Source organism: Mesorhizobium sp. B2-3-10, assembly GCF_006442275.1.
GTDB classification, from domain to species: domain Bacteria; phylum Pseudomonadota; class Alphaproteobacteria; order Rhizobiales; family Rhizobiaceae; genus Mesorhizobium; species Mesorhizobium australicum.
The window spans coordinates 1-115,343 of sequence record NZ_VFVT01000012.1; the positions used below are offsets into that span (position 1 = coordinate 1).

The following is a 115,343-nucleotide window of genomic DNA, read 5'->3' on the forward strand; positions in this document are numbered from 1 at the left end:
GCCGTGCCGTCGCTCAGCACATTGCCCGAGGCCTGCGCGCCTTCCGTGACGCTGTTGGTGTCGGCATGGGCCGTCGGCGTATCATCAGTAACATTAACCTGAACCGTCGCGCTGGCCTGGCTACCGTCCGTATCGGTGGCGACCACGTTGATGCCGGTCAGGTTGATGATGTTCTGTCCGCCCGCGTCGGGATGCGGGAAGTTGTCGAGCAGCGTCACATTGACTGTCGCCGAGCCGTTACCTCCCGCCAGGATCGGCAGGGACGATGCGACGAGGTCGATCTGGATGGCTTCGATGCCGTTGATGGAACCGACAATCTGAGTCGGCCCGGCCAGCGTCCAGACGATGTCGGCGCCGGCAACTCCGTTGACATCCGCCGTGATCCCGGCAACCGACGAGAACGCCAGCCCGGTGATGTTGTCGGAACCGGCGTGGAACGTTACCGTCCCGCTGCCGTCCTCGACGTTGGTCGCGGCCGCGCTGCCGGTCGCATTGGCGGTGCCGAGCCCTGCCTCGTCCACCGAAATGATGGCGTTCAAGACCACCGACGGGCCTTCCCCATCGCCTATGGTGATATTGAGCGTCGTCTGCGAGGTGTCGCCGTCGCCGTCCTTCAGTGTGTAGGTGAAGGTGTCGGTCACCGGAGAGGCGTTGTTGATGTTGGAGTTGGCTACATAGCTATAAGTGCCGTCCGGGTTCAGCGTCAGCGTGCCGTACTGGCCGACGACATGGAAGTCGCCGCCTACCACCGTCGTTGCCCCGGCGCCCGTAACTCCGCTCACCGAGGCGCCGTCCGCGCCCTTGGTGTCGCCGCCGGCAGCATTGCCGTCGCTACCAAGCCCGGTGATCACGTTGCCATTCGCTGTGCCGCCTTCCGTGGTACTGTCGGTGTCGACAACCGCCGTCGGCACGTCGTCGATGATGGCAACGGTGAAGGTCGTGCTCGCCGTATCGCCGTCGACATCCGTGACGGTGATGCTGAAATTGTCCGGAACCGTATCGTTGGCGTCGTATCCGGTCGTGTTAACGGGATGCGTCACCGACTGGGTGACAGTGTAGTCATACTGGATGGCACCCGTGCCAGGATCGAACGACAGGATCGTGATGTAGCCGAACTGCCCTGAAATTTGCTGGCCGACGCCGGTCACGGTGGTGCCGTTGATGACGATCGAGCCGATGCCATCGGGTGCGTCGATGCTGATCGTCCCGACGCCGGAAGTTTCGGAGTTGGTCGGTGCCTCGCTGCCCGGCGATTGTTGCGCGCCGCCATCGAGTCCGGTTTCGCTGGCCGCCTGATCAGGGTTGGTCAGCGACATGGCCACGACGGAGACGCCTCTGTCGACCAAAGAGGGAAACAGCTCATGCCGCTCGAGCTGCCCAAACTGCAAAGCCGTCGGCGGCAGAAGCGCCGATAGTCCGAAGCCGTCGCCGATCCCGCCGGCAGGCTGTTCGAAATTGCCGCCGGCGCTCGAGGTCGTGCTGCCACCGGCCGATATCGAGCCGTCCGCGCCAAAGGCGACATCGACATGGCTCGCTTCCAGCGCTGCGATCAAGGCCACGCGCGGCACTTCGACGTCGCCGATGATGAAGGTCGGCACATGCAGGGCACCGTCCTTGATGACGATGACCGAGCCGTCCGCCTGCTCGAGCACGAGGTTGTGGCCGTCGACCTTGATGTTGTCGATCGAGACATTGGCGGGAAGTTTGACGACGTTGCTTGCGTCCGCGACGTATTCGTGCGGGGCGTTTGCCGCTGGCGGAGCTGCCGCTGGCGCGCCGCCACCGACATCGACCGGCACAGGCTCGGCCGCGGCCGGCGCTGTTTGGACCGGTGCCGCCGCTTGCTCGGCGGGCGCGGCTTGCGCCACCACCTGGGTCGGCGCTGTCAGGTCGTGATGATCGCTGGAGACGGAATGCTCGTCCCACGAGTTCGAAAGATTGTCCAGTTCAATACTGTTCGCCATAGCTTAAACCCCTCCGGTATTTCCCGGATAGAGACAGGCGGCAGCTTGACTTTGCAACGGTCCGTCAATCCATTCTATATATTTGGATATGCCTTCGATGACTTTTTTTACGCTTGGTAAACTGTGAACATATAATCAGTTATATGTTGTCTGGAAGGCATAGCGCTTCGCCACCGGGGGCGCGGAAAACTTGGTAAATATAAGTATAAATACATGTAAAATTTTACTAAAATCAGCAAAGTGAATTCGTAGGAAACTTATCCATCTTCCTTTCCAGTAATTTGAGACAAAATTGGTAGCGTCCACAGTCAAAGGTGGGCGTCATGAAAAAACAAAAGAATGCTCCGGGGAAGTGCAAGCTCAAGCTGCTTCTGCTGGCGGTGGGGATAGCCGGCTCGGCGCAGCCAGCCCTTGCCGGGCCCGTCATCAGGAATTTCATGCCCGAAGCAGCACTGCTTGGAATGGTCCAGGCGCCGTCTGGCCTCGGCGGCATTTCGCTGCAGAGATACCAGCCCTGGCAGCCGGCCACCCCCTACCGGATCAGCCTTGTCCTGAACGGATATGGTCCCGTTTCCGCTCAAGACGGGTCCAGCGCCTCGATGGCGCAAGAGGGCAGGGGTATCGACCCGATGCCGACGGCGTCGATCATTCCGGGCGTTTTCGGGTCGGTTGCGCTGTCCATGCGCAATTTTCCCGTTTCGGCGCGCTGGGCACCTGTCTACCAGGCCATAACCGATTGCACCGCGGGCAGCCCCTGTGATCACGAGAGCCCGGCCTTCGCGGCCATGGTCTCGGCCGCCCAAGGCAAGGGGTTCGTCGAAAAACTGTCGTTCATCGACAGCGGCATCAACCACCTGATCGCCTATAAGAAGGACAGCGTCGTTTACGGCAAGCTTGATTACTGGGCGAAGCCTTCGGAGATCCTCGCCAATCGTGCTGGCGACTGCGAGGACTTCGCCATTCTCAAGATGACCGCGTTGCTGAGGGCCGGCATTCCGGCACGCAGCATGTCGCTCGTCGTTCTCCAGGACCGCAAGCGGGGCTTTTTCCACGCCGTGCTTTCGGTCAGCACCGCAAGCGGCACTTACATTCTCGACAGTCTCAACAATACGGTGCTCAAGGACAGCGCCCTTCCGAATTATCAGCCACTGTACTCGTTCAGCACCGACCGGGCCTGGATCCACGGGTCCAAATCGGGGGACGCCCAGATGGCCGATGTCAAGGGCGGTTTCGCAACCGTCGCCCCTGGCGAAGGCCTCCAGGCGGAAGTCAAGTAAGGGCCCGCGCGCCGGCTTTCTTGTCCTGGTTGAATGGCGGAACAATTCCTGGAAAAGTCTATTGTTGGTTTTCCGGCGGAATCGCGTCAGCAGATAGGGCGGTTCGGCGTTTGCGTGAAACGATGAACGGCGCTAGCCGTTGAAGACGAAAGCCATCAGCAATTCCAGGTCCAGCACCGGCGCCCGCACCACGTTCAATTGGCCCCGGTAACGGCGTTCGCCGGCTCCAATCACAAATCCGCTCGCAACGGCAACATCGCCATTGGTGTCGAGGCGGGCGAATATGTCGGCTACGTTGAGATCCAGCGCCAGCTTCAGGTCCTGGCGCGTGTCTTCGTCGAATGCCGCCGGCAATTGTCGTTTGACCAATTGCTGGAACGGCGCATTGAAGGTCACGATCTTCTTCGTCGAGGCCAAGGCGAAGGCCGGCGACGGGCAGGCAAGCAGAATGGCGTTTATCGTCCTGATCGATGCAAGCCTGCGCAAATTCAGGTTCTCGCGCCCCAACTCGCGTATGCAGGCCACCCGGATTGCCGAGGTCAAGTTTCCTTTCTCCGCGTGACCTTCGGCGATCTCGTCGACCAGCATGCCGATCGTGCATTTGCGGCTTTCAGCCATCTGTTTCAGCGAAACCCAGAAAGCCCGTTCAAGCCGAATGCCGCGCCTGATGCCGCCGCGCGCCACGACGCGGAACTCGAGTTCGAAATCTTCTGTCGGGAGTGGCAGAAGCAAGTGGTCGCTCCGGGTCGCGGGAGAGGTGGCGCTAGCGCTCACTCATTGCCTCCTGGCGGGCTTTGTTGATCGGCTTCAGCAGGTAGCTCAGGATCGTCTTGCGACCGGTCTTGATATCCACGGAACAGATCATGCCGGGGATGATCGAATATGCCTTTCCGTCTCGCTCCAGTGTCGATCTATCGGTTGAAACACGCACCTGATAGTAGGGCTCGCCCGTCTTCTGATCGACCAGGCTGTCGGCGGTAATGTTTGAAACCTTGCCTTCGATGCCGCCAAAGATCGAGAAATCGTAAGCCGTGACTTTGATCAAGGCATCCTGATCTGGGCGGATAAACGCGACATCGCGGGGCGAAACACGTGCTTCGACCAGCAAAGTCTCGGAAGTGGGCACGATGCCGGCCACGACAGTACCCGGCTGGACGAAGGCGCCGACGGTGTTCAACTCCATCGTGTTGACGATGCCGTCCACCGGCGAGCGGATATCCGTTCGCGCGACCTTGTCGGTCGCGCCGCGAATGGTTTCGTCCACCACTGAAAGATCGGCCAAGGCCTGCGTCAGGTCATCGAGCGCTTCCTGCTTCAACTGCAGCCCGAGTTCCTCGACCTGGAGCTGCGCCTCGGTGATCGCCGACTTGCCCTTCTTTATCGTCTCGCCGGCCAGGTTCAATTGGCCGTTGAGTTCGGTCTGTTCCTGCTCGACCTTGAGCTGCTCGGTCCTTGCCATCAGACCTTTCTTGACCATCGCCTCGACCAGCTTCGCCTGCTGGTCGCTCACAGCCAGGTTTTTTGTCAGGCGGTCGAGATTGGCGTTCGCCTCGTCCAGTTCTTTTTCGCGCTGGTCGAGTCGCGACTTGAGCACCGACAGCTTGTTGTCGAAGTTTTCGCGCCGGGCAACGAGGAGATTTTGTTCGTTGTCACAGATTTCCGGCGCCACGGATTGGATGTCCTGCGGACAGGGAAACGATCCGGTGATGCTGCCGCTCTGTTCGTATTTGAGCCTGGCGATGCGTGTTTGCAGGGCCCGCGCCTTGGCTTGCTGTTCGCCGAGGCTGGATGTGTTCAAAGTATTGTCGAGACGGATAATAAGGTCGTTCTTCCTGACGACCTGCCCCACCTTCACGGCGATTTCCTGAACGACGCCCGGCTCGCTGGCTTGAATGACCTGGGTCTTGGAGGCCGGTATGACCTTGCCGTCGCCACGCGCGATCTCGTCGACCTCGGCGAAGGACGACCAAGCGACAAAGGCGGCGAAGAGCGCCCCTATGATGAATATGGACGCCGTCGCGAAAAGCGGCGGGCGGTCTTCCCTGGCAAGCATTTCCCACGCCCCGTTATCATATCGGTTTCAGCCCGATATAATTTGTTCATTCAGGAATTCGTTCTCTGCAGCGCCTGAATGACTTGTTCTTTTGGCCCGTCGGCAACTATCTTTCCTTGTTCGATAACAATGAGGCGATCAGCCAATTCGAGCATGCTGAAGCGATGCGTCGAGACGATCAGCGTCGTGTTGTGGTCGAAAGCGGTCTTGAGTTGCTTTATCAGTTGCCGTTCCGACGCCAGATCCATCGAGCCGGACGGTTCATCCAGAAAGACGATCTTCGGCTTGGTCAAAAGCAGCCGGGCGATCGCCACCGTCTGTCTCTGCCCGCCGGAAAGATTGGTGCCCCGTTCACCGACGTTCATGTCGTAGCCGCGCGGATGGCGAGACACGAACTCGTCGACGCCGGCGGCTTTCGCGGCTTCGATGATCTGCTCGTCGGTCGCCTCCGGAGATGCCATCAGCAGGTTCTCCTTGATGGTGCCCGAAAACAGATCGCCGGCTTGCGCGACGATGCCGACGGCGGCGCGCACCTCTGACGGGTGATACTGGCGGATGTCGATGCCATCCAGCAGCAATTCGCCGGAGCTTGGCAGAAAAAGCCTGCCGATCAGGCGTCCCATCGTCGTCTTGCCCGATCCGATGCGGCCGATGATGCCGATGCGCTCTCCCGGCTTCACCGAAAAGTTCAGGCCGGACAGAACCTCGTTTTCCGATCCGGGGTAGACAAAGCCGACATTCTTGAACGTCATCGCTCCATTGCGAATCGGGCGATTGACAAAGCCCACCGTATCCGGCCGGTCCTCCGGCTGGGCCATGATGGAATTCACCATTCTCAAGGAGAGCATGGCCTGGCGAAATCTCGACAAGGTGATCGCGATCTGGCCGAGCGGAGCCACGGCCCGGCTCGCCAGCATCACCGTTCCAATGATGGCTCCTGTCGAAACATGCCCTTCCGAAAAGGCGTAGGCTCCAGCCACGACCAGGGCGACCGTCACAAGCTGCTGGATGGCCTGGGTGATGTTGCCGGCCGCCGCCGAGAGCTGCTTGATCTTCTCGGAAGTGTTGGCCGCGTTCTTCGAATGCTCGCCCCACTTCCTCAGCAAATAGGCTTCGGCGCGCAGCGACTTGATCGTTTCCAGCGTGGAGATGGACTCGACCAGCAGAGCCTGGCGCTGGGAGGCTTCATTCATGGAGGCTGCGACCCGTTTGCCGATGCGGCGTTGCGTGACGAGGCCAACGACCACCGACGCCACAAATGCGAGGGCCGGGATGACGACCAGCCAGCCGCCGATCGCGTAGATGACGAGCAGGAAGATGAAGACGAAAGCCGTATCGATGAACACGCTGATCGTGTTGGAGGTGAAAAATTCCCTGACGAACTCATATTGGGTGACGCGGTTGGCATATTCGCCTGTCGAGCCCGGGCGCGCGGACAGGGATGAATTCAGCACCTTCTCGAACAGCAGATACGATATCCGCAAGTCCGCCTTGCGCCCGGCATAGTCGATGAGCGAGGCTCGGGCCGTTTTCAAAAGCAGATCGAAGAGAATGACGGCGCCGATGCCGATCGCCAGCACCCAAAGCGTCGATATCGCCTTGTTCGGCAATATGCGGTCATAGACATTCATGGTGAAGATCGGCGAGGCGATGGCCAAAAGATTGATGAAGATCGCCGACAGCACGACCTTGGAATAGGTGCGCCAGAAAGCGCCCATCGTCCCCGTCAGCCAATGGCGCCGCTCGATCTGCTGCGCCGACCCGACCTTCATGCCCTCGGTGGCGTTGGCATAGGTGATCGAGAAGGATACGCCGCCACTGATGTAACTTGCGGCCAGCTCGGATTTGCCGACAGTCGTGCGCCCGTCTTCCTGCGGGGCCGTGAGATACCCGTCGCCGTCGGTTTCCGCCAGCAAGGCGATCGGCAACTGACTGACACGGAAGAGAATTGCCGGAAGATCGACGCGACCGCGCAGGAAGTCGCGATGGTTGAATTCCTGGGTCTCGAGACCGATGCGCTCGGCAAGATGCCGGATCTCGGTGACCTCGATGCGCGTGTCCGAAATCGGCACTCCGGCAAACAGCACGGTTTCGGCGCTCGGCCTGCCGAGATAGGCAGCCACCGCCGAAAAGCAGGCCTTGAACGCCTCCTTGGGCGACAGAATATGTGGCTGCTGATTCACGACCCGCCCGCCAGAACCCTCAACACCCCTTACGGCTCACTTCTTCCTGACAGGGGCGAGGATATCGAAGGGCAGGTCGTTCTTCTGTTCCGACGGGGTCCGTGCATAGGTTTCGGTGTCTGGGATCTCCGGAACCGCGAATTCATCCTTGGCGTAGGCCGCGGCCTGCTTCGGCGGCTGGATGTCCATCGTTTTCAGCAACTGCCCGGTTGCCGCCAGAAGTCGGTATTGGGCAAAGAGGGATGCGTAGGACGCGGTGTCCGCCAGCGTTGCTGTGTTGAACCGCGTATTCTGCGCATCCAGCACATCGAGCAGCGAGCGCTGTCCGACCTTGAACTGCTCGCGATAAGAGGCAACCAGCTTCTCGTTGGAAGCGGCTTGCAGCTTCAGGGTCTTTGCCAGGTCGGCTTGCCGGAAGCGGCGATCCCACGACGTGCGAACGGCTTCTTCGATCTCCCGCAGAACCTGATGCAGCCCAAGCCGCTGTTCGCTGGCGCGGCGGATCTGCTCCTGCTCATTCGCTTTGTCGATGCCGCCCCGATACAGATTCCACCGCAGCACCACCCGTGCCTGCAGATCGGACGTGTCTCCATTGTCGCCGTCAATGTCGTATCCGGCCCGGGCAACGCCTTCGGCGACGACCGACGGGCCGTATTTCGCCCGAGCGGCGTCAACCTGCGAGCCCGCGGCGGCGATATCGCTATTGGCCATGTGGACGCGCGGGTTGTTCTCCCGCGCAATGCCCAGCGCGTCGTCCAGGGACCTTGGCAGTGCAGAGGAAACGTCGCCTGGCCGCGATGCATTGGTCAGCGGTTTCCCGACGGTCTTGAAGAAGCGTATTCTCGAGGCCTCGAGTTCCTCGGAAGCCTCCTGCATGCGGGCCTTGGCCGCAAACAAGCGCTCCTCGGCCTGTTGCCGGTCGGCTTCGTTCAATCCGCCGCCTGCTATGCCTTCCCTGATGTCGTGGAGAATCGCTTGGTGAAAGCCCAGATTCTTCTTTGCCTCGGCCACGATCGAGGCCTGAAGCATGTATTCCAGGTAATCCTGGACGACAGACAGCCCGATGAACTCAGATCGCTCCAGCACGCGGAATGAGGCGCCATCCACTCGCGAGGCTTGACGGTTGAGTTCGGCTCGCCTTGCGCCACTATCATAAAGCGTTTGCGAAACCGTCAGATCGGTCTCCGCGGGATAAAGCGCATCGTGCTCGATGGAGAGCGCGCGGCGGGAGGAGTTGTCCAGGCGGCGAGCACCAGCGGATGCCTCCAGGTCGACGCTTGGAAGATAGAGCCCTTTTGCTTGCCGCAGTTCGAACTCGATGGCCTCGCGGTTTTCGATGGCCTGGCCGATTTCCGGGTTGGATTCCACCGCGACCGCCATGGCTTCCTTGAGTGTCAGCGCATGCGCGCCCCAGCAGCTCAGCATGGTAGCCGTCATCAAGAGACCAACGCCCATGACCTTGGTCGACAGACCTGTCGTCTTCATTTTCCCACCCACGTTTCCCCGCGCTCTTTAAGAGCGCCCCAGCCGGGCTTGGCGCCTGACCTTGCCACTATCTTGCAAATTAACGTGCGCGTTTCATTATTAAGCTGTGACTAAATCATGGAATTTAGGCAGACGGTCAAAAAATGTAGCAAAAATAGCACACATTTGGGACGCCGGCGGGATCAAATGCCGGTATCGAAACTTGAAGCCCCGAGACAAGATATTGAAGATGGGCAACAGCAAGCCTGTTCTGGCATATGCCGATGAGTACGCATGTCCGCAAACAAAGTTGCTCTCGCGGAGGCAATAAGGCGCGTTCAACAGCTCGGGTGCAGAAGGATTTGGTCCGGCCCACCCAGATTGACGACATGTTCTGGTCGCGCTTTCATCCGCTGTGGTTTGCGAGATCGCTGACGCACTGCCGAGCGTGACACTTCTTGGTTAAGTCTAGGCTGCAGAGTGTTTGGATCAGGGCTTATTCGGTGCGCGCTTCGGTCTCGAATGGACCGTCTGCGCTTGGCTGGGGCGCCAGGATTCGAACCTGGGAATGTCGGTACCAAAAACCGATGCCTTACCACTTGGCGACGCCCCAATAGCCGTCAGAGTCGCTGTGCGGCGCGTTATTAGCAGAGCAGCCGAAAAGCACAATGCTTATGAATGACCGCGAAGACGCTCGGCTGACCAGCGGTGCAATCGGCGCTAGGTGATCCACAAGCGGACTAGTGGGACCACACAGCCAACTCGTTGCCGGCTGGATCGACGAAGTGGAAGCGTCGGCCGCCGGGGAATGAGAATATCCGCCTGACGATCGTTCCGCCGGCGCTTTCGACGGCGCGAAGGGTTTCCTCCAGATTGTCGCTGTAAAGCACGGGCAACGGCTTGGCCGGTGCTTCCGCGGCATCGGCCTGAAAGCCGCCATCCAGGCCCTCGGCGAAGGCCGAATAGGTCGGCCCATAATCTGTGAAAGACCAAGCGAAGGCGGCGCTGTAGAAGGCCTTCAACCGATCCAGCGTGCCGCCGGTCGCCGGCATTTCCAGATAGTCCAGTTTTCCAGGCTGTTTCATGGCGCACCTCTTGTTCCCTTTATGTTCTAGACGTCGAGCCGTGAGGTGGCAAGTCTTTTTGCCACAGGCCCAGGCGGAGTTTTTTCTTAATCGATTGTAGCGGCCGAACGGCTTGCCGACGCCTTGCCTTTCGCACTGCAGCATCATATCGCTCCAAAGTCGGGCACGGATGGAACTTTGCGTTTCGCCAATCTTTCCAATCTCCTGCAACCGGAGAGCAAGCATGACCAAATGGGTTTTCACCTTTGGCGATGGTGCGGCGGAAGGCCGTGCCAGCGACAAGAATCTGCTGGGCGGAAAGGGCGCCAACCTGGCCGAGATGTGCAGCCTGGGGCTGCCAGTACCGCCAGGCTTTACGATCACCACCGAGGTCTGCAATGCCTATTATGCCAACGGTCGCACCCACCCGGCGGGATTGGAGGCTGATGTCGCAGTCGCCCTCGACCATATCGGCCGGCTGACTGGCCGCCGGTTCGGCGACCCGTCGAAGCTGCTCCTGGTTTCGGTGCGTTCCGGCGCCCGGGCGTCGATGCCCGGCATGATGGACACCGTGCTCAATCTCGGATTGAACGACGAGACAGTCGAGGCGCTGGCCGCCGATTCCGGCGATGCGCGCTTTGCCTATGACAGCTACCGCCGTTTCATCCAGATGTATTCCGATGTCGTCATGGGCCTCGATCACGAGGTGTTCGAGGAAATCCTGGAAGACCAGAAAGCCAGCCTCGGCCACGAGCTCGATACCGAACTGACGGCGATCGAATGGCAAGGCGTCATCGCGCTTTACAAGGCCAAGGTCGAGGAGGAACTCGGCAGGCCGTTCCCGCAGGATCCGCACGAGCAACTCTGGGGCGCGATCGGCGCGGTGTTTTCAAGCTGGATGAACAACCGGGCCATCACCTACCGGCGTCTGCACGATATCCCGGAAAGCTGGGGCACGGCGGTCAATGTCCAGGCCATGGTGTTTGGCAATATGGGCGAGACTTCGGCCACCGGCGTTGCCTTCACCCGCAACCCCTCGACCGGTGAAAAAATGCTTTATGGAGAGTTCCTGGTGAATGCGCAGGGCGAGGATGTCGTCGCCGGCATCCGCACGCCGCAGAACATCACCGAGGCGGCGCGCATCGCGGCCGGTTCCGACAAGCCTTCGCTGCAGAAGCTGATGCCGGATGCCTTCCAGTCCTTCGTCACCATCTCCGACAGCCTGGAAAAGCACTACCGCGACATGCAGGATCTCGAATTCACCATCGAGCGCGGTAAATTGTGGATGCTGCAGACCCGGTCCGGCAAGCGGACCGCCAAGGCGGCGCTCAGGATCGCGGTTGAAATGGCAAGGGACGGCCTGATCACGAAGCAAGAAGCCGTCGCACGCATCGATCCTGCTTCTCTTGACCAATTGCTCCACCCGACCATCGACCCGAAGGCCGCACGAGACATCATCGGCGTCGGGCTGCCGGCGTCTCCGGGGGCTGCCACCGGCGAGATCGTCTTTTCTTCCGGCGATGCCGAGGATCTGAAGACGCAGGGGCGCAAGGCGATCCTGGTGCGTATCGAGACCAGTCCGGAAGATATCCATGGCATGCATGCGGCCGAAGGCATCCTGACCACGCGCGGCGGCATGACCAGCCACGCCGCGGTCGTCGCGCGCGGCATGGGCAAGCCTTGCGTGTCCGGAGCCGGCTCGCTGCGCGTCGACTACAAGGCAGGCACGCTGGTCTCGATGGGGCAGACCTTCCGCAAGGGCGACATCATCACCATCGACGGGGGCAACGGCCAGGTGCTCAAGGGCGCCGTGGCGATGCTGCAGCCGGAATTGTCCGGCGATTTCGCCGCCATCATGGAATGGGCGGACGCGGTACGCCGCATGAAGGTGCGCACCAATGCCGAAACGCCGCTCGATGCCCGCATGGCGCGCTCCTTCGGCGCCGAGGGCATCGGGCTATGCCGCACCGAGCACATGTTCTTCGACGGCGCCCGCATCGTCGCCATGCGCGAGATGATCCTGGCCGACACCGAGAAGGATCGCCGCGCGGCGCTGGCCAAGCTTCTGCCCATGCAGCGCTCGGATTTCCTGGAGCTGTTCGAGATCATGGCCGGCCTGCCGGTGACGATCCGCCTGCTCGATCCGCCGCTGCACGAATTCCTGCCCAAGACCGAAGCGGAAGTCGCCGAAGTCGCGGCCGCCATGAACGTGTCGGCAGACAAGCTCAGGCAGCGCACCGAGGCCCTGCACGAATTCAACCCGATGCTAGGCCATCGCGGCTGCCGGCTCGCCGTCTCCTACCCCGAGATTGCCGAGATGCAGGCGCGCGCCATTTTCGAGGCGGCAGTCGAGGCCGGCAAGAAAGCCGGCGCGCTGGTCGTCCCCGAGATCATGGTGCCGCTGGTCGGTCTGGCGAAGGAACTCGATTTTGTGAAGGCACGCATCGACGCCGTCGCCAAGAGCGTCATGGACGAGAGCGGCGTCAACATCGATTACCTGACTGGGACCATGATTGAGCTTCCCCGCGCGGCGATCCGCGCCCATGTCATTGCCGAGTCGGCCGAGTTCTTCTCCTTCGGCACCAACGACCTCACCCAGACCACCTTCGGCATCTCGCGCGACGATGCCGCCTCCTTCCTGGAGACGTATCGCCAGAAAGGCATCATCGAGCAGGATCCGTTCGTTTCGCTCGACATTGAGGGCGTCGGCGAACTGGTGCGCATGGCGGCGCAGAAGGGCAGGGCGACGCGACCCGATATCAAGCTCGGCATCTGCGGCGAACATGGCGGCGATCCCTCGTCGATCCGCTTCTGCGAGGAGGTCGGGCTCGACTATGTCTCCTGCTCGCCCTACCGCGTGCCGATCGCCAGACTGGCAGCGGCGCAGGCTGCAGTGCAGACAACGACCACGGGGCGTGGATAGACCGGTCCGAGCTTACGGTTTTGTATGAAAACTCACGCGAACGTGCTAGAGGTATCGCGCAATCTCGCCATTGTTTCTGACCAATTTCGTGATGATCGCCAAACGTCTCCGGAAACATATGTTGCAGATTTCACCCGCTCCGTTCCGCTCGATCCTGATCATTCAAACGAAGTTCATAGGCGATATCGTCCTCGCTTCGACCCTCGCCAGGAACCTTCGGCTCGAATTCCCCGGTGCCAGGATCGTGTTCCTCTGCGAAGCGCACTTGGAGAGCTTCGTGATTGCGCATGGCATCGCTTCGGAGGTGGTTCCGTTCAGGCGGGCTCGCGCGCGGGGCACCCCGCTGGAGCGCGGAAAAGAGCTCTACGCAACGGTGAAGGCGCTGCGCGGCTTCTGCTTCGATTTGACGATCGACCTGACCGATTCGAAGACCTCTCGGCTTATCAGCGGCTTGGTCAACGCAAAGACGCGCGTCGGCTACAATCCCCCGGAAAGGCCGCTGAAGCTGCTGGAGCGGCAGCCCGCCAATGTGTTTGCCAAACCATTCGGGTTTGGCGGCCAGCATTTTGTTTATCGCTATCTCTCCCCTCTTGAAGCGCTCGGCATCGATCTGCGGGTGACGGTACCGAGCCTCCAGCCGCCGCCATTCGAGGCCGCGAAAGCCTTGGCGCTTCTGGGCACGCACCACATCCGTCCGAACGCCTTCGTCGCTGTCCACGCAGGCGCGAGTTTCAAGGGCCGGCAGTGGCAGCCGGAACGGTTTGCCGAGGCGATTGACCAGATTGCGGCCGAAACCGGACTGGGCATCGTCCTGGTGGGAGGGCCGGGCGAAGGTGAAACCGCCGCGCGGATCGTTGCCGAGACGGCGACGCCGGTGGTGGACCTGGTCGGAGCGCTGTCGCTCGAGACCCTACTGGCCGTCCTGGAACAGGCTCGGCTGTTTGTGGGCAATGAAAGCGGGCCGATGCATATGGCCGCTGCCGCCGGCACCCCGGTTGTCGGCCTTTTCGGCCTGACGCATCCGTCACGCTGGGGACCTGTCGGCGTGCCCAGCATCGCGCTTCGGCCGTCAATGCCATGTGACTGCGTGGCCAAGGATTTGTGTCGCCGAACCGATCCCAGCAAGGCGTGCTGCGTTTGGCGCCTGGAGGTGAAGCCGGTTGTCGAAGCGGCGCGCGAAATTCTCGCGCGCACCGAGCTGAAAAATGAACGCGCTGTCTGAGGGCGATGGAACGGCAAGACTGTCGCTGAACGGCTCGTCGACCAAGTGGGAGGTCAAATTGCCGCGCCAGGCGTTTTTCTGCTATCTCTCGTCCGATTTCCGCCTTCATGCGGGTCTTGGGATGTCGGCTTGAAACCGCCGGTCGGGAACTTGGTTCGATGCATTTGCCGCAAAAACATCTCTGCATGATCGCCATGTCGGTGGCGCTGATATCCAGCGCCCATGCCACGCCGCTGGTCGAACCCACGCTGCACATCAAGCCGGCTGCAAGCGGAACCGGTCGCGTTGCACTCACGCTCGATGCCTGCGGCGGCAAGACCGACACGCGCATTCTCTCGGCGTTGGTGGACAACAAGATACCGGCTACCATTTTCGTCACCGGCATCTGGCTGAAGCGCAACGCCGAGGCCGTCGCGATCATGCGGGCGCATCCCGACCTGTTCGAGCTGGAAAATCACGGTGGCCGGCATATCCCGGCGGTCGACACGCCACAGAAGATCTATGGCATACGCAGCGCCGGCAGCCCGGAAGCAGTCCTTGCCGAAGTCGAGTCGGGGGCCGCGGCTCTGGCCACGACCGGCGAACCGGCGCCGAAATGGTTCCGTGGCGCAACAGCCGAATACAGTCCCTCGGCCATTGCGATGATCCGCAAGCTCGGCTTCAAGATTGCCGGCTTCTCGATCAATGGCGACGGTGGCTCGCTGCTCGGCGCCAAGGAAACGGCCAGGCGCATCGCCGCCGCCAAGGACGGTGATGTCATCATCTCCCACATCAATCAGCCGACCCATGCCGCCGGCGAGGGCGTGGTTCAGGGCCTGCTGGCGCTCAAGGACAAGGGCATGACCTTCGTGCGCCTCGACGATGCCGACGGAACGGGTAATCACGGCACCACCGACTAAGGGCCGGCATCACCCGAATATCAATGCCCCTGAGTGTCTTCAAGCCGAAGCGTTCAGTCCGGCTTGGCCTCGATGCTGACCTTGCTGGCGTAGAACGCGCCGTGGTCGCGGATGTCGGTCATCTCGTCGAAGGGCTGCCGATAGGCCCACATCGCGTCCTTGCCCGCTTCGCCCGCCGGCAGCACGCTCCAATAGCTGGCATCACCCTTGTAGGGGCAGTGCGTCGCGTGATCCGTTCGGCTGAGCTTGTCGAAATCGATATCGGCGAACGGAATGTAGAAGGCGGCGGGGTAGGGGGCCTCCGTCAGCACCTTCGCCTTGGCGGAAGAAGCGATGACCGTACTGCCGGCGCGGATTGTGACGGTGCCGGAATAGGGCTCTATCGTGATGATCTTGTCGGGATTGCGCTGGAAGCCGGGTGCCGGGTTGGCGATCTTGTCCATGCTGGTTCTCCTTGCCCCGACTTTAGGTGTGGTGGGCGACCGGATAGAACAAGGCCCGTGGTCACAAACAAGCAGACACCAAGCGCCCGTGCGTGGCGCAAGACTGGCCTTGGCGTGGCAGCGGAAAATCAGGCAGCGGTTTTGAAGGCGTCCATCAGCCCGGCATAGGCGGCCGCGATGCCCGCCACCGGGTTGCTGCTTCTCGAGATCGTCTCGACCTTCAGCGCCCCTCCGACGGTTGGCAAGGTGAGCAGGAGGAACTGGCGATTGCCGCCATCACCGACGGATGCCGCCGCGACGTGCTGGCCTTCGCCTTCGTTCTGGACGCACATCTTGAACAGCAGTGTGCCGCCGACCGCTTCGAGCGCGCCGCCGACAACTTCGACGAACTCGTCTTCGGAAACGGTCTTTTCGTCCGGCACCAGATCGGCCAGGCTTTCGGCAAGCGTACTCTCGAGAACCTTATCGTCGAGCGCGTCCATGCGAACCTCTTTCAGTCGCCAATCGCACCCCTTTGCCCGTTAACGAAGCTTAACACCGACGATGGCCGGATTATGGCACTTTTTGCTGTTGGTCCGATCACGAGGAGTTTGCGCCGATGGAATCTGTTTGAAGCTCCTGCCATTCGATCGGCGGCAGGGACCCCCAAATTTCAGGAGCGCTTCAGCAGCGACCAGACGGCCGGCACGAGGCTGGCCGCGAGCGCGACCTTGATGAGATCGCCGACGATGAACGGCACGACGCCGAACTGCCAGGATTTTTCCGGACCGATGAGCATTGCCAGCCAGGCAAAACCCATCGCCATCATCACCACTTCGGCAATCAGCATGGCGTTGAAAAGCTTGATCGGATGACGGTCCCAGCCGCGGTCGGCGGCCCAGCCGACAATCGCCGCCATGACCACGAAGCCGGCGAGATAGCCGCCGGTCGAGCCGAGCATATAGGCAATGCCGATGCCTTTTTCCGGCGTGCCCTGGAAGACCGGGAAGCCCATGGCGCCTTCAGCCATGTAGAGCAGCAGGGTGGCGAGGCCGAGCCGCATGCCGAAGGCGGCGGCGATCAGCAGGACGGCAAGCGTCTGCATCGAGAGGTCGACAGGCCCGAGCATCACCTTGGTCTTGGCCGAAAGCGTCAAGAGCAGCGTCCCGGCGATCGCCAGTAAAAACTGCGTTGCCAGTCGCGCGGCACCTTCCTGCGGCAAGGCCAGGAAAACAAGCGGGCGCGTCGTCGTTGCGGTTGTCATGGTCTTCCCCAATCCAATCTTGCCGCGAACCAGAAATCGCGGTCTTGCATTTTCCTATATTGGCTTGCGTGCTATGCGGCAATCTGTTTTGCCGTTCCGGGAACAAAGCGCCGACATGGCTCTCAAATTCGATACCAGCTTCGACCCTGCTTACGGCCAAGGTGTAAGCGTGGCCCCCGACGTGCAACGCGTCACGGCCCCTAATCCCAGTCCCTTCACTTTCCATGGCACCAACAGCTACGTCGTGGGCCACGATACGCTGGCGGTGATCGATCCGGGGCCCGATGACGAGGCGCATCTTCAGACCTTGCTCGACGTGATCGCGGGCCGGCCGGTGAGCCACATTTTCGTCAGCCACACGCATCGCGACCATTCTCCGCTGGCGGCCCGGTTGAAGGAGCGCACCGGCGCCCAAGTGCTGGCGGAGGGGCCGCACCGGCCGGCGAGGCCCTTGCACATTGGCGAAACCAATGCGCTCGACGCCAGCGCCGACACCGCTTTCATTCCCGACATCGCCTTGCTGGACGGCGAGCTGGTCAGCGGCGACGGCTGGGCGATCCGGACCGTCCTGACGCCCGGCCATACCGCCAACCATGCGGCATTCGCGCTGGAAGGCACCGGCATCCTGTTTTCAGCCGATCACGTCATGGGCTGGGCAACCTCGATCGTCGCGCCGCCGGACGGGGCAATGGCCGACTACATGGCATCGCTGGACCGCCTGATAGAGCGCGGCGACCGGCTACTGCTGCCTGGCCATGGAGGACCGGTGACGGCGCCGCGCGCTTTCATGCGCGGGCTGAAGACCCATCGCAAGATGCGCGAACGAGCCATATTGGAACGGATCAGGGCCGGCGACAGGACAATCCCCGACATGGTCAAGGCGATCTACAGGGATACCGACCCCCGGCTGCACGGCGCCGCCGGCCTGTCGGTGCTTGCCCATCTGGAGGACCTGGTGGCGCGCGGCGTGGTGGCGACGGACTCCGCTCCCGCCATAGATGGCATTTTCACGCCTGGCCGATAGCCCTGCCGCCGCCCACCCGTTCACCAATCATCGTCGCGGCGCGCGATTTGCTCGAAAAATGGCTATTGTGCCGGCGCCGCGCCGATCTGGCCGGCGACTTCCTGATCGAGCTCCGTGAGGAATTCAGTGATGCGCGCGGCATTGTCGCCAAGGTCATGGCGGCCGTAACGCGAGGCGGAGCGCATGTCGACGATGACCGTGTCGCCGTCATCCGTGACGCGAATGGCGACGTCGGCGGGAAGGCCAAGAACGAAACTCGAGGCGACGGCGGTGATTGTCACCTCCGTCTGTCCGGCGAGTTCGGGATAAGGCTCCGAAAGGTCCCAGCCGCGCCGGTCGAGCACGGTTTCAACAGCATTGACGACGGTCTCGAACGGCAGGTCGTAGCTGCGTGCGGTGACCAATGGATAGCTGTCCGTCTGCAACGTCTGCTCACCCGGCGTCGACGGGGACACTGCGTTCATGTCCTTGGTCCGGTCGCTGACATCGAGCGCGGGCGGTTCATCGAAATCGGTCGAAATGTCCCGCAGCGGCGGATAGATCGTCGCCCAGTAGGCGGCAACGCCGTAGGGGGTGAGCACCAGCAGCGCCAGCAAGGCGCCGACGGTGAGATCACGGCCACCACGGTCACCGAAATTCCACAGCCTCGCAAAGGCCAGGCCGGCAAACAGCAGCGCCAGCGCCGCCAGCAGGGCAGCAATGCCCAGCACCCACAGGAAGACCGGTGTTTGGACGAGGCCGAAGCGATGGCCGACAAAGTTCGTCAGCAAAAGCACCGCTGAAAAGGCGCCCGTGCGCCGCGACCAGCCGGCAGCCTTCGACGTTTGCCGTTCGGGAATGCTAACCATTATTCTCTGCGTTGCCCCAACCCGGATGGAGGTTTAGTGCCTTTTTGCGGAAACACGCAACATCCTCTCAATCCGTCGGCAAGCGATAGTCCCTGAACTGCTGACGCAAGGTGATCTTCTGGATCTTGCCTGTGGCGGTGTGCGGTATCTCGCCGACGAAAGCGACGTCGTCCGGCATCCACCATTTGGCCACCTTGCCATCCATGAAATCGAGAATCCCGGCCTTGGTCGGTTCCTTGCCCGGCTTGGCAACGACGACCAGCAGGGGCCGCTCGCCCCATTTCGAATGCTTGATGCCGATGGCCGCGGCTTCCGCCACATCGGGATGGCCAACGGCCAGATTCTCCAGGTCGATGGTCGAAATCCATTCGCCGCCGGACTTGATGACGTCCTTGGCACGGTCGGTGATCTGCATGTAGCCGCCGGCATCGATATGGGCGACGTCTCCAGTGTCGAACCAGCCGTCCACGTCGAACTGCTCCGCGCCCGCACCGCCATAATAGGCGCGGGCGACGGCCGGGCCGCGCACCTTCAGCCGGCCGAACGTTTTGCCGTCCCAAGGCTGTGGATTGTTCTCGTCATCGGTTACCTTCATTTCGACGCCAAAAGGCGGGTAACCCTGCTTGCTCTGGACGTCGAGCCGAGCCTCGCCTTCGAGCCCGGCATAGTCCGGCTTCAAGGTGCACAGCGTGCCGAGCGGCGACATTTCGGTCATGCCCCAGGCATGGATGACCTGGACACCGTAATCGTCCTGGAATTTCGTCATGATCGCGCGCGGGCACGACGAGCCGCCGATCACGACCTTGCCGAGATGGGGAAGCGTCTTGCCAGTCTCCTCCAGATATTGCAGCAGCATCATCCACACGGTCGGCACGGCGGCGCTGAACGTCACCTTTTCCTGATCGAGCAATTCATAGATCGAGGCGCCGTCCATCTTGCAGCCTGGCATGACCAGCTTGGCGCCGATCATCGGGCCGCTCTGGCCAAGACCCCAGGCATTGGCGTGGAACATCGGCACCACCGGCAGAATCGTGTCGCGCGACGACAGGCCCATGGCGTCGGGCATGGCCGCGATCATGGCGTGCAGCACGTTCGAGCGATGACTGTAGACGACCCCCTTGGGATCGCCCGTCGTGCCCGACGTGTAGCACATGCCGGCGGCGGTGCCTTCGTCGAAGCTCCTCCAGGCGAAATCGCCATCGACCTCTCCGAGCCACTCCTCATAGGCGACGGCGTCGGGCAGGGTCGTTTGCGGCATGTGCGCCTTGTCGGTGAGCACGATTACCTTCTTCAGCGATTTGACGGCACCGGCAATCTTCTCGAGCAACGGGATGAAGGTGAGGTCGACGAAGACGGCCTTGTCCTCGGCGTGGTTCATGATCCAGACGATCTGTTCGGGAAACAGGCGCGGATTGAGGGTGTGGTAGATAGCACCGATGCCCATGATGCCGTACCAGGTCTCGATGTGGCGGGCGGTGTTCCAGGCCAGCGTCGCGATGCGGTCGCCCAAGGCAAAACCGTCGCGCTCCAGGCGCTGGGCGACCTTGAGGGAACGACGATGAAGGTCGGCATAGGTGGTGCGCACGATCGGCCCCTCGATCGAACGCGACACGATCTCCCGCGCACCATGCTGCCGCTCGGCGTTGTCGATCAGCTTGTGGCACAGCAGCGGCCATTCCTGCATCAGTCCCAGCATGCCGGGTTCCTCCATCACGCTTTTCACGGTGCGCTTTTGATCGCATTGTGAAGCGAACCGGGGAATTGTCCAGCGTCCACAAGCGCGCCGGGCGAAAGTCGGAGTTCGAACCTGTATCGGCAAACGGTTGAATCCGGACGGCTTTTTGATTTCGCTTGGCTGCATCGGGCCCGGACCGGCCATCGATGGCGATCTGGCCAGGCGGTTGGCCGATTTGGCATGGGCGCTTGGTCGGCACCAAAGACATCACCTTTATATATCGGCTGAGGGTTCGGCAGGTTTCTCAAGGATTGGAGAATAAGCCGGACATTAGCCGCGGCTTTTAAATTGCAATGCAGCAATGCTGCCGATCAGAACTTCTGCCAACTATTCCCGCTAAATAGATGCTTGCTGGTGAGGTCGCACTGGCGTAGCTCTTGATCTTCGACTGAGTCGAATCGCCAATGGTGAGGGGTCCGGTTCGCTTTGCGAAGGAACGGCCTGCCAAGTGTAGTGGCGATTGCCGACACGGGCACCTTTCGGGGGAAGGGGAAGAAGTTGAATGTCGCAACATCAACGATTGTCGGAAGCCGGCACTTCCTGTTCAGAATTCGTTTTCAACTCATCGGCGGACTGACATTCGCGATCATCGCGCCAGCACTGATCCGGATAGCATCCTATCCGGACGCGATCTATTCGGCCAATCTGCAGATAACGGTCGCGGCTGCCATCATTGCGCATGTTACCGGCTTTCTTGCCTATCGCCGCATTGGCAATTTTCCGGGCGTGGCCGCGGCCAGCTATATCCTGCCGACATTCGTCCTGTCCTACGGTCTTGTTTTCTTGACGATTTTCTTTTTCCGCTTCGAGTATAGCCGGTTTCAGGCCGCCGCCAGCTTCACGCAGTCCACGCTCTGGTATTTCGGCCTGAGCCTCATGACCCGGCGTCTTGAGCCGTACCGGCTGGCCGTCATTCCCGGCGGCAATGTCGAGCGCCTCAGGGCCCTGCCGGGCGTGCACTGGTTCTGGCTCAAGTCGCCCGGCACCGTTATCGAAAGAGTTAACGGCGTGGTTGTCGATTTGCGTGCGGACCTCGGCGCCGAATGGGAGCGCTACATCGCCGACCGGGCGCTGTCGGGCACGCCCGTCTATCACGTCAAGCAGGTCAGCGAATCGTTGACCGGTCGTGTCGAGATCGAACATCTGTCGGAGAACACGCTCGGCTCGCTCAATCCGAACCAGGCTTATCTCAAGATCAAGCAGGCCATCGACTGGACCTCCGCGCTTGTCCTTGTCGTGGTTCTTTGTCCCGTTCTGCTGCTGGTCGCCCTATCGATCCGGCTGGACTCGGAAGGCCCCGTGCTGTTTCGCCAACCCCGCATGGGCTACCGGGGCAGGATCTGCACCGTCTACAAATTTCGTTCGATGAGGCAGCAGACCGGCTCCGGCAGCGACAAGGACAAGGCGATCACCAAACGGGATGACGATCGCATCACGCGGGTCGGGAGCTTCCTGCGCAAGTTCAGGATCGACGAGCTGCCGCAGGCCATCAACATCCTGCGCGGTGAGATGAGCTGGATCGGGCCACGGCCGGAAGCTGTCGTGCTGTCGCAATGGTATGAGGCGGAATTGCCGTTCTACCGGTACCGGCACATCGTCAGGCCGGGCGTGAGCGGGTGGGCACAAGTAAATCAGGGCCATGTCGCAGCGGTCGGCGATGTCATGGAAAAATTGCACTATGATTTTTACTACATAAAGAACTTCTCACCTTGGTTGGACGTGCTGATCGTTCTCAGGACCATAAAAACGATGTTCACCGGTTTTGGTGCGCGATAGCCAAATCAGGGCCTGAATCCGATCGCACGTGCAGGAAGCAATGGATCTCGCCTCAAGGAAAATAGCTGTCATCGGACTTGGCTATGTCGGTCTGCCGCTGGCTGTGGCCTTCGGGGCGACCAGGGATGTGATCGGCTTCGACATCAACCCGTCGCGCGTGGAGGCACTGAAGCGCGGCGAGGACCATACGTTAGAAGCCAGCGAGGAGGAAATCGCCGCCGCCAGAGGGCTGAAGTTCACCAGCGAGAAAGCCGATCTGCACGACTGCGGAATTTTCATCGTTACCGTGCCCACGCCGATCGACCGGGCCAACAGGCCGGACCTGAAGCCTCTCGTCATGGCGTCGACGACGGTCGGCGAGGTCATATCCCCGGGCGCGGTGGTGATCTTTGAATCCACCGTCTATCCCGGCTGCACGCAGGAAGTCTGCGCACCGCTGATCGAGAAACATTCCGGGCTGCGTTACAACGGCGATTTCTTCCTCGGCTACAGTCCAGAGCGCATCAACCCCGGCGATCGCGAGCACCGGCTGCAGACGATCGTCAAGGTCACCAGCGGTTCCACGCCAGAGGCGGCGGAGGCCATCGACGCGCTCTATGCCTCGATCGTGCCGGCGGGTACGCATCGTGCCTCCAGCATTGCCGTGGCCGAGGCCGCCAAGGTCATCGAGAACACGCAGCGCGACTTGAACATCGCCCTGATGAACGAGCTGTCGCTGATCTTCGGCAAGCTGGGCATCGACACGTCGGAGGTGCTGGAGGCGGCCGGCACCAAATGGAATTTCCTGCGCTTCACGCCGGGCCTCGTCGGCGGGCACTGCATCGGCGTCGATCCTTATTATCTCACCCACAAGGCCCAGGAACTCGGCTATCATCCCGAGGTGATTCTTGCCGGGCGCCGCATCAATGACGGCATGGGCCAGCATGCGGCGGACCAGACGGCCCGCCTGATGATGCGCAAGGGCATACCTGTCGTTGGCAGCCGGATTCTGGTCATGGGTGCGGCCTTCAAGGAAAACTGTCCGGACTTGAGGAATTCCAAGGTCGTCGACGTCGTCGCGCAACTGAGGCAGTACAATGCCGGCATCGATATCTGGGACCCTTGGGTCGACGCGCAGGAATGCGCACGCGCTTTCGGCACGGCGAGCGTGAAGGAGATGCCCGCCGCGCGCTATGACGGCGTCATCGTCGCTGTCGGACACGCGCAGTTCCGCAGCTTGGGCGTTGCGGGGCTGAAGTCGCTTTGCAAGGACCCCAGTGTAATCTACGACATCAAGGGGCTGTTCCCGAGGGACGTTACGGACGGGCGCTTCTGATGAAGGTATTGGTCACCGGCGCTGCCGGCTTCATAGGCTATCATGTCGCCAGGCGGCTCCTGGAGCGCGGTGACGAGGTTGTCGGCATCGACAACATCAACGATTACTACGACCCGCAAATCAAGCAGGCGCGGCTGCGGCTCCTGGACGAGGCGAGCCGCAAGACCAATGCCGGCTATCATTTCATCCACGGCGATCTCGCCGACAGGGGCGTGGTCGACGGCTGCTTTGCCGACCATGCGTTCGACCGGGTGATCCATCTCGCCGCCCAGGCCGGCGTGCGCTACAGCCTGGAAAACCCGCGCGCCTATGTCGAGAGCAACATCATCGCCTACACCAACATGCTCGAGGCCTGCCGCGGCAGCCGTGTCGGGCACCTGACCTATGCCAGCACCTCGAGCGTCTACGGTGCCAACACCGACATGCCGTTTTCCGAGCATCGGCCGGCCGACCATCCGCTGCAGTTCTACGCCGCCACCAAGCGTGCCAACGAACTGATGGCGCACAGCTACAGCCACCTGTTTGGCCTGCCGACCACGGGGCTGCGCTTCTTCACCGTGTACGGTCCCTGGGGACGCCCTGACATGGCGCTGTTCCTGTTCACCAGGAGCATCCTGGCCGGTGAGCCGATCAAGCTGTTCAACAACGGCAACCACACGCGCGACTTCACCTATGTCGAGGACATCGCCGAGGGCGTGATCCGTGCCAGCGACAGCCCCGCCGCAGCCAACCCGGCCTGGGATTCCGGCCGTCCGGATCCGGCGACCAGCAGCGCGCCCTGGCGCATCTTCAACATCGGCAACAACAATCCGGTGAAGCTGACCGCCTATGTCGAGGCGCTGGAAAACGCGCTCGGCCGCAAGGCGGTGATCGAGCTGCTGCCGCTGCAGGCCGGCGACGTGCCCGACACCTTCGCCGACACTTCGGCGCTGCAGGCGGCGGTCGGCTATCGCCCCCGCACCTCCGTCACCGAGGGGGTGGGGCGGTTCGTCGAGTGGTACCAGGATTATTTTGGGCGGGGATAGCGCGAACCGATAAGGAGGCAGTGTCGTTGCTGAGGGGGTTTGTACGCGCGAACGTGGCAGTCTCTGAATATCTTGACAGGGCTTTGCCGCCACGCCTTCGCGCGGACGGCAATAGCACGTTTGCGACCGAAATCGCGCCGGCGCTGCTGTCTCCGGACACATTGGTCTACGATTTGGGTGGAGGCGCAAGACCGCTCGTCAGCCTGCCGCAGAAGCGGTGCCTCGGGCTCGTCGTGGTCGGGCTTGATCTCGCTGCCGAGGAACTGTCCAAGGCCCCCGATGGACTCTATGACGAGCAGATCGAGGCGGACCTTACCGTGTTCAAGGGAAGGCAGGACGCTGATCTGGTCATATGCCAGGCGACCCTGGAACATGTTCGCGATGGAGAGGGCGCGCTTCGCGGCATCGCCAGTTGCGTCAAGCCGGGCGGTTTGGTTGCCATTTTCTCGCCGTCACGCAATGCCGTTTTCGCCAGGTTGAACCTGATTTTGCCAGAGAGGATCAAGCGGCGGCTGCTGTTTGCCATCTATCCCGACAAAGGCAGGGGTCATGACGGATTTCCGGCTTTCTATGACAAATGCCTGCCAAGCGAAGTGGAAAGGATCGCGGCGCAAAATGGGCTGGAGCTTGTCCAGCGGCGCCTGTTCTGGAGAAGTTCATACTTCTATTCCTTCGTGCCGGCTTTCCTCGCCTGGCGCCTCTGGCTTGGCATCGCCGCTCTCTTGCTCGGCAAGGATGCGGCGGAGACCTATGCCTATGTCTTTCGGCGAAAACAGTGATCCGTCGAAGATATTCTCCGCCGGTCCTGGCCCGTTTCCGGTTGCGCCTGCTTTCCAACGGGAGAGCTAGAGCCGAACGAGGCGGTATGGCGGCGACCGGGCTTCGAACCGGATGAAGCGAACGAGGAAAGATATAAAGTCGCCGGGCGGTCCGGATGCCCGGATCGCCGTCTTCATCCCCTCGCTGCGGGCAGGTGGCACCGAGCGCGCGATGCTTACCCTGGCCCGGGAATTCGATCGGCGTGGGCTGGTGACGCATCTCGTACTTGGATGTGCGATAGGTGAATATCTTCCCCTGGTTCCCGACACGATAAGGATAGTGGATCTGCAGGCGTCTCGCATGCTGTTTTCCCTGTCCGGCCTTATTCGCTACGTCAAGGCGGAGCAGCCGCGGGTGATGCTGGCGGCGCTGCCTCACGCGAACATCCTGGCAATAGTGTCGTCCTTCCTGTCACGGCAAGGGGTGCGTACGGTCATATCCGAGAGAAGCAACCTGTCCAGGACCCTTGCGGATACGAAACTGATCCGTGAGAGATTTCTGCCGTTCCTCATGCGAATGACATACGGTTATGCTGACAGGATAATAGCCGTCTCACATGGCGTTGCGGACGATCTGATCAGGCGCATCGGGCTCGACCCGAATTCTGTCGAAGTGATCCACAACCCGTTGGATATAGAACACATTCAGGCACAGGCCAGCGCGCCCATCGATCATCCGTTCGCGGACGAGGACGGCAGGTCCCTGCTGGTCGCCGTCGGTCGCCTTGATTTCGCAAAGGACCATGCCACTCTGATTAGCAGCTTTTCACAGGTCGTAAGGAAACGACCCGTCAAACTGGCGATTGTTGGGGAAGGGCCGCTGCGCGCGTCGCTGCAGACGATGATCGATGAACTCGAGTTGCGTTCCTCGGTCGCCCTGGTCGGCTTTTCGAAAAATCCGTATCCGTGGATGCACCGCGCCGCGCTGTTTCTCCATTCGTCGCGAAGGGAGGGCTTTCCCAATACGATTATCGAAGCCATGGCCTGCGGAGCCAGGGTGGTGAGCACAAATTGCGAAAGCGGCCCTGCGGAAATCCTGGAGGACGGCAAGTGGGGGCGGCTTGTCGCGGTGGGCGACGTGCAAGCCTTCGCGGCCGCGATATTGGCCGGCCTCGATGACGTCAGCCCACCCGATGTCAGACGTCGAGCCCAGGATTTCAGTGTCGAAAAAGTGGCTGACGCGTATCTGCTCGCGATGGGTATGGGCCTGGCGAGCGCCACCCGAAAGGAGCTCCCGGATTAAAGTCCTGCATGTCATCACCGGGCTGCACAATGGCGGTGCTGAGGCGGCTTTGTTCCGTCTCTGCATGGCCGAGCACACTCATTCGCACGCAGTGGTCTCGCTTTCCGACGAAGGAAAATATGGCCCGCTGCTTCGGGAGGCGGGGGTGCCCCTGACCTGTCTGTCGATGCCGAAGGGAAGGCTAAGCCTCGGCGGGCTCGCGGCATTTCGGCGTGTCTTGTCAGCCCATCCGCCTGATATCGTCCAGTGCTGGATGTACCACGCAAATCTGGTTGGAGGCGTCCTGTCTCGGCTTGCGGGTATCCGGCTGGTGGTTTGGGGAATGCACAATTCCGGTCTGGATCCGCTTGTCGCCCCCTTGGCCACGCGGATGGCGGACCGGGCCTGCGCGCTGATATCCCGGGTGGTCCCGACCCAGATCGTGAGCTGTTCGCAACAGGCGTCACGGCGCCATATGAGTGCGGGTTACTCGGCTTCGAACTGGACGTTAATTCCGAACGGTTATGATCTGGCTGTCTTCGAGCCGGATGAGAGGGCGCGCAGTCGGCTGCGTCGGGCCTGGTCGATAGATGAAGGCCAATTCGTCATCGGAAGCGTCGCCCGCTGGCATCCCGACAAGGATCACAGGAATCTCGCCGCTGCCTTGGCCAAGCTGTCCGCGCGCGCCGAGTTCCCTTTCAAATGTATTCTCGCCGGCCCCGGAATCTCTCCTGAAAATACCGACCTTGCCGGACTGCTGGACCGTTACGGCGTTCGCGACAAGGTGATGCTGCTTGGTCCGAGCGACGGTGTCGCTGCTCTCATGAGTGCGTTCGACATCCATGTCCTTGCCTCGAGGCGCGAGGCATTCCCTAACGTCGTCGCCGAAGCCATGGCCTGCGGTACGCCTTGCGTAGCGACGGATGTCGGCGATATCGGCATGATTGTCGGCAACACCGGATGTGTTGTTCCGAGCCGGGATCCCGACGCGCTTTCTCGCGCCATTACAAACATGGCTCTGGAAAACCGTGACTCGCCATCCTGGGAGACAAGACAGCAGGCATGCCGCAACCGCGTCGCTTCCGATTTTTCAGTTGAGCGGATGGCAAGGGCATACAGCGCGCTATGGGAGAGATTGTCTGCCAAGGGCTAGCGCACGGAAAACGACCAGGAACAGACAATTATATGTTAAGCTTGCGAGTCATCAGGCAGACGGTGGGGATTGTCATGTTGGAAACCGACAAGCTGTTCGCGGGCTCAATTCCGGAAAACTACGACCGCTACATGGTGCCTTTGATCTTTGAGCCGTTCGCTGCGGATATCGCGCGGCGAGCAGCGGCCCTATCGCCCGGCGCGGTCCTGGAAATCGCCGCGGGCACCGGGGTCGTCACCCGCGCATTGGCGCCAAGACTGTCGCCCGACGCAAGCTATGTCGTGACCGACCTAAACCAGCCGATGCTCGACTACGCTGCTTCGCGACAAACTCCTGATAGCCGCATCGAGTGGCGCCAAGCGGATGCGATGGCGCTGCCATTTGAAGATGCGGCCTTCGATCTTGTCTGTTGTCAGTTCGGTGCGATGTTCTTTCCGAACCGCACGTCTGCTTATCGCGAAGCCAGGCGGGTCCTGAAGCCCGGCGGACGGTTTTTGTTCAATGTATGGGATCGCATCGAGGAGAATGTGTTCGCCGATGACGTGACCAACGCTCTGGCACGGATCTTTCCCGACGATCCCCCGCGCTTCCTGGCACGCACGCCGCACGGCTATCACGACAAGGTGCTGATCCGTCGCGACCTAGAGGATGCAGGCTTCTCTCGAGTGGTGATCGAGACGAGAGCCGAACAGAGCCGCGCATCCTCGCCACGCCTTCCGGCCGTTGCCTACTGTCAAGGCACTGTTCTTCGCACCGAAATCGAGGCCAGGGAAGCTGGAAAACTGGAAGCTGCAACCGATTACGCGGCATCCGCCATCGCAGACCGACACGGCAGCGGTGAAGTCGCCGCCAAAATTCAGGCCCATGTAATCATGGCCGAGGTCTAGGTGTCGGCAGGCCCGTTCCGCACGACATGTCGCCCGCCGTACCGCACTCGGATGGCATTCGGAGGGCCGCAGATACCAGCCGGATTTGTGAGCCGCCGGGCGTGAGGATATTGGGAGCTAGGCAATAGGGTGAAGGCGCGGGACGTCAGAAGAGATTACCTGGCTTCACCCTTTGCGCTTACGCCGCAAATGCTTTTGCTTATATCGAGCCTACTTTATTTTGTTCCATTTCTTGCCGGCGGCTTTCAGTACGTTGACGTTGGCGGAAGGAAGTATGATTTTACATATGATTTGGGCACGGGGTATGCCATCGCCGTTTCCATGGTTTGCATCGCCGCAGCGATGGTTGGCTTCGTTCCGAGACGCCAGAGTTTCGAAATTGAGGGAGATAGCCAAGGAGAGTCGTTGATAATAATCGCGATGATCATTATTTTCGGCGGAATTTCGATTGCGAACCCGGCACTTTTCTCCGCGTCTAAGGCGGATGTTTTATCGTCAACTGGTCGGTTTCAGTATATATTTTACAATGCTTGTATCATCGGCGTGGTCTTTGGGGCTCTGTCTGGATGGAGGAAATCCAAGCTTGTTATGGCCCTGAGCTGGCTAGGACTAATTTTAACGCTCTATATTGGGCATAGATCCTCAGTTGCGATAACTATCCTATCTTTACTGTATGTAAGATACAGGAATGTTCCGTTGATGATGATAAGAAAACGGTATGTCATTGGCGGGCTTTCAGCATTATTTTTTCTGGCAGTGTACAAGTCGGTCTACTCCGCGGTGAAGGCGGGGAATTTCGAGCTTGTCGGCCAAAAAATAAAGTTCGACCATTTGTCAGATTCCACCCTTGTCGGGTTGGAGCAGTTCGTGACATTGGCTCATTTGGACCTTGTCGTAAAATATAACTACACCTTGCCTTGTTCCAATCTCTGGTTGGTGCCGCTTTCTTTCATTCCATTTTCGGATGCGGTCTTCGGCAAGGATGGCTGTACTTACAACGAGCAGGTCCAGCCGCTGCTTTTTCCGGGCTACAGTGGCGGTGTGGCGGCAAATATCTGGGCGGAGTTCTATGCAAATTTCGGATACGCCGGATTTCCGCTGCTCGTCATTATTCTTTCCCTGGTCTGTGTCGCCATCGAAGCAATAATCCGCAACGTGCGCAGCGCGACGCTCAAGTCTGGTCTGATCGTGGCGATCATCCACCTCACATTCTACATCCAGCGCAAGGAACTGCTCGGCGCGTTCATCTCCGCCAAGCGGGTCATCCTTGTGTCGCTTTTCATATTCGGGCTGGTGTATGTCCATCGAAAGTGCTTCCCGCAAGCGCCTGCGATGGAAGCGGGAGTGCGGGGCCTGCGCCGGGACCATGGCTGAGGACATGACGGCGATAGCCAAACCTTCTGGATGGATACGCGCGCGCAGGGTCGCTCGGGACGTCACCATGACCACATCCTCAAGTGGAGTGGCGGCTTTGTGTTCCGTCATCGCGTTGGCGCTCAATGCACGCTCGCTCGGCCCCGGAGATTTTGGCACCCTCGCCGTAATCCAGGCCTATGTCACGTTCATCTCCGGCCTCGCTACGTTTGAGAGTTGGCAGCCTGTCATCAGGCTGTCCGCCAGGTCCCGCTCGCGCCTTGGCCGGGCAGCTTCATGCGGGATCGCGCTCGACGTTTCGGCGGCCGTTGTCGCCACTGCGGTGGCGGTTGGTGGGGTCCTGCTGTTTGGGGAGTCGATCGGCGTATCCCACCAGGATCGGCTTCTGGCGCTGATCTATAGTCTCACCTTGCTGGCCAGCCTCGCGGGCACCCCCAAAGGCGTGCTTCGCCTGAATGGGCGGTACGACGTCATTGCCGGCAATCAACTCGCCCAGGGGGCTGCCGTGGTTGTTGCCTCGCTCGTCCTTTGGGCCATCGAAGCGCCTCTGATCGCCTATGTGGCTGTGTTGGCGGCGATCGGTGCGCTCTACAATCTGGCGCTGTTCGTCCGGCTGCTTGTCTATGCCCGACGCGAGAACATCAAACTATTCAATCCGCTTCGTTCCCGTTCCAGGCGGCGTTTCTTTTGGACATTCCTTGTCATGGCCACCGGGACCAGTGTGCTGTCGACCCTGGTGAGTGCTAGACGACATGTAGCCTTGTTCCTTGTCGCCGGTCTTTTAGGAGATGTTGCCGCCGGCGCCTATTCCGTGGCGTCGCGTCTGGCGACGATGATGTCCCGGCTGACTGGGCCCTTGAACCAGGTGATCTTTCCCGAACTCGCGAGACTGTCCAACGAAGAATCTCCGTCCCGCCTAAACAGGCTGAACGCCCGCATCACGATGGTCTCGGCATGTGTCGCCGCGGGCATGGCGGCGGGCGGTGTCGTGCTGCAAAAATTCATCGTGGTTCTGGCCGCCGGTTCGGCCTATGCCGATGCCTCGCTGCTTTTCGCTATCTTGTTCGCGGCCGAGTGTCTCGGCCTGGCCGGAATGCATTTCAATCCTTTGATCCAGGTTCTGGCCGGAACAAAACCGCTTCTCAAGATCATGGCGTCGGCATTCATCCTCTACCTGCCGCTTTCGTTCGTCCTGTCGGGGTGGATCGGAATTCCGGGTATCGCCTGGGCCGGTCTGATCGCATCGGCGCTGGTCTACACGGCAATGATGGTGGTTTCGCAATTATTGCTGAAAAAGCAGATCCGAATCACGGAAAATATCCCAGGTCTGACAGTTTGAGATACTTGTTTTGCCTACCAAGATACCACACCAATGTTGTGCCTTGGGTGCGCATACTGACCTCGGCCGGGCATCATGTTGCAATCGACGTCGTCGAAACAGGGGCAACGGAGAATTACACACTTGTTTCTCCCAATGTAGTGGCACCATCGGCGCTGTCACGAAGAGTTATGCACATGGGTCCGAGCGATATCCCAAACTCGCCCTTTTCCTTTCCCGGTCTTGTTTCCTACTGGAGACATCTTCGGGTCGAGAATCCCGATGTGGTGATCGTGCGCGGCGTGACGCGATGGTTCTGCAGGGTCGCCGCGTTGTGTGCGATTTTGCAAGGCCGCAAGCTGGTTATCTACGATCAGGAGGATGTCAGGCCTCAGGCATGGAGCGGCACATGGATCCGCAGAGCTGTCTTTCGGCAACTCGGGATTGCGCACTTCACGTCACGGCTCCCGTCGAATCCTGGCTCCGTCGGTGCGGGAGGCGCCATGCCCCTGCCATTCGGAAATCCCTTCGAGCCGATCCGGATCGGAGCGCTGCGAGGCAGGCCGTTGCATTCGCCGCCCCGAATCCTGATGGTGGCAAAATACCGGGAGCGAAAGGGGCACAGTTTGCTTCTGAGGGCACTGGCGGTGATCTCGGCGTCCACACCATTCTCCATAACATTGTGCGGCGAGGAGGCGACGCATTCCGACGCGGCTTTTTGTGAGGCCTTGCGGCAAGAGGCCCAAGCGCTTGGACTGGCGGACAGACTTCGGTTTCAAAACAACATAGCTCATGACAGGATGATCTCGATCTATGCCAGCCATGATCTCTTGATATTGCCCTCGCGTACGGAACCTGCCGCGGTATCTCCCGTCGAGGCCGCCTGGGCGGGATGTGCCGTATTGATGTCGCGCGACAGCGGCACGAGGCATTACCTCCCTCCGGGGTCCGGGTTCGACTTTGACCCAGACGACCCGCAAGACATCGCTCGCGCGGTTGCCGGGCTTATTGCCGGGCCCGAGGACCTGCGGCTTGCAAGGGATGCATGTTTCACGCGCATCTCCTCGGTGGCCGATGACGATGTGATCTTGCGGCTATTTGAGACTTTGGGGCCGCACGCCGTGCGGCTGCGCGAGACGATGGGCTGATGGATATCCGGAGGGGCGGGGAGTGGGGTCCGAAGTAGGAAGGAAGATTGTCATCTCGATCAACACGTCGTGGAACGTCGTCAATTTCCGCAGAGGCCTGATCGAGGCGTTGCGGCGGCGTGGCTATGATGTCGTCGTCGTCGCGCCGAGGGACGAGTATTCATCCTTGATCCCACGGATGGGTTGCCGCCACGTCGATATCGAAATCGACAATTCCGGCACCTCGCCTTTTCGCGACCTTGCGCTTCTGTGGCGCTACTGGCTTATCCTGCGCCGCGAGAAGCCGCTGGCGTTCGTAGGCTTCACCATCAAGCCCAACGTGTTTGGCTCGATGGCTGCAAACCTGAATGGCATTCCGGTCATAAACAATGTTTCGGGGCTCGGCACTGTCTTCCTCCAGGGCGGCCTTCTCCAGGGAATCGCCAAAGCCCTTTATCGCCTGGCGCTGGCCCGTTCGAAGGTGATCTTCTTTCAGAACGACGACGACCGGATGCTGTTCGTCGGCGCGCGCATCGTGCGCAAGGAACAGACCGCGCTGTTGCCCGGCTCAGGCGTCGATCTCGCGCGCTTCTCGCCATCGCCGCGCCAGCGCGCGCCGTCCAGCGCCATCGTGTTTCTGCTGGTGGCCAGGCTGCTATGGGACAAGGGTGTAGGTGAGTTCATCGAGGCTGCCCGCCTCGTCCGTCGCCAAGCGCCTGCGGTGCGCTTCCAACTCCTTGGCTTTCTCGATGTCGAGAACCGAACCGCGGTCAGCCGCGCCGAAATCGAGCAATGGGTCGACGAGGGTTTGGTCGAGTATCTCGGTGCCACCGACGACGTTCGCCCTTTCCTGGACGCTGCCGATTGTGTCGTCCTGCCTTCCTACAGGGAGGGGACCCCACGCTCACTGCTCGAGGCGGCCGCGATGGGCAAACCTCTGATCGCCACGGACGTGCCCGGTTGCAAGGAGGTGGTGGACCATGCCGTCAACGGTTTCCTTTGCAAGGTCAGGGATGCCAGCGACCTGTCGGCACGGATGATCGATTTCGTGACGATGGACGGCCACTCCAGGGACGCGATGGGGAACGAGAGCCGGAAAAAGGTTGAACGGCAGTTTTCGGAAACGATCGTCGTCGAGAGCTACATGCATCAGATAGAGAAGCTTACGGCTGCCGCCACGTGATGAGCGGCCATCGCCTTCCGCTTCTCGGCCGTGAGCCGGCTGACACCGGATCTATTTCCGTCTTAGCGGCCGATCGCCGGGGCTTCATGAGCCGCTGCCAGTCCACGATTGTCCGATCAGGCGCAAGCTGCCGTGGCTGCATCGGTGATGGTGAACCACCTTCCCGTTCGCCAAGTCTGATCAGGAGCGCTCGCGCGCAGTCACGGGGCAAAGGATATCTCAATTGTTTTTCGGGTAATCTGAAATTCGCCGGCGATAATCAGAACTTTTCATGCGCTATTGCTAAAATGGTGAGCTCCCAAAGGCACGAGGCAAGTCAAAATTCTAGCGCCGGCGCGAAACAGGTTGGAATTGTGGCAAAAAACTGTTACGCGCTGATGTCATAAACTTTTGATTTGCAAGTTCCAAGGAGCGGCTTCGAGAGAAGGCAAAACGAATGAATCTCATCGTCAGAACCGTGGTGGTTGGATTTGTTGTTTCCGTCGGTTTCGGTTCCGCTTCCGCATTTGCTCAGAAAGCATCTTGCAGTTGCGCGACTGCCTATCATGGTGCGTCAAATCCGGTTGGATCCATTGTTTCCGTCAATGGCGATGTGATGGTGTCGCAGGCCGCCAGCTACGGCCCGGCCAAGGCAGGAAATATGCTTGATTCCGGCAGTCGTGTGGTGGTCGGCGCCAAGGGGTCGGCGTCCGTGGCCGTTGGCGGCTGCAACCTGGATGTGCCGGCGAGTTCGAGCCTGGATGTCTCTCGCGTCGAGGGCAACATCTGCCTCAAGCTGGTTGGCTCCGAGCAGACCGCCGCCATCCAGCAGTCTGGCGGAGCGGTCGGCGGTTTCGGTCCGCCCGAGGGAATTTTTTCTGGTGCGCTTCTTGCGACCGGCGTGCTTGCGGCTACGCAGGACGACGACAGCGCTGTCAGCCGTTGAAGGCTGTGGCCCATTGCCGTGATTGGCCGCGGCGCGCCGATAGTGTCTTTAGATGGGTTCGTTAACTGTAGTTGTTGAAATAGTGTGGGCGATCCTGGCGGGGAATAGCTGGTTTCGATGGGGCGGAAATGACGGGTCGAGTTGGAGTTGTTATTGCTTTTGTAGCGCTCGCAGCGGGAAATGTTTTGTTTGCCGGGTCCGCGGCTTTCGCACAGGCAGCGCAGTGTTCCTGCCTTGCGGCCATACCGGTTTCGGGAAGTGTGATCGGCCAGTTGACCAACGTCCAGGGTGACGTGCGGATGTCACAGGCTGGCGGTTATACCGGTGTGAATGGCGAGGCGCCGGTCTATTCGGGCGCACGCATCATGACGGGGGCGCAGGCTTCGGCTTCCCTGGTTGTGGGCACCAATTGCGCGTTCAACGTTCCGGCGAATGTGACCGTCCAGATCGACCCTGCCGAGGGCGGTATGTGCGTGTCGTTCGATGCACCGCAAGCCGCTGTCGTGCCGGCCGGTTCCGAGCCCGGCGTTTTGCCGGTTCTCCTCGGTGCCGGTGCGATTGGCGGTGGCGCGGCCCTTCTTCTCGGCCTGCAGGATGACGATGACGCCGTCAGCCGCTAGTCGGTCGCCAGCGTTCCTGTTCTGCGTAAGCTTGTGAAATGCGTCATTCGCCGCCATGCGGGTGATGCGTTTGTATTTTGTCGAGGCAGCGGCGTCGCTTTGCCTCCATGCAGACAGAAACGCCAATGATTGACCTGCATTCCCATATTCTGCCTGGTCTCGACGATGGCTCTTCCAGTCTGGCTGAATCGCTCGAAATGGCGCGGCTGGCAGCGGCTGATGGGACAACGCATATGGTGTGCACCCCGCACGTCATGCCCGGCGTCTATGAGAACGGCACGACAAATATTGCCCAGGCAGTCGAGGCGCTGGTCAGGGAACTTGCTTGCGCCAGCATCCCGCTTGTCCTCTACGTCGGCGCCGACGTTCATGTTTCGCCTGATCTTCCCGACCGGCTGAAGCTCGGCAAAGTGCCGACGTTGAACGGATCGCGCTATTTCCTCTTTGAGCCACCGCATCACATCTTGCCGCCGCGGCTCGAGGATCTCGCTTCCCGCCTCGTTGGCGCGGGCTATATTCCGATCCTGACCCATCCTGAACGGTTGACCTGGATCAAATCGAACTATGACGTAGTCGAGCGATTGAACGCATTGGGCTGCCTTATCCAGCTCACGGCGGATTCGGTCGTAGGAGCCTTTGGCCGGACCGCTCTCTACTACTCGGAAAAGCTGCTCGACGAAGGCAGGGTGGACATCATCGCATCCGATGCGCACGGCCCGTCGAGGCGTCGGCCGGGGCTTTCCCAGGCGGTGGTCGCCATCGCAAATCGGTGCGGCGAAGATGAAGCCTACAATATGGCGGTGAAACGCCCGGGCGCGATATTGCAGAATCAGCTGCTCGCGCCCATTGGAAAAGTGAGCACCAAGAAATTGTATGCCGGCAGCGCGAGCCGTTTCGGCGGATTGGGTCGGCTGTTCAAGAGCGGGTCTCTGGGATGAACATTTTCGATCTTGCCAGAAACAATGCAGGTATGCCGACGCTGGCCGCGTTGCTTGCACTCTCTGCTTGCGCGAGCTCTTCTTCGACATCATCGACGGCCTCCGTCGAAGCGTTGCAACCGACATCGTCTTCGACGGCCCTTGCCGGCGGTGGTGCGCTGCAGGTGGTGAAAGACCTGCCAGCGCCGCAAAACACGCAAAATGGCAGCGAGCAGCCGCTGTCAGCCAACGACGTGCTCGAAGTCAGCGTCTTCCAGGTCGATAATTTGAACAGGACCGTTCAGGTCGATGCCAGCGGCCAGATTTCCCTTCCGCTCATTGGCGCGATGACCGCGGCCGGCAAGACCGTTCGTCAGCTCGAGAAGGAAATCGAGACCGCGTACGGCGCAAAATATCTGCAATCGCCCGACGTGACGATTTTCGTGAAGGAATCGGTAGGCCAGCGCATTACGGTCGACGGCGAAGTCAACAGGGCAGGCATCTATCCGGTGTCCAGCAGCGCTTCCCTGCTGGATGCGATCGCGCTCGCCGGAGGATTCAATGCTGTCGGCGACGCCGGCAAGGTCTTCGTCTATCGCAATTTTGGCCAGAGCAGGCTGGTCGCCAACTACAATGTCGAGGAAATTCGCGCAGGCAAGAATCGCAACCCGCGCATCTACGGCGGCGACGTGATCGTCGTTTTCGCTTCGAAGTCGAAAATCGCGATGAACAATCTCAAGGACGCGTTGGGTCTCGCCTCGAGCGCGGCCCGCATTGCGGTCATTCCATAAGACAGGCACGGCCGGCCCACGGACAAACCAGGATGACTTTGCGCCATGCTCGATCGCAACAGGCAGCCCCAAATTGCCGGTCCCGGACATGGCCAAGCCCTGTCCGCGGATCTTTATTACGATGGGGCGCAGAATTATAGCCCGTATGGCCGTGACTATGCCGCCCAGGACGAGGGCTTCAATCCGCTCCGTTTGCTGTTCTATGTCATCCAGTATCGCTGGCTGATCGTCATGATGGCCGTGGCGGGCCTCGTCGCCGGTGTCATTGTGACGATGATGCAGACACCCAAATATCAAGCGACGACGCAGCTGGAGGTTCTGGTCCCTTCGGCAAAGGTCTTCCAGGACATTGAGGTGGTTTCCGAAAACAGTGACGTCCGGGCGTTTCTGACCGCCCGGGAGAAATTGAAGAGCAGGGCCTTGGCGCAGCGCGTGGTCTTTCAACTGGGCCTAGCCGAAAAGCCGGACTTCCTGTTTCCGACTCCGAGTTTTTCAATCGGCAACATCTTCTACCGCGCCTTCGGAATTTCCAAATCGCCCTCGATCCAGGAAAAGACGCCCGAAGAGCGGGAAGGCATGGCGATCAAGCGCGTCCTCGATGACCTCACGGTCAATCTGGTGACGAACACCAGCCTGTTGTCGATCACCTTCGTCGACCAGAAGCCGAAATATGCGAGCGATGTCGCCAATCAGGTCGCCCAGAGCTTCATCGATCAACGTCTCGACCAGACCAGCGAGACGTCGGATCTGGCAAGGCAGTTCATTCAGGAGCAGGTCCTGCAGGTCAAACAGAAGCTGCAGAAGTCCGAGGAGGAACTGGTCGCCTATGCCAAGGATGCCGGCATTACCGTCACCGGCGGCGACAAATCGCTGATCGGGTCAAACATCGAGGCCCTCAACACGGCACTCGCGACCGCAATCCAGGAGCGTCTCGATGCCGGGCGGATGGTGGATCAGGTGGACAAGGGGCGTGGCGCCAGTCTCGGTCCGGTTCTGGAGAGCGAAGGCCTGCAGAAGCTCAGTGAAAAGCTCGCGGACCTCACAAGCCAATACCAGCAGAAATTAGGCATCCTGAAACCTGGCTTTCCAGAAATGCAGCAGTTGCAGTCGCAGATCAAGGAACTGCAGCGGCTCTACAACAATGGCGTGCTGGCGATAACCGACTCGCTACGGTTGAAATTTCAGGAAGCGCAGAACAAGGAAGCCGACCTCAAGGCCAAGCTCACGGAGCTGGAAAAGCAGCAGATCGTCTTCAACGACAAGAACATCAAATACACCATCCTCAAGCGCGAGGTCGATTCCAACCGGTCGCAGTATGACGGCCTGATCGCCAAGCTGAACGAAGTCGGCGTGAGTTCTGAGCTCAAGACGCAAAGCGCTGCCGTTGTCGATTTCGCGACCCGGCCCTTGAGCCCTTATTCTCCTCGCCTCAGCATCAATCTTGCAATAGCCCTGGCGCTGTTCATGGCCTTGAGTGCGTCGATCATCTACATCGTCGAATTGCTCAACAACACCTTTACAAATCCGGAGCAGATCGAAAAAGAGCTCGGATTGGCCATGCTCGGCATCTTGCCGCTCGTCGATGACCGGGAACTCATAGCCAGCATAGCCGATCAGAAGTCGGGGCTTTCGGAGGCCTATCGTTCGTTGCGGACGTCGCTGCAATTCTCAGGAGCGGAAGGGGCGCCGCGTTCGCTGCTGGTGACCAGCTCCGAACCGTCGGAGGGTAAATCGACCACATCGTTCAAGCTTGGCCAGGATTTTGCCGCTCTCGGCGCAAAGGTTCTGCTTGTCGACGGTGATTTGCGCAAACCCAATCTGCATCGGCTGTTCGGCCTCGACAACGCGATCGGCTTGAGCAATCTCCTGACAAACACCGTTCGAAAGGAAGATCTGGCTGGCATCTTCAGAGCGACGAAATATCCCAATGTCACTGTTCTGACGTCGGGGACGATACCGCCGAACCCGGCGGACCTGCTCTCTTCGCCCAAAATGGCGCTGATCATCACCAATCTCGGCAAGCGCTTCGATCTGGTCATCATCGATGCGCCGCCCGTCGTTGGCCTTTCGGATGCGCCGATCCTCGGCCGGCTTGCCGAAGGCACGCTGATGGTGATTTCCACCAACCAGGTAACCCGCAAATCCGCCAAAACGGCTCTGAAGCGTCTACGAGCAGCCGGAGCGAATGTCATCGGGGCAGCGATGTCGAAATTCCAGGTGAACAAGTTCGACTACAACTACGCCTACAAATACATGAATTCCCAGTATTACGAATACGGCACGAATATCCCGAAAATCGAGGGCAAAGTCGATGGTGGAGCAGGCCAGCCCGCGCATGCAAAGTCTCCTGCGTTCAGGCGTTTGGTTCGTCGCCTCCGTTCTGGTGTTGATGGCTTCGTCGACCGGGCTAAGTCGTCTTCTTGAAACGGGAACGCCAAGCGTCTCTCTCGCGCTGGATCCGTTGAACGTAGATGCTTTGATAGGCGAGATCGCCGGCGAACTGAACCAGACGAACGACGGTGCCGATCTCGACGGGTTGGCCGCAAAGGCCCGGAATGCGCTTCGCTTCAACGTCGCGGATGCACGCCTCTATAGCCTGATCGGTGAGATCAAGTATCGCCAGGGCGAGAAGGACCAGGCGTTCGAACTCTTTGATCGGGCTCGAATGCTGTCCAAGACCGAAATACACGCATTGCAGAGATCCATCGATCGCTCCGTCGAGACGGGCAACCTGGTAAGGGCTGTAGCCGAGATCGATATCTTGCTGCGTCGGTGGCCTGATCAATTTTCAACCGTGGCCGCCGGTTGGCCGGCCATTCTCGCCAATCCCGAAGGGTACGGGGCCGTGCTCGCCGCCATCCGGGCGGAGGCGCCATGGCGGGGCAAGCTTTTTTCGACCCTTGGCCAGAACCCCCAGGGTTTGGCAGCCGCAAACCAACTGTTGCTCGATCTCGCGGGGTCCCCGACGTCTCCAACGTCCAACGAATTGTCGGCCGTGATCGATGGCTACATCAAGCAAAGGCAATATGACCCGGCCTATCGGCTGTTTCTCTTCAGCCTGTCCGACGAGGAACGGAAACTGGGCGGCTACATTTTCAACGGCGGCTTCGAACCGGTCCACAGCGGCAAACCATTCGACTGGGTGATACACGACCGGTCGGGTATGGAGATCACCTTCGCCGGATCGCGGGATGCAGGTGAAAGCGACAGCGGAGCGACGATTCGATTTCTGAACACGCCCGTCAAGAACGCGGCGCTTCAGCAATTTATCGAACTTCCTCCTGGCTCCTACAGGATTTCCCTGAACGCTTCGGCCACGAATCTCAAACTGCCGAAGGATTTGTTCTGGTCTCTCAGATGCGTCGCTCCCTCACACGAGATCGCGCACTTCAACATACCGGAAGGCACCTTCAACAGGCGAAGCCTGAGCCTGGACTTCACGGTTGGGCCGGTGGCGTGCCCGATGCAGTTGCTGAGACTGGAAACGGCCGCGATCGCACAGAGTTGGCGGTTTCGGTATGTCGGGACGTTGGTCATGCACAAATTGAGCATCGAAAGAGTATCGTCGTGAGAGAACGGTCGCGACAGCCCACGCAGTGGGATAAATATCTGCTTGGCTCGGTGCTCTTTCTATCGATGCTGATTGGTGGCGGCACCGCGAGCGGTCTGTACACCGAGACGCTGATCGAGATTGCGGCGGTCATCTGCGCCGCGGCGATCCTCTCGAGGCCGTCGGAACAGGCAATTCCCCGCGCCGTGTTGTGGTTGCTTGCTCTTGTGGTTGCGGTGTTCTGTTTTCAGGTCGTGCCGCTGCCCGCGACCCTGCTCGAGGGGGTACGGCCCGCGGTGCTGCTTGCGGATCCATGGCTGGATGGCGAAAGCCGGTTGCGCTTCGTCAGCGTCGGAGTGGGGCGCACCATCGAGTGCATGCTCTATTTTGTCGCGGCCGCGGCGTTCTTCCTCGCCGTCCTGCGCCTGCGCGCCGAGCAGGTCCACGGTCTTCTGCCGTTCTTTTTCATGGGGGTGATCTGCAATGGCCTGGCGGCGGCGATCCAGTATTCGCTCTCCGATACCGTTGCCATCGAGGGACTGCTGCCGTTTACCATCAATGCGGGTCTCTTGCCAACCAGAACCACTTCTCGGCCTTGCTCTTCGTCTCGATCCCCTTCGTGGTATATTATGGCTTGTTCCGCGGCCACCTTCTGTCAGGAGCGCTCGGTCTGGTAACCCTCCTGCTGCTGCTTCTGGCCGCCGGTTCGCGGGCCGGCATTTTGATCGGGCTGGCGATCACCGCCATCTCCGTTGTCTTCCTGTCCGCGCGCTCGAGGGTTGGTGGTTATGGCATCCTCGCGGTTTTCATCGGTCTTTCGATCTACACGATTGGCGCGTGGGCAAAGATCGATGCCAAAGTGGTCGACCCGGCCTTCGGACGAGCCGAATTCGCACGGACCACGATTGAGGGAATTGAACAGAATTGGACCACCGGTGTCGGATTTGGCGCTTTTCAGAAGGTTTACCAGATCCATGAAAAAGGCAGCATGATCTTCAAGTCTTATGTCAATCATGCGCACAACGATTATCTGGAATTGGCGCTAGAGGGCGGTTTGCCAGTTATCTTGCTGATGGTTGCCTATGCGGTGCTGCTGTCCGCATCGTCCACCAGAATTCGCGGGGAACCGTTGCAGAAGGCGGCTTTTCTGTCGCTAGCTTTTCTGCTCGTTCATTCCCTCGTCGATTATCCCCTGCGAACCGCCGCCCTTTCGATGACGTTTGCCTGTTTGAACGGTATTGTCTTTCACCGCGGTTTTGCCGATCGGCTCAACCAGAGGGATGAATTGGGCAAGGCCAGCCGCCGCGACGAGGACAATCTGCTTGTCCCGGCCAGGGCATCGGCCTTGCCAAGGTAGGACCAGGTGGGTTCGGCCGAAGCGGGAGGCGCCAGCCGATTGCCCGTGCGTGGCCAATGCGTTTGTTGTGTGCCGCATTGACAAGCCAATGCATGAAACCTAAGCACAGGCACTCAGGGCCGGGGGGCTTTGGCATGTCGAGGAGAGCTTCTTGAAAGGAATTATCCTTGCTGGAGGCAGTGGAACGCGTCTCTATCCACTAACATTAGCAGTCTCTAAGCAAATTCTTCCCATCTACGACAAGCCGATGATCTATTATCCGCTGAGCGTTCTGATGCTCGCGGGAATAAGAGAGATCCTGGTCATTTCGACGCCGCGTGATCTGCCGGCTTTCCGCGACTTGCTCGGCGACGGGTCGGATTTTGGGCTGGCGCTGTCCTACGCCGAGCAGCCGCAGCCCAATGGCCTTGCCGAAGCCTTCATCATCGGCCGCGATTTCATCGGCAAGGACGGCGTGTCGATGATCCTGGGCGACAACATCTATTTTGGTGACGGGCTGTCGCAGCTTTGCCGCGCCGCTGCATCGCGCCAGACAGGCGCTTCGGTGTTCGCCTACCATGTCGAGGATCCTGAACGCTATGGCGTGGTGTCCTTCGACAAGGCGACCGGGACCGCGCTGACGATCGAGGAAAAGCCACAAAGCCCGAAGTCCAACTGGGCCGTCACGGGTCTCTATTTCTACGACAATGACGTCGTCGACATCGCCCCGACCATCCGCCCTTCGGCGCGGGGCGAGATCGAGATCACGGCGGTCAACAATGTCTATCTCGAGCGCGGCCAGCTTCATGTTCACCGGCTGGGACGCGGCTATGCCTGGCTCGACACCGGCACGCATGACAGCCTGCATGAAGCCTCTTCCTTCGTGCGCACGATCGAACACCGCCAGGGCATCAAGGTCGCCTGTCCGGAGGAAATCGCCTTCGAACAAGGCTGGCTGAGCGCTGACGAGGTGTTGCAGCGTGCAGCTCGCCTGGGAAAGAACGAATACGCCACCTATCTGCGCCGGCGTGTCGTCGATCTTTCGGAGGGCTAGATGCTGGAGGTGAGATCCCTTGGCATCGACGGGGTGCTGGAAATCGTTCCCAAACGCCATGGCGACGCGCGCGGTTTCTTCATGGAAACCTACAATGCCGAGCGCTTTTCGCAGGCCGGCATCGACCTGGTTTTCGTGCAAGACAACCACTCCTATTCCGCCGCTGCCGGCGTGCTGCGCGGGCTCCATTACCAGCTTGCGCCGCGCGCTCAGGACAAGCTGCTGCGCGTCATCAGGGGCGCGCTGCTGGACGTCGCGGTCGACATTCGCCGCAGCTCGCCGACTTTCGGAAAATGGGTTGCGCTCGAAATTACCGCCGAAAAAGGCAACCAGATCCTGGTGCCCAGGGGCTTCGCGCACGGCTTCGTCACGCTCGTGCCCGACACCGAGGTGCTGTACAAGGTGACCGACACCTATTCGCCCGAGCATGACCGGTCGATCCGTTTCGACGATCCTGCCATCGGCATCGAATGGCCGTCGCTGGCCGGCGGCTTCCAGCTTTCGGACAAGGACCTCAAGGCGCCGCTGCTCGCCGTCGCCGAGGTATTCGCCTGATGGGTGTTTGCGTGAGGACTGCGGTATGAATTTTCTGGTGACGGGCGGTGCCGGCTTCATCGGCTCGGCGGTGTGCAGGCATTTGTGCGCCAACCCGGCCTACCGGGTGACCAATCTCGACAAGCTGACCTATGCGGGCAATCTGGCGTCGCTGCGGCCGATCGAGAACGCCCATAATTACAGCTTCGCCCAGGCCGACATCTGTGACGAGAGGGCGGTGCTCGACCTTCTGCGCCGGCACGATATCGACATCGTCATGAACCTGGCCGCCGAGAGCCATGTCGACCGCTCGATCGACGGACCGGGCGCCTTCATCGAGACCAACATCGTCGGCACCTACAAGATCCTCAACGCCGCGCTGGAATACTGGCGTGGCCTGTCCGATGACAGGAAAAGCCGCTTCCGCTTCCATCACGTCTCTACCGACGAGGTGTTCGGCGACCTGCCTTTCGACGGCGGCATGTTCGTCGAGGAGACGCCCTACGCGCCGTCCTCGCCCTATTCCGCGTCGAAGGCGGCCTCGGACCATCTGGTGCGCGCCTGGCACGAGACCTACGGCCTGCCGGTCGTGCTTTCCAACTGTTCGAACAATTACGGCCCCTATCATTTTCCCGAGAAGCTGATCCCGCTCGTCATCCTCAACGCGCTCGACGAAAAGCCGCTGCCGGTCTATGGCGCCGGCGCCAATGTGCGCGACTGGCTGTTCGTCGAGGATCACGCGCGCGCCCTGGAACTCGTCGCCACGAAAGGGCAGCCGGGCGAGAGCTACAATGTCGGCGGCAATTCGGAACGCACCAACCTTGCCGTCGTCGAGACGATCTGCGACCTGCTCGACACCAGGCGTCCGCGCGCCGGCGGCAGGCGCTATCGCGAGCTGATCTCCTTCGTCACCGACCGTCCCGGCCACGACCGCCGCTACGCCATCGACGCCACCAAGATAAGCCGCGAGCTCGGCTGGACACCCAGGGAGAATTTCGACAGCGGCCTGGCCAGGACCGTGGACTGGTTCCTCGACAACGAATGGTGGTGGGGACCGATCCGCGAACAGCGCTATGCCGGCGAAAGGCTGGGCGAAGCCCGCAAGGTGGGCGCGTGAGGCTCCTCGTCACCGGACGCGACGGCCAGGTCGCGGCAGGCCTGCTCGCGGCCGGCCAGGCGCGCGCCGGCGAGGAGGTCGTCGCCATCGGCCGCCCGGAGCTTGACCTGGCACGGCCCGACACCATCATCGACGTCATCGCGGGTGCCAAGCCCGATATCGTCGTATCCGCTGCCGCCTACACCGCCGTCGACCAGGCCGAGGACGAGCCCGATCTGGCCTTTGCGGTCAACGCGACCGGTGCCGGCAAGGTGGCGGAGGCCGCGGCGCGGCTGGGCGTGCCGGTCATCCATCTTTCAACCGACTATGTCTTCGACGGCACCAAGGCCGATGCCTATATCGAAACCGACCCGACTGCGCCGCTCGGTGTCTACGGCGCCTCCAAGCTCGCCGGCGAGCAGGCGGTGGCATCAGCCAATCCGCGCCACCTGATCCTGCGCACCGCCTGGGTCTACAGTCCGTTCGGCAAGAATTTCGTGAAAACCATGCTGCGGCTGGCCGCCGACCGCGATGAGATTTCGGTGGTATCGGATCAATGGGGAAATCCCACATCCGCCCTTGATATCGCCGACGCGATCTTGCATGCGGCCGCACTGCTGCATGGCGACAAGGGCTTCGCCGCATTCGGCACCTATCACCTGGCCGGCACGGGCGAGACCAGCTGGAGCGGCTTTGCCCGTCATATCCTCGACACAAGCCGGGGGGTTGGTGGTCCTTGGGCGCGGGTACGGGATATCACGACCAAGGACTATCCGACGAAAGCTAAGCGGCCTGCGAATTCACGCCTCAACTGCGATAAATTGGCTGCAACGTTTGGCTGGCGGTGCAGGTCTTGGCGCACTGTGTGCGACGAGGTAGTTGAGCGGTTGACCGTCTGTTAGGATTTTGTCGAAATCGGCTGAGTGCAACATCAGACCACAATGACACGAGCTGCAACCCACAGAGGCTATAATAAACCTGCCTTGGAGTACTCGCGAATGAAGGATGCCAACCACGGACCGGACGTTGTTGGGAAGAATTATCTAGAGACGATCGCCAATATCCACTCAATTCTAAAACCGCGATCGTATTTCGAAATCGGAGTCCAATTTGGAAATACTCTTGAGCTGGCCAAATGTGAAACGGTAGCGGTAGACCCCTACTTTGTTTGTGCAAAGAACATCCTTGGCAGAAAGCCCCGTTGTTTTCTCTATCAGCAGACCAGCGACGATTTTTTCAAGGAAACGCGTCCAAGCAAGGTCTTGGGGAAGCCAGTAGATTTGGCCTTTCTAGACGGCATGCATCTGTTCGAATTTCTCTTGCGCGATTTCATCAATACCGAGCGAGAGTGCACGACAGACTCGATCATTCTCATGCACGATTGTCTCCCTCCCGGCTACAAGATGACCATCAGGGATATGAAAATGGCGATCGAGCCTACTGACAACAATTTTCCAGGGTGGTGGGCCGGTGACGTATGGAAGGTGGTCCCCACTTTGCTGAAATATCGCCCCGATCTAAATATAACTGTTACAGACTGCGCGCCAACCGGGCTGGTCGTCGTTACCAATCTCAACCCCGAGAGTACAATTCTGCAGGATACCTATGAGGAGATCCTGAAGACATTTAAGGCCGACAGTCGGGATGAGTATGACGACTATTGGAGGTCGATCAAAATCGTTCGAGAAACGGCGCTCAACATCGCAGCAAGGCACCGACCATTCGCCTGATCTGGAACGAGACGGTTGAGAGATACTGGGTTGGTCTCGTCTGCCGCCGCGCGCCCGCTATGATAAGTGGAAAGATCGCGCCAGCCAATTGACTCTGCGGCTCTGCCAAAGCAGGTAAGGTTTTTCACTTTTCCGTTATCCGGGCCTGATACCTACATGATACCTGCTCTATTCCTTCATATTCAGAAGACAGCCGGAACGTCTGTGCTCGCGAAGGCATCCGAACTGTATGGTCGAACAAATTGCTGCATGCACGGCGACTATCTCAGTTGCGCACCGGAACAGCTCGATCCACTAATGATGGTATCCGGCCATTTCGGTTTCGACTACGCCGAACGCTTCATGCCGGGACGTTACAGCTTCACCTTCCTCCGGGATCCCGTCGAACGGCTGCTTTCATATTACAGCTACTGCCGTGGCGCGACGAGGGATGAATATGAAATCCATACGTTGGCACATGACAACGATGCCGAAACGTTCTTTCGGGCAGGAGAAACGGCAAGGTCCAAGTTCGCTTCGCACATGTGGAATCATCAAGCATGCCAGCTGGCGTCGGGCTGGGGCGCCTCGTTGGTCGGAAAGGCTGATATCGAACCAAGCGAGTTGCCGCCCGAGGAGATTCTCGATCGGGCCAAAGTCAACCTTGCTCGCTTTGATTACGTCGGACTTGTGGAAGATTTCGAGGCCGACAATGCTGCAATTTTCGCCGCGCTTGGCGATACGTCAACGGACGTTTTTCGGATCAACGCTGCACCGGCCCGAATAACGCGAGAAGAACTTCCCTCATCGACTCTAGAACTCTTAACGACGTTGACCCACATCGATCAGCAGCTCTACGACTGGGTAGTTCGACGGCAGCGGGCTTCCAGCATATCAGCCCGCAGAGATGAAACTGCGGCGCTTGCCGAACCCAAATGTGGCTGCTTCACGCCGTCGCAAGCATGAAGCAGCGCTGGCTTCGAGGATGATTGAAACGAACCTCTTTTTCGATGTGCCAGCCTGTCGATCCCGCCATAAACTCAATGTCGGCGACCCTGTAGTGATACGGATCCGCGTCACCATAAGTAGTTATGCCGCCCCTCGGATGTGAAATGGGCCGCCACAATGGCATACCATCATCGCATACAAAAAAAGTCGCAAAGAACCTACCGTTGACCGTCATTGTAGGTCGAAGTTTCTCAAGGCAAGTCCGAATGAGGTTGATTGGCAGGTGTGTGAATAGCGACAAGGCCAACGCGTAGTCAAACGTGGCCTTCAACTTGCCGACATCGAAAGCATCTGTCACCAGCAGGTTAGTTCGCGGCACTTTCTTGTCCAGTTCCAGCGGCATTAATTCCCGGTCGTAGCCGGCTTCCATGATGCTGGCGTTTATGTCAGCGCCGAAATAATTACCAGCATCAAGATAGCCGGCGAAATGGACTCCACCGCGGAAACTGCCGCAGCCAAGGTCGATCATCCTATGACAGGGCTGCAGGCCACCATCGACCAACAAGTCGAATTGCAGGCGACCGATTTCGTCCCACATTCCGCCAATGATGCCGCGATGATCGCCCGACTCCATTGCTCGGGCAATGGCGTCGGTGCGATGATAAGCGCTTGGAAGTCTCTGATCATCGGTCATTGAAGGAGGCCCTGAATGATGCGGAATGAATCAGGCGGCTGCAATCTTGGGGGTGTCCGAGGTCGAATCAACAGGGCTCAGCCCAAAGGTCATCCCCAAGCTGAAAAAGCCGTAGTCAACCTCGTCCGGGGCCGGCAGAACCTTGAACATCACGGCATCAAGTATGCGGTGAAGGTACTGCCTTTCAAAATCTGCGTGCCCCATTGCTCCTACGTTGATGAAATAAATTCCGGCCCGCAGCAGGCACTTAAATTCAAAGGCAACCTGCACAGACTCGCCTAACCTTAAACTTTTCAGTCGAAGACTTGGCACTCTATCAGTGTTTCCTCCACACAGTTCCACGCCGTAAGGGGATTTGAAAAGGGTGCCAAACGCGAGATCGTCGACGTCCATAGTTGCCGTGAAGGTATATTGCACAGCATAGACACAACTTTGGGTCAGAACGTTGACCACTTCCCCCCGGGCATTGACAATCCGCACATCGGTAATGCGCCCACCAGTCTCTTCATATGGCGTTATGGTCTGGCTGATAAGCGCAGGGTCCAAAAAACCGTCATCAACGATCTCCGACTGTTTGAGTGTTGGCGTCGGCACTTTTGTCGCTGCTACATGATTGCCAGTCACCGGCAGGTCGTCCGAATCACCAATGCTGGCAAGGATCTTGATCTCCTCACGCACTTGTCTGGCCTCTTCGCCACGAAGATTGACAAGCCGCTGATACTGGCTAGCCACCCGCTTGGGCGAGCCCTCCAGTATCTTTTCGCCTCCATCGATTAGAATTGCGCTAGTACACAGTTGAATGATCGTCTGAGCACTGTGCGAGGTGAACAGTATAGTGGCCCCGGCGTCCTTGATCTGCTCGATCCGGGCCATACATTTGCGCTGAAATGCCTCATCGCCCACCCCAAGCGCCTCGTCGACGACCAGGATATCGGGATCGACGTTGACTGCAGTGGCAAAGGCAAGCCTCATATACATGCCAGACGAATAGGTCTTAACGGGCTGATCGATGAAGTCGCCGATCTCCGCAAATTTTTCGATCTGCTCAAAACGCCAGGCCATCTCCTCCCGTGGGACGCCGAGAATGGACGCATTGAGGTGGACATTCTCCCGACCGGTGAACTCACGGTTGAACCCCGCGCCGAGTTCAAGCAAGGCCGCGATGCGGCCATTGACTTCAACCGTACCACTAGTCGGCGGAAGCGTTCCGCAGATCACTTGCAGCAGCGTGGATTTTCCCGATCCGTTACGACCAATGATGCCAATGACCTGGCCACGCCCGAGTTCGAAGGAAATGTCATTCAATGCCGCGAAGTCCTTGTAGTAGCGGCGAGGCTGCATCCCGACCAACCGCTCAAGGCGCGGCACGATCATCTGCTTGAAGCGGTCCTCTGGCCGCTCGAACATCGTGTATCGCTTGGTGACGTTGCGAACCTTGATCGCAAATAGCCGGCTATCGCGTTCAGAGGACATCGGCAAATCCCCCGCGCGTCTTCTCGAAGAACAGCCTGCCCAGCAGCGCGACGATCAAGGCAACGCAGAAATAGACAGCCAGCGCCCACCATGAAGGCAGGGTATTCATGAGGACGACGGCACGGAAATTTTCGATCGGCACCGTCAGCGGGTTTAAAACTACCCAGGGCCGAAGCCAATCCGGCATCGATGTTCGCGGTGTGAACATGGGCGAGAGGAACATGGAGGCGGTCAGAACCGGGCCGACCATCTGGCTGATGTCACGAAAATAGACCCCCAGAGCGGCCAGGGCCCAGGCCACACCCTGCACCAGGACAACGAAAGGAACAATCGTGAGGGGGGCCAACAAGGTATAGGGTGACAAGCTTCCAGTTATAATCACGGTGAAGAACAGCAGCACCGCCAAACTGATTCCGAGTTGCACCATCGCGGAACCGGTGACCACCGCCGGCAGAATTTCGATCGGAAAGACGATCTTCTTCACGAACATTGCATTGTTCAATATGGCCCCCGGCGATTTGGACAGAACCTCAGCATAGAAGTTGAAAAACATGAGGCCGCAAAACAGGGCAAGCGCAAAGAATCCGACCGAGTGGTTCTGGTTGGCACCGGCCCATTTGACACCGAACACAGAGCCAAACATCAGGGTAAAGATGGAAAGGGTGAGCAATGGCGTCAACAGCGCCCAACCAATTCCGAAAAACGAACCCTTGAACCGGCCGGTCACATCTCTGCTGATAAGATTGGACAAGACCTGAAAATTGCGCTGACTAATCATGGGCTGAGTTCTTTCGTCGCCTGGTCGATGTGATCGGTGATCATTTCGATGTCGACCTTGGACTGCATGGCGTAAGCCTTTGCCTGCCACGTCTGGGACGAGCCACCAGAGTCACATAATATAACGTTGTAGTGGAATTTCTTCAGAGCACAGATACGGCTGATCCATAATTCGACTACTCCGCCGCCTGCGCCCCAGAAATTGATCCAAGCGTCAGGCATCAAGTCGATAACGACCGTTCCCGCCTTCGACCACAACAAGTTGGCAAAGGCGGACCCATGCGCTCCGACGATAATCTCGGCACCTGAGAAAAGATCGATCTGGTCTGAATAGGCCAGCGTGGCTGGGTCGATGATCTTGAAACCGCGCTTGACCAGCGCAGCCTGGAGCTCGGCTTCATTGGTTATCGTCCTTCCGGAATTTGTGGTTTCGCTTGAACGTCCGAGATATATCCGCCTAGCGGGAAAGTCTTGAACCGCCGGCGGGGACACCAGCGTTCGCGACATCAGATCGGCTGTTTCAGGATGCGGGAAAAACGTGGTGAAGGTGGTCAGGGCATTTGAGACGATAGCCGAACGGAACCTGTAGGCAGCGGTGCTAGCCGCGTCGAGGATAAGAAAATGGTGCGGAAGGAAGCCCCAGACCGACAGCATCCTGATCAACCATTTTGGCGCTTTCGTTGACAGGACAACACGCAACCGCTCAGCAATGATCTCATCGCGAAACGCCAACAATTGCGGTATCACATCAAAAACTACGTGGCCGAACGCCTGGGAACGATGCATGGGAATGATTACGTCCGCATCGATCTCGGTCGCTGTTTCAGCCTTCAGATGCGCGCCAGTATCGTCTTCGACCAAATATTGAAGGTCTATCTCCCACGGTCTGAAATAGCGGTAGATGCGCATCGTTTCGGCGATGAGCTGGTTGTTCCTGGTGACGAGTGCTACTGCGATCGGATGCGCCACACAATTGTGAAACCGACCGAACCGCAACGGCGCCGCCTCATAGGTAACCGTCTTCAGCATGCGAGCGAATTCGTCGCCATTGACGACGCCTTTCGCGACATGCAATCGCGGTGCTAGTCCCGCCTCGACGTTGCAGGGGGCAAACGTGGTCCAAATGCAATCCTCGTCCGAATCGAGCATTTCTTGTTTGCTCGACGCTAACCTGCCAATGGATTCAAGCGAAACTTCCTGGACATCCTGCTCTTTCAATTGGTGATGATTGGTGGCAGCCGAAGCCCGGTCCGGGAGATCACTGATCGCGATATTTTTTTTTTGCGCAGTCTCGCCTTCAGCGGACGGATTAACCAAGCGCTTCGCGGTGCGATAGGCAAAACGGGCAGCCTTGAATATCATTGGCCTGTCGTAAAGTCGGTGCGCTACACGGAATTTCAGGGGCACCCTGATAGAGCCAGGGTCAGGCATCGTCAGAACCGCCGGGCTCGTTGTCGTTAACTTCGGTCGGGATTGCTCGATCGTGCGAGCGTTCCGCGCCTCATGAACGCTTCTCGCCGCAATTTCCGCGATTTCGCGTCGCGCCTCGGAAGCGGGGTCATTTCCGGACTGAAGCCGGCTGGCCTCCTGCTTGAGCAAAGCCACCTTGCTGGCGAGGTCAGCGACCTCAAGGATTTTCGCAGCACGGAGCTTTCCGATTTCGGCGTCCCTGGCGTCCTCCGGGATCTGCGCCAACTGCTGGCCGAGTTCGAATCGAATGCGTTCCGACGCAACATCGTAAATATCATCGACCATCGACGTGCCGTTTTTCACGCGAAGCGTGGCCTCGAGAAAACCCCGACCGTGCGTTCGATCAGGCTCAAGATAGCAACCCTCGGCCCACTCGTTCCAAGCATTGATGAAGACCAGTTGATCGCCTTCGGCGCGATTGGCAAGCGTCAGCGAACTCGACCCCCGCAACCAGCGCTCGTAGTTTGCAACTGTGGAGCCAAGAACGATCAGCGCGCGCGTCTTTACCCGGGCCGTATTGTCCCAATCGGGGAAAACGGTACGATAGATTCGTTTCTGGCTGTGATCACGGGATAGGAAATCCCGCGCTACATTAGCATATTCTATGGCGTAGCCGTTGTATTTCTCGTAGGTCGGCAGAATGTCATTCACGCCATGGAATTTCATGTTGTGCGGCGGGAACTCTACGCCTGCGTCGAATTCGTACTGCTCGTAGTCGTTGTTGCCGTGAACGAGGGCGTTCACGATGTGAATTTCGCCAATGCCCATTTTGCGGCAATGCTGGCGCCAGCGCTTGCCTGCGGCCTTGGCGTCGGGAAGATGCTGCGGCCGGTAGACGACCAGCAGCGGCTTTCCATCTACGCGGAGATACCGGGGATCCTTGAAATAAGGAAAGAGACTTTCGATGAAGCGCAACTCCCAGTCCGGGCCATAGGTCTGCGCGATCAGAACCTCATGCTCGGCGGCGTCCCATCTGCGGGTCCAGTTTTCGTTCGCCCAGCACATGCAGAAATTTATGTCGATGCTCTTGTCGGCCAGGAAAGCATTGACCGGCTTCTCCATCAACCGGTGGCCGTCGAACCAGTAGTAGTGAAAGCAGAAAGCATCGATCCCGTGCGCCCTGGCCACCTCGGCTTGGTCGCGCATAGTGTCCAGCACACGCAGGTCGTAATAGCCGAAATCGGTAGGATAGCGCGGCTGATTGTGACCGTCATAGAGCGGCTCTGCCTTCGAAACGTTGGTCCATTCCGTAAACCCCTTACCCCACCATTCATCGTTTTCGGGGAACGGATGAAACTGCGGCAGATAATAGGCAACATAACGTAGCGTCATTATCGCATGCTCAGGATCGACTTTACTATGCGGCGACCGGTTGGGCCTAGTATGCGGCCAACCATCATTCTGAACGTCGGCCGTTGCTGAGGCGAATAATGCGGGGGCGGGACAAACGGCAACTTTGAGACAGGCTTGCCGATTTTTGGAGGCGCGCAATCGAGCAGGACAAACTCGTTCTTCGGTGAGCTAGCCAGTTCTGCCTTCACGACCGTCTGATAGACGTGCGAATAGGCGCCGAGTTCCAGAGCGGCCCGAACATTTTCTGGCGTTCTCTTCCAGTTCTCTGCGAATTCTGTCATTTCGGGCGTCCGCATGACAAAGAGCGCGTCAACGATCTTCAGGCCTGCTTGACGGAAAAGGTGCTGAAGGTTCTTGGCGCCAAAGAAGCGGATATGCGTGCGATCGAGAAGGCCCCAGTCTCTGTAGTCAACATTGTCATCGAGGATCATCGCTATCATCGCGGCATGATTGGCATTGGGGATCGACGAGACTACGCTACCGCCAGGCCGCAGATAGCGGGTGACCTCCCTTAAGGTCTCCCAGGGATTGACCAGATGCTCAAGCACGTCCGCGATGACGACGGCATCAAAGCGCTGCTCACCGAACACTTTGCCCCATCCGGGCGTGTTGAGATCGCCCTGGACCGCGTCGACGCAGAAACCCTTCAGGATCGGAATGCAGTTCAGATCATATTCGAGCGCGGTAACCCGACAGCCGTTTAGCGCGATCAGTGGCCTAGCGATCGAACCCGGTCCGGCACCGATTTCGAGGACGTCTTTATCTCTGCCGACTAACCGCAACACATTTGCTGCGGCTGTGTCCGAGGTCGGGTCGACATCAAAAACGTAGATATCGGCTGATGTTTTTTGTTTAGCGCTCACTTATACTTGCCTCGTGTGTCTGCGCCATTGTTTCGGATCGGTGACGCAAGCTTTGACAATGCTCTCACAATTTTCCATGATTTGCTCTCGCGGACGAGCGTTAGTTCGCGCGCCACAGTCTGAAGGCTTTCCGTTGCCGCCGCCAATTGGCCCGTCAGAGTCGAAACGTCAAGGCCCCGCTTTTCGTATTGCTCGGTGAGCGAACCCAAATCCGCTTCGAGATCTGACATCTGGCTGACATACTTTGCGATTTCTTGTCTCGAAGCCGCCAATTGTTCCCTAAGGGTCGAACCGTCAAGGTCCTGCTTGTCGCACTGTTCTCTGAGCGCTCCTATATCTGATTTGAGAACTGATATCTGGCTGACATACTTCACGATTTCCTGTCTCGAATCTGTGAGTTGCGCCGAGCGTATTGAAAGTTCGGCCTTCAAGTTCGCGATCTCGCTGATGCTTTTGGCCAACTCGTTTGACTTAGCTACGATCTCCAATTGCAGTCGTTCAGCTCGTATCTCACTCTCGACTGCCTGCCCTTCCATTCGACTCTGGTTCTCAACCATCGCCACGATTTTTGATTTCAATGCTTCGCGTTCCCCTCCAAGTTCATCGACTTGAGACATCAGCGCTCGGACATTACCGATCAGCCTTGTCTCTGTGGCGGCGTAGTCGGTTGCAGGCGCTAGGCGCGCCTTGGCCTCACGCGCCAGCAACTCGGCGAACATGACTTGGCCAGCCGGCAGCCAACGGTCCTCAAATTCGTCGTGAATTGCATCGAGTTCGGCGGTCGCTGCTGGCAAAGATGCGTCTTCCACAAGGTCGAGCATGGCCACATAAGCTCGCTTGACCAAATCCGGCACGCTATCATTAGCCATAAGCAAATCGATACTTGCCAGATGATGCTGATGGTCAGTCGACAGATAAGCAGCAATTTCTTTCTCGACAGAGCTAACCTTGCGCGGCCATTCGAGCGAAAACCGCTCTGAGATCTTATCTAGGACGGGTCCGAAATCTCGCACCATTGACTCGTATGACAAGAAGACACGGGGCGAGTTCCTGGTGCTTTTCTCGGAGGCCAGAACATAATTCAGCCAAACGAGGGAGCCGAAGCTCAAATCCATTCCATCGCGCTTCGCGAGCGATTTGGCGACCGACAGTGGATTACGTGTGATCGTTATATAGTTGGTCTTATACCTGAGCGATGTAAGCAGTTGCTGATAAACTGGCACGATGCGTGAAATCCGCGGCTCCTTGAGCACAATCATTGACGTGGCGCCATATTCGTCATCAAGGACACGAGCAATCTCGTCGCGGTAGAAGCTGAGCCGGCTTGCCGACAGTTCCTCGACCCGGACCGGCCTCCAATCGTCCCACCGGCTACCAAGTTCGAGCAAGAGCTGCTCGTTCAGGAGGGCTAGATGTAATGGCTCCCAATAACCTGTCCGGTTGCTTTCGTCAGCGGGGATCAAGTTCTTAGCCGGGGCAACGCCCAGCAGTTGAAGCACGCCGGCCAATGCGCTGGTGCCTGAACGATGCATGCCAAGAACCATCAAGCAGGTTCGCTCGCCCAGACCTTCCCACCTTGCCTTCGAACCCCTCTTTGTCGTCTCGGCAATGGCCATAGTTCTATCCTATTGCGTGGGCAAAGCCGCAGGGTGGCATCTGCGACCACGAGCCTTGCCTATACTTCACTCTGGTTCCGGAAGGCGCAACCGAGTCAGCATGCGTCTGAAGGGTCGCCTCAATTTGGAAATGGTCAGCCTGCTATCATGCCGCGAGTATGTGCCGTCACGTTGTGACCATAATGTGGCTCGGAAGCGCGCCATACCCTCGCAGATTCATTACCTGAATATCTCGTCAAGGGCGCCATTTAGTGCCGAGGTCACCGTGGGCAGTATCGCATCTGTTATTTCGGTGCTTCATCTCATCCGAAGTCAGTGACGCACCACCGAGGATCTCTAATGATAGCCATCGTGTTAATGGCCATCGCGGCGGCCTTATGGCAACGCATTGCGTCGTTACGGTGACAGCCTCCGCCGAATAGTCGCTTCCGAATCCGCTGTCGCGTCAGGCCGAGCCTCATTCACTTATCCTCCCCCGAAAAAACATCTGGCTATGCCTCGCGGCCCGCAGTATGCGATACAGCACGGCGGGGGCCGGAGATGCTGCTTGGAAGTGTGATGGTCGCGAATGATTCTCGTGCTCACACACTTCGCTGGCAGTCATGCCGACAGCCCGGAGTTTAGTACTGCCTAATGAATACTTCCCTGGAAGCTGTGTTCGGGCTCAGGCCACAGATTCGGCGCGCCTTCATCATGGTCCAGGACGTGGTCATGGTCCTGGTCGCCGTTGCGCTCAGCCTCGTCCTGTCGCGGTCGGATCTTTCGTTCGGGGCGCTCTCCACGGAGGGCCTTGTCACCTGGGCCGGCATCGTGCTCATCAGCCATCTGCTGTTCAGATATTGCGGCCTCTACACCACGGTCTGGCGCTTCGCCTCGACGCCTGATTTCTTCAACATCCTGAAGAGCTGTGCGATACTGACATTCGTCCTCTACGCCGTTTCGCTGGTCGTGCGTTCCTTTCAGCCTGTCGCGGGGCTCAACGAGCGCCAGTTCATCGTCTTCCTGCTCGTCTCCTTCACCATCATCTCGGCGCCCCGGCTGTTCTACCGCTTCCTGCGTGACGGCGCGAGCTGGGGTGTCCTCAGCGGCAAGGCCGACACGGCACGCACCAAGCAGGCCCTGTTCGTCGGGCGGCTCGGCGAGGCTGACCTGATCATTCGTTTCACGCGCACGGCGCAACCCCCCGACCATACCATAGCCGGCATCATGGCCACCGAGCATGGCGCGCCGCTCGGCACGCGCATTCAAGGGGTCCCGGTGGTGGCGACCCGGCCGCGCCTGATCGATGTCCTGGAGGATTATGCGAGCGGCACCAAAAGCCTCGATCTGCTGATCTTCGGCAGCGGCGCCGAGCATGAGATCGAGGAATATTCGGAGCTGGTCCGCGTCGCGCGTCACGCCGACATAGCGGTCGTGCAGTTCGCGGGGCTTTCGCAGGTCGGCCAGGAGGGAAAGCTCGTTCTCGATGCCGTCGAGATGGAAACGATCCTGCGCCGCCCGACTGTGCCATCCGACATCGAGCGCATCGGCGCCTTCGTCGGCGGCAAGCGCGTCCTCGTCACGGGAGGCGCCGGCTCCATCGGGCGAACGCTGGTAAAGCGGTCGCTGGAGCTTGGAGCCGAGGCCGTGCTGGTTGCCGACAATTCCGAATTCGGCATCTTCCAGTTGAGCCAGTATGTCGACGAGAAGCACCATGAGCGCCTCAAGGTCCGCATCGTCGATGTCGCGGACCGACGCCAGATGACACGCGTCGTCACCGAGTTCAAACCCGACATCATCTTCCATGCCGCGGCCTTGAAGCATGTTCCGCTGCTGGAGGAGAACTGGGAATCGGCCATCCAGACCAACGTCTTCGGCACGCTTGTCTGCGCCGAGGTCGCCGCCAGATGCGGCGTGGCGCAATTCGTCATGGTCTCGAGCGACAAGGCCGTCGATCCGACATCCGTGCTCGGCATCACCAAGCGGACCGCCGAACAGATCGTCAGCGCGCTGCACGGAACACCGGCCGGCGAACCGGGCGGCCGCCGCGCCGCCACCAAGTTCATCGCGGTGCGCTTCGGCAACGTCTTTGGCAGCAATGGCTCGGTGGCGACCATATTCCAGGCGCAGATCGAGGCCGGCGGGCCGGTCACCATAACCGACCGGCGCATGACGCGCTATTTCATGACCGTCGCCGAAGCCGTCGATCTCGTCATCATGTCGGCGGCCGATGCCGCCTCGCGGCCGGCCGGCCAGGACTACGCCGTCTACATGCTCGACATGGGCAAGCCCGTGCCGATCGTCGAAGTGGCCGAGACGATGATCCGCATGGCCGGAAAAAGCCCCTATACGGATATTCCAATCCGCTTCACGGGCATCCGCCCAGGCGAAAAGCTCCACGAGACGCTGCACGGCGAGGACGAGGAACTGGTCGAACTCAGCATTGCCAAGATCTTCGGCCTGAGTACCGATGTCGCACTGTGGTCGGATGTCCAGGCAGCACTTGCGGCGCTGCAGCAATCCATGAAGGCCCAGGACAAGGCAGCCTCGCTCACCATCCTGGCCGATCTCGACCGCGCGACGAAGACAAGGGCGAACGCGCGGCAGGGCGCGGTCCCGAAAACGGCCGGGCAGGCGAGCTAAAGCAATTCCAGGAAAAGTGCGCAGCGGCGGCAAGGCGTTTGACATCAGTGGGTAAGACAGATCTGCGCATTGCTGTCCTGATGGGCACGAAGGATGGCGCCGCCTTTATCGACGAGCAGGTGCAGTCGCTGCTCGCGCAGTCCCATCCTCTGATCGACCTTTGGATATCCGACGACGGCTCCGTCGATGGCACGGTTGCCGTCATCGAAGCCTGGAAGCCCCGCTGGACAAAAGGTCGGATAAATCTGGTGGAGGGGCCGCGGCAAGGCTTTGCCGCCAATTTCCGGTCGATGATCCTGGACCCGAGCATCGACGCGGATTGTTACGCCTTCTGCGATCAGGACGATGTCTGGGAGCCCGACAGGCTTGAAAGCGCCCTTGGCTGGATGCAGGCATTTGATGCGGACATTCCGCTGATGTTCTGCTCGCGAACCGCGACCATGACCGAAACCGGACGCCTGGTCGGCCATTCGCCGCTGTTTAGCCGTCCGCCGTCGTTCCGCAATGCGCTGGTGCAGAGTATCGCCGGCGGCAACACCATGCTGCTCAACCGCGCGGCGCGCGATCTGTTGGCCAAGGCCTCCGCGCGCACCGGTTTCGTCAGCCACGATTGGTGGGCCTATCTGATCGTCACCGGTGCCGGCGGGGTCGTCCGCTACGATCCGCGGCCATTGGTACGCTACCGTCAGCATGCGGCGAATCTGGTCGGCGCCAATGCATCTTGGCAGGCGCGGATCTCGCGGCTGGGTCGCCTGTTCAAGGGCCAGTTCGCGGACTGGACCGATCTCAATCTTGCCGGCCTTGCCGTCAATCGCGATCTCCTTACGAAGGATGCGGTGGCGTGCCTCGACCTGTTCGCGAACGGTCGGCGAGGTTCCCTTTTCCAACGCCTGGGCGCCCTGCGCAAAAGCGGCGTCTATCGACAGACTTTTGCCGGGACCCTTGGGCTGTATCTCGCCTTTGTCCTGGGTCGTATCTGAAATCGCGAACCGCGCGGCGCGCTTGGTTGGGAAGGCGACCTCATGCTACGCCGGCCGGATTGACGGGCATCGCTCGCGGTCATCGCGTAGAGCCTGGCAGGGAGCCCTATCGGCCACATGAAGACAGCCAAGAAAATCTTCGATCTCGCCGGTGCGGCTGTGCTGCTGGTGGCAACCTCTCCCATTCTATTGCTGGCCATTGTTGCCGTCCGAGTATCCTCGCCCGGTCCGGTGATTTTTTCACAAACGCGGATTGGCCGCGAAGGTGTGCTTTTTCGCTGCCACAAGTTGCGGACGATGTACCAGGGAACGCCGTCCTTGCCCTCGCATGAGACCCCGGTGAGCGCCGTGACATCGGTTGGAAGGGGCTTGCGGAAATTCAAGCTCGACGAGTTGCCGCAGCTGTGGAATGTCCTGCGCGGCGAAATGAGCCTGGTCGGGCCGCGTCCTTGCCTGCCGACCCAGACGGAACTGATCGAATGCCGCAGGCGGTTGGGCGTTTTGCAGGCTTTGCCCGGGATGACAGGCTTGGCCCAGATCAGGGGCATCGACATGTCGAACCCGCAACTTCTGGCCGAAACCGATGCCACCTATCTCAGGACCGCGTCGTTCTGGCTCGACCTTCGGATCCTGTTTGGAACACTTTATCGCGGCTGAGCAGCCCCGCTCCAGAAGCGGAAACCTGTCTTTGGGCCGGCATCAAACAGGACGTCGGGGGTTTCGGAGCCGCGCTATTTCGGTCAGCCGCTCCAGCGTGCTGGCTTCCGGCGCCCAGCCTTCCGAGGCAAGCAGCGACGGGTCGCATATCTGCGTCGCCGTCAGGCTGTCCCAGAACATCCGCTTGCCAAACAGTGTGGCGGCTGTCCACATTGGTCCAGCCGGCACGGTCATCAGGCGCGTCGGCCTCCCCAAGCCGCGGCGAAAGGCACCGATGACGGCAGCGACGGACACCGGCGGCTCGTCGCTGGCGAGATAGATCGGACGAAGTGGCTCGGAATGGCAAAGCAGATGCCACACCGCCCGTGCCGCGGATTGCGATGACAGCAGCGAACGGTTCGCCGTCAATGCGCCTGTCGGCATCGGCAGAGCCGTATCGGCGAGCCGCATCAGCGTCGCCAGGTTTCCTTTCATGCCGATCCCGTAGACTGGAGGCAGCCGCAATATGGCCGCGTCGGCACGGCCATGCGAGGCATAGGCGCCCAGCACGGCGATTTCTGCTTCACGTTTCGAGCGCCCGTAGGCGTCTTGTGGGTCGGGGATCGTGTTTTCGTCGATGGTTGCGCTGGCACGCGCGCCGATCACGGCCCGGATCGAGGAAAGATGAATGAACCGTCCGCTTGCCTGCGTGGCGGCGGCATGCGCCAGACGTGCGCTCAATTGCGCATTGGCTGCCCGAAAATCGGCTTCGGCGGCATTGCCCTGATCATTGTTCAGACCCGCGCAATGGACGACATCCGTAACATCCCTGGTCAGCGCCAGGAAAGCCTCGGCAGGTGCATCGTACCCCGGCATCTGCATCGTGTCGGGCCCGGCATCAAGTCTATCCCGCAGGCGGGAGGCAAGGCGAAGTTCGACGCCGGCCTCACGAAGCCAATGGACCACCTGGCGGCCGATGAAACCCGTCGCGCCCGTAACCAGGACTTTCATTGTCTTGCCCGGACCGGCTATCGGGCGGCTGGCGGAGGTGCCAGGTCTGATGGAATGGCTTCCGTCACCAGTGGAACGGTTTGGCTTTTCGGTGGTGACGTCGCCTGGGCTCCCACCAGTGGTGGAAGGGCTTGCCTTTCCACCAACGCGGCCTGGCGGCCACAGGCAAGATATGTTCCCGACACCAGGAAGACCATAAAGACCGAGTCAAGAATGTCATGGCCGATCAGGATGCCCGTCATGCCGGCAGTCAGGTAGGTGATCACGACGGCGACGATCATGGTGGCGCCGAACCGTTCGATCGGATCGGTGCTGTCACGGAGGACCAGGGCTGCATTTCTGACGGCAGCCACAAAGATCGCCGCCAGCGTCACCGCACCCAAGATTCCCGCTTGTACCAAGGCGGTCAGGAAGCCGTTGTGGAAATGACTGAAACCTGCATCCATCCCGAACTGATCCTGAAAGCCCTGCTTGATCAAGAGCCGGGTGGCACCCACCCCATGTCCAAACAATGGCATCTCATGAAATGCCTTCAGGCCGATATCCCAAAGCGCGACGCGTAGTCCCAAAGCAGTCGTGTGGTCACCATGGGCCGCCAGCGCATCCCAGTCGGAGTGCAGAAATGCGACGCGCCCCGCTATCGTCTGGAACCCGAAAAACGCGATAGCGACCGCAATCGCGGCCAGCAGCAAAAGCACGCGAACGGCATCTCTCCCTCTTAGCTTCTGCTGGTTGATCAACAGAACGGCGACACCGGCAATCAGCAGTGCCAGCCAGACGATGCGCGTACCGGAGTAGATGATGGCGATCGTTCCGCCGAGTGCGGCGCAGGCGAGGGCGATCCTGTATTTCTCTATACCGGATAGGGCAGCGGCCACGCAGATCACCACCGCAAGGCAGAGGACCTCAGCAAAAACGATCGCATTCCCCGCCCCACCCTCGGCGCGCATACCAAGTCGATATTGCTGATAAACCGCCAGCAGCAGCGCTCCGAAACAAGCCGCCATGCTGGCCAACACAATGATGCGGACGAGCGTTGTTTTTTGCGTAGTGCTCCAGGTCGAATAGGAAATGGGAAAAAACAGAAAGGTGATCAGCGGGACAAGATGCCGTGCGTCCTTGACGATCGCGTGGTTGACGATGGACGCCAGGACATTGCTTGCGCAATAGGCGTAGATCGCGATCGTTAGCGCCATCATCGCCCGGTCGACATTGAAGTGCCTTCTCTTCAAGACGATTAACAGGACGGACCATAGTCCGCCGCCATTGAACACGAAGCTGACCGCCGATCCCAGGACCGGGGGAGAAAAGAAGCAGAGAATGGAGAAGTAGACATTGATCCGCGAAGGCGTGATTTGCTGTCTTATAAATGAAGGCCGGTTCAATTTTCGGACCCGCTATTCTCGAGAAAATTTATGCGGCACATCGTGTTCGGTGAAACCCAACATGCTCACCTCGAAATTGCCCATTGATAATGCATCTTGCCCTTTCTAAGCGTATAGCGGCTGGGCCGCTGTTTCGATAGTACGCCGTGATCGATTGCCGCTGAAACTCCCGGTCGGCACCGGTTGACCCTGCAGCATCCCCGGCCTTCTCACAGGCAATATTTTTCCAGCCTTTTCACGGCTGGAAGCTCTCCAAGCAGAAATTTCCGGGTTTTGTCGCAACCGTGGAAAATTCATTCCCGAACGAATGGCTGTCGGGCTCGTCTTGCATTGTTCTGGGCCGCGACGATCTGCTAGAACGCCCGCACGAAACACTTGTCCAGAAGCGAAGCTTTGAACCGGGCGCAAAAGGCTCGATGATTTGACGCAGGATCTTCTGTTGCAAGGCATGAGAGAACGCTCACGGTCCATGATACCAGCGCTTACGCATCTGCAGCGGCTTGAAGCCGAGTCCATTCACATATTCCGCGAGGTCGCGGCAGCCTTCACCAAGCCGGTCATGCTCTATTCCGTCGGCAAGGATTCGTCGGTGCTGATGCATCTGGCGATGAAGGCGTTCTATCCGGCCAAGCCGCCATTCCCGTTTCTTCACGTCGACACCACCTGGAAATTTCGCGAGATGATCGCATTTCGCGATCAGATGGCGAAGAAGCTGGGTTTCGATCTTCTGGTTCATGTCAACGAAGATGGCGTGCGCGACAACATCAATCCGTTCGATCACGGCTCGAACACCCACACTCATGTGATGAAAACCGTGGCGCTGCGCCAGGCGCTCGACAAATACGGCTTCGACGCTGCCTTTGGCGGCGCCCGTCGCGACGAGGAAAAGTCGCGTGCCAAGGAGCGCATCTTCTCTTTCCGCAATGCCCAGCATGTGTGGGATCCGAAGAACCAGCGGCCCGAAATGTGGAAGATCTTCAACACACGTATCGCGCAGGGTGAATCGATCCGCGTCTTCCCGCTGTCGAACTGGACCGAGCTCGACATCTGGCAGTACATTCTGCAGGAAAACATCCCGATCGTGCCGCTCTATTTCGCCAAGCGGCGGCCGGTTGTCGAACGCGATGGCATGCTGATCCTCAAGGATGATGATCGCATGAAGCTACTGCCCGGCGAGGTCGTGGAGGACAGGTTGGTGCGATTCCGTACGCTCGGCTGCTATCCGCTGACCGGGGCCATCGAATCCGACGCCGACACACTTGAAGCCATCGTTGGCGAGATGCTGACGGCACGCACCTCCGAACGGCAGGGTAGGTTGATCGACCGCGATGAAGCCGGTTCGATGGAAAAGAAGAAGCGCGAGGGGTACTTCTGACCATGCGCCACATCATGGCAAAGAGCCTCGCTCCAACGGACGGCGTCCGCGATTATCTGGCCGCGCAGGAGAAGAAGTCGCTGCTGCGCTTCCTGACCTGCGGTTCGGTGGATGATGGCAAGTCGACGTTGATCGGACGCCTGCTCTCCGACACCAAGCAGATTTTCGAGGACCAGCTCGCCGCGCTCGAACGCGATTCGCGCAAGCATGGCACGACGGGCGACGAGGTCGACTTCGCGCTGTTGGTCGACGGCCTCGAGGCGGAGCGCGAGCAAGGCATTACCATCGACGTCGCCTACCGCTTCTTTGCCACGCCGAAGCGCAAGTTCATCGTCGCCGACACGCCCGGCCACGAGCAATATACCCGCAACATGGCGACAGGCGCTTCGACCGCCGACTTGGCGATCGTGCTGATCGATGCCCGGCAGGGGGTGCTGCGCCAGACGCGGCGCCATTCGATCATTGCCTCGCTGCTCGGCATCCGCCACATCGTGCTGGCGGTCAACAAGATCGATCTCGTCGGCTTTGATCAGGCGGTCTTCAACAGGATCGTCGAGGACTACCGGCAGTTCTCACGCGATCTCGGCTTCCAGACCATCGCGCCGATTCCGATGTCGGCCCGCTACGGCGACAATGTCAGCGGCCGCTCCGAAAACACGCATTGGTATTCCGGCCCGACATTGATCGAGCATCTCGAAACCGTCTCCGTCGACGAAGCCACGGCCGAGCTGCCGTTCCGCTTTCCGGTTCAGTACGTCAATCGTCCCAATCTCGATTTTCGCGGTTTTGCCGGCACCATCGCGTCGGGTATGATTGCGCAAGGCGACGAGGTCGTGGTCGCCAAGTCGGGCAAGTCCTCGCATGTCAAACGCATCGTCGCCTATGGCGGCGATCTCAAACAGGCGGTGGCCGGCCAGGCCATAACGCTCGTTCTCGACGACGAGGTCGAGGTTTCCAGGGGCAACATGCTGGTTTCGCCGTCCGCACGGCCGCAGGTCGCCGACCAGTTCGCCGCCAACATAGTCTGGTTCGACGAGCATGCGCTGTTGCCGGGCCGTTCCTATATCCTGCGCACCGAGACCGATCAGACCAGCGCCACCGTCACCGACTTGAAGTACCGCATCAATGTCAACGACTTTGCGCATGAGGCGGCCAAGTCGCTTGAAATGAATGAAGTCGGTATCTGCAACATTTCGACCCGGGCGCCGATTGCCTTCGATCCGTTTGGCGAGAACCGGACCACTGGCGCCTTTATCCTGATCGATCGCATCAGCAACGCCACGGTTGGCGCAGGCATGATCGTGCACTCGCTGCGCCGCGCCGAAAACATCCATTGGCAATCGCTCGATGTCGGCAAGCGAGTGCGTTCCGACATGAAAAACCAGCGGCCCGCCGTGTTCTGGTTCACGGGGCTTTCGGGCTCCGGCAAGTCGACCATCGCCAACCTGTTCGAGAAGAAGCTTTTCGCTACTGGGCGTCATACCTACATTCTCGATGGCGACAATGTCCGCCACGGTCTCAACCGCGACCTTGGATTCACCGATGTCGATCGCGTCGAGAACATTCGCCGCGTTGCCGAAGTGGCCAAGCTGATGGCCGACGCCGGGCTGATCGTCATTGTCTCCTTCATTTCCCCGTTCAGCGCCGAGCGGCGGATGGCCAGGGAATTGATGGCCGATGGCGAGTTCATCGAGGTGTTTGTCGATACGCCTTTCGAGGAATGCGCCAGGCGTGATCCGAAGGGCCTCTATGCCCGCGCGCTGAATGGCGAGATCAAGAATTTCACCGGCGTCGATTCGCCTTACGAAGCACCGGAGAAACCGGAGATCCATCTGAAGACGCTCGGCAGATCGGCTGAAGAGATGGTAGATGCCCTGGAACACTGGCTGAACGAGCGGGACATTGCCGAAGACCAATATGACAATGGCGGCGGTATCTGACGACACGTCGATGCTTGAAATCTTCGAGCGGCTGGCGCTAGCGGCCGGGCGCGAGGTGATGCGCGTATTCCACGCCGGGTGCGCGGTCGACCGCAAGTCGGACGCCTCGCCGGTCACCGAGGCGGACCGCGAGAGCGAGAAGATCATTCTTGCAGGCCTGCGCGCCGCATTCCCCGATATTCCCTGCGTGGCCGAGGAGGAAGCGGCGGCCGGCGTCATGCCGGGCGAACTTGGCGAGACCTTCTTCCTCATTGATCCGCTTGATGGCACCAAGGAATTCGTCAACCGGCGCACCGACTTCACCGTCAACATCGCGCTTGTCCGCCATGGCGTGCCGGAAGTCGGCGTTGTCTTCGCACCCTGCAGCGGCCGGTTTTTTTCCGGCCGGCCGGGCAGGGCGGAAGCCCTCGAAGTCGATAAGGACTACCGGATCGTTTCCCGCCGGCCGATTTCGGTGAGAACGGCCGCGACGCCGCTGGCCGTGGTTGCCAGCCGCTCGCACAACACGCCGGAAACCGAAGCCTATATTCGCGACCTTGGTGCCGCCGAGATCGTCTCGGTCGGTTCGTCACTGAAATTCTGCCTCCTCGCCAATGCCGAGGCGGATGTTTATCCGCGGTTCGGTCGCACCATGGAATGGGACACCGCTGCGGGTGACGCGGTGCTGCGTGCCGCCGGCGGCACGACGCGGACGCTGGACGGCAAGCCCTTGACCTATGGCAAGCGCAACCAGGCCGATGACGCGGACTTCGCCAATCCGCATTTCATCGCCAGCGGCGAGGCTGCAATCCAGGGACGTATCGAACGTACGTGAAAAGCCCTCGTCGATGGCCTATCCTTTGTCGACGTCCCCTGAGTCGGTAAGTGAATGTCCTTGTTTCAGAAATGCCATGCCGTCATTTTGGGCGGCTTTCCCGCATGGACCAGCAATCGTGATGAAATAGTCTTCAGGATGTTGCTGGGCCTCTACGCCCTTTCTCCCGCCCTTTTCGCCTTCGTCGAAATGTCCCCAACGGTCTTAACGCTTGTCGGGGCACTCATGGGCGCTCTCGCCCTTTTGACGAAGCGTGCGCGTTTTGGCAGAGGCACGACAGGCCTTGCAATTGCTCTCGCTCTCTTGTCAGGCTTTGTCCTTGCGAGCGCCCTGTGGTCGGTCGATGCGAGCCGCTCTCTCATGGCGGCGAGGGACGTGTTTGGCTACTCGATCGCCGCTATCCTGCTGTTTCAGGGCATCCTCGCGCTTGCGAGCGCTCAACGCGAGCGGCTCGCGTGGGTGTCATTGGCCGGCCTGTTGATCGGCGTCGTATCGGTGATGGGCTGGGAACTGTATTTTGCGTTTCTGACCGAAGATCCACGCTTTGTGGAGAACGTTTTCACCCTCCACAAGATCACGGTTTACGGAGCTTTTTTTGCCGTCATATTTCTTGCCCAGCCGAGGCTGGTCTGGAAAGGGCTTGCGGCTCTCTTTGCCGTTCTGACATTGCTCTACGGCCAATCGACCGGCGTCAATCTGGCGATTGTCCTCGTGGCGGTGATGTTTGTCATGCCCGCGAAATACCGCCAGCAAGTTTTGGTTGGATTTTTCGCCATCTATTTGTCTCTTGCCCTGATTGCCCCCTTCGTCGTCGCGCCGCTGTTCGCCTACCTCAAAACAACGGGATGGCTGGTTTTCTATCCAGGAACCTTCGCAGCGCGGCTTGATCTATGGCAGATGATTTCGCCCCGCATCGCGGACCAGCCGATCCTCGGCCATGGCGCCAATACGATGAGAAACGCGGCCGGGGTGGTCGTGAGTCCGACATATTATGCGCAGGCGGATCTCCCAAGCGCACATAATATCGTATTCGATTTGTGGTACGAACTGGGAGCGCTGGGCATCATGGTGTATGGGGTGCTCCTGGCGGCGATCATAAGAATGATCGGCGGTTTGAGCGGCCCCTGCCATTTCATAGCCAGTTGCTACCTGATGATAGCTGTCGTCGAACTCTCGGTCGACCATCGGATCTGGTTGTCATGGGTGCTGGGCACTTTGGTCTTCGCCGCGGGGATCTGCATAGTGCAGTGCCGTTCCATGACCCGATCGGGGATGGAAGACGGGATCACAAGACACGTGGCGGCCTTCTCAAAATAACGGGCGAAGCGCACGGCCCGCGCCGTCGTCGCCCTATGCCAAGGAGGTGTCGGTCGGATATCCCGTGCCCGACGCCTATTCGGCCGCGGCCTGCGCCGAGTTCGAGCCGATATATTTGCGGATCGTTTCGATGATCCGGTCCTGGTCGGCCTCGCTGAGATAGGGGTGCATCGGCAGGCACAGGATGCGTTTCGGCAGGTCCTCCGAAACGGCAAGACCGGTCGGCGTGCGCGGGTAGTCGCGATAGGCGATCTGCTCATGCAGCGGCTTGACGTAGTAGATGACGGACGGAATGCCCTTTTCGCTCAAATGCGCTTTAAGCCCGTCGCGTTTCGGCGTTTCAATCGCATATTGCGCCCAGGCCGAGCGGCTGCCATCCAGGTTGCGGGCTGCGGTGACGATGTCACCGAGGCCTTCAGCGTAGCGTTGGGCCACCACCTGCCGCGCCGCCATTTCTTCCTCGAGGATGGCGAGCTTCTCGAGCAGGATCGCCGCCTGCAGCGTGTCGAGCCGTGAATTGATGCCGACGCGGATGTTGTCGTACTGCGTCTCGCCCTTGCCGTGGAAGGCGAAGGATCTGAGCGCGTCGGCCAGCGCGTCATCATTGGTGAACATCGCGCCGCCGTCGCCATAGCAGCCGAGCGGCTTGGCCGGATAGAAGCTGGTCGAGCCGACATGGCCGAACGCGCCGCACATCCTGCCTTCGAGCGAGCCCCCCATGGACTGGGCTGCGTCCTCGATCACCAATAAGCCTTCGCGATTGGCAATAGTCATGAGCGCCTCATAGTCGGCTGCAAGACCGAACAGGTCGACAGGGATGATCGCCTTCGGCTTCAGTCGCCCTTCCTTCTTGATGGCCGCGATCGCCGCCTCGAGGCTGGCGATGTCGATGTTGTAGGTTGTCGGATCGACATCGACGAAAACCGGCTCGGCCTTGGCCAGCGCCACCACTTCCGCTGTGGCGGCGAAGGTGAAGCTCGGCACGAACACCGCGTCACCCGGGCCGATGCCGGCGGCGAACAGCGGCAAAAGCAGTGCATCGGTGCCGTTGGCGCAGGCAATCACATGCTTGACGCCGACATAGGCGGCGAGCTTCTTCTCGAATTCGGCGACCTGCGGGCCAAGGATGTAGCGGCCATCCTCGACCACGTGGTCGATCGCGGCTTTCAGCCGGTCGCGGATTCGTTCGCGCTGCGCGCCAAGATCGATGAATTGCATGTCGGCCTCAATATACCTGCCAGTAACCGGCCCGCTGGTACCAGACTTGGCGCGGCTGAAAAAGCCAGCTGCGGATCGGGGACTTGGTGCAAGTGTCGCAGCCCGTTACCACGTTTTGCCGGCATATTGTCCCACAAAGCCGGGAATCCGGGCTTGGCGGTGCAATTCAGCCCATTCTTATCGAGGTTTTCCGGCGCCTGGAAACATAAAGTGATCGCGCTGGAGAGCCGATTAGCCGATCTCGTGCCGCCAGGGGGGATTGGCGCCGGCTCGTGACACTGTCACTGCCGCCGCCTTGGCGCCGAGCGCCAATGCTTTGCGGATGGCGTCTTCGGACAGGCTGGAAATCGCCGCCTTCGTCAACAGGCCTTGCTCATGCAGGGAGGCAAGGATGCCGGCGTTGAACGTGTCTCCGGCGCCGACGGTGTCCACCACCTTCACTGTCTCCGGCATGACGGTGACACGATGCTGTTTGCTGTAGCCAACGGCACCCTCGCTGCCATGCGTGACGACGATCAGCTTCGGGCCGCGGTCGAGCCAATTGCGCACGACATCCTCGTGCGAGCCGGCTTCGCCGAACCAGTGGAGGTCTTCGTCCGACAGTTTGACGATGTCGGCCATCGCCATCATCTCCCGGATGCGCCTGAGGTGCTTGGCCTTGTCGGGAATGAAGTTCGGCCGGATGTTGGGATCGAGCATCATCACGCGGGTCTCATGCTCGCGCTGCATGAATTCCTCATAGGCCGACCCAGCCGGCTCCGAGATCAGGCTGATGGCGCCGAACAGCATCGCCTCGATCTCGCTGCCGAGTTGCGGCAGGTCTTCGATGGTCAGCATGCGCCCGGCCGTGTTCTCGTCATAGAAGGTGTAGGTCGCCTGGCCATTGTTCAGCCGCACGAAGGCCAGGGTCGTCGGTCGGGGCGAGGTGTGCGCGTAGGTGGAACTGACCTTGCTCGCCCCCAACGCGTCCCTGAACTGACCGCCGAACAGGTCCGACGACAGGCCCGAGAAAAAGCCGGCCGGCGCGCCCAAGCGGCCGAGCGCGATCGCTGTGTTGAAGACAGCGCCGCCGACATAGGGGGCAAAAGCCGGCTCATTCTCCGTAGTGGTGCGCGGCAGCATGTCGATCAGGGCTTCGCCGCAGCAGAGGATCATGGCTTCTCGGTCTCCGGCGGATAGATCACGCCCTTGCGGATGATGATATTGGCGTAAAGCCGCGGCTCGCTTGTCGCGACGATGGCATGCGCCGATTTGACCCGTGCATAGAAGTCGGCGCCGGCCAGTGCAACCACCTTGCGGCCAGGCGCGCGTTTGGCGCAGATCGCCTCCATTTCACGATGGACGGGGTCGGCAAGCGACGGATCGCCTTTCACCGAGGCGCGAAACAGCGCCTCCGGCACGACATCGTCGACCGGAAGCAGCGTCAGTATCGCGTCGAGTACGGGCATGAGGGCGTGGCCATCGGTCCTGATGAGGCGCTTTGCCTGCTCCTGTGCCGGATAGTTCCCGTCGACCACGGCAATCTCGTCACCATGGCCCATGGCGCGCAACGTCGCCAGAAGCTCTGGACCAAGCAGCGCCGGAATCCCGATCAGCATTTCACGCGCCCCTGGAGATCGTCGTCGAACCGATCAGGAAGCGTTCGGAAAGCGGCAGGCTGGCGCCGCCGAGCGCCCGGGCATGGATACCCACGCTTCCCTCGCGGACGGCCGGGAGTTTCAGCCCTTCGCCGTCGATCGCGCCGATTGCCGTCACGACCGCCTCCACCAGCCTCTGGCGCACGGCCTTCGGCATCCAGCCGTCGATCACCGCGGCTTCGAAATCGATGACCGAGGATGCTGCCACGATGGCATAAGCGAGCGCCTGCGAGGCGCTGGCGATCCACTCGTCCAGCGCGGCGCCGATCTCCCCCCAATCCTCGGGCGAGGTCCACAGATACGAGGCCTCGACGCCACGCGCATTGAGTGTTTTTTCGAGCATGGCGATCGAGGCCACGTCGATCAGCTGGGTCGGTTTTCCATCCGGCCCCGGCACAGGCATTGAGCCGAGCGCGCCGGCATTGCCGGTCGGCCCGCCAAACAGCCGGCCGTTGAGCACGATGCCGCCGCCAGCAAAGGCGCCGATGTAGAAATAGACGAAATCCCGCGCCGTGCCCGTCTGGCCAAAGACCAGTTCGGCGCCGCAGGCGGAGGTGGCATCGTTCTGCAGATAGACCGGAAAATCGCATTGCGCCTGGATGTCGGTCCTGATGTCACGATGGCGCCATTCGTCCATCACGTCGCGCGGCGCGCCGGCGGTGTCGGCCCAGTTCCAGAGCTCGAACGGCATTGCGATGCCAAGTCCGGCGATGCGCTTGTCCTGTGCCGGCGTCAGCTCGCCGCGCATCGTCTTCATGCCTGACGTGACGAACTCGACCGTCTCGCGTGGGGCAGGGTAGCGGTAGGAATGCTGCAGCATCGCGCGCACCTGTCCGAGGAAATCGATCAGCACGAGTTCGGCGCTGCGGCGGCCGATCTTGAGGCCGATGAAGAAGGCGCCTTCGGGGTTGAGCGCCATGGGGATCGAGGGCTGGCCGATCTTGCCGCGCAACGGCGCCTGGCGCACGAGCAGGCTTTCTTCCTCCAGTTCGCGCATGATGACCGAGACCGTCTGCGCCGAAAGTCCGGTCATCCGGGCAATGTCGGACTTCGCCAGACTGCCGTGCTGGCGCACCAGCGAAAGCACCAGGCGCTCGTTGTGGTCGCGCATGCCACTCTGGTTGGTGCCGCGGTGAATGAGGCTCTCGTTCGCTTCGGGCGAACCATGCCTCGCAGTGGCCGTCTCCACCCTGTTCCTCCCGTCGTTTCCCCACAATGCTTTTGGGTCAGAATGAGTGAACGACGCAAGGGTGTCAATAATAAATAAGAGTGATTTAATTATTGACAGATGCGCTGGCGTGGTGTTCCTTGAGGGAGCATCCGCGCTGGGAGAAGTCGCCTGGATGCCGTGCGGGTGCCGGTTGGCCGGCATTCGAAAAATGTTCCACTGGGAGGAAATCGTGACCAATACAAAATTGTTGAAGTCCACCGTTTTCGCGGCGGCCGCGCTGGGTCTGATGGCGTTCGCTTCGTCTGCGTCCGCGGCCGGCGTCGGCGCCTGCCTGATCACCAAGACCGACACCAATCCGTTTTTCGTCAAGATGAAGGAGGGCGCGACCGCCAAGGCCAAGGAACTTGGCGTCGATCTCAAGACCTATGCGGGCAAGATCGACGGTGACAGCGAGAGCCAGGTGGCGGCGATCGAAAGCTGCATCGCCGACGGCGCCAAGGGCATTTTGATCACCGCGTCCGACACCAAGGGCATCGTGCCGACGGTGAAGAAGGCGCGCGATGCGGGCCTGCTGGTGATTGCGCTGGACACGCCGCTCGATCCGATCGACGCCGCCGACGCGACCTTCGCCACCGACAATCTGGAGGCCGGCAAGCTGATCGGCGCCTGGGCCGCCGCCACGCTCGGTGACAAGGCCAAGGACGCCAAGATCGGCTTCCTCGACCTGACGCCCTCGCAGCCGACCGTGGACGTTCTGCGCGACCAGGGCTTCATGATGGGCTACGGCATCGACGTGAAGGACCCCAACAAGATCGGCGATGAGACCGATCCGCGCATCGTTGGCCATGATGTGACGAACGGTAACGAGGAAGGCGGCCGCAAGGCGATGGAAAACCTTCTGCAGAAGGACAACACCATCACCGTCATCCACACCATCAATGAGCCGGCCGCGGTCGGTGCCTACCAGGCGCTCAAGGCTGTCGGCCTCGAAAGCCAGGTGCTGATCGTCTCGGTCGACGGCGGTTGCCCCGGCGTGAAGTCGGTCGCCGAAGGCGTCATCGGCGCCACCTCGCAGCAATATCCGCTGCAGATGGCCGCACTTGGCATCGAGGCGATCGCCGCTTTCGCCAAGGACGGCACCAAGCCGAAGCCGACCGAGGGCAAGAACTTCTTCGACACCGGCGTCAACCTCGTCACCGACAAGCCGGCGACGGGCGTCAAGTCCATCGACACCAAGGAAGGCCTCGCCAAGTGCTGGGGCTGATACTGGCCTGACCGGCAACGGAACCGATGCGACCGGGGGGACTTGATCCCCGGTGGCATCGGGTGGACGATGCATCACTGTAAACGCGAATAATCCCGGCGACAGACCGGAAGGCGTGGACGGCGTCAGCGTGTGGCTGAAGCCCTACGGGGAGGAAACATGGCTCAAGCTCAGGAATTCGAGAAGGTTCTCTCGGCCAGCGATACAAGTGTAGCCGCTTTTGACGAGCACAAATCAGCCGTCAAGCGCATCCAGCATTTTCTGCATTCGACGCCGGCGGCGGTGCCGCTGATCGTGCTGCTTCTGTCGATCGTCATCTTCGGCATCACGATCGGCGGGCGGTTCTTCTCGTCCTACACGCTGACACTGATCCTGCAGCAGATCGCCATCGTCGGCATTCTCGGCGCCGCGCAGACACTGGTCATCCTGACCGCCGGCATCGACCTGTCGATCGGGGTGATCATGGTGATTTCGGCCGTGATCATGGGCAATTGCGCGGTCAGCTACGGCATGCCGAGCGTGCTCGCCGTGGCGATCGGGCTTGCCGCCGGTGCGGCTTGCGGGCTGCTGAACGGGCTGCTGGTCGCCTATATGAAGCTGCCGCCCTTCATCGTGACGCTTGGCACCTGGAACATCGTCATGGCCACGAACTTCATCTATTCGGCCAATGAGACGATCCGCGACACCGACGTCGACAACCAGGCACCGCTGCTGCACCTGTTTGCCCTGAGCTTTAAGGTCGGCACGGCGGTGCTGACGCTCGGCGTCATCGCCACGGTCGTGCTCGTGCTGGTTCTTTGGTACGTGCTCAACCACACCGCATGGGGCCGTCATGTCTACGCCGTCGGCGACGACCAGGAGGCGGCGAAGCTGTCGGGTATCCAGACCAAGAAGGTGCTGATGACGGTCTACACCCTTGCCGGGCTGATCGCCGCTTTCGCGGCCTGGGTCTCCATCGGCCGCAACGGCTCGATCTCGCCGTCCGCCGCTGTTACCGACTACAATCTGCAGGCGATCACCGCGACTGTGATCGGCGGTATTTCTCTCTTCGGCGGCCGCGGCTCCATCCTCGGCACGCTGTTCGGCGCGATGATCGTCGGCGTCGTCTCGATGGGCCTCAACATGCTCGGCGCCGATCCGCAATGGAAAGTGCTGCTCACCGGCGTGCTGATCATCGGCGCCGTCGCCATCGACCAATGGATCAGAAAGGTTTCGGCATGACCCAGGAACCCATCCTCACCGCGCGCGGTCTGGTCAAGCGCTATGGCCGCGTCACCGCTCTCGACAATGCCGATTTCGACCTTTACCCCGGCGAAATCCTTGCCGTCATCGGCGACAACGGCGCCGGCAAGTCGTCACTCATCAAGGCGATTTCCGGCGCGGCCGTGCCGGACGAAGGCGAAATCCGGCTTGAAGGCAAACCCGTCTCCTTCAAGTCGCCGATGGAAGCCCGTGAAGCCGGCATCGAAACCGTCTACCAGAACCTGGCCTTGTCGCCGGCGCTTTCGATCGCCGACAACATGTTCCTCGGCCGCGAGATCCGCAAACCCGGCTTCGTCGGTCAGTGGCTTCGCATGCTGGACCGTCCGGCAATGGAAAAGCGTGCCCGCGACAAGCTCACCGAACTCGGCTTGATGACCATCCAGAACATCAGCCAGGCGGTGGAGACCCTGTCGGGCGGCCAACGCCAGGGCGTGGCGGTGGCCCGGGCCGCCGCCTTCGGGTCGAAGATGGTCATCATGGACGAGCCGACGGCGGCGCTCGGCGTCAAGGAGAGCCGCCGCGTGCTTGAACTGATCCTCGACGTGAAGAAGCGCGGCCTGCCGATCGTGCTCATCTCGCACAACATGCCGCACGTCTTCGAGGTGGCGGACCGTATCCACATCCACCGTCTGGGCCGTCGACTGTGCGTCATCGACCCCAAGCAATATACGATGTCCGACGCCGTTGCCTTCATGACCGGGGCAAAAGCACCCCCGGAGGCGGCATTGGCGGCCTGACTGCCAACTTGCCGCAGGGTAAGTAGATGATGGCGATTCTCTAAATCGATTGAAAAGATGTTGCAATGCACTAGGATGGGCTGGGAGAAACGGTGAAAGCCGGTATGATCAGGCCAAACCGAACGAGAGGCGATATGACATCCGCCATGACGATCGAAGCTCCCGCTCTCGACAATCCCGATCCCAAGACGCTTGCTGAAGAAGTCTTGATGTCCCTGAAGTACCGGGTCGGCAAGGACACCACCGTGGCGACCCAGTACGACTGGCTGACTGCCACGATCAAGGTCGTGCGCGACCGCGTCGTCGACCATTGGATGCAGGCGACCAAGGAAGCTTACGACCAACAGGAAAAGCGCGTTTATTATCTGTCGCTCGAATTCCTGATTGGGCGTCTGATGCGCGACGCCTTTTCCAACCTCGGCCTGATGGAGAACATGCGTGAGGCGCTGTCGTCGCTCGGCGTCGATCTCGACCTGATCGCGGCGCTGGAACCGGACGCGGCCCTCGGCAATGGCGGCCTTGGCCGGCTCGCCGCCTGCTTCATGGAAAGCATGGCCACCGTCGACATCACCGCGCATGGCTACGGCATCCGCTATGCCAACGGCATGTTCCGCCAGGAAATCCACGATGGCTGGCAGGTCGAGTTGCCCGAGACCTGGCTTGACCACGGCAACCCCTGGGAATTCGAGCGGCGCGAGCGCTCCTTCGAAGTCGGTTTCGGTGGTTCGGTCGAATCGATCACCTCGAAGGACGGCCGCCTCGAACGCCATGTCTGGAAGCCGAGGGAGCATGTGCTTGCGGTCGCCTATGACATGCCCGTGGCTGGCTGGCGGGCCAAGCGCGTCAACACGCTGCGCCTTTGGTCCGGCATGCCGATCGACCCGATCCGGCTCGACAAGTTCAACGCCGGCGACCACATCGGGGCGCTGGCCGAAAGCAACAAGGCCGATGCACTGTCGCGGGTGCTCTATCCAGCCGATTCCCACATGGCCGGCCAGGAACTCAGGCTTCGCCAGGAATACTTCTTCTCCACCGCTTCGCTGCAGGACATCCTGCAGCGCCATCTCAGCCAATATGGCGATCTCAAGTCTCTGCCCGACAAGGCGGCGATCCACCTCAACGACACCCATCCGGCGATCGCCGTGCCCGAGCTGATGCGGCTCTTGATGGATGTCCATGGCATGGATTTCGATCTCGCCTGGGATGTCACCAAGCGCACCTTCGGCTACACCAACCACACGCTGTTGCCAGAGGCACTGGAAAGCTGGCCCGTGCCGCTGTTCGAGAGGCTTTTGCCCCGCCACATGCAGATCGTCTACGCCATCAACGCGCAGGTGCTGCTCGAAGCCCGCGCCACCGATCAGTTCTCGGACGAGCAGATCAGCCGTATCTCGCTTATCCAGGAGAATGGCGACCGCAGGGTGCGCATGGGCAATTTGGCCTTTGTCGGCTCGCATTCGATCAATGGCGTGTCGGCGCTGCACACCGAGTTGATGAAGGAGACGGTCTTCGCCGACCTCCACAAACTTTATCCCGATCGCATCAACAACAAGACCAACGGCATCACGCCGCGGCGCTGGCTCATCCAGTGCAATCCAGGCCTCACCGCGCTTGCCCGCGAGGCGATCGGCGACCGCTTCATGGATGACATCGAAGCGATCAAGGGGCTCGATCCCTTAGCCGACGACACCGCCTTTCGCGAAAAATTCGCCGCGGTGAAACGCCAGAACAAGGTGAGGCTTGCCAATCTGGTCGCCGATCGCCTTGGCATCAAGCTCGACCCTTCGGCGCTCTTCGACATTCAGGTCAAGCGTATCCACGAATACAAGCGCCAGCTGCTCAACATCCTCGAAGCGATCGCGCTCTATGACCAGATCCGTTCGCATCCCGAACGCGACTGGATGCCACGCGTGAAATTCTTCGGCGGCAAGGCCGCGCCCAGCTACCATAACGCCAAGCTGATCATCAAACTGGCCAACGACGTCGCCAGGGTGATCAACAGCGACCCTTCGGTGCGCGGCCTGCTGAAGGTCGTGTTCGTGCCGAACTACAATGTCAGCCTGGCCGAGGTGCTGATGCCAGCCGCCGATCTTTCCGAGCAGATCTCGACCGCCGGCATGGAAGCCTCCGGCACGGGCAACATGAAGTTCGCGCTGAACGGCGCGCTGACCATCGGCACGCTCGACGGCGCCAATGTCGAGATCAAGGAGCATGTCGGCGACGACAACATCTTCATCTTCGGCCTCACCACCGAAGAAGTCGCCGAGCGGCGCAACAATGGCTACAATCCGCGCGGCGTGATCGAGGCATCCCCTGAACTGGCGCAGGCGGTTGCGGCCGTTTCATCGGGCGTCTTCTCGCCCGATGATCCCAATCGCTACCGCGACCTCATCAATGGCCTCTATGACAGCGACTGGTTCATGGTCGCGGCGGATTTCGACGCCTATGCCGCCTGCCAGCGCGAGGTGGACGCTGTCTGGCGCAACAGCCCGGACTGGTACGCGCGCGCCATCCGCAACGTCGCGCGCGTCGGCTGGTTCTCCTCCGACCGCACCATCCGTCAATATGCGAAAGAAATCTGGAACGTACCCGTCTGATATGATTGCATAAGGCCACGAACGATGGCCGCAAAAACAAACACTTGGTGCCCGGGGAGGGCGACCGCCTGATGAGGAAGCCGCGCGCGACCGCTGCGACAAGCGGGCCGGACGGACTGGCGCCAGCCAGCGATGTCGAGGCGATTGTCGCCGGTACGCACGGCAATCCCTTTGCGGTTCTCGGTGTCCAGGAGGCGGGCAAGAGCCTGTTCGCACGCTGCTTCGTTCCGCACGCGGAGTCGGTTACGGCCTACACCCTGACCGGCGTCGAGGTCGGCGAATTGACCAGGCGCGACGATGCCGGTTTCTTCGAAGGCAAGCTGTCGATCAAGAAGCGCCAGCCGCTGCGCTACCACGCCCGCAATGCCGGCGGCGACTGGTGGCTGACCGACCCCTATTCGTTCGGTCCGGTACTCGGTCCGATGGACGATTACTACATCGCCGAGGGTTCGCACCTCAGGCTGTTCGACAAGCTCGGCGCGCATGTCATCGAGCACGAAGGCGCGTCCGGCGTGCATTTCGCTGTATGGGCCCCAAATGCCAGGCGCGTTTCGGTGGTCGGTGACTTCAACGACTGGGACGGCCGCCAGCATACGATGCGCGACCGTCGCGACACCGGCATCTGGGAGCTGTTCATCCCCGATATTGGTGCTGGCCGGCCCTATAAATATGAAATCATCGGTCCCGATGGCGTGAGGTTGCCGCTGAAGGCCGATCCGTTCGCCTTCAAATCAGAGCTGCGCCCGGCAACCGCCTCGGTGACCGCGATGCCGCCGGCGCATGCATGGGGTGACGAGGCGCATCGCAATTTCTGGCGCAACGCCGACCCTCGCCGCGAGGCCATCTCGATCTACGAAGTCCACGCCGGGTCCTGGCAGCTTGGCGATGACGGCTCCTTCCTGTCATGGGATGAACTGGCCGACCGGCTGATCCCCTATGTAATCGAGACCGGTTTCACCCATATTGAATTCCTGCCGATCTCCGAGCATCCCTATGACCCCTCCTGGGGTTACCAGACAACCGGCCTCTACGCGCCATCGGCCCGCTTCGGCGATCCGGACGGCTTTGCCCGCTTTGTCGACGGCGCCCACCGTGCCGGCGTCGGCGTCCTCCTCGACTGGGTGCCGGCGCATTTTCCTGTCGACGAGCACGGTCTGGTCCATTTCGACGGCACCGCGCTCTACGAGCATGCCGACCCACGCAAGGGCTTCCATCCGGACTGGAACACCGCGATCTACAATTTCGGCCGCCGCGAGGTAGTGTCGTTCCTGGTCAACAACGCGCTGTTCTGGGCCGAAAAATACCATGTCGACGGTCTTCGCGTCGACGCGGTCGCCTCGATGCTCTACCTCGACTATTCGCGCAAGGCCGGCGAATGGATCCCCAATGAGAAGGGTGGGCGCGAAAACCTCGAGGCGGTCAGCTTCCTGCAGAAGATGAACAAGGAGGTGTACGGCCACCATCCGGGCGTCATGACCATCGCCGAGGAATCGACCTCATGGCCAAAGGTCTCGGCGCCTGTCCATGAAGGCGGGCTGGGCTTCGGCTTCAAATGGAACATGGGCTTCATGCACGACACGCTGGAGTATTTTTCCAAGGAGCCGATTTTCCGCAAGCATCACCACAACGAGCTGACCTTCGGCCTGACCTACGCCTTCTCGGAGAATTTCGTGCTGCCGCTCTCGCATGACGAGGTCGTGCACGGCAAAGGCACGCTGCTGGGCAAGATGGCCGGCGACGACTGGCAGAAATTCGCGACCTTGCGTGCCTATTACGGCTTCATGTGGGGTTATCCCGGCAAGAAGCTGCTGTTCATGGGCCAGGAATTCGCGCAGCGCCGCGAATGGAGCGAAGCGCGCGCGCTTGATTGGGACCTGCTCGATTTCCGCCCGCATCGCGGGGTCTGGCAGACGGTGCGCGACCTCAACTATCTCTATCGTTCACGCCCGGCCCTGCATGGCCGCGACTGCGAGCCGGAAGGGTTTTCCTGGCTGATCGTCGACGACAGCCAGAATTCGGTTTTCGCCTGGGTGCGCAGCGCTCCCGGCGGCGATCCGGTCGCCGTCATCTCCAATTTCACACCGGTGCCGCGCGACAATTATCGTGTGCCGCTGCCGAAGGCCGGCAAGTGGCGCGAGATCATCAACACCGACGCTTCCGAATATGGCGGTTCCGGCATGGGCAATGGCGGCATGGTCGAGGCAAGGGCGGAGGGCAAGGGCATCTCGGCAACGATGCTCCTGCCTCCGCTGTCGACGATCATGCTTGAACTCGCTGCCGACTGAACTCGTTAAGACTGGTTAGCGCATCGATACGAGTAACTTGGGAGGGTATAAATGGCAGACTTGAAGAGAACCCAGCCGCTGGCCCGCGACGCCATGGCCTACGTGTTGGCCGGCGGGCGCGGCAGCCGCCTCAAGGAACTGACCGACCGGCGCGCCAAGCCCGCGGTCTATTTCGGCGGCAAGACGCGCATCATCGATTTCGCGCTCTCCAATGCGCTCAACTCCGGCATCCGCCGCCTCGGCGTCGCCACCCAATACAAGGCGCATTCGCTGATCCGCCACCTGCAGCGCGGCTGGAACTTCCTGCGGCCCGAACGAAACGAGAGTTTTGACATCCTGCCGGCCAGCCAGCGTGTGTCGGAAACGCAGTGGTATGAAGGCACGGCGGACGCCGTCTACCAGAACATCGATATCATCGAGGCCTATGGCCCGGAATACATGGTAATCCTGGCCGGCGATCACATCTACAAGATGGACTACGAGATGATGCTGCGCCAGCATGTCGATGCCGGCGCCGATGTCACGGTCGGCTGCCTCGAAGTGCCGCGCATGGAGGCGACCGGCTTCGGCGTCATGCATGTCGATGCCAAGGACAACATCATCGCCTTCGTCGAAAAACCCGCTGACCCGCCCGGCATTCCGGGTAACCCGGAATTCGCCTTGGCCTCGATGGGCATCTACGTCTTCAAGACCAAGTTCCTGATGGAGCAACTGCGCCGCGATGCCGCCGAGCCGGGCTCCAGCCGCGACTTCGGCAAGGACATCATCCCCTATATCGTCACGCACGGTAAGGCGATCGCGCACCGCTTCACCAAGTCCTGCGTGCGTTCGACCGCCGAGAACGAGGCCTACTGGCGCGATGTCGGCACGGTCGATGCTTATTGGGAGGCCAACATCGACCTGACCGACGTGACGCCCGAACTCGACCTCTACGACCGCGATTGGCCGATCTGGACCTATGCCGAACTGAAGCCGCCGGCAAAGTTCGTGCATGACGAGGACGGCAGGCGCGGTTCCGCCATTTCGTCGCTGGTCTCGGGCGACTGCATCGTCTCGGGCGCTTCGCTGAAGAAAAGCCTGATCTTCACCGGCGCGCGCATCAATTCCTATTCGACGCTGGAAGAGGTTGTCATGCTGCCCGACGTTCATGTCGGCCGGAACGCAAAGTTGAAGCGCGTCGTCATCGACCACGGTGTAAGGATACCCGAAGGGCTGGTGGTCGGCGAGGATCCCGTCCTCGACGCCAAGCGCTTCCGGGTTTCGGAAAAGGGTATCTGCCTGATCACACAGGACATGATCAACAAGTTGTCAACCTGAACAGGTGATCAACAAGCTGTCACTTTAGGGTGTTTTGTGCATGTCGTGGTCCAAACCGCACACGGTTTGGGCGGCATGGATGGGAAGCGGATCGTTAAGCGCATGCAGGTTCTGTCGGTCACGCCCGAAATCTTCCCGCTGATCAAGACAGGCGGGCTTGCGGACGTGACCGGGGCGCTGCCCATCGCGCTCGCGGCCAAGGGCGTGGCCATGCGTACGCTCGTTCCGGGCTTTCCTGTGGTGATGAGCGCCTTCAAGAAAAAGAAGGCCGTCTATCAGTATCCCTTGCTGCAAGGCGGCAAGGCCGCGGTCCATGCTGTCCAAGTCGCCGGGCTCGATTTGTTCGTGCTCGACGCGCCGCATCTGTTCGACCGCCCCGGCGGCCCCTATGGCAACGCCTCGGGCGCGGACTGGCCGGACAATTGGCGGCGCTTCGCGGCGCTGAGCCAGGCCGGCGCCGATATCGCCGGGGGCGCCATCTCGGGCTACCTCCCCGACATCGTCCATGCCCATGACTGGCAGTCGGCGATGACGCTGGCCTATATGCGCTATGGCAAGGCGGTCGGCACGCCATCGATGATGACCGTCCACAATCTCGCCTTCCAGGGCCAGTTCGGGGCCGGCATCTTCGGCGAGCTCGGCCTGCCGGCCGCGGCGATGGCGCTTGATGGCGTCGAATATTATGGCGGCGTCGGCTTCCTCAAGGCTGGCCTGCAGGCCGCCTGGGCGATCACCACGGTGAGCCCGACCTATGCGCAGGAAATCCGTTCGCCGGAATTCGGCATGGGCCTCGACGGCCTTATCAACATGCGTTCCAGCGATCTCCATGGCATCGTCAACGGCATCGACACCGCCATCTGGGATCCGGCAACCGACAAGCATCTGGTATCTACCTATACGGCCGAAACGTTGAAGGCCCGCGCGCCGAACAGGGCCGCGGTCGAGGACCGTTTCGGCCTCGACCGCGACGGCAGTCCGATTGTCTGCGTCGTCAGCCGCCTGACCTGGCAGAAGGGCATGGACATATTGGCGACGGTGGTCGACGGCATCGTCGCGACAGGCGCAAGGCTGGCCATCCTCGGCTCGGGCGACGCCGGCCTCGAAGGCGCGCTGCTGGCCGCGGCCGCACGCCATCGTGGCCGCATCGGCGTGGTCGTCGGCTATGACGAGGGACTGTCGCACACCATGCAGGGCGGCTGCGACGCCATTGTCATCCCGTCGCGCTTCGAGCCTTGCGGGCTGACGCAGCTTTACGGCCTGCGCTATGGCTGCGTGCCGGTCGTCGCCCGCACCGGCGGCCTGGCGGACACCATCATTGATGCTAATGAAGCAGCGTTTGCCGCCGGCGTGGCGACCGGCTTCCAGTTTGCCCCCAACAATGGTGGCGCGCTGCTGCACGCGATCCGACGCCTGGCCGACGCCCACGCCAGTCCCGCAATCTTCGAAACCATCCAGCGCCAGGGCATGAAGACCGATGTGTCGTGGGATCGAAGCGCCGAAAAATACGTCGAACTCTATCGCCTGCTGCTTTCGAAAAGGGTTGCCTGAAGCATGATACGCACCGTTCCCACCAAGCCCTATTCCGACCAGAAGCCCGGCACGTCGGGGCTGCGCAAGAAGGTGCCAGTGTTCCAGCAGGAGCACTATGCCGAGAACTTCATCCAGTCGATTTTCGATGCGCTCGACGGGTTCAAGGGCAAGACCCTGGTGATCGGTGGCGACGGCCGTTTCTATAACCGGGAGGTCATCCAGAAGGCCATCGCCATGGCGGCCGCCAATGGCTTCGGCAAGGTGATGGTCGGGCAGGGCGGCATCCTGTCGACGCCCGCGGCCTCGCATGTCATCCGCAAATACAAGACCTTCGGCGGCATCATACTCTCGGCTAGCCACAATCCCGGCGGCCCGCACGAGGACTTCGGCATCAAGTACAATGCCGGCAATGGCGGCCCGGCGCCGGAAAAGCTGACCGACGTCATCTTTGCCAAGACCAAGACGATTTCGAGCTTCAAGATCGCCGACATCGACCCGATTGACATCGATACGGTCGCGACAGTCGAGGCTGCCGGCATGACCGTCGAGATCATCGATCCGGTTACCGACTATGCCGAGTTGATGGAGAGCCTGTTCGATTTCGATGCGCTGCGCAAACTGTTCAAGTCGGGCTTCCGCATGCGCTTCGACGCCATGCATGCGGTGACCGGGCCCTACGCCAAGGAAATCCTCGAACACCGCCTCGGCGCACCGAACGGCACCTGCCGCAATTTCAAGCCGCTGCCCGATTTCGGCGGTCATCACCCGGACCCCAACCTGGTCCATGCCAAGCACCTTTATGATGAGATGATGGGACCGGACGCGCCCGATTTCGGCGCCGCCTCCGATGGCGATGGAGACCGCAACCTGATCATCGGCAAGGGCATTTTCGTCACCCCTTCGGATTCGGTCGCCATGCTCGCCGCCAATGCCCGGCTGGCGCCGGGCTACAAGGATGGGCTGAAAGGCATCGCCCGTTCGATGCCGACCAGTGGCGCGGCCGACCGCGTCGCTCACAAGCTAGGTGTCGGGATTTACGAGACGCCGACCGGCTGGAAGTTCTTCGGCAATCTGCTCGACGCCGGCATGGCGACGATCTGCGGCGAGGAAAGTGCCGGCACCGGCTCCAACCATGTCCGCGAAAAGGACGGTCTGTGGGCGGTCCTCTTGTGGCTCAACATCCTCGCCGCGCGCGGCGAAAGCTGCAAGCAGATCGTCACCGAGCATTGGGAGACCTATGGCCGGAACTACTACTCGCGCCATGATTATGAGGAGGTTGAGAGCGGCCGCGCCAATGCGCTGGTCGACGAACTCAGGGCCAAGCTCGGCTCGCTACCGGGCACCAGCGTGCGCGGCCTGAAGATCGCCAATGCCGATGATTTCGCCTACCACGACCCGGTCGACGGCTCGACCAGCGAGCACCAGGGCATAAGGGTGCTGTTCGAAGGCGGCTCGCGCGTGGTCTTTCGGCTTTCGGGCACCGGTACGTCTGGCGCGACCTTGCGCGTCTATATCGAGCGCTACGAGCCGGACAAGTCGAGGCACGACCTCGACACGCAGGAGGCGCTCGCCGACCTGATTTCGGCGGCCGACGACATTGCCGGGATCAAGAGCCACACCGGGCGCAACAAGCCGAGCGTCATTACTTGAGGGCGGTGGAGCGCTCTTGACCCAGCTCGGCCCCACCATCACCAGCGAAGGCATCCGCTTCGCCGCATGGTCCTCGTCGGCAAGACGGCTCTGGGTTTCGATCTTTGACGAGCAGGGAAACCGCGAACTCGATCGTCTCGAGCTGGCGTCGGAAGGCAACGGCGTCCATTCACTCTTTGTCTCCGGCCTGGCCGCGGGCGCGCGCTATGGCCTGCGCGCCGATGGCGACTATGCGCCCGAGCGGGGGCTGTGGTTCGACCCCGACAAGTTGCTCACCGATCCCTACGCCGTCGAAATCGACCGGGCCTACGCCTATCACTGGCGGCTCGCCGCGCGGCGCAATGAGGGCGCCGACACCGCGTCGCTGATGCCCAAGGCCGTGACCAAGGCCTCGCCCACGGCTCCACCGATCCTGCCGCCCCTGTTTCGCCCGGGCGGCCTGATCTACGAACTGAACGTCCGCGCTTTCACCAAGCTGCATCCGGATGTACCGCAAGAAAAGCGCGGCACGATCGCCGCTCTTGCCCATCCGGCCATCATCGAGCATCTGCAAAGGCTCGGCGTCTCCGCCGTGGAACTGATGCCGATCACGGCCTCCATCGACGAGCGGCATCTGCCGCCGCTCGGCCTGAGCAACGCCTGGGGCTACAATCCCGTCACCTTCATGGCGCTCGACCCGCGCCTCGCGCCCGGCGGCCTGACGGAATTGCAGGACACGGTCGCCGCGTTGCGCCGGGCCGGCATCGGCACCATTCTCGACCTCGTCTTCAACCACACCGGCGAAAGCGACAGGCTGGGGCCGACGCTCTCGCTGCGCGGCCTCGACAATAAGGCCTACTATCGGCACCGGCCGGATGGCGGGCTGGTTAATGACACGGGCACCGGCAACACGATCGCTTGCGACCATCCGGTGATGCGGGAAATGGTGCTCGACACACTTCGTCACTTCGTTCGCCAGGCCGGTGTCGACGGCTTCCGTTTCGATCTGGCCCCGGTGCTGGGCCGGGTCGATGGTGCCTTCGATCCGGAAGCGCCGCTGCTCCAGGCCATCACCCATGATCCGGTGCTTTACGACCGCGTGCTGATCGCCGAGCCTTGGGACATCGGGGCAAACGGCTATCAACTCGGCAATTTCCGGCCGCCTTTCCTTGAGTGGAACGACCGCTATCGCGACGATGTCAGACGCTTCTGGCGCGGCGATGCCGGCATGGTCGGTGCTCTCGCAACGCGCCTTGCTGGTTCGTCCGACGTGTTTAACAGGGCAGGGGAGCCGGCAAGCCACGGCGTGAATTTTATCGCCGCCCATGACGGCATGACGCTGGCTGACATCGTCGCCTATGAGCGCAAGCACAACGCGGCCAATGGCGAGCAGGACCGCGACGGCCATAACGAGAACCTGTCCTGGAACAATGGCGTCGAAGGCGAGACGGACGACACGGCGATCGTCAAGGCACGTTTCGACGACCAGCGCGCTCTGCTCGCCACGCTGTTCGCCTCGCACGGCACCATCATGCTGACCGCGGGCGATGAATTCGGTCGTACCCAGAAGGGCAACAACAACGCCTACGCCCAAGACAACCCCACCACCTGGCTTGACTGGGCAGGCCGCGATCAGAAGCTGGAGCGTTACGCATTCGTACTCGCGGCACTTCGCCAGGCGGTGCCCGCATTGTCGGACACGCGTTTCCTGACCGGAGAACCGATTGCGGCATCAGGCGTTCCCGACGTCGCTTGGCTGACCGAGACCGGTGAGCTGCTCGACGCGACCGACTGGAACGATACCAGCCGGCATCGCCTCGTCATGCTGCTTGGCGGCGAGGAAGGCAGGCTTGCCGTTCTGATCAATGGCGACCGCCGCCAATGCGTCTTCACCTTGCCGGCGCGGGAAGGTTTTCGATGGCATCCGGCGATCGAAACGCACGTGACTGACCTTGCGCGCCCGCTGCCGGGGCGCAGCGTCAATTTCATGATCGAGAGCCGAACCGGAAACGGCGGCGTCAGGAAGGGTTCGTGATGACCGGTGAGAGTTTGGGGCAGGGAGCCGAATGGTGGCGCGGCTGCGTCATCTACCAGGTCTATCCGCGCTCTTTTCAGGACACGACCGGTGATGGCAGCGGCGATCTCGGCGGCATTACGTCAAGGCTCGCTTATATCGCCTCGCTCGGCGTCGACGCTGTCTGGCTGTCGCCCTTCTTCAAGTCGCCGATGGCCGACATGGGCTATGATGTATCGGATTATCGCGACGTCGACCCGATGTTCGGCACATTGGCCGATTTTGATGCGCTGGTCGCCGAAGCCCACCGGCTCGGCCTGAAGATCATCATCGACCAGGTGCTGTCGCATTCATCCGACAAGCATGAATGGTTCATCGAAAGCCGGGCCAGCCGCGATAATGCCAAGGCCGACTGGTACGTCTGGGCCGATACGAAGCCCGACGGCGGCGCGCCCAACAACTGGCTGTCGGTCTTCGGGGGGCCGTCCTGGGAATGGGACGCGACCCGCCGCCAATATTACATGCATAATTTCCTCGCCTCGCAGCCAGACCTCAATTTCCACAACCCGGAAGTCCAGGATGCGTTGCTTGACACGGTGCGGTTCTGGCTCGATCGCGGTGTCGACGGCTTCCGGCTCGACACGGTCAATTACTATGTCCACGACCGCTGGCTACGCGGCAATCCGCCCTTGGCCTCGAGCGTCGCCGGCACCAACACGGAGACCAACACCTACCTCTATCAGGAGCATCTGTTCGACAAGACGCAGCCCGAAAACCTGGCGTTCCTGCGGCGCTTCCGTGCGTTGCTCGACGAATATGGCGACCGCGCAGCCGTCGGCGAAATCGGCGACGAGGGTCGCTCGCTGCAGACGCTCGCCGCCTACACCTCCGGCGGCGACAAGCTTCAGATGAGCTACACTTTCGACCTGCTCGGTTCGCAGTTTTCGGCGGCGCATGTGCGTGGCTGCGTCGAGGCCTTCGAAAGCGCGGTGGCCGACGGCTGGGTTTGCTGGGCGTTTTCCAACCATGACGTGGTGCGCCATGTCAGCCGCTGGATGCGGCCTGGTGGCGATCCCGATCTTGTGGCCAAATTCTCAATCATGCTGCTCGCCTGCTTGCGCGGCTCGATCTGCCTCTATCAGGGCGAGGAACTCGGCCTTGAAGAGGCGGAGCTTGCCTACGAGGATCTGCGCGATCCGGTCGGCATCCGCTTCTGGCCCGGCGTGAAGGGCAGGGATGGTTGCCGCACGCCGATGGTCTGGGAGGCCGACGCCGACAATGCGGGCTTCTCCACTGCAAAACCCTGGCTGCCTGTGCCGGCAAGCCATCGCGCCCGCGCGGTCGATATGCAGATCGGCGACGAGCAATCGGTGCTGTCGGCCTACCGCTCGGCGCTTGCCTTGCGCAAACAGCATCCGGCGCTGGTCGGCGGCTCGATCCGCTTTCTCGATACCGAGGGCGACGTGCTCGCCTTCATCCGCGAAGGTGGCGGGGAGAGGTTGATCTGTGTCTTCAATTTCGCTGAGGAGCCGGCGACCTTGCCGTTGGTGGGTAATATCGGACCCGTCACGGCTATCTTCGGCGGGACCGCTTCTGTCGAGGAAAACACCCTCTCGCTGCCAACTCTCGGCTGCTTTCTCGGTCGGCTCGACTGATTGGCACTTCGGTTGTGGCTAGGCGGTCCTACTGAACGAGCACCGCCCGGCCGCAGGTCGCGCCGGTGACGCGCACGTCGGCCTGGCCGACACGCACACCAAGGGCTCCGAGCAAATTGTAAACCAACTCGTCGACCGGCGCCGCCACGCCGTTCAAGAGCGCAACCACTGCCGGCCGCACGGTGGAAAGCAAGGTATTCAGATTCAGCAGCGGCAAGCCCAGCAAATTGGTCGTCAGCGACAGATCAGTGATCAGGGAGGTCGTCAAAGACTGTGTCAGGTTTTGCGTGGAGACTGTCTTTATCGTTTTGGCGTCGATGTCGGCCTTGTTGAAGGTCAATGCGGTCGGCGCGTTGTTGGCCATTTCAAATGCCGCTGAGCCCGTCACTGAAAGTAGATTGATCAGAAGACTGACCTTTGCGATTTCAGTGTCGGAGAACGATTCCGGTTTGGTGAAATCGGCAAAGCCGGAGCTACTGCTGTCGGCCAAATGCGCTTCCACAACACCGGGGCGGGCAGAAACGGTGACCTTGATGCTGTCGGGACCCGTAGGACAGCTTATGTCGGTGAGTTTGGCTTCGGCGTAGGCGACTTCCACATGCAGTGGCAGGTTGACCGACACCAGAGTAATGCCCCCACCGACATTGCCGCCTGCGCCGCCGACTGTCGCGGCTACTTTGATGCGCGTCTGGGCGGTCCGCACGACAGTGCCGATACCATCGATCGCCAGCCAGGGCGAGGACTGCATCGGCTCGCCGATGGCGATGCTGAGTTTGGTGGAGAGCAGCCCCGGGATGGTGGCGCCGAGATCGATCGCGGCCTGGTTGGTACCGTTGGCGAGCACGGCGGCTGCCGTCAGCATGCCCATGGCGCTTGCGTCTACCCCAAGCCCGGACGGCTGTTGGCCGAGGCCCAGGCTGCCGACCGAACCAAGGTCGACAAGGCTGCTGAGCGGGATCTTGACGGTGCTGGTCGATTTGGAGGCGATGGTCTGCAGGGCGACCTTGGCCGTATTGCCGAGGCCGGGAACATTGGCCATGGCGGTAGCGATCTGGCCGACCGTCGCCTTCGATGCCAGAACGTCGGAATAGGTACCGGCCGTGATGTTCAGTTGCGTGGCGAGCGCACTGATGAAGGAAAGCACGCTCACATCCGCCGAGATCAGCCCGTTGTAGTCCATGACGCTGAGCGAGATGTTGCCGCCGAGAAGTCCGCTCAAAAGTGCGTTGAGGATGCCGCCATTGACGCTGAGCAACCGCGATCCGACCGAGAACGTCGCCAGCGGCGTCATGCTGGCCGTGGCCTGGGTGCCGATGACGGGAGTGGGGATCAGCGAACTTGCGAAATAGCGGTTCGGAATCTTTGCCAAAGTGACGCGGACGGCATTGTAAGGCGTCACACCCGCCTGGAAGCGCTGGCTGACATTGGCGGTCGATGAGGCATATCGGCCCTGCGTGACCGTCACCACCGTTTTGCCGGTGGCCGGGGCAATGGTCTGGCCCGAAGCTTGAACGACGACGCCCGGCATGCCGTTGTCGGTCAGTGTGGTGACGACCGCGGTGTTGACGTTGTTGATGTTCGAGGCGGCGGTAATCGCCGCCAGGTCGACCATCGCCTGGGCTTCCCGGCGCTCGGTATAGATGGAGGCTTCGTCAATGGCCACAGCCGCCAATGCCAATGCGACCGGCGCGCTCAATGCGGTCATGACGGCGAAGTTCGCCTTCCTGTCTCCCATCATCGACCGTGCAAGCCGGTCGATACCCTTGCCCGCCCGCCGCAGCATTCAGATACCCCCGACCCTGATCGTTGACTGACGCTTGATGGTCGTCCCTGGCATGGCTATGCCGGGGAACAGGTTCCAGATCGGCAGGTTGCGGGCATCGTAGGAGATGGACACCACGAACTGGCTTCCGTCGGCGATGCTGTCGTTGGCCTGGTAGGTCAGTTTGCTGGCGTCCACGAAGGGGTAGCCGCCGGCATTGTTGGTGAGATAGCTGGCCACGAGCGTCTGCCGCTCGGTCTGGTTCACCCCAGCGATGGCTGTTCGGGCAGCGTCGGCTGCAATTTGCTGGATCGAATTGGCGGCGCCAAAATAGATGCCGTACGCAACCATTCCGAGCAGAAGAAGGATGAAAAGCGGGGACAGCAAAGCGAACTCGACCGCTGAAGTTCCCGAATTGTTTGATCGGAACCGGCGCCTTCGAGCCTCGAAAATGGGGTGGTGAACCATGGCACCAGCATGCCCAAATTCGCATGCAGAAAGCGAAAACTCTGGGTGCAACCAAAGGGTGCGGTCGATTGAAAACGAATCTCTAATTTAGCCGTTGCTTTCTCTACAATGGGGATTGACTTAGGGTCAATCAGTACTCGGTTGAAAAGAGCTTACCTCCTGTCTAGTCTCCTGCCACCAGCCGCCGGAGGGAACCGGGGGCGCGCTCAAAGGAGCCAGTCATCGGCTTCGGGGCGTCAACACGTAAGGCGCGCCGATGGCAGCGCCGACAGGGAGAACTTCATGCTGAAAAACATGCTGAAGGCGACGGTATTCGCCACCACCATGGCCGTAACCGCCGGCGCATTCTACACGCCGGCTTTCGCGGAGAGTGTCTATAACAGGGGCACCGCCGCTGAATCGGAGTCGGTCGATCCGCACAAGACCTCGACGGTCTATGAAGCCAATGTGCTGCGTGACCTGTTCCAGGGATTGGTCATGCAGGACCAGAAGGCGAACCTCATTCCGGGCGCGGCCGAAAGCTGGACGGTATCGGATGACGGCACCGTCTACACCTTCAAGCTGCGCAAGGACGGCATGTGGTCTGACGGCAGCCCGGTGACGGCGGAGGACTTCGTCTATGCCTTCCACAGGCTGGAAGATCCGGCGACCGGCGCCGAATACGCCTCGATGCTGTATCCGGTTAAGGGCGCGGAGGATGTCAACACCAAGAAGGGCAAGCCCGAGGACATGGGTGTCAAGGCGATCGACGCCGGCACCCTTGAGGTGACGCTGAAGGCGCCGACGCCGTACTTCCTGGAGATGCTGACCCATCAGGCGACCTATCCGGTCAGCAAGGCCTCGATTGAAAAGCTTGGCGCCGACTGGATCAAGCCCGGCAATCTGGTTTCGAACGGCGCCTATACGCTGGCCGAATGGGTTCCCAACGATCACATGAAACTGGTCAAGAATCCCAAATTCTGGGACGCCGCGACCGTCAAGTTCGACGTGGTCAACTACATTCCGACCGAGGATCGTTCGTCGGCGATGAAGCGCTTCGAGGCCGGCGAACTCGACAGCTATGACGATCTGCCGACCGAACAGCTCGCCGACCTCAAGACCAAGTTCGGCGACCAGATCCATGTCGGGCCGTATCTCGGCACCTACTATTATGCCATCAAGACCGACAAGGCGCCGTGGAACAACCCCGAACTGCGTAACGCCATCTCGATGGCGATCGACCGTGATTTCATCGCCGAGAAGGTCTGGCAGAATTCGATGCTGCCCGGCTATTCGATGGTGCCCCCCGGCATCGAGGGCTATACGCCCGCAATGGCCAAATACGCCGACATGCCGCAGATCGACCGCGAGGACGCGGCCAAGAAGATCCTCGAGAAGCTTGGCTACACCCCCGAACATCCGCTGAAGATGGAAATCCGCTACAACACCTCGGAAAACCACAAGAACACGGCAGTGGCGATCCAGGAACAATTGAAGCCGCTTGGCGTCGACGTCACGCTGCTCAACACCGACACCAAGACCCACTACTCCTTCCTCGAGCAGAAGGGCGACTATGACGTGGCGCGTGCCGCCTGGATTGCCGACTATAAGGATCCAGAGACCTTCCTCGGTATCACGCGCAAGGCCAGCGGAAACAACTATTCCAACTACAACAGCCCGCAATACGAAGCGGCAATGGACAAGGCCGCGGCCGCCGGCGGCAAGCCCGAAGAGCGCATGAAGGACCTCTCAGCGGCCGAGCGCATCCTCATCGACGATGTCGGCCAGATCCCGCTTCTCTACTACAGCTACCACGACATCGTTTCCTCGAAGCTGCATGGCTTCGTCGACAATGTGATGGACGTGCATCCGTCGCGCTTCGTCAGCAAGGATTGATCCCTGGCCAAGCCGCCGCGCTCTAAAGAGCGCGGCGGTGCTGGTTTGCCATCGCATCGGCCCGGGAAGCGGAAATCGATTTTCGGAACATCCGGTGCGAAGATTTGAAGGCTGGAGCGCAATCGTCCGAGTGGAAGGGCGTGCTCTGGATCAAGTGGGGCACCGATGCTGCGATACATATTCCGGCGGCTTTTGACCGCCATCCCGACGCTGTTCGTCATCGTGACGATGGCGTTCTTCCTGATGCGCGTCGCGCCAGGCGGTCCATTCAACCAGGAGCGGGGGCTGAGCCCAGAGATCAAGGCCAACTTGGAAGCCCAGTTCGGCCTCAACGATCCGCTCTGGCTGCAATATGTCCATTATCTCGGCAATCTGCTGCGCGGCAATTTCGGCCCGAGCTACAACATGCCGGATTTCACCGTCACCGAACTGTTTGCCAAGGGCCTGCCCATTTCCGTGCAGCTCGGAGCCTCGGCGCTGATCCTGGCGCTGCTGCTCGGCAGCGTGCTCGGCACCATAGCCGCGCTCAACCAGAACAAGCTTGGCGACTATACGGTGATTGCCCTGGCGACCGCCGGCAGCACCATCCCGACCTTCGTCATCGCGCCGGTGATCCAGCTTGTCTTCGGGCTGACCTGGAGGCTGCTGCCGATCGGCGGCTGGGGTGACGGCGCCTTCATCAACAAGGTCGGCCCGGTGCTGACACTTGCCTTGCCGCAAATCGCCATCGTTGCCCGCCTGATGCGCGGCTCGATGATCGAATCGCTGCGATCCCATCATATCCGAACGGCGCGCGCGCTCGGCCTTTCCGACTGGTCGGTGGTGGTCAAGCACGCGTTGCGCGGCGCCATCCTGCCGATCGTCTCCTTCACCGGCCCGGCGGCGGCGGCACTGCTGACCGGCTCGGTCATCGTCGAGACGATCTTCTCCATTCCCGGCGTCGGCCGCTATTTCGTCGATGCCGCGCTCAACCGCGATTATACGCTGGTGATGGGAACGGTGGTGGTGATCGCCATTTTTACCATCGTCTTCAACCTGATCGTCGACGTCATGTACGCGGTCGTCGACCCGAGGGTGCGCTATGACTGACATCGCAGCCACGGCCCCCGCAATCGTTGGTCGCTCGCTTTGGGGCGATGCCTGGGCGCGCCTCAAGGCCAATCGCGCCGCCATGTTCAGCCTCTACTACCTCGTTCTGATTGGGATCATCAGCGTCTTTGGCCCGTGGTTCGTGCCGCATCAATACACGACCATCTACGCCGACTATGTGCGCATGCCGCCAAGCCTCTCAGCCTATCCGAAACCCGACATGATCGAGACGGCACTTACCGAAGCGATCAAGCGCATGCGAGTCGACATCAAGGACTGGCACCAGGAGGGGAGCCAGGTCTTCGTCACGGTCAAGTCGACCAAGCCGATCGACGACCGCAACATCCGCTACCTCGACCGTTCCGATGCCTTCGATGACACCAAGATCGAAAACAAGTCGCCCGACGGCCTCGAAGTAACGATGAGCGCATCGGTCAAGCAGCAGTATTTCCTGTTCGGCACCGACAATACCGGCCGCGATCTTCTCTCCCGCACGCTGATGGCCGGGCGCATATCGCTGGCCATCGGTCTGCTGGCCGGTGTCGTGGCGGTGGTGATCGGCGTGATCTACGGCGCCGCCGCCGGCTTTTCCGGCGGCAAGGTCGATGAAGTGATGATGCGCATCGTCGACGTGCTCTATTCCTTGCCGTTCATCTTCTTCGTCATCATGCTGGTGGTGTTCTTCGGCCGCAACTTCGTGCTGATGTTCCTGGCGGTCGGTGCCGTGCTGTGGCTCGACATGGCGCGCATCGTGCGCGGCCAGGCGCTGTCGATTCGCCGGCAGGAATATGTCCAGGCGGCGGAAGCCATGGGCATTGGCCAGCGTGGCATCCTGATCCGCCATGTCATCCCGAACCTGCTTGGCCCGGTGGTGATCTACATGACACTGCTGGTGCCGCAGGTCATCATCCTGGAGAGCTTCCTGTCGTTCCTCGGGCTTGGCATCCAGGAGCCGATGACCAGCTGGGGCGTGCTGATCTCGGTCGGCGCCAAGAACATCGGCACCGCCAACTGGCTGCTCCTGTTTCCCGCCTTCTTTCTGGTCTCGACGCTGTTCGCCTTGAATTTCGTCGGCGACGGCCTGCGCGACGCGCTCGACCCACGGGATCGATAAAGATGGGGACCGCTGAAATGGCTGCTTCCGAAACGATCCTCAGCGTCAAGGACCTTCGCGTCCGCTTCCGCACGCTCGACGGTACGGTCGAAGCGGTCAAGGGAATCAACATCCACGTCAACGCGGGCGAAACGGTTGCCGTGGTCGGCGAGTCCGGTTCCGGCAAGAGCCAGACGATGATGGCGGCGATGAGCCTGCTGGCCTCCAATGGCGAAGCGTCAGGCCATGTCGACTATCGCGGCCGCAACCTGCTGACCCTGAGCAAGTCCGAGCTGAACAAGGTCCGCGGCCGCAAGATCAGCATGATCTTCCAGGAACCGATGACTTCGCTCGATCCGCTCTATTCGATCGGCAACCAGCTGATCGAGCCGATCCGCCGCCATCGGGGCCTGAGCGCCGCCGCAGCGCATGAAGAGGCGCTCAAGCTGCTGCGGCTCGTGCATATTCCCGATCCGGAGCGACGGATGAAATCCTATCCGCACGAAATGTCCGGCGGCCAACGCCAGCGCGTGATGATCGCGATGGCGCTCGCCAATGACCCCGACATCCTGATCGCCGACGAGCCGACGACGGCGCTTGACGTCACCATCCAGGCGCAGATCCTGATGCTTTTGGCCGAACTGCAGCGCAAGCTCGGCATGGCGATCGTCTTCATCACCCATGACCTCGGTATTGTCCGGCGCTTTGCCGACCGTGTCTATGTCATGCGCCAGGGCGAGGTGGTCGAGGAAGGCGAGGCGGAAACCATTTTTGCCAATCCGCGGCACGCCTACACCAAAATGCTGCTGGCGGCCGAGCCGACGGGAACCAAGGCGCCGCCGCCAGCCGATGCGCCGGTGGTGCTCGAAGGTAGGAATGTCGAAGTCACATTCAGGATCGGCGGTGGGTTTCTGGCCGGCGAACCGCTGATGCTGCGGGCCGTCGATCACATCTCGATCCGGCTGCAGCGCAACCAGACCATCGGCATTGTCGGCGAATCCGGCTCGGGCAAGTCGACGCTCGGCCGCGCCTTGCTGCGGTTGCTGCCGAGCGATGGGCTCATTCGGTTCGGCGATCGCGATATCTCCACTGCCGACCGGCAGCAGATGCGGCCGCTGCGGCGCCAGATGCAACTTGTCTTCCAGGATCCGTTCGGCTCGCTGTCGCCGCGCATGACCGTCGGTCAGGTCGTCACCGAAGGGCTGCTGGTGCATGAGCCCAACCTTTCAGGAAAGCAGCGCGACCAGCGCGCGGTCGAGGCCCTGCGCGAGGTCGGCCTCGACCCCAATGCCCGCAACCGCTACCCGCACGAATTTTCCGGCGGACAACGGCAGCGCATCGCCATTGCCCGCGCCATGATTCTGAAGCCGAAGATGGTCGTGCTGGACGAGCCGACATCGGCGCTTGACCGCTCGGTGCAGAAACAGATCGTCGAACTGCTGCGCAAGCTGCAGGCCGACCACGAACTGTCCTACCTCTTCATCAGCCACGATCTGTCGGTCGTGCGCGCCATGGCCGACTACATCATCGTCATGAAGCAAGGCAAGATCGTCGAAGAGGGGCCGACGGAAGAGATCTTCAGCAATCCACGGGCGCCTTATACGCAGACGCTGATGAACGCCGCGATCGACGTCACACGGTTTCGACTGAGCGCGTAAGGCGCCGGCAGGGGCAATTGTCGTGGCGTCGTCTGTCGCTCAGCTCGCGCACTTGCGTGCGCGCACAGCGACAATGGCATCCTGCTGTCGCTTCAGCCGGTCGATCCTGGCCGTTTCACGGTTGGCGACCGCGGTCTTGACGCGCGATCCGCCCAGCAGCCAGCGCGGCACGCTGGTGTTGGCGACCTTGCCGCGGGTGATCGCCGTCTGCGAGATGTCGCGCGCGCTGCTTCCCAGCGCACTGTTGAGGTCGCTACAGCTCATGCTCTCGTATTTGGCCGGATCGGCCGTCCCGCCGATCGATGAGCATCCGGCAGCCATGAAGGCCGCAGCCAGAAGAGCGGGTGCCGACCTTGTCCTTGAAATCAAACTCATGCGCGCGTCCGGCCCGGCCGTTTTTGCCGCCTCCCTGATCTTCATCGATCAACCTAGCGCTGATGCCCAATTCGTCAAAGTTTCACCGGCCGGCCAGTGCTCGCGTTCTGCACTGGCTATCGGCCAATTATCGCTGTCGGAATTTTTACGCTGCTTGGGCGGCCAATTCGGTCATGGAGTCACAACCGCCGAGCATCATCTGGGCAATGTCGGTCGCATTGTCGTCGACATGCGCTGTCACCAGCACAATCCCCCCGCCAATACTTGGCCGCTCGGGTCTTCTGGCGGCCGCGACAATGGCTTCGAGCAATCCGCCAAGGCCGCCGCAGAACACGCTGGCCAAGGCTATTGCCGATAGGCCGGTCGGGAAAAGGTTGATGTCGTAAACAGCAACGGCGCCGAGGCACGCCAACAGCCCGGCGGCAGCGCCCAGCATGACACCCGGAGACCTCAGGACATCGATTTCGTCACGATAGGGCCCGATAATGGCGACCTGTACGCGCGGAACCCCGGCCGCCAACAGGTCGCCGGCAATCCGCGCCGCTTCGGCATGGGATTCGAAAAGCTTACTGATTGTTGGCATGGTTACTCGGACATCGCGTCCGTCAGCGTGTCGGTAACGAAGGATGCGGCGATCAGATCGTCGCCGTCGATGCGGCCTCGCCCGCCTTCAATCACGGCCGCTACCTTTTGGAAGGTCTTCATTTCACCCTCGGTGATCTGAGCGTGTTGCATTCTGGTTTTGAGGCTATCTATGCGCATCCCCAACACATGGGATGTTACAGTCTCATGGTTCGACATGGTGGTGCTCATCCGTTCCCGCTTCGCTTGGTTTTCCCGCGCCCGATCTCGAACTTGGGCCGAGCGGAAACGTTCCCAGGGCAGGGCTTCGGTCGGGCGGAGGTCGGACCTAAGTCTGGGCCTGGAACGCATTGGTCTTGCCAAGCGGGCCGGCCGGAACAGTCGCTCTTCGTCACCGTTGTCTGCTGCAATACCGGAGGAATTTGATGGAGAAGAGTGTTGGTCAGGCGCGCTGGTTGCTCGCACCGATTTTCGCGGTTGCCATCACCTTCATGGTGGCTGGAATAGTCCTCAGCTAATCTCTTGGCACATTAGCGCAGCCCAGTTCTTTCCCAGGCCGATAGGCTTCGTGAGCGAGCATGGATCTGGCGAACCCTGAAGTCTTGGCCAGGCCAGCTCAAATGACCTGGTCACCGAGCAGAATTCCCGCGACGCTTCCGAGCGGTATGGGAGATTCGAAGTTGAAACGATCGCTTCGCATGGCTGCATTTCAGCCGCGGGCGAGAACTCGAAGCTATTCGCATGAAACGCGCGCGAGCGTGCTGGGCAAAGTCACCTGGTGGCCGGGCTCGCGAGAGCCGGGCCACCAGTTGGGCATCAGTAACCGCCGTTTTCCATTACCACCGGATGATGGTGACGGTGGTGGGTGGAAACGGAGCCGGTGACGACGACTGCATTCCGATCGTGATGCCGCCGGCCATGGTCATAGAACGCCACCGTCCCGTGGTGTCGGTGATGCAGGCGCTGGCCTTCCTCATTGATGATCCTGACGTTGTGGTGGTGCCGATGGTGGGTCCTGATGACGACGTCGGCCTCGGCTGCCGAAGCCAAAGCGGGCAATCCCATTGAAAGCGCCAAAGCGCACATGATCATTGTTTTCATTGCAAGTTCTCCAACTGCTTTGATTAGCCCTTCGTTGGTTACAACTGCTGCTGATCCCTTTGGTTCCGGTTCCCCGGGGGACAGCCGCACGCAAGCGAAGGGCTGGCTATCGCGTCGCCACGATTGGCAAAGAGGAGGCTTGCTTCCGGCCATCTGCCCAGGCGGCGGCAAACGTCACCCGCGTTCTGTCACTGCCAGGGAGGAACGCTCTGCCGCAATTGTTAAGACAGTTCGCCCACCTGTCGCCAGATCCCCGTCAGGCGACGGAACATTAGGCCGGCCTAACAGTTCTTCCCGCAGCGGACATCACGGTTTGGTGTTCGCTGAAGATCAGCAGGCAAAGGCTGATCGGCCCGCGTCCTCCGCCAGAGGCGCGGGCTTCACCAGGCAACAGGAGTGAGATTATGAACAACATCATTTGGCTTGTGGGAGCGGTGGTCGTCGTCATAGCGGTATTGAGCTTTTTCGGCCTGCGTTAAACGCCTGCATATGAGGGCAGGGACTTCGTGGCCCATGCCCCCAACGAATCTCGTGTCCGTTCCCTAGGAACAGGCATCATCTTGGACAAGGCTCTATCTCTGGTGAATCTCGGGTGGGGCGCCAAAGTCGGGATGCGCTAACACATTGTTTTTTCTGGTCGGAGTGGCAGGATTTGAACCTGCGACCCCCTCGTCCCGAACGAGGTGCGCTACCAGGCTGCGCTACACTCCGTGACCAGATCGCGGGCTTATAGCCGCCACACATCGTTCCTGCAAGCGGCAATGGCAGCCCTTCTGTCGCATTTCGTCCGCTTTCTGCGGGCATTGCCGGAAGGCCCGAATTTCCGTCCGGGATAAACGCGGCTTAAAGCCTTGTGTGCTAAGCCGCTGCCTTGATGGATCGTATTTCTGCCGCTTGGAGCCCTGCCGTCTTGCCCCTAAATATTGTCGGCGAAGCGTGGCCAAACAGCTTCGAATTCGAAACCGCGGCGCTGATCAAGGCATCCGGTTTTCGTGAATATGATGCGCGCTGGTGGTTCGGCCATCCCGGTTCGGCAGTGCCGCCTGAACTCAATATGATCGGCGTCCAGGCGCTTGGCATGGGGCTCGGCACGCTGATCCGGCGGCTCGGCGCCGGGCCTGACATCGTCACCGGGCATGATTTCAGATCCTATTCGCTCGGCATCAAGCTGGCGTTGGTTTCCGGGCTGATGGCGGCCGGCGCACGGGTGAAGGATATCGGTCTGGCGCTGTCGCCGATGGCCTATTTCGCGCAGTTCGCGCTGGAGACGCAGTCGGTGGCCATGGTCACCGCATCGCACAACGAGAATGGCTGGACCGGCGTCAAGATGGGAGCGGCGCGGCCGCTGACCTTCGGCCCCGAGGAGATGAGCGCGCTGAAGGCGATCGTGCTGGCCGCCGATTTCGACCTTACCGGCGGCGGCTCCTATGATTTCGTCGACAATTTTCGCGCCACCTATCTCGACGATGTGACAAGGGACAAGCGCATCACACGAAAGCTGAAAGTGGTCGCCGCCTGCGGCAACGGCACTGCTGGCGCCTTTGCTCCGGAAGCCCTGCAGCGCATCGGCTGCGAAGTGATCCCGCTCGATGTCGAGCTTGATCATACGTTTCCAAACTACAACCCCAATCCGGAAGACATGCAGATGCTGCATGCAATCCGGGACAAGGTGCTGGAGACCGGCGCCGATGTCGGGTTGGGATTCGATGGCGACGGCGACCGCTGCGGTGTCGTCGACAATGAAGGCAACGAGATCTTTGCCGACAAGGTCGGCGTCATGCTTGCGCGGGATATTTCGCGGCTCCATCCGGGTTCGACCTTCGTCGTCGACGTCAAGTCGACCGGACTGTTCAACACCGACGCGGTGCTGCGCGCCAATGGCGCCGTTACCGACTATTGGAAGACCGGCCATTCCTACATCAAGCGCCGGGTTGCCGAACTCGGCGCGGTCGCCGGCTTCGAAAAATCAGGCCACTTCTTCTTCAACTCCCCGATCGGGCGCGGCTATGACGACGGACTGGTCACGGCAATCGCCATCTGTCAGATGCTGGACCGTAACCCGGCCAGTTCGATGGCCGATCTCTACGGGGCACTGCCGCTGACCTTCGGCACGCCCACAATGTCCCCGCATTGCGCGGACGATGTGAAGTACGGCGTGGTCGAGCGGGTGGTCTCCGATTTTCAGGCGATGAAGCGGGACGGCTCCAGTTTCGCCGGCCAGAAGATCGTCGACCTTGTCACCGTCAATGGCGTGCGCGTCGTTGCCGAGGACGGTACCTGGGGTCTGGTGCGCGCTTCGTCGAACAAGCCGGAACTGGTCGTGGTCGTCGAAAGTCCGGTCTCGTCCGAGCGTCGCCAGCAGATGTTCGATGCCGTCGATGCTGTGCTGCGCCGCAGTCCGGAAGTCGGCGCTTACAACCAGACTTTTTGACAGGGCATCCATGGGCCAGCGCATCGTCAGTTTTATCATGAGCGGCGGCGTCGGCTCTCGGCTGTGGCCGCTGTCACGCGAGGACAATCCCAAGCAGTTCCACGACCTGTCCGGCGACGGTTCCATGCTCGCCAAGACCTTGCGCCGCCTGACGGCGAGACCGGCTGGCGAGACGCCGATCTTCCTGATCGCTTCGGAGCGTCATGCCGATCGTGTCCATGCCGACTTGGCCGGTCTCGATCTTGCCGGCGGCGGCCCGCTGTTCGAGCCGGCGGGACGCAACACGGCCGCCGCCGTCGCACTGGCGACCCTGCGCACGCTGTCGGAATTCGGCGACAGCCTGGTTCTTGTGGTGCCCTCGGACCATGAAATAGCGACGGCAGGGCAATTCTGGCAAAGTATCGAGGCGGGATCGCAGGCGGCGCGCGCCGGCCGTCTGGTGGTGTTCGGCATCAAACCGACCCAGCCGGAAACCGGTTACGGCTATATCGAGGTATCGGCCGAGAAGGGCGGGGTGTTCGACGTTTCGCGCTTTGTCGAGAAGCCCGACCTTGCGACGGCCAACGACTATCTCAAGGCGGGAAATTTCTACTGGAACACCGGCATCTTCCTGTTTCGGGCCGGTGCCATGCGCGACGCCTTCAACACATTCCAGCCCGACATCTGGCACGCCACCGAAGCGGCCTACGAGGCGGCCACGACGGACCTGTCCGGCCTCTATATGCCGCTGGAACTTTACGCGGCGATCCCGTCGAACTCGATCGACTATGCCATCATGGAGCGGGCAAAAGACATAGCCATGGTGCCGGCCGGCTTCCGCTGGAACGATCTCGGCTCCTGGCAATCGCTCCTCGATGTCGGTCCCGCCGACGACCGGGGCAACGTCGTTGTCGGCGATGTCGTCGCCATAGATTGCGAGAATTCCTATATCCGCAGCGACGGCCGGCTGCTGTCGGCGATCGGCATGAAGGACGTTGCCATTGTCTCGACGGCGGATGCCACTTTCGTTGCCCCGGTGAGCCACAGCCAGCACGTCAAGAAGATCGTCGAACAACTCGAAAAATCGGGACGGCTGGAAACCAGGTTCACGCCGGCGCATGACCGCGTCATCGAAAGTGGCGCCTGGCGGCGGCGCGTTCATCACTGGCTGTTCCAGGAGACCTTGCCGTTGTGGTCGACATCAGGCGTCGACGAGCGCCACGGTGGCTTCCACGAGGCGCTGGGTTTCGACGCCAAGCCGCTCGTCAAGCCCAAGCGCATGCGCACCCAGGCCAGGCAGGTCTATGCCTTCGCGGTTGCCAAGGAGCGCGGTTGGACCGGGCCGGCCGACCGGCTGATCGCGCATGGCATCGACTTCATGGCGGGGCAGGGCCGCACCGAACGGGGCGGTTGGGTGCGCACGCTGAATGTCGATGGCTCCGTCGCCGATCCCGTCGAGGACGCCTACGATCATTCCTGCATCCTGCTGGCGCTGGCGCATGCGCATATGTCGGGCAATGCCGATGCCTTGCGGCTCGGCCAAGAGACCTTCACCTTCCTCGATGCGCATCTGGAGGACAGCCGCATGACCGGCTTCCTCGACACCTCGGACGGGGCGGGCGAGCGACGCTCCAACCCGCACATGCATCTGCTCGAAGCTTTCCTGGCCTGGCACCAGGCAACCGGTGAGCGTGCGCATCTGCGTCGCGCGTCGCGCATCATCGACCTCTTCCGCAGCCATTTCTTCGACGCCGAGAGCTGGACGCTCGGCGAGTATTTCGATGCAGAATGGAAACCGGTACCGGGAGAGAAGGGGAGCTGGACCGAACCTGGCCATCACTTCGAATGGGCATCGCTGCTGGTCGATTTCGCCGGCCGCAGCGGCCAGGCCGAGCTGAGCGTCTTCGCCCGAAAACTCTACGCCTCGGCAATCGCAAATGGCCTCAACCGGGCCACTGGCCTTGCCTATGGTGCAGTCTCGCGGCAAGGACTGCCGCTCGACCTGATATCGCGCAGCTGGCCGCAGGCCGAGGCGCTCAAGGCGGCGATCGCCCTGGATGGCTCGGGCGGCCCCGATCTGAAGCCGGAGATCGAGGCGAGGGTCGGCCGGCTGTTCCGCTGGCACGTCGACCCGGCGCCGCTCGGCCTGTGGATCGATCGCATCGACGAGCGCGGCCGCTCGCTGGCATCTGACGTGCCGGCGAGCATCTTCTACCATCTGGTCTGTGCGCTGACGCAGTATCTGGATGGAACGGCGGAGAAGTAGGCGGGATCAATACGGACTGGCGACGTCCCCGGTCTCGACATAGATCGACTTCAGCTGCGAATAGAGCGCCAGCGCCGCCAGCGAATTCTCCCGCCCGATGCCGGACTGCTTGACGCCGCCGAAGGGGATTTCCACCGGGGTCAGATTGTACGCGTTGATCCAGCAGGTTCCGGCCTGCAACTCGGCGATGACGCGATGGGCGCGCGGCAGGTCGCGCGTGAAAACACCGGCGGCAAGACCGAACTCGGTGTCGTTGGCGCGGTCGATCACCTCGTCCTCGCTGTTGAATTTCAGAACGCTCATGACCGGGCCGAAAATCTCCTCGCGGGCGATCCGCATCGTGTCGGTGACAGCGGTGAATACGGCCGGCTCGACGAAGAAGCCGCCCTGGAAGCCCTGCAGCGACGGCACATTGCCGCCACAGGCCAGCGTCGCCCCATCCTGCTTGCCGGCCTCGATATAGCCGACGACCTTGTCTTGCTGTGCCTTGGAGACCAGCGGCCCCATCTGCGTTTCCGGGTCGAGCGGATCGCCGATGCGGATTTTCTTGGTCCGTTCGACCAGCCGCTCGACGAAGCGGTCGTGAATGCCGCTCTGGACGAAGACGCGCGTGCCGTTGGAACAGATCTGGCCGGTCGAATAGAAGTTGCCGAGCATGGCGCCGCCAATGGCATTTTCGAGATCGGCATCGTCGAAGACGATCAGCGGCGACTTACCGCCGAGTTCCATCGTCGCGTGCTTCATCCTGGAGCCCGCTAGCGACAGCACCTTGCGCCCGGTCGGCACCGAGCCGGTCACCGAGACCTTGGCCACCACATCATGGCCGACAAGGCCGGCGCCGACGTCGCCATAGCCTTGCACGACGTTGAACAGCCCGTCGGGCAGGCCGGCTTCCGAGTAGATCTCGGCCAGCGCCAGCGCCGAAAGCGGCGTGTTTTCCGATGGCTTGAACACCATGGCATTGCCCATGGCGAGTGCGGGTGCGGATTTCCAGCCGGCGATCTGGATCGGATAGTTCCATGCGCCGATGCCGACGCAGACGCCGAGCGCCTCGCGGCGCGTATAGGCGAATGGCCCGCCGAGGTCGACCGCTTCGCCGTTGAAGACAGCGACCGCGCCGGCGAAATATTCAAGGCAGTCCGCGGCGGAAGGTGCATCCGCCACCAGTGTCTCCTGGATCGCCTTCCCGGTGTCGAGCGTCTCGATGCGGGCAAGATCGGCGTTGCGGGCGCGCAAAATGTCGGCGGCTCGGCGCAGGATGCGGCCGCGCTCGACCGGCTTAAGCCGCGCCCAGGCCGGCTGTGCGGCGCGGGCGGCCTCGACCGCCAGTTCCAGCACGTTCGGCGTCGCCGATCGCAGCATGGCGATGGTCTCGCCCGTGGCCGGATAGATCACCGGCAGCGGCGCGCCGCCTTCGTCCTCGATATAGCGTCCGTTGACATAGTGCGAAGCCGTGGGCTGGGCGCGCATGGGAGGTCTCCAATCGTTGTGCCCAAGACGGCTATTGGGCGGGCGCCTGTCGGGCAGCTCACTCTATCGGCGGATCATGGCCTATCTGTCGGAAGCCTGCCAGCGCGGATTGATCCATGGTTCCTGGTTGGACGGCGCGAGCGGCGTGCGGCCAAGGATGTGATCGGACGCTTTTTCGCCGGTCATGATCGATGGCGCGTTGAGGTTGCCGTTGGTCACGCGCGGGAAGATCGAGGAGTCGGCGACCCGCAATCCGTCGACGCCGATGACCCGGCATTCCGGATCGACCACGCTCGATTGATCATCGACGCGGCCCATTCGGCAGGTGCCGCAGGGGTGGTAGGCGCTTTCGGCATGGTCGCGGATGAACACGTCGAGATCGTCGTCCGACTGGACATGGCTGCCCGGCGAGAGTTCCTGTCCGCGATAGGCATCGAAGGCCGACTGGCCGAAGATCTCGCGGGTCAGGCGGATGCAGTGGCGGAACTCCACCCAGTCGTCCGGATGCGACATGTAGTTGAAGCGGATGACCGGCTTCGCTTTCGGATCCGGCGAGCGCAGCGTCACCGAGCCGCGCGACTTCGAGCGCATCGGTCCGACATGCGCCTGGAAGCCGTGCGACTTCGCCGCCGCCTTGCCGTCGTAACGCACCGCCGCCGGGATGAAGTGGTACTGGATGTCGGGATAGTCGACGCCTGCCTGCGAGCGCACGAAGGCGGCCGCCTCGAAATGATTGGTGGCGCCAAGGCCCGATTTGAAGAACAGCCACTGCGCCCCGATCATCGCCTTGGAGAACGGGTTCAGCACTGAATTCAGCGTGATCGGTTTGGTCGATTCCTGCTGGATGTAGAGCTCCAGATGGTCCTGCAGGTTGCCGCCGACGCCAGGCCGGTCGGCCACGACGGCAATGCCGTTTTCGTGCAAATGCCCGGCCGGGCCGATACCGGACAGCATCAGGATCTTCGGCGAGTTGATCGACGACGCCGCGACGATTACTTCACGTCGCGCCTTAACGACCTGAATCTGTTTGTGAGCTTCGATCTCGACGCCGATGGCGCGTTGATTCTCGATGATCACCCGGCGCGCAAAGCCTTTGACCAGTCTGACGTTTTTGCGCCGGAGCGCCGGCTTCAGATAGGCTGATGCCGCCGACCAGCGGCGGCCGCCCAGAATGGTCTGCTCCATCGGGCCGAAGCCTTCCTGCTTGGCGCCATTGTAGTCGTCGGTCAGTTCAAACCCTGCCTGGCGGCCCGCTTCGACGAAGGCGCCATAGAGCGGATTGCGCCGGGAGCCGCGCTGCACATGCAGCGGGCCGCCGTGCCCGCGCCAGCCATCCTCGCCGCCATCTGAATCCTCCATGCGTTTGAAGTAGGGCAGCACGTCGGCGAAGCCCCAGCCGGCCGCGCCCTGTTCGGCCCAATGGTCGAAGTCGCGGGCGTGGCCGCGCACATAGACCATGCCGTTGATCGAGGACGAGCCGCCGATCACCTTGCCGCGCGGCGTCGCCAGCACGCGGCCACCCAGATGCGGTTCCGGTTCACTGGCGAATCCCCAGTCGTAGAGGCTCATGTTGAGCGGTATCGACAGCGCCGAAGGCATCTGGATCAGCGGCCCGATATCAGTGCCGCCGAATTCGATGACGATGACCGAATGCTTGCCGTCTTCCGACAAGCGATAGGCCATGGCCGAGCCGGCGGAGCCGGAGCCGATGATAACGAAATCCGCTTCAAGCATGGTTCATATGCGCCATAAAATCGGCGAGCGAAACGTTGCCGCCGGTAGCCACCACCAGGACGGTTTTTCCCGCCACATCCACCTTGCCACCGAGCAATGCCGCCAGCGACGCCGCACCTGACGGTTCGAGCACCAGCTTCATCCGCTCGAAAGCGATCCGCATCGCGCGCCGCACCGACTGATCGTCGACCGTGATGCCGCGCACGCCAGCGGTCTTGACCGCGGCGAACGGCGCGTCGCCGGGCCGGCGCGACATCAGTCCGTCGCAGATCGATTTCGGACCGATCGGCATGGTCTCGATGCTGCCATGCGCCAGTGAAGAGCCCATGCCGTCGAACCCTTCGGGCTCTACGCCGATGATCTCGGTCGCCGGCGACAGATAGTGGAAGGCGAGCGAAACGCCGCCGATCAGCCCACCGCCGCCGACCGAGCAGAACAAGAGATCGGCGCTGGCATCCTTACCCGACAGCTGGTCGAGCGCTTCGAGGCCGGCACCCGCCTGACCGGCGACGATCTCGGGATCGTCGAATGGATGCAGGAGCGCTAGCCCTTCTGTTTCAGCGATTTCGCGCGCCTTGGCCGCCGCGACCTCTTCACGCGCGCGATCGTCATGGTCGGTCAGCACGACGCGCGCGCCATAACCCGCGGTAGCATCGCGCTTGGCGGCCGGCGCGTCGATCGGCATGACGATGGTCACGGGAATGCCGAGCGCCTGGCCGGCCGCGGCCAGCCCTTGCGCGAAATTGCCCGAGGAATAGGCGACGACGCCCTTCTTCGCCTCGTCGGGCGAAAGCCGCTTCAGCCGCCAATAAGCGCCGCGAACCTTGAAGGATCCGGCCCATTGCAGCGATTCCGGCTTGATGAAGACCCGGGCCGCGCCGGTTTCTCTGGCGAGCGCCGCCGATTCCAGCAGCGGCGTGACCTGTGTCGCCCGTGACGTTACCGCGTAGGCCTGCCTGAGATGGTCGAGAGTGGGAACGAGAAGGTCTGCCATCATTCGCCTCGCGGATACCTTTTGCTCTCTTCGAGATTGTCGAGGTTCATGTGATTGCGCATGTACCGCTCTGACGCCTTCTGCAACGGCTGGAAATCCCAGGGGTAGTAGGCGCCGTTGCGCAGCGCCGGATAGACGACCCAGCGGCGTGCCTGGTTTTCGCGCACGGCGGCATCGAAGCCGGCCATGTCCCAACGCGCCCGGACCTTTTCCAGGAATGCCGCCACAAGACCCGCATTGGCGGGGTCGTCGGCCAGATTGTCCCGCTCGAGCGGATCGGCTTCGAGATCGAACAATTGCGGCGGATCGAGTTCGCAATGGACGAATTTGTACCTGCCTTCGCGGATTGCCACCAAGGGCGCATAGGAGCCCTCCGCCGCGTACTCGATCAGCACCGGTGTCGTGCGCTGCCCGCCCTTGGTGAGCGGCAGCAGCGACTGGCCGTCGGTCCACGGCGCGATCGCCCCGATGTCGATGCCGGCAAGGTCGCAAAGCGTTGGTGCTACGTCGAGATTGGAGACCGGCGCCTCGATCAGCCCGGCACGAATGCCCTTGCCGGCAATCATCAACGGCACTCGCGCCGAGCCTTCGAAGAAGCTCATCTTGAACCACAGGCCTCGCTCGCCGAGCATGTCGCCGTGATCCGAGCAGAACAGGATGATCGTGTCGTCGAGCATGCGCGTCCGCGTGAGAACGTCGAGGAGCTCGCCGACCTTGTCGTCGACATAGGAGATGTTCGCGAAATAGCCGCGCCGCGAACGACGCACCTCTTCAGGCGTGATCTCGAAAGAGGGATAGTCGCTGGCATGGTACAGCCGCCGAGAATGCGGATCCTGCTCGTCTTCGGCGATGTACCCGGTTTCCGGATCCAGCACCTGGCAATGCTCATAGAGATCCCAATACTGCTTGCGCGCGACATAGGGATCGTGCGGATGCGACAGCGAGACGGTGAGGCACCAGGGCCGATGGCTCGCATCGTCCTGTTCGCGCGAAAGCTGATAGAGCTTCTGAGACGCAAGGAACACGACCTCGTCGTCATACTCCATCTGGTTGGTTGTTTCCGCAACGCCGGCGCCGGTCACCGAACCCAGATTATGATACCACCACTCTATGCGCTCACCGGGTTTGCGGTAGTCCGGCGTCCAGCCGAAATCCGCCGGATAGATGTCGGTGGTCAGCCGTTCCTCGAAACCGTGCAGCTGATCAGGTCCGACGAAATGCATCTTGCCCGACAGGCAGGTGTAGTAGCCGGCCGCACGCAAATGATGGGCGAAGGTCGGGATCGACGAGGCGAACTCGGCGGCATTGTCATAGACCCCGGTGCGCGACGGCAACTGGCCGCTCATGAACGAGGCACGGCCCGGCGCGCAGAGTGGCGAGGCGGTGTAGTTGTTGGCAAAGCGCGCCGAACGCGCCGCCAGTGCCTTCAGATGCGGTGTGTGCAGAAATTCCGCCGGCCCATCCGGGAACAAGGTCCCGTTGAGCTGGTCGACCATGACAATCAGGAAATTGGGTCGCTTCGCTGTCACTGCTTGTGCCGTCCGCCAAGTTTGGTTTCGAGATAATCCTCGACCAGCGCGATCGCGGTCGCGGCGTCAGGCACGCCATCCTTCAGCGCGCGCCTGATGTAGAGCCCGTCGATCATCGCCGCCGTCGCTTCCGCGGCGCGGTCGGCCTCGGTCCTCGGCAGGATGCCGGTCAATCCACTCATCAGGTTGGAATGCAGCCGCCGAGCATAGATTCTAAGCAGCCGGCGCAGCGAAGACGATTGCTGCGCCTCGACATAGAACGCGAGCCATGCGGCAATGGTTTCGGCCTGGAACTGGACATCGGAGAAGTTGACGGCGACCACGGCCGAGACGCGCTCGCGCGCGGTGCCGGCGCACTGCAGGGCGCGGCGCATATCGATGGTCAGTTCGGCCAGGATGTGCCGCATCGTCGCGAACAGCAGCTCGTCCTTGGCGCCGAAATAGTGGTGGGCGAGCGCCGAAGAGACACCGGCGCGTCCGGCGATCTCGGACATGGTCACGTCAAGCGAGCCACGCTCGCCGATCGCCGAGATCGTCGCGTCGATGAGCGCCCTGCGGCGCAATGGCTCCATTCCGACTTTTGGCATGCCGTTTCCGATTTTTGCGGGAGATTATTTTTTATTGACGCGTCAATCAATAAAAAATCGACCTCGACGCGACCTGTACCAAGCGATTGTTGCGTTGCGGCCCTTCACGGCCCGGGCGAGAATGTTTATATTTGAACAATAAAGGCGAAGTGCGTCACGAGCCGTGGGCGCTGGCGCCAAGGATGGAGACCGCCATGACCGCATGCATCGTTGGCTGGGCGCATTCGCGCTTCGGCAAGCTTGAGGGCGAGACGCTCGAAAACCTGATCGTCAAGGTCGCGACGGACGCGCTCGACCATGCCGGCATTGGCCCGGACGAGGTCGACGAGATCGTGCTCGGCCATTTCAATGCCGGTTTTTCGGCGCAGGATTTCACGGCAAGCCTGGTTCTCCAGGCGGACGACCGGCTGCGCTTCAAGCCGGCGACACGCGTCGAGAACGCTTGCGCCACCGGTTCGGCGGCGGTCAGGCAAGGTATCCGCGCCATTGATGCAAACGCCGCCCGCATCGTGCTGGTGGTTGGCGCCGAGCAGATGACGACGACGCCCGGGCCCGAAATCGGCAAGAATTTGCTGAAAGCTTCCTATCTGCCCGAGGACGGCGACACGCCAGCCGGCTTCGCCGGCGTCTTCGGCAAGATCGCGCAGGCCTATTTCCAGCGCTATGGCGACCAGTCGGATGCGCTCGCCATGATCGCTGCCAAGAACCACAAGAATGGCGTCGACAATCCCTATGCGCAGATGCGCAAGGATTTCGGCTATGACTTCTGCCGGCAGGAGAGCGAGAAAAACCCGTTCGTCGCAGGACCCTTGAAGCGCACCGACTGCTCGCTGGTCTCCGACGGCGCCGCTGCCCTTGTCCTTGCCGACACGGCAACGGCGCTGAAGATGCGCCGCGCGGTCGCCTTCCGCGCCAACGAGCATGTGCAGGATTTCCTGCCGATGTCGAAGCGCGACATCCTGACCTTCGAAGGCTGCGAACAGGCCTGGACCCGCGCGCTGAAGAACGCCGGCGTAACGCTCGACGATCTCTCCTTCGTCGAAACGCATGACTGCTTCACTATCGCCGAATTGATCGAGTATGAAGCGATGGGACTGGCCAAGCCGGGTGAGGGCGCCAAACTGGCGCTGGATGGCACAACGGCAAAAGACGGCCGCCTGCCGGTCAATCCCTCCGGCGGACTGAAGGCCAAGGGCCATCCGATCGGCGCCACCGGCGTATCCATGCATGTCTTGACCGCCATGCAGCTTGTCGGCGAAGCCGGCGGCATCCAGGTGCCGGGCGCGAAACTCGGCGGCATCTTCAACATGGGCGGTGCGGCGGTCGCCAACTACGTTTCCATTCTCGACCGGATCAGGTAAACCGCCCCGGCATTCGCGGGAGGTAACATGGCAAATCCGGTTCTGATCGAAGTTTTGCGCGGCGCCATTGTCGAGAGCGCCCATCGCGGCGCCGTCGCCGTCTTCGATGCCGACGGCAAGCCGGTGCTGGAGATCGGCGATACGTCGAAGCCGGTCTTTCCGCGTTCCGCCGTAAAGGCGATCCAGGCCCTGCCGCTTGTCGAAACGGGTGCCGCGGATGCCTATGGCTTCGGTGACCGCGAACTGGCGCTGGCCTGTGCCTCCCACTCCGGCGAGCCGGCGCATGTCGAACTGGCGCGGTCCATGCTGGCCAGGGCCGGGCTGGACGGGTCGGCGCTCGAATGCGGGGTCCACTGGCCCTCGAACCATGACGCGGAGATTGCGCTCGCGCGTGCCGGCGGCTCACCGAATGCGTTGCATAACAATTGTTCCGGCAAGCACTCCGGTTTCCTCTGTACCTGCGTTCATTTGGGCATCGCGCATCGCGGCTATGTCAGACCGGATCACGCCCTGCAGGAAATGGTGCGCGACGCCATGCAGGCAGTCACCGGCGCTGTCCACGGCCCCGACGAACGCGCGGTCGACGGCTGCTCGATTCCGACCTATGCGGTGCCGCTCAGGAGTTTCGCGCTCGGCTTTGCTCGCATGGCCACGGCCCAAGGCTTTGGCCCGGAGCGGGCGAAGGCCGCGAAGCGGCTGCTTTCGGCCTGCATGGCGGAGCCGTTCTTCGTGGCCGGCACCGGCCGCGCGGACCTGTTGCTGATGGAAGCCGCTCCGGGGCGAATTTTTGCCAAAGGCGGGGCCGAGGGCGTCCATTGTGCCGCAATTCCGGAACTCGGCCTCGGCATCGCGGTCAAATGCGATGACGGTGCCGGGCGCGCCGGCGATGCAATCGCCGCCGCGGTCCTCGCCAGGCTGCTGCGGGCGCACGAGGCCTTGGCGGCGAAGCTGCTCGAATTGGCGAATGCGCCCATCGAAAGCCGGATTGGCGCCAAGGTCGGGGCGCTGAGGCCGACGCCGGCCCTGAATTGAAGGTTGCAATCAGCTGACGCGGTTGCGCTCGACGGTCAGGTGCGCATAACCGCTGCTGCTGGTCTGGGTGAGGTCTGATGTCACCGGCTCGGCCCAGCGCTGGCCGACAACCGCTCCGTTCGACGCGCCATCGATGACGTTGTCGGAGATGACGGCCGTGCCGGCACCTTCGACCACACTGACGACGATGCCGGTGCCTGCCTTGCGAATGATGTTGCCGGTGGCCACGACGTTGCGCAGATACGGCCCCCAGCCGATCGACATGCCGTAGAGCGGCGCGTTCTCGATGACGTTGTTGGAAGCGACGGTGTCGGCCTCGACGGCGATCCCAACGCCGAAGCCGGGTGGATCCGCGGTATAGGGGCCTGATGTCGACAGATTGCGCACGATGTTGCCGGAGCAGATACCCATGCGGCCGCCTTCGTTGAAGTTGACGATCGAGATGCCGTTGGCCGCGCCGTCGACGATGTTGTTGGAAATGACGGCGCCTTCGAACGAGAACTCGGAATAGACCGCGGTCTCGCCCGAGCGTGAGCAGGTGTTGCCCGATATCTGCAAATTGCTGGAGCTGTTGGCCCGGATCGCGGAGAAGGCGCAGTCGGAGACCACATTGCCCGAGATGACGACATTGCCGGCGCGGAAGGCATTGATGCCGTTACCGTTCTGGCCTGTACCACCGCTGCGCGCGCCAATGCGTTCGACGCGGTTGCCGGTGACCATGGTGCCGTCTTCCGCAGCTTGCCAGCGGTGCACCAGGATGCCGCCATTGGCGCAATCGGAGACGGTGTTGCCTGATATCGCCAGCCCTGCGGCCTCCACCGAATAGATGCCGGCGTCCGCCGCCCCCGATATGTCCGAACGCTCGATCCGGCCCGTCGCATGTTCCAGCGCCAGCCCGTTCTTGCCGCTGCCCGTGATCTGGCAGTTGTCCACCACGAGATGCGCCACCCGGCGCAGATCGAGCAGTCCTTGCGCGTAGTCGCCCATAGAGCGGTTCGCGCCGTCGAAAACCAGTCCGCTGAGTTCGATATGGTCGGCCTGTTCGGCCATGAACAAATGGCCGTCGCCGCCATAGACGATCCGCGTCGCGCCCGGCACGCCGGAAAGACGCACGCGACCAGGCAGCGAGAGATTGGACACCACATAGGTGCCGGGCGGCAGGAAGACCGGCATGTCACGGCCATTCGCGTCGCGCAGCAGCTTGGCGAAGGCCTTGCTCTGGTCGTCAGAGGTACCGGGCTGGACGCCAAGTTCGGTGGCGTTGATCGAGCCGCGCATCGAGGCTTTCTCGATGCCGGTCAGGCTGGCGGCCGCCGCCTTGCCGAGCGCGAGGCCCATGACGGCAAAGCCGGTGGTCTGCGTCAGCAGGGTTCGTCTGTTCAACATCGGCACAGAATCCCAGTGTTCCGCCCGACACCGCAGGAATCATGCCAGACGTTCAACGCGCCTCTTCTCGGCGGCAATGACTTGTCGGGCAGCCACTCGGCGCCTAAGTTCAGGGGATGAGCAGAGCTTTTACCCGCGAAGAAGACAGCGAAAACGCGATCGCCGGTGTTGGCGAGCGGCCGATCAGCACGCACCGGAACCTGGTGACGGAGCGCGGCCTGGCGCAGATCGACGACAATCTGGCCGATCTGCGCGATATCATGGCGAAAGCGGAGCGGAAAGCCGACCGCGAGCGCATCGCGGTCGTGTCGCGCGATCTGCGCTACTGGACCGCGCGACGCGAGAGTGCCGAGCTTTCCGTGCCGGAGCCCGGCAGCGATGTCGTCCGCTTCGGCATGGGTGTCACGCTGCAAAGTGACGGCAGGAAGGTGCACTGGAAGATTGTCGGCGAGGATGAAGCCGATCCGGCCAAGGGCAGCATCTCGCACGTCTCGCCTATGGCGGTCGCGCTGTTCGGCAAGAAGGTTGGCGACGTGGCCAGCGTCAACGGCAAGGAGTGGGAGATCGTCAAGCTCTCGGAGAGTTAGTCTTCAAGCTTGACGACATGGTCGCGGAAGAATGCGGCCGCACCCGCTTCGTCTATCTCGCCGGCAGCGACCATCATCACCAGTTGGATGACCTCCTCCTGTTCGGCTTCGATGCTCAATCCGTTGAAATAGAGAAACAAGTCGGCCGCAGCGAAAGCCGTGCGCTTGTTCCCATCGACGAACGGATGGTTCTTTGCGATGCCGAAGAGATAGGCGGCAGCGAGTTCGCTCAGATCCGGCTCGCCGTATGCTTCTTTCTGTTGCGGACGTGCGAGCGCCGATTCCAACAGGCCTTCATCGCGGATGCCCGACGCGCCGCCGTGAAGACGCAACTGCTCGGCATGCATCGCCTCCACGAACTCTCGCGAATGATGTGCCGTCATTTTGCGAGCGCGCGGTAGGCAACCTCGTATTTCCTCATCCGCTCGCGCGCTACCTTCATCTTGCGCTCGAATTCTTCGGCAGAATCTTCCAATCGGCGCAAGCGAAGCTCTTGACCTTCCTGGACGACGACCACGTTGTCGCCTGTCTTGAGATTCAATCGATCGAGAAGCTCTTTCGGCAGAATCACGCCGTCCGAATTCCCGATCTTGCGAATTGTGGTGTTCATGATGAAACATCCTGTTGCAACGCTAATTATAACGCGGTGCGCCGGGTGTTGCAACAGATATTATAACAGATTCGTCACGAGGATAGCAGCCGATCCAGCAGCCGCTCCGCCGCTTCCGGAATGACCGTGCCCGGCGGGAAGATTTCCGCCGCGCCGGCTTGCAGCACCGCATCATAGTCCTGCGGCGGGATGACGCCGCCGGCCACGATCAGCATGTCGCCGCGGCCGAGCTTCTTCAGCGTGTCGCGCAATTCTGGGATCAGCGTCAGGTGACCCGCTGCCAGCGATGAGGCGCCGATGATGTGGACGTCATTCTGGACAGCCAGTTTCGCGATCTCTTCCGGCGTTTGGAACATGGCGCCGACGGTAACGTCGAAGCCGAGATCGGCGAAGGCCGTGGCGATCACCTTCTGCCCGCGGTCGTGGCCGTCCTGTCCCATCTTGGCCACGAGGATGCGCGGCTTGCCGCCGTTTTTCTTTTCGAAGGCACCGAGCTTGTCCTGCAGGCGGTCGATCACCGGACTGTCGCCAAGCGCCTTGCGGTAGACACCGGAAATGGTCTGCACCGTGGCCACATGGCGGCCATAAGCTCTTTCCAGGGCGAACGAGATTTCGCCGACAGTGGCATTGGCGCGCGCGGCGCGGATGGCGAACTCCAGGAGGTTGTCCTCGCTCTGTGCGGCACGGGTCAGCGCATCTAGCGCGCTTTCGACGGCAGCGACGTCGCGCGTGCCCTTCAGCCGTTGCAGCTTCGAGAGTTGCCGGGCCCTGACCTCGGCATTGTCGATCTTCAGCACGTCGACCTCGATATCGGTTCCGGGGCGATGCGCATTGACGCCGACCAGCATCTGCTCGCCGGAATCGATGCGCGCCTGCGTGCGGGCCGCTGCTTCCTCGATGCGCAGCTTGGGTATGCCCTTTTCGATCGCCGCCGCCATGCCGCCGAGAGCCTCAACCTCCTCGATATGGGCGAGCGCACGCGCCGCCAGATCGTGTGTCAGCCGTTCGAGATAGGCCGAACCGCCCCACGGATCGATGATGCGCGTGGTGCCGGATTCCTTCTGCAGGACGAGTTGCGTGTTGCGGGCGATGCGCGCCGAATGGTCGGTCGGCAGCGCCATTGCTTCGTCGAACGAGTTGGTGTGCAGCGACTGGGTATGCCCCTGGGTCGCGGCCATCGCCTCGATCATGGTGCGGATGATGTTGTTGTAGGGATCCTGTGCCGTCAGCGACCAGCCGGAGGTCTGGCAATGGGTGCGCAGGGACAGCGACCGCTCGTCCTTTGGCGCGAAGTTCTTTTTCATCAGCGTCGCCCACAACAGGCGTGCGGCCCTGAGCTTGGCCACTTCCATGAAGAAATTCATGCCGATTGCCCAGAAGAACGACAGGCGCGGCGCGAAACGGTCGATGTCGAGCCCCGCCGCGACGCCGGCGCGGGCATACTCGATCCCGTCGGCGATCGTATAGGCGAGCTCCAGGTCGGCGGTCGCGCCGGCCTCCTGCATGTGATAGCCGGAGATCGATATCGAGTTGAACTTCGGCATGTTCTTCGAGGTGTAGGAGAAGATGTCCGAGACGATCCGCATCGAGGGCTTCGGCGGATAGATGTAGGTGTTGCGGACCATGAACTCCTTCAGAATGTCGTTCTGAATGGTCCCGGCCAAATCCTTCTGCGCGACGCCTTGCTCTTCCGCCGCCACGATGTAGAGCG

95 protein-coding genes and 2 tRNA genes (1 of these 97 running past the window's edge) are annotated in these 115,343 nt (G+C 61.0%); 57 read left to right on the forward strand and 40 right to left on the reverse strand.

Going from position 1 to position 115,343, the window contains the following annotated elements; genetic code table 11:
• Window positions 1-1,964: Ig-like domain-containing protein (locus FJ943_RS27155; RefSeq protein WP_210242417.1), on the reverse strand; the 1,964-nt coding region annotated here is incomplete at its 3' end.
• Between the two features lie 323 nt (window positions 1,965-2,287).
• On the opposite strand from FJ943_RS27155, the gene FJ943_RS27160 reads away from it, so the two are divergent.
• Window positions 2,288-3,241, forward strand: a complete 954-nt coding sequence (locus FJ943_RS27160; protein ID WP_140726498.1) for a transglutaminase-like cysteine peptidase — start codon at window positions 2,288-2,290, stop codon at window positions 3,239-3,241.
• Between the two features lie 132 nt (window positions 3,242-3,373).
• Here the strand turns inward: FJ943_RS27160 and FJ943_RS27165 are convergent, their stop codons facing one another.
• From FJ943_RS27165 to FJ943_RS27190, 6 genes are all read right to left on the reverse strand, one after another.
• Complete coding sequence (locus FJ943_RS27165) at window positions 3,374-4,015, reverse strand: ribbon-helix-helix domain-containing protein (protein WP_140618714.1); 642 nt, start codon at window positions 4,013-4,015, stop codon at window positions 3,374-3,376.
• The gene (locus FJ943_RS27170; protein WP_015318757.1) at window positions 4,005-5,294 is read right to left on the reverse strand and encodes an HlyD family type I secretion periplasmic adaptor subunit; all 1,290 of its coding nucleotides are present in this window, start codon (window positions 5,292-5,294) and stop codon (window positions 4,005-4,007) included. Before FJ943_RS27170 ends, FJ943_RS27165 begins: the two co-directional genes overlap by 11 nt.
• Before the next feature lie 50 nt (window positions 5,295-5,344).
• Window positions 5,345-7,477 carry a type I secretion system permease/ATPase gene (locus tag FJ943_RS27175; protein WP_140663265.1) on the reverse strand — a complete coding sequence of 711 codons (2,133 nt, stop codon included), beginning with the start codon at window positions 7,475-7,477 and terminating at the stop codon, window positions 5,345-5,347.
• 36 nt (window positions 7,478-7,513) lie between these two features.
• Complete coding sequence (locus FJ943_RS27180; protein WP_015318755.1) at window positions 7,514-8,962, reverse strand: TolC family protein; 1,449 nt, start codon at window positions 8,960-8,962, stop codon at window positions 7,514-7,516.
• A 517-nt stretch (window positions 8,963-9,479) separates the two neighbouring features.
• Window positions 9,480-9,554, reverse strand: a tRNA-Gln gene (locus tag FJ943_RS27185).
• Window positions 9,555-9,681: 127 nt separating this feature from the next.
• Entirely contained in the window at window positions 9,682-10,026 is a 345-nt protein-coding gene (locus FJ943_RS27190) for a VOC family protein (RefSeq protein ID WP_015318754.1), read from the reverse strand.
• Window positions 10,027-10,249: 223 nt separating this feature from the next.
• On the opposite strand from FJ943_RS27190, the gene ppdK reads away from it, so the two are divergent.
• From ppdK to FJ943_RS27205, 4 genes are all read left to right on the forward strand, one after another.
• Window positions 10,250-12,928: a pyruvate, phosphate dikinase gene (gene ppdK, locus FJ943_RS27195; RefSeq protein WP_140726501.1), complete on the forward strand. Its 2,679-nt coding sequence runs from the start codon at window positions 10,250-10,252 to the stop codon at window positions 12,926-12,928.
• A 91-nt stretch (window positions 12,929-13,019) separates the two neighbouring features.
• A complete protein-coding gene (locus tag FJ943_RS27200) occupies window positions 13,020-14,150 on the forward strand; it encodes a glycosyltransferase family 9 protein (RefSeq protein WP_224643876.1) in 1,131 nt (376 codons plus the stop codon).
• Entirely contained in the window at window positions 14,134-14,283 is a 150-nt protein-coding gene (locus tag FJ943_RS29780; protein WP_181174651.1) for a hypothetical protein, read from the forward strand. The genes FJ943_RS27200 and FJ943_RS29780 overlap by 17 nt, the downstream gene beginning before the upstream one ends.
• A gap of 25 nt (window positions 14,284-14,308) precedes the next feature.
• The gene (locus tag FJ943_RS27205; protein ID WP_015318750.1) at window positions 14,309-15,049 is read left to right on the forward strand and encodes a polysaccharide deacetylase family protein; all 741 of its coding nucleotides are present in this window, start codon (window positions 14,309-14,311) and stop codon (window positions 15,047-15,049) included.
• A gap of 53 nt (window positions 15,050-15,102) precedes the next feature.
• Here FJ943_RS27205 and FJ943_RS27210 read toward each other — a convergent pair whose 3' ends face one another.
• The 3 genes from FJ943_RS27210 to FJ943_RS27220 all read right to left on the reverse strand — a co-directional run bounded on the left by FJ943_RS27210 (window position 15,103) and on the right by FJ943_RS27220 (window position 16,735).
• Window positions 15,103-15,492, reverse strand: coding sequence for a DUF427 domain-containing protein (locus FJ943_RS27210; RefSeq protein WP_015318749.1), 390 nt, complete (start codon window positions 15,490-15,492; stop codon window positions 15,103-15,105).
• A 128-nt stretch (window positions 15,493-15,620) separates the two neighbouring features.
• Window positions 15,621-15,974, reverse strand: coding sequence for a hypothetical protein (locus tag FJ943_RS27215; protein ID WP_015318748.1), 354 nt, complete (start codon window positions 15,972-15,974; stop codon window positions 15,621-15,623).
• Between the two features lie 170 nt (window positions 15,975-16,144).
• Window positions 16,145-16,735, reverse strand: coding sequence for a biotin transporter BioY (locus tag FJ943_RS27220; protein ID WP_140726504.1), 591 nt, complete (start codon window positions 16,733-16,735; stop codon window positions 16,145-16,147).
• 115 nt (window positions 16,736-16,850) lie between these two features.
• Here FJ943_RS27220 and FJ943_RS27225 point away from each other — a divergent pair, with 115 nt between their 5' ends.
• On the forward strand, window positions 16,851-17,759 hold the full coding sequence (locus FJ943_RS27225) for an MBL fold metallo-hydrolase (protein ID WP_140726507.1): 909 nt from the start codon (window positions 16,851-16,853) through the stop codon (window positions 17,757-17,759).
• Between the two features lie 62 nt (window positions 17,760-17,821).
• Here FJ943_RS27225 and FJ943_RS27230 read toward each other — a convergent pair whose 3' ends face one another.
• Both FJ943_RS27230 and FJ943_RS27235 read right to left on the reverse strand, forming a co-directional pair.
• The gene (locus tag FJ943_RS27230) at window positions 17,822-18,607 is read right to left on the reverse strand and encodes a DUF1499 domain-containing protein (protein WP_140663254.1); all 786 of its coding nucleotides are present in this window, start codon (window positions 18,605-18,607) and stop codon (window positions 17,822-17,824) included.
• A gap of 67 nt (window positions 18,608-18,674) precedes the next feature.
• Complete coding sequence (locus FJ943_RS27235; protein WP_140726510.1) at window positions 18,675-20,303, reverse strand: fatty-acid--CoA ligase; 1,629 nt, start codon at window positions 20,301-20,303, stop codon at window positions 18,675-18,677.
• A 537-nt stretch (window positions 20,304-20,840) separates the two neighbouring features.
• On the opposite strand from FJ943_RS27235, the gene FJ943_RS27240 reads away from it, so the two are divergent.
• From FJ943_RS27240 to FJ943_RS27355, 25 genes are all read left to right on the forward strand, one after another.
• Entirely contained in the window at window positions 20,841-22,118 is a 1,278-nt protein-coding gene (locus FJ943_RS27240; protein ID WP_224526043.1) for a sugar transferase, read from the forward strand.
• 40 nt (window positions 22,119-22,158) lie between these two features.
• Window positions 22,159-23,433, forward strand: a complete 1,275-nt coding sequence (locus tag FJ943_RS27245) for a nucleotide sugar dehydrogenase (RefSeq protein WP_140726513.1) — start codon at window positions 22,159-22,161, stop codon at window positions 23,431-23,433.
• Entirely contained in the window at window positions 23,433-24,458 is a 1,026-nt protein-coding gene (locus tag FJ943_RS27250; protein WP_140726516.1) for an NAD-dependent epimerase, read from the forward strand. Before FJ943_RS27245 ends, FJ943_RS27250 begins: the two co-directional genes overlap by 1 nt.
• A gap of 83 nt (window positions 24,459-24,541) precedes the next feature.
• The gene (locus FJ943_RS27255; RefSeq protein WP_181173065.1) at window positions 24,542-25,237 is read left to right on the forward strand and encodes a methyltransferase domain-containing protein; all 696 of its coding nucleotides are present in this window, start codon (window positions 24,542-24,544) and stop codon (window positions 25,235-25,237) included.
• Window positions 25,238-25,349: 112 nt separating this feature from the next.
• Window positions 25,350-26,519, forward strand: coding sequence for a glycosyltransferase (locus FJ943_RS27260; protein ID WP_140726519.1), 1,170 nt, complete (start codon window positions 25,350-25,352; stop codon window positions 26,517-26,519).
• Window positions 26,410-27,651, forward strand: coding sequence for a glycosyltransferase (locus FJ943_RS27265; protein WP_140726522.1), 1,242 nt, complete (start codon window positions 26,410-26,412; stop codon window positions 27,649-27,651). The genes FJ943_RS27260 and FJ943_RS27265 overlap by 110 nt, the downstream gene beginning before the upstream one ends.
• A 74-nt stretch (window positions 27,652-27,725) precedes the next feature.
• Window positions 27,726-28,538, forward strand: coding sequence for a class I SAM-dependent methyltransferase (locus FJ943_RS27270; RefSeq protein ID WP_041163501.1), 813 nt, complete (start codon window positions 27,726-27,728; stop codon window positions 28,536-28,538).
• 129 nt (window positions 28,539-28,667) lie between these two features.
• Entirely contained in the window at window positions 28,668-29,912 is a 1,245-nt protein-coding gene (locus FJ943_RS27275; protein WP_140726525.1) for an oligosaccharide repeat unit polymerase, read from the forward strand.
• A gap of 4 nt (window positions 29,913-29,916) precedes the next feature.
• Window positions 29,917-31,251 carry a lipopolysaccharide biosynthesis protein gene (locus FJ943_RS27280; protein WP_281406183.1) on the forward strand — a complete coding sequence of 445 codons (1,335 nt, stop codon included), beginning with the start codon at window positions 29,917-29,919 and terminating at the stop codon, window positions 31,249-31,251.
• A 176-nt stretch (window positions 31,252-31,427) separates the two neighbouring features.
• Complete coding sequence (locus FJ943_RS29785) at window positions 31,428-32,378, forward strand: glycosyltransferase family 4 protein (RefSeq protein ID WP_181174654.1); 951 nt, start codon at window positions 31,428-31,430, stop codon at window positions 32,376-32,378.
• 22 nt (window positions 32,379-32,400) lie between these two features.
• Window positions 32,401-33,540, forward strand: a complete 1,140-nt coding sequence (locus tag FJ943_RS27290; protein ID WP_140726534.1) for a glycosyltransferase family 4 protein — start codon at window positions 32,401-32,403, stop codon at window positions 33,538-33,540.
• A 436-nt stretch (window positions 33,541-33,976) separates the two neighbouring features.
• Complete coding sequence (locus FJ943_RS27295) at window positions 33,977-34,465, forward strand: hypothetical protein (RefSeq protein ID WP_140726537.1); 489 nt, start codon at window positions 33,977-33,979, stop codon at window positions 34,463-34,465.
• Between the two features lie 185 nt (window positions 34,466-34,650).
• A complete protein-coding gene (locus FJ943_RS27300; RefSeq protein WP_140726540.1) occupies window positions 34,651-35,085 on the forward strand; it encodes a hypothetical protein in 435 nt (144 codons plus the stop codon).
• Between the two features lie 125 nt (window positions 35,086-35,210).
• On the forward strand, window positions 35,211-36,023 hold the full coding sequence (locus tag FJ943_RS27305; protein ID WP_140618677.1) for a CpsB/CapC family capsule biosynthesis tyrosine phosphatase: 813 nt from the start codon (window positions 35,211-35,213) through the stop codon (window positions 36,021-36,023).
• 32 nt (window positions 36,024-36,055) lie between these two features.
• A complete protein-coding gene (locus FJ943_RS27310; RefSeq protein WP_224526015.1) occupies window positions 36,056-36,793 on the forward strand; it encodes a polysaccharide biosynthesis/export family protein in 738 nt (245 codons plus the stop codon).
• Between the two features lie 45 nt (window positions 36,794-36,838).
• Entirely contained in the window at window positions 36,839-39,217 is a 2,379-nt protein-coding gene (locus FJ943_RS27315; RefSeq protein ID WP_140726543.1) for a polysaccharide biosynthesis tyrosine autokinase, read from the forward strand.
• A complete protein-coding gene (locus tag FJ943_RS27320) occupies window positions 39,105-40,364 on the forward strand; it encodes a hypothetical protein (protein ID WP_246671947.1) in 1,260 nt (419 codons plus the stop codon). The genes FJ943_RS27315 and FJ943_RS27320 overlap by 113 nt, the downstream gene beginning before the upstream one ends.
• Window positions 40,361-41,020: a hypothetical protein gene (locus FJ943_RS30080; protein ID WP_246671948.1), complete on the forward strand. Its 660-nt coding sequence runs from the start codon at window positions 40,361-40,363 to the stop codon at window positions 41,018-41,020. The genes FJ943_RS27320 and FJ943_RS30080 overlap by 4 nt, the downstream gene beginning before the upstream one ends.
• Window positions 40,978-41,700, forward strand: a complete 723-nt coding sequence (locus FJ943_RS30085) for an O-antigen ligase family protein (RefSeq protein ID WP_246671949.1) — start codon at window positions 40,978-40,980, stop codon at window positions 41,698-41,700. Before FJ943_RS30080 ends, FJ943_RS30085 begins: the two co-directional genes overlap by 43 nt.
• 151 nt (window positions 41,701-41,851) lie before the next feature.
• Window positions 41,852-42,733, forward strand: coding sequence for a glucose-1-phosphate thymidylyltransferase RfbA (gene rfbA, locus FJ943_RS27330; RefSeq protein WP_140726546.1), 882 nt, complete (start codon window positions 41,852-41,854; stop codon window positions 42,731-42,733).
• Window positions 42,734-43,288 (forward strand): dTDP-4-dehydrorhamnose 3,5-epimerase, encoded by a 555-nt coding sequence (rfbC, locus tag FJ943_RS27335; protein ID WP_140726549.1) that lies wholly within the window; start codon window positions 42,734-42,736, stop codon window positions 43,286-43,288. It abuts the gene before it with no gap.
• A gap of 25 nt (window positions 43,289-43,313) precedes the next feature.
• Window positions 43,314-44,384 carry a dTDP-glucose 4,6-dehydratase gene (gene rfbB / locus FJ943_RS27340; RefSeq protein ID WP_140726552.1) on the forward strand — a complete coding sequence of 357 codons (1,071 nt, stop codon included), beginning with the start codon at window positions 43,314-43,316 and terminating at the stop codon, window positions 44,382-44,384.
• Window positions 44,381-45,265: a dTDP-4-dehydrorhamnose reductase gene (gene rfbD / locus FJ943_RS27345; protein ID WP_140726555.1), complete on the forward strand. Its 885-nt coding sequence runs from the start codon at window positions 44,381-44,383 to the stop codon at window positions 45,263-45,265. The genes rfbB and rfbD overlap by 4 nt, the downstream gene beginning before the upstream one ends.
• 96 nt (window positions 45,266-45,361) lie before the next feature.
• Window positions 45,362-46,093 (forward strand): class I SAM-dependent methyltransferase, encoded by a 732-nt coding sequence (locus FJ943_RS27350; RefSeq protein WP_140726558.1) that lies wholly within the window; start codon window positions 45,362-45,364, stop codon window positions 46,091-46,093.
• A gap of 156 nt (window positions 46,094-46,249) precedes the next feature.
• A complete protein-coding gene (locus tag FJ943_RS27355; RefSeq protein WP_140726561.1) occupies window positions 46,250-47,038 on the forward strand; it encodes a sulfotransferase family 2 domain-containing protein in 789 nt (262 codons plus the stop codon).
• Here the strand turns inward: FJ943_RS27355 and FJ943_RS27360 are convergent.
• Genes FJ943_RS27360 through FJ943_RS27385 form a run of 6 tightly spaced genes read right to left on the reverse strand, consistent with a single transcriptional unit; the run spans window position 47,019 to window position 55,266 of the window.
• Window positions 47,019-47,714 (reverse strand): class I SAM-dependent methyltransferase, encoded by a 696-nt coding sequence (locus FJ943_RS27360; RefSeq protein ID WP_140726564.1) that lies wholly within the window; start codon window positions 47,712-47,714, stop codon window positions 47,019-47,021. The genes FJ943_RS27355 and FJ943_RS27360 overlap by 20 nt on opposite strands.
• A gap of 30 nt (window positions 47,715-47,744) precedes the next feature.
• Window positions 47,745-49,187: an ABC transporter ATP-binding protein gene (locus FJ943_RS27365; protein WP_140726568.1), complete on the reverse strand. Its 1,443-nt coding sequence runs from the start codon at window positions 49,185-49,187 to the stop codon at window positions 47,745-47,747.
• Entirely contained in the window at window positions 49,177-49,965 is a 789-nt protein-coding gene (locus tag FJ943_RS27370; protein ID WP_140726571.1) for an ABC transporter permease, read from the reverse strand. Before FJ943_RS27370 ends, FJ943_RS27365 begins: the two co-directional genes overlap by 11 nt.
• On the reverse strand, window positions 49,962-52,766 hold the full coding sequence (locus tag FJ943_RS27375; RefSeq protein ID WP_140726574.1) for a glycoside hydrolase family 99-like domain-containing protein: 2,805 nt from the start codon (window positions 52,764-52,766) through the stop codon (window positions 49,962-49,964). The genes FJ943_RS27370 and FJ943_RS27375 overlap by 4 nt, the downstream gene beginning before the upstream one ends.
• Window positions 52,766-53,650 carry a class I SAM-dependent methyltransferase gene (locus tag FJ943_RS27380; protein WP_140726577.1) on the reverse strand — a complete coding sequence of 295 codons (885 nt, stop codon included), beginning with the start codon at window positions 53,648-53,650 and terminating at the stop codon, window positions 52,766-52,768. Before FJ943_RS27380 ends, FJ943_RS27375 begins: the two co-directional genes overlap by 1 nt.
• Window positions 53,647-55,266 carry a hypothetical protein gene (locus tag FJ943_RS27385; RefSeq protein WP_140726580.1) on the reverse strand — a complete coding sequence of 540 codons (1,620 nt, stop codon included), beginning with the start codon at window positions 55,264-55,266 and terminating at the stop codon, window positions 53,647-53,649. The genes FJ943_RS27380 and FJ943_RS27385 overlap by 4 nt, the downstream gene beginning before the upstream one ends.
• A 633-nt stretch (window positions 55,267-55,899) precedes the next feature.
• On the opposite strand from FJ943_RS27385, the gene FJ943_RS27390 reads away from it, so the two are divergent.
• The 3 genes from FJ943_RS27390 to FJ943_RS27400 all read left to right on the forward strand — a co-directional run bounded on the left by FJ943_RS27390 (window position 55,900) and on the right by FJ943_RS27400 (window position 59,525).
• Window positions 55,900-57,888: a nucleoside-diphosphate sugar epimerase/dehydratase gene (locus FJ943_RS27390; protein WP_181174656.1), complete on the forward strand. Its 1,989-nt coding sequence runs from the start codon at window positions 55,900-55,902 to the stop codon at window positions 57,886-57,888.
• 47 nt (window positions 57,889-57,935) lie between these two features.
• Window positions 57,936-58,868 (forward strand): glycosyltransferase family 2 protein, encoded by a 933-nt coding sequence (locus tag FJ943_RS27395; protein ID WP_140726583.1) that lies wholly within the window; start codon window positions 57,936-57,938, stop codon window positions 58,866-58,868.
• Between the two features lie 117 nt (window positions 58,869-58,985).
• Window positions 58,986-59,525, forward strand: coding sequence for a sugar transferase (locus FJ943_RS27400; RefSeq protein WP_140663220.1), 540 nt, complete (start codon window positions 58,986-58,988; stop codon window positions 59,523-59,525).
• 42 nt (window positions 59,526-59,567) lie between these two features.
• Here FJ943_RS27400 and FJ943_RS27405 read toward each other — a convergent pair whose 3' ends face one another.
• Together FJ943_RS27405 and FJ943_RS27410 are read right to left on the reverse strand one after the other, a co-directional pair.
• Window positions 59,568-60,515, reverse strand: coding sequence for an NAD-dependent epimerase/dehydratase family protein (locus tag FJ943_RS27405; protein ID WP_140726586.1), 948 nt, complete (start codon window positions 60,513-60,515; stop codon window positions 59,568-59,570).
• Between the two features lie 17 nt (window positions 60,516-60,532).
• Window positions 60,533-61,900 carry an O-antigen ligase gene (locus FJ943_RS27410; protein ID WP_140726589.1) on the reverse strand — a complete coding sequence of 456 codons (1,368 nt, stop codon included), beginning with the start codon at window positions 61,898-61,900 and terminating at the stop codon, window positions 60,533-60,535.
• A gap of 469 nt (window positions 61,901-62,369) precedes the next feature.
• Here FJ943_RS27410 and cysD point away from each other — a divergent pair, with 469 nt between their 5' ends.
• From cysD to FJ943_RS27430, 4 genes are read left to right on the forward strand one after another with little or no spacing between them, the layout of a single operon-like run.
• Window positions 62,370-63,275 carry a sulfate adenylyltransferase subunit CysD gene (cysD, locus tag FJ943_RS27415; RefSeq protein ID WP_015318702.1) on the forward strand — a complete coding sequence of 302 codons (906 nt, stop codon included), beginning with the start codon at window positions 62,370-62,372 and terminating at the stop codon, window positions 63,273-63,275.
• Window positions 63,276-63,277: 2 nt separating this feature from the next.
• Entirely contained in the window at window positions 63,278-65,215 is a 1,938-nt protein-coding gene (cysN, locus tag FJ943_RS27420; protein ID WP_181174657.1) for a sulfate adenylyltransferase subunit CysN, read from the forward strand.
• 10 nt (window positions 65,216-65,225) lie between these two features.
• Entirely contained in the window at window positions 65,226-66,029 is an 804-nt protein-coding gene (cysQ, locus tag FJ943_RS27425) for a 3'(2'),5'-bisphosphate nucleotidase CysQ (RefSeq protein WP_181174661.1), read from the forward strand.
• A gap of 54 nt (window positions 66,030-66,083) precedes the next feature.
• Window positions 66,084-67,346: an O-antigen ligase family protein gene (locus tag FJ943_RS27430; RefSeq protein ID WP_140726597.1), complete on the forward strand. Its 1,263-nt coding sequence runs from the start codon at window positions 66,084-66,086 to the stop codon at window positions 67,344-67,346.
• Window positions 67,347-67,421: 75 nt separating this feature from the next.
• Here the strand turns inward: FJ943_RS27430 and FJ943_RS27435 are convergent, their stop codons facing one another.
• From FJ943_RS27435 to FJ943_RS27450, 4 genes are all read right to left on the reverse strand, one after another.
• Window positions 67,422-68,564: a DegT/DnrJ/EryC1/StrS aminotransferase family protein gene (locus tag FJ943_RS27435; RefSeq protein ID WP_140726600.1), complete on the reverse strand. Its 1,143-nt coding sequence runs from the start codon at window positions 68,562-68,564 to the stop codon at window positions 67,422-67,424.
• Window positions 68,565-68,795: 231 nt separating this feature from the next.
• Window positions 68,796-69,719 (reverse strand): carbohydrate kinase, encoded by a 924-nt coding sequence (locus tag FJ943_RS27440; protein ID WP_140618637.1) that lies wholly within the window; start codon window positions 69,717-69,719, stop codon window positions 68,796-68,798.
• Window positions 69,716-70,162 carry an RbsD/FucU domain-containing protein gene (locus tag FJ943_RS27445; RefSeq protein WP_140663208.1) on the reverse strand — a complete coding sequence of 149 codons (447 nt, stop codon included), beginning with the start codon at window positions 70,160-70,162 and terminating at the stop codon, window positions 69,716-69,718. The genes FJ943_RS27440 and FJ943_RS27445 overlap by 4 nt, the downstream gene beginning before the upstream one ends.
• Before the next feature lies 1 nt (window position 70,163).
• Window positions 70,164-71,390, reverse strand: coding sequence for an ROK family transcriptional regulator (locus FJ943_RS27450; RefSeq protein ID WP_140726603.1), 1,227 nt, complete (start codon window positions 71,388-71,390; stop codon window positions 70,164-70,166).
• Between the two features lie 229 nt (window positions 71,391-71,619).
• Here FJ943_RS27450 and FJ943_RS27455 point away from each other — a divergent pair, with 229 nt between their 5' ends.
• The 10 genes from FJ943_RS27455 (at window position 71,620) to FJ943_RS27500 (ending at window position 87,663) form a co-directional block, all read left to right on the forward strand.
• A complete protein-coding gene (locus FJ943_RS27455) occupies window positions 71,620-72,636 on the forward strand; it encodes a sugar ABC transporter substrate-binding protein (protein WP_023771510.1) in 1,017 nt (338 codons plus the stop codon).
• Window positions 72,637-72,795: 159 nt separating this feature from the next.
• The gene (locus FJ943_RS27460) at window positions 72,796-73,857 is read left to right on the forward strand and encodes an ABC transporter permease (protein ID WP_015318693.1); all 1,062 of its coding nucleotides are present in this window, start codon (window positions 72,796-72,798) and stop codon (window positions 73,855-73,857) included.
• The gene (locus tag FJ943_RS27465; protein WP_023771512.1) at window positions 73,854-74,636 is read left to right on the forward strand and encodes an ATP-binding cassette domain-containing protein; all 783 of its coding nucleotides are present in this window, start codon (window positions 73,854-73,856) and stop codon (window positions 74,634-74,636) included. The genes FJ943_RS27460 and FJ943_RS27465 overlap by 4 nt, the downstream gene beginning before the upstream one ends.
• Before the next feature lie 134 nt (window positions 74,637-74,770).
• A complete protein-coding gene (locus FJ943_RS27470) occupies window positions 74,771-77,233 on the forward strand; it encodes a glycogen/starch/alpha-glucan phosphorylase (RefSeq protein WP_140726606.1) in 2,463 nt (820 codons plus the stop codon).
• A 71-nt stretch (window positions 77,234-77,304) separates the two neighbouring features.
• Window positions 77,305-79,518, forward strand: coding sequence for a 1,4-alpha-glucan branching protein GlgB (glgB, locus tag FJ943_RS27475; RefSeq protein ID WP_140726609.1), 2,214 nt, complete (start codon window positions 77,305-77,307; stop codon window positions 79,516-79,518).
• Between the two features lie 51 nt (window positions 79,519-79,569).
• Window positions 79,570-80,835: a glucose-1-phosphate adenylyltransferase gene (gene glgC, locus FJ943_RS27480; RefSeq protein ID WP_015318689.1), complete on the forward strand. Its 1,266-nt coding sequence runs from the start codon at window positions 79,570-79,572 to the stop codon at window positions 80,833-80,835.
• A 102-nt stretch (window positions 80,836-80,937) separates the two neighbouring features.
• On the forward strand, window positions 80,938-82,383 hold the full coding sequence (gene glgA, locus FJ943_RS27485; RefSeq protein WP_140726612.1) for a glycogen synthase GlgA: 1,446 nt from the start codon (window positions 80,938-80,940) through the stop codon (window positions 82,381-82,383).
• Window positions 82,384-82,386: 3 nt separating this feature from the next.
• Entirely contained in the window at window positions 82,387-84,015 is a 1,629-nt protein-coding gene (locus FJ943_RS27490) for an alpha-D-glucose phosphate-specific phosphoglucomutase (RefSeq protein ID WP_140726615.1), read from the forward strand.
• Between the two features lie 16 nt (window positions 84,016-84,031).
• Window positions 84,032-86,029, forward strand: a complete 1,998-nt coding sequence (gene glgX, locus FJ943_RS27495; protein ID WP_140717817.1) for a glycogen debranching protein GlgX — start codon at window positions 84,032-84,034, stop codon at window positions 86,027-86,029.
• Complete coding sequence (locus FJ943_RS27500; RefSeq protein WP_015318685.1) at window positions 86,029-87,663, forward strand: alpha-glucosidase family protein; 1,635 nt, start codon at window positions 86,029-86,031, stop codon at window positions 87,661-87,663. Before glgX ends, FJ943_RS27500 begins: the two co-directional genes overlap by 1 nt.
• A gap of 28 nt (window positions 87,664-87,691) precedes the next feature.
• Here the strand turns inward: FJ943_RS27500 and FJ943_RS27505 are convergent, their stop codons facing one another.
• Together FJ943_RS27505 and FJ943_RS27510 are read right to left on the reverse strand one after the other, a co-directional pair.
• Window positions 87,692-89,446, reverse strand: coding sequence for a TadG family pilus assembly protein (locus FJ943_RS27505; RefSeq protein ID WP_140663196.1), 1,755 nt, complete (start codon window positions 89,444-89,446; stop codon window positions 87,692-87,694).
• The gene (locus tag FJ943_RS27510) at window positions 89,447-89,893 is read right to left on the reverse strand and encodes a TadE/TadG family type IV pilus assembly protein (RefSeq protein WP_083883080.1); all 447 of its coding nucleotides are present in this window, start codon (window positions 89,891-89,893) and stop codon (window positions 89,447-89,449) included. It abuts the gene before it with no gap.
• Window positions 89,894-90,175: 282 nt separating this feature from the next.
• On the opposite strand from FJ943_RS27510, the gene FJ943_RS27515 reads away from it, so the two are divergent.
• The 4 genes from FJ943_RS27515 to FJ943_RS27530 all read left to right on the forward strand — a co-directional run bounded on the left by FJ943_RS27515 (window position 90,176) and on the right by FJ943_RS27530 (window position 95,608).
• Window positions 90,176-91,768, forward strand: coding sequence for a peptide ABC transporter substrate-binding protein (locus tag FJ943_RS27515; protein WP_015318682.1), 1,593 nt, complete (start codon window positions 90,176-90,178; stop codon window positions 91,766-91,768).
• 165 nt (window positions 91,769-91,933) lie between these two features.
• The gene (locus FJ943_RS27520; protein ID WP_140726618.1) at window positions 91,934-92,857 is read left to right on the forward strand and encodes an ABC transporter permease subunit; all 924 of its coding nucleotides are present in this window, start codon (window positions 91,934-91,936) and stop codon (window positions 92,855-92,857) included.
• A complete protein-coding gene (locus FJ943_RS27525) occupies window positions 92,850-93,971 on the forward strand; it encodes an ABC transporter permease subunit (RefSeq protein ID WP_015318680.1) in 1,122 nt (373 codons plus the stop codon). The genes FJ943_RS27520 and FJ943_RS27525 overlap by 8 nt, the downstream gene beginning before the upstream one ends.
• 17 nt (window positions 93,972-93,988) lie before the next feature.
• Window positions 93,989-95,608, forward strand: coding sequence for an ABC transporter ATP-binding protein (locus FJ943_RS27530; protein ID WP_140726620.1), 1,620 nt, complete (start codon window positions 93,989-93,991; stop codon window positions 95,606-95,608).
• A 39-nt stretch (window positions 95,609-95,647) separates the two neighbouring features.
• Here the strand turns inward: FJ943_RS27530 and FJ943_RS27535 are convergent, their stop codons facing one another.
• The 5 genes from FJ943_RS27535 to FJ943_RS27555 all read right to left on the reverse strand — a co-directional run bounded on the left by FJ943_RS27535 (window position 95,648) and on the right by FJ943_RS27555 (window position 98,377).
• Window positions 95,648-95,983 (reverse strand): hypothetical protein, encoded by a 336-nt coding sequence (locus FJ943_RS27535; RefSeq protein ID WP_140726623.1) that lies wholly within the window; start codon window positions 95,981-95,983, stop codon window positions 95,648-95,650.
• 145 nt (window positions 95,984-96,128) lie between these two features.
• Window positions 96,129-96,566, reverse strand: a complete 438-nt coding sequence (locus FJ943_RS27540) for a hypothetical protein (protein WP_140717825.1) — start codon at window positions 96,564-96,566, stop codon at window positions 96,129-96,131.
• Window positions 96,567-96,568: 2 nt separating this feature from the next.
• Window positions 96,569-96,796 (reverse strand): hypothetical protein, encoded by a 228-nt coding sequence (locus FJ943_RS27545; RefSeq protein ID WP_318011560.1) that lies wholly within the window; start codon window positions 96,794-96,796, stop codon window positions 96,569-96,571.
• 585 nt (window positions 96,797-97,381) lie between these two features.
• Window positions 97,382-97,666: a hypothetical protein gene (locus FJ943_RS27550; protein WP_140618613.1), complete on the reverse strand. Its 285-nt coding sequence runs from the start codon at window positions 97,664-97,666 to the stop codon at window positions 97,382-97,384.
• A gap of 634 nt (window positions 97,667-98,300) precedes the next feature.
• Window positions 98,301-98,377: transfer RNA gene (locus FJ943_RS27555), tRNA-Pro, on the reverse strand.
• 163 nt (window positions 98,378-98,540) lie between these two features.
• On the opposite strand from FJ943_RS27555, the gene FJ943_RS27560 reads away from it, so the two are divergent.
• The gene (locus tag FJ943_RS27560; RefSeq protein WP_246671951.1) at window positions 98,541-100,097 is read left to right on the forward strand and encodes a phosphomannomutase/phosphoglucomutase; all 1,557 of its coding nucleotides are present in this window, start codon (window positions 98,541-98,543) and stop codon (window positions 100,095-100,097) included.
• Window positions 100,098-100,107: 10 nt separating this feature from the next.
• Window positions 100,108-102,342: a mannose-1-phosphate guanylyltransferase/mannose-6-phosphate isomerase gene (locus tag FJ943_RS27565; protein WP_140726628.1), complete on the forward strand. Its 2,235-nt coding sequence runs from the start codon at window positions 100,108-100,110 to the stop codon at window positions 102,340-102,342.
• Between the two features lie 6 nt (window positions 102,343-102,348).
• Here the strand turns inward: FJ943_RS27565 and betB are convergent, their stop codons facing one another.
• The 5 genes from betB to betI form a co-directional block, all read right to left on the reverse strand.
• On the reverse strand, window positions 102,349-103,812 hold the full coding sequence (gene betB / locus FJ943_RS27570) for a betaine-aldehyde dehydrogenase (protein ID WP_140726631.1): 1,464 nt from the start codon (window positions 103,810-103,812) through the stop codon (window positions 102,349-102,351).
• Between the two features lie 81 nt (window positions 103,813-103,893).
• The gene (gene betA, locus FJ943_RS27575) at window positions 103,894-105,546 is read right to left on the reverse strand and encodes a choline dehydrogenase (protein WP_140726634.1); all 1,653 of its coding nucleotides are present in this window, start codon (window positions 105,544-105,546) and stop codon (window positions 103,894-103,896) included.
• The gene (locus FJ943_RS27580) at window positions 105,539-106,543 is read right to left on the reverse strand and encodes a threonine/serine dehydratase (RefSeq protein ID WP_041163494.1); all 1,005 of its coding nucleotides are present in this window, start codon (window positions 106,541-106,543) and stop codon (window positions 105,539-105,541) included. The genes betA and FJ943_RS27580 overlap by 8 nt, the downstream gene beginning before the upstream one ends.
• A complete protein-coding gene (gene betC / locus FJ943_RS27585; RefSeq protein ID WP_015318668.1) occupies window positions 106,540-108,069 on the reverse strand; it encodes a choline-sulfatase in 1,530 nt (509 codons plus the stop codon). Before betC ends, FJ943_RS27580 begins: the two co-directional genes overlap by 4 nt.
• Window positions 108,066-108,656, reverse strand: a complete 591-nt coding sequence (gene betI, locus FJ943_RS27590; protein ID WP_015318667.1) for a transcriptional regulator BetI — start codon at window positions 108,654-108,656, stop codon at window positions 108,066-108,068. The genes betC and betI overlap by 4 nt, the downstream gene beginning before the upstream one ends.
• A gap of 194 nt (window positions 108,657-108,850) precedes the next feature.
• On the opposite strand from betI, the gene FJ943_RS27595 reads away from it, so the two are divergent.
• Window positions 108,851-110,017: an acetyl-CoA acetyltransferase gene (locus FJ943_RS27595; protein ID WP_140618602.1), complete on the forward strand. Its 1,167-nt coding sequence runs from the start codon at window positions 108,851-108,853 to the stop codon at window positions 110,015-110,017.
• A 27-nt stretch (window positions 110,018-110,044) separates the two neighbouring features.
• Window positions 110,045-111,049: an asparaginase gene (locus FJ943_RS27600; protein ID WP_140726637.1), complete on the forward strand. Its 1,005-nt coding sequence runs from the start codon at window positions 110,045-110,047 to the stop codon at window positions 111,047-111,049.
• Between the two features lie 9 nt (window positions 111,050-111,058).
• Here FJ943_RS27600 and FJ943_RS27605 read toward each other — a convergent pair whose 3' ends face one another.
• Window positions 111,059-112,435 (reverse strand): TIGR03808 family TAT-translocated repetitive protein, encoded by a 1,377-nt coding sequence (locus FJ943_RS27605; protein ID WP_140726640.1) that lies wholly within the window; start codon window positions 112,433-112,435, stop codon window positions 111,059-111,061.
• A gap of 116 nt (window positions 112,436-112,551) precedes the next feature.
• On the opposite strand from FJ943_RS27605, the gene greA reads away from it, so the two are divergent.
• On the forward strand, window positions 112,552-113,022 hold the full coding sequence (gene greA, locus FJ943_RS27610; RefSeq protein ID WP_140726643.1) for a transcription elongation factor GreA: 471 nt from the start codon (window positions 112,552-112,554) through the stop codon (window positions 113,020-113,022).
• Here the strand turns inward: greA and FJ943_RS27615 are convergent.
• The 3 genes from FJ943_RS27615 to scpA form a co-directional block, all read right to left on the reverse strand.
• The gene (locus FJ943_RS27615; RefSeq protein WP_140618597.1) at window positions 113,019-113,405 is read right to left on the reverse strand and encodes a type II toxin-antitoxin system death-on-curing family toxin; all 387 of its coding nucleotides are present in this window, start codon (window positions 113,403-113,405) and stop codon (window positions 113,019-113,021) included. The two genes, greA and FJ943_RS27615, sit on opposite strands and share 4 nt — an antisense overlap.
• Window positions 113,402-113,632: an AbrB/MazE/SpoVT family DNA-binding domain-containing protein gene (locus tag FJ943_RS27620; protein ID WP_015318661.1), complete on the reverse strand. Its 231-nt coding sequence runs from the start codon at window positions 113,630-113,632 to the stop codon at window positions 113,402-113,404. The genes FJ943_RS27615 and FJ943_RS27620 overlap by 4 nt, the downstream gene beginning before the upstream one ends.
• 74 nt (window positions 113,633-113,706) lie before the next feature.
• On the reverse strand, window positions 113,707-115,343 hold the 3' portion of the coding sequence (gene scpA / locus FJ943_RS27625; RefSeq protein ID WP_140726647.1) for a methylmalonyl-CoA mutase. It continues 484 nt past the right edge of the window; 1,637 of the gene's 2,121 nt are visible here — the last part of the coding sequence; the start codon falls outside the window, past its right edge; its stop codon occupies window positions 113,707-113,709.

Bases quoted from the DNA above. Each gene is read 5' to 3' on its own strand.
- FJ943_RS27540 (WP_140717825.1), bottom strand. From the start codon at position 96,566: ATGCCAACAATCAGTAAGCTTTTCGAATCCCATGCCGAAGCGGCGCGG.
- FJ943_RS27560 (WP_246671951.1), top strand. From the start codon at position 98,541: ATGGATCGTATTTCTGCCGCTTGGAGCCCTGCCGTCTTGCCCCTAAAT.
- FJ943_RS27615 (WP_140618597.1), bottom strand. From the start codon at position 113,405: ATGACGGCACATCATTCGCGAGAGTTCGTGGAGGCGATGCATGCCGAG.
- FJ943_RS27220 (WP_140726504.1), bottom strand. From the start codon at position 16,735: ATGACAACCGCAACGACGACGCGCCCGCTTGTTTTCCTGGCCTTGCCG.
- FJ943_RS27350 (WP_140726558.1), top strand. From the start codon at position 45,362: ATGAAGGATGCCAACCACGGACCGGACGTTGTTGGGAAGAATTATCTA.
- betB (WP_140726631.1), bottom strand. From the start codon at position 103,812: ATGCGCGCCCAGCCCACGGCTTCGCACTATGTCAACGGACGCTATATC.
- FJ943_RS27580 (WP_041163494.1), bottom strand. From the start codon at position 106,543: ATGATGGCAGACCTTCTCGTTCCCACTCTCGACCATCTCAGGCAGGCC.
- rfbC (WP_140726549.1), top strand. From the start codon at position 42,734: ATGCTGGAGGTGAGATCCCTTGGCATCGACGGGGTGCTGGAAATCGTT.
- FJ943_RS27500 (WP_015318685.1), top strand. From the start codon at position 86,029: ATGACCGGTGAGAGTTTGGGGCAGGGAGCCGAATGGTGGCGCGGCTGC.
- FJ943_RS27210 (WP_015318749.1), bottom strand. From the start codon at position 15,492: ATGGACAAGATCGCCAACCCGGCACCCGGCTTCCAGCGCAATCCCGAC.
- FJ943_RS29785 (WP_181174654.1), top strand. From the start codon at position 31,428: ATGGGTCCGAGCGATATCCCAAACTCGCCCTTTTCCTTTCCCGGTCTT.
- FJ943_RS27265 (WP_140726522.1), top strand. From the start codon at position 26,410: ATGTCAGACGTCGAGCCCAGGATTTCAGTGTCGAAAAAGTGGCTGACG.
- FJ943_RS27530 (WP_140726620.1), top strand. From the start codon at position 93,989: ATGGCTGCTTCCGAAACGATCCTCAGCGTCAAGGACCTTCGCGTCCGC.
- FJ943_RS27200 (WP_224643876.1), top strand. From the start codon at position 13,020: ATGATCGCCAAACGTCTCCGGAAACATATGTTGCAGATTTCACCCGCT.
- FJ943_RS27320 (WP_246671947.1), top strand. From the start codon at position 39,105: ATGGTGGAGCAGGCCAGCCCGCGCATGCAAAGTCTCCTGCGTTCAGGC.
- FJ943_RS27370 (WP_140726571.1), bottom strand. From the start codon at position 49,965: ATGATTAGTCAGCGCAATTTTCAGGTCTTGTCCAATCTTATCAGCAGA.
- FJ943_RS27430 (WP_140726597.1), top strand. From the start codon at position 66,084: ATGTCCTTGTTTCAGAAATGCCATGCCGTCATTTTGGGCGGCTTTCCC.
- betA (WP_140726634.1), bottom strand. From the start codon at position 105,546: ATGCTTGAAGCGGATTTCGTTATCATCGGCTCCGGCTCCGCCGGCTCG.
- FJ943_RS27510 (WP_083883080.1), bottom strand. From the start codon at position 89,893: ATGGTTCACCACCCCATTTTCGAGGCTCGAAGGCGCCGGTTCCGATCA.
- FJ943_RS27215 (WP_015318748.1), bottom strand. From the start codon at position 15,974: ATGGACGCGCTCGACGATAAGGTTCTCGAGAGTACGCTTGCCGAAAGC.
- FJ943_RS27490 (WP_140726615.1), top strand. From the start codon at position 82,387: ATGATACGCACCGTTCCCACCAAGCCCTATTCCGACCAGAAGCCCGGC.
- FJ943_RS27535 (WP_140726623.1), bottom strand. From the start codon at position 95,983: ATGAGTTTGATTTCAAGGACAAGGTCGGCACCCGCTCTTCTGGCTGCG.
- FJ943_RS27605 (WP_140726640.1), bottom strand. From the start codon at position 112,435: ATGTTGAACAGACGAACCCTGCTGACGCAGACCACCGGCTTTGCCGTC.
- FJ943_RS27205 (WP_015318750.1), top strand. From the start codon at position 14,309: ATGCATTTGCCGCAAAAACATCTCTGCATGATCGCCATGTCGGTGGCG.
- cysQ (WP_181174661.1), top strand. From the start codon at position 65,226: ATGCTTGAAATCTTCGAGCGGCTGGCGCTAGCGGCCGGGCGCGAGGTG.
- FJ943_RS27365 (WP_140726568.1), bottom strand. From the start codon at position 49,187: ATGTCCTCTGAACGCGATAGCCGGCTATTTGCGATCAAGGTTCGCAAC.
- FJ943_RS27355 (WP_140726561.1), top strand. From the start codon at position 46,250: ATGATACCTGCTCTATTCCTTCATATTCAGAAGACAGCCGGAACGTCT.
- FJ943_RS27440 (WP_140618637.1), bottom strand. From the start codon at position 69,719: ATGATCCTCTGCTGCGGCGAAGCCCTGATCGACATGCTGCCGCGCACC.
- FJ943_RS27465 (WP_023771512.1), top strand. From the start codon at position 73,854: ATGACCCAGGAACCCATCCTCACCGCGCGCGGTCTGGTCAAGCGCTAT.
- FJ943_RS27460 (WP_015318693.1), top strand. From the start codon at position 72,796: ATGGCTCAAGCTCAGGAATTCGAGAAGGTTCTCTCGGCCAGCGATACA.
- FJ943_RS27295 (WP_140726537.1), top strand. From the start codon at position 33,977: ATGAATCTCATCGTCAGAACCGTGGTGGTTGGATTTGTTGTTTCCGTC.
- FJ943_RS27505 (WP_140663196.1), bottom strand. From the start codon at position 89,446: ATGCTGCGGCGGGCGGGCAAGGGTATCGACCGGCTTGCACGGTCGATG.
- FJ943_RS27445 (WP_140663208.1), bottom strand. From the start codon at position 70,162: ATGCTGATCGGGATTCCGGCGCTGCTTGGTCCAGAGCTTCTGGCGACG.
- FJ943_RS27225 (WP_140726507.1), top strand. From the start codon at position 16,851: ATGGCTCTCAAATTCGATACCAGCTTCGACCCTGCTTACGGCCAAGGT.
- FJ943_RS27160 (WP_140726498.1), top strand. From the start codon at position 2,288: ATGAAAAAACAAAAGAATGCTCCGGGGAAGTGCAAGCTCAAGCTGCTT.
- FJ943_RS27170 (WP_015318757.1), bottom strand. From the start codon at position 5,294: ATGCTTGCCAGGGAAGACCGCCCGCCGCTTTTCGCGACGGCGTCCATA.
- cysN (WP_181174657.1), top strand. From the start codon at position 63,278: ATGCGCCACATCATGGCAAAGAGCCTCGCTCCAACGGACGGCGTCCGC.
- FJ943_RS27315 (WP_140726543.1), top strand. From the start codon at position 36,839: ATGCTCGATCGCAACAGGCAGCCCCAAATTGCCGGTCCCGGACATGGC.
- FJ943_RS27310 (WP_224526015.1), top strand. From the start codon at position 36,056: ATGCCGACGCTGGCCGCGTTGCTTGCACTCTCTGCTTGCGCGAGCTCT.
- FJ943_RS27600 (WP_140726637.1), top strand. From the start codon at position 110,045: ATGGCAAATCCGGTTCTGATCGAAGTTTTGCGCGGCGCCATTGTCGAG.
- FJ943_RS27180 (WP_015318755.1), bottom strand. From the start codon at position 8,962: ATGAAGACGACAGGTCTGTCGACCAAGGTCATGGGCGTTGGTCTCTTG.
- rfbB (WP_140726552.1), top strand. From the start codon at position 43,314: ATGAATTTTCTGGTGACGGGCGGTGCCGGCTTCATCGGCTCGGCGGTG.
- FJ943_RS27525 (WP_015318680.1), top strand. From the start codon at position 92,850: ATGACTGACATCGCAGCCACGGCCCCCGCAATCGTTGGTCGCTCGCTT.
- FJ943_RS27405 (WP_140726586.1), bottom strand. From the start codon at position 60,515: ATGAAAGTCCTGGTTACGGGCGCGACGGGTTTCATCGGCCGCCAGGTG.
- FJ943_RS27260 (WP_140726519.1), top strand. From the start codon at position 25,350: ATGAAGCGAACGAGGAAAGATATAAAGTCGCCGGGCGGTCCGGATGCC.
- FJ943_RS27375 (WP_140726574.1), bottom strand. From the start codon at position 52,766: ATGACGCTACGTTATGTTGCCTATTATCTGCCGCAGTTTCATCCGTTC.
- FJ943_RS27360 (WP_140726564.1), bottom strand. From the start codon at position 47,714: ATGACCGATGATCAGAGACTTCCAAGCGCTTATCATCGCACCGACGCC.
- FJ943_RS27235 (WP_140726510.1), bottom strand. From the start codon at position 20,303: ATGCTGGGACTGATGCAGGAATGGCCGCTGCTGTGCCACAAGCTGATC.
- FJ943_RS27545 (WP_318011560.1), bottom strand. From the start codon at position 96,796: ATGAGCACCACCATGTCGAACCATGAGACTGTAACATCCCATGTGTTG.
- cysD (WP_015318702.1), top strand. From the start codon at position 62,370: ATGATACCAGCGCTTACGCATCTGCAGCGGCTTGAAGCCGAGTCCATT.
- FJ943_RS27305 (WP_140618677.1), top strand. From the start codon at position 35,211: ATGATTGACCTGCATTCCCATATTCTGCCTGGTCTCGACGATGGCTCT.
- FJ943_RS27550 (WP_140618613.1), bottom strand. From the start codon at position 97,666: ATGAAAACAATGATCATGTGCGCTTTGGCGCTTTCAATGGGATTGCCC.
- greA (WP_140726643.1), top strand. From the start codon at position 112,552: ATGAGCAGAGCTTTTACCCGCGAAGAAGACAGCGAAAACGCGATCGCC.
- glgB (WP_140726609.1), top strand. From the start codon at position 77,305: ATGAGGAAGCCGCGCGCGACCGCTGCGACAAGCGGGCCGGACGGACTG.
- FJ943_RS27270 (WP_041163501.1), top strand. From the start codon at position 27,726: ATGTTGGAAACCGACAAGCTGTTCGCGGGCTCAATTCCGGAAAACTAC.
- glgC (WP_015318689.1), top strand. From the start codon at position 79,570: ATGGCAGACTTGAAGAGAACCCAGCCGCTGGCCCGCGACGCCATGGCC.
- FJ943_RS27280 (WP_281406183.1), top strand. From the start codon at position 29,917: ATGACGGCGATAGCCAAACCTTCTGGATGGATACGCGCGCGCAGGGTC.
- FJ943_RS27470 (WP_140726606.1), top strand. From the start codon at position 74,771: ATGACATCCGCCATGACGATCGAAGCTCCCGCTCTCGACAATCCCGAT.
- glgA (WP_140726612.1), top strand. From the start codon at position 80,938: ATGCAGGTTCTGTCGGTCACGCCCGAAATCTTCCCGCTGATCAAGACA.
- betI (WP_015318667.1), bottom strand. From the start codon at position 108,656: ATGCCAAAAGTCGGAATGGAGCCATTGCGCCGCAGGGCGCTCATCGAC.
- ppdK (WP_140726501.1), top strand. From the start codon at position 10,250: ATGACCAAATGGGTTTTCACCTTTGGCGATGGTGCGGCGGAAGGCCGT.
- FJ943_RS27595 (WP_140618602.1), top strand. From the start codon at position 108,851: ATGACCGCATGCATCGTTGGCTGGGCGCATTCGCGCTTCGGCAAGCTT.
- FJ943_RS27385 (WP_140726580.1), bottom strand. From the start codon at position 55,266: ATGGCCATTGCCGAGACGACAAAGAGGGGTTCGAAGGCAAGGTGGGAA.
- FJ943_RS27520 (WP_140726618.1), top strand. From the start codon at position 91,934: ATGCTGCGATACATATTCCGGCGGCTTTTGACCGCCATCCCGACGCTG.
- FJ943_RS27620 (WP_015318661.1), bottom strand. From the start codon at position 113,632: ATGAACACCACAATTCGCAAGATCGGGAATTCGGACGGCGTGATTCTG.
- FJ943_RS27565 (WP_140726628.1), top strand. From the start codon at position 100,108: ATGGGCCAGCGCATCGTCAGTTTTATCATGAGCGGCGGCGTCGGCTCT.
- FJ943_RS27515 (WP_015318682.1), top strand. From the start codon at position 90,176: ATGCTGAAAAACATGCTGAAGGCGACGGTATTCGCCACCACCATGGCC.
- FJ943_RS29780 (WP_181174651.1), top strand. From the start codon at position 14,134: ATGAACGCGCTGTCTGAGGGCGATGGAACGGCAAGACTGTCGCTGAAC.
- FJ943_RS27400 (WP_140663220.1), top strand. From the start codon at position 58,986: ATGAAGACAGCCAAGAAAATCTTCGATCTCGCCGGTGCGGCTGTGCTG.
- FJ943_RS27435 (WP_140726600.1), bottom strand. From the start codon at position 68,564: ATGCAATTCATCGATCTTGGCGCGCAGCGCGAACGAATCCGCGACCGG.
- FJ943_RS27250 (WP_140726516.1), top strand. From the start codon at position 23,433: ATGAAGGTATTGGTCACCGGCGCTGCCGGCTTCATAGGCTATCATGTC.
- FJ943_RS27390 (WP_181174656.1), top strand. From the start codon at position 55,900: ATGAATACTTCCCTGGAAGCTGTGTTCGGGCTCAGGCCACAGATTCGG.
- FJ943_RS27245 (WP_140726513.1), top strand. From the start codon at position 22,159: ATGGATCTCGCCTCAAGGAAAATAGCTGTCATCGGACTTGGCTATGTC.
- FJ943_RS27190 (WP_015318754.1), bottom strand. From the start codon at position 10,026: ATGAAACAGCCTGGAAAACTGGACTATCTGGAAATGCCGGCGACCGGC.
- FJ943_RS27230 (WP_140663254.1), bottom strand. From the start codon at position 18,607: ATGGTTAGCATTCCCGAACGGCAAACGTCGAAGGCTGCCGGCTGGTCG.